This window comes from Segetibacter sp. 3557_3, assembly GCF_004354985.1.
In the GTDB taxonomy this organism is placed as follows: Bacteria; Bacteroidota; Bacteroidia; order Chitinophagales; family Chitinophagaceae; genus Segetibacter.
In genome coordinates this window covers 1-83559 of record NZ_SMSK01000023.1, presented here as the reverse complement: position 1 = coordinate 83559, position 83559 = coordinate 1, and the positions used below count along the sequence as shown (strand labels likewise).

The window sequence follows — 83559 nt, the reverse complement described above, 5'->3', positions numbered from 1 at the left end:
GGTTGGTTATCCACACAAAATTGTGGATTGTTAAAAGAAAAAAGTAGCAAAAAAGAAAATAGTAATAATAGTATTAATATGTCTGACGACATATCAATACAAATCTAAAGGACACAACGATGTCCAATAAAGATCATTCAGCTGGCGCCAAAAAATTCCTAAGTTAAACAACACAGATTTCTTAGTCCCTATATACGGCGATCTCTGTCAGCGCAAACTCTGGTCGTGCGGTTCTCATAAATCCACATTCGCAATCAACCAATCTCTGATGCGCAATTCGGCAAAATCTGTTTATCCCTCTGCGTAACCTCTGCCTCTCCCGTTCTCCGCGGTTTTCTCGAATACGCAATCCGCTAATCAGGAATTCGTAATCGGCTTTACCTGAATAATTCAGGATGCATTTCATCCCAACTGGTCGCATCCTGGTAGGCCTTTGCTGCCGAAAGGATTGCTGCATCGCCATACAATTTGCCCAGCAGGGTGATACTGGTTGGCAGCTTGATGCGGTTGAAACCCGTAGGAAAACAAACAGCAGGGTGGCCCGTTAAATTGGTAATTGCAGACTGGTTGCCGCCCCATGTCGGACAAATTATCACATCATAATCTTTGAACAACTGGTGAACCGCTTTCATCAACAGGTAACGGTGCCGGTTTGCGTTCAGGTATTCTACGGCAGGTATCAATCTTGATATGCGAAACGAATTTGGCCAGTCAGAACGGGTTTGGCGGGTCATCATATCGTCCACTTCTGTTCGGGTAAACTCATCGAAGAGTGCGGCGCTTTCGCCGCCAATAACTATTCCCATAATGTCCATATTATACACTGCACTATCGGGAAAAACAACGGGCTGAAGGTTAGCCCCGAGTTTACGATAAACTTCCAGCACCTTCAGGTCGGGTGAACTTGTATCCGTGATCTTGTCGAAATAGTTTTTGGCATACCCGATCTTCAACTTCTTCCAGTCTGCCTTACCACTGTAGTTAAAAGGCCGGTTAACGGCACTGGCGTCGAGGCTATCGGTGCCATGAATATAATTAAACACGATTGCGGCATCTTCGGCATTGCGACAAATGGGACCGATCTTATCGAGGCTCCAGCTAAGCGCCATTGCACCTGACCGGCTAATGCTACCAAATGTGGGACGTAACCCTGTAGCGCCGCAGGCGGTGGAAGGTGAAATGATTGAACCCCAGGTTTCTGTGCCAATAGCAAAGGGCACCAGCCCCGCTACCGTTGCAGCGGCAGAACCCGCCGAAGAACCACTGGAACCACGGGTTAGATCCCATGGAGTTTTGGTGCGGCCACCATACCAGTAGTCCCCCATAGCAAGCGCCCCAAGCGTAAACTTGGCCACGAGAACAGCCCCGGCCTTTTTAAGCTGGCTGTAAACAAATGCATCTTCATCAAGCACCTGATTTTTATAAGGCTCGGCACCCCAGGTTGTTTTGGTACCCTTTACCGAAAACAGGTCTTTTAATCCATAAGGAATGCCGTGGAGCGGGCCCCTGTATTTTCCGGCTGCAATCTCTTTGTCGGCCTGGCGTGCCTGTTCCATTGCAATATCCTGGGTGTACGATATTACACATTCCAGGGTGTCGGCGTACTTATGCAAACGGTCAAGAAAGAACCGGGTTAGCTCAACAGAACTTATTTTTTTGCTTTTGATGAGTGAAGCGAGTTGCAGTACAGAATAAAAAGCAAGCCCGTTTTTGTTTGCAGGAACAGAAACATTTGCCGGTATGGCCCAGGCTACCGGAAGTTGACGGCTCCCGAACTTCATACCAGGTAATAACGGGCTATGCGCAAGGGTGATGGGAGTGCTATTATTAAGCGGGTATTTGCGGAGATTGTTGTAATCGTTACGATTGGTTCGAACATCCCGGAGCATCGAGTCGGCTTCTGACTCTTTGAAGGTAAGCCCTACAACCCTGCCTGCCGTAATGATGTCTGCACGGGAGATGGTATCCTGCGAAACAGCAAAAAGACAGCAGGAGAAAAAAAATGTTGATAATAAAACTGCTTTCATCATAGAAAAAGAATTTTTGAGCGTAGCGCAGAAGATAGGATTGTTTTATGAATTCACGACCCGCAAGCCCGTGATCTTTTGAAGGGTTTCGTTGATGTTGCTTCGTTTGGCATCACTCATAAACAGTGTGGGGATACTCAGCATTTTGGTTGGTGTGCTATTGTTTTTGAGTGCGAGCTGGTAGAATAATCCGCCACCTTTTCCCACCCGTTTGCGACACCGGATTTCTTTTATATCGGTAATAAGATGTTCAAAGGTTCGCTTGCCAAAGCAGTACTTCCTGGTAATTCCAATGGAAGTTGGCGAAATGTCTACTTCGGCAACATAGCTCCTGCTGAGCAGTAGTGCTACCGGAATAATCGTAATTGATATTACCCCGATGATAACTGCAGGTGGAATTTCCGGCTCATCACGTGAGGCAACGGCCAGTAGGATCAATTGCAAAAGGAAAAACAATGGCACTACCCGGAAAATGATAAAGTATACGCGTTGTCTCCACGTCGGTTCAACGAGGTGCAGCCTGGATGCGCTATCTTCCGACACGATATAGGGTTGAAAAGATTGCATCTGCTAAGTTAAGCCGGTCATAAGATTTTTGTTCAGAACCGCAAATTAGCAGAGGCTGACCGTTTATTGATGAAACATCTAGTCTACCCTGATGAAGATGGATGGCCGCGGCAAGCGCTGTAATTGGAGCCTGAAGATCCGGATGTTCGATCGTAGACTGGCCGTGCTCTAGCCTTAAACAAGTTTAACCCAAACATAGTCATCCATCAGTACCTGGTTTTTTACCACCGATTTCTTGCGGATGCTTTCCAGCGTAAAGCCATTTTTTTCGAGTACCCGCATTGATGCTCGGTTATGCTCAAACACTTCGGCATAAATGCGAATAACCTGGAAGTGCACGGAAATGTATTCAAGCAGCAATTGCACGGCTTTGGTAGCAACACCTTTACCCCAATATGCTTCGCCGATAAAGTAGCCGATCTCGATGCTCTTCCGGTATACATCTTCCTTTACAAGCACGCCTACGCTTCCTGCCACGTGACCTTTGTAAGTGATGGCTAGATTTTGCGCAGGCGAATATTTTAAGGCAAAGGCAATCCATTCAACAGCATTGGTGATGCTGTATGGATACGGAAACCTGTCGCGGACATTTAGCCATATTTTTTTGTTGTTGGCCACGACCGCAAGTGCCGCTGCATCTTCTTTGCGCCATTTGCGAATGGTTACCTCGTCAGACATCGTTTGGATTAGCGGATTGCGGATTACGAATTTGCGGATTGCAGATTCAAAGGCGAAAATAGTGATGGATGCGGAGGATAGGTATTTTGAATTTAGTCAATATGCAATTGTTTTTCTAAGCAATTTTTTTCAGAACCGGCTGCGTATCGTTATTAAACATCGGTCTGCCCGGCTGAGGCGGTCGGACCGAGAATATTTGACGGATTTCGCTCCCGTCGGGATTATTCTATGCGCAGCTTTGTACTGCATAGGAACACCACGCAGATCAGTACATACCGCTGCTTACTTAAACGATAATCGGTAAGCCAATGTCGTTTAGTTAAGGAATTTTTTGGAACCATCGCCTGGATTGCTATCGAACATTGTTGCCCGCCAGCTGCGCAGTCGGACCGGCGCTGTGTCCCCATTTATTGGTGAGTCGCACGCTTGTACTGCATAGCTTTATTGAGCTGGTTAAGTGACAAGCAACTTAATTAAACGACATCGATTGGTAATCCAACAAACAGCCCAACTTTTTAGATCGTCATCTCATTTCGCAGCGTCTGTTACGAAAAACAAATTACCTGTACCTATTAGCTTTAGTCATATTGTTAGATGGGCTAAGGAGATGTAAACGACCAGGAACGGATGCATAAACATCCCCGGTTTGCTTGGTTGCTTGAAAAGGGTACCTGGCAAAAGCCAAGGCCTGCTGATCTGCTGCCATGGAAATATTGGCCGGGTAGCCGGGTTTTTGGTAAACGTATGGAGAAACGTGTGTTTTTAGAATGGCCTCATTTACATCAGTCACTTTAATCATCAGGGATTGGTGATCAACCCCATCAAGACCGTCACTTGCTTTGATGTTAACCTCGTATACATTGTCGCGGTTATTGTCGGCCGGGTTCTCAAAGTCCGGAGCAGCAATAAAGGTGAGTACGCCGGTAGCTGGGTCAATATTGAACTTCGATGCGTCGGCGCCTCCTGCTTTAGCATACGTAATGATTGCATCGTCATCAGGGTCCGTAGCCAAAACGGTGGTTACCAATACACCATTTTCAGGGACCAACAAAGTTGCAGTTGCGCTCCCACCTGACGATACAATAACAGGTGGATGATTTATTGCCTGGCCGGGTGCATCGGTGACGATAATGGTGAGTGCCTGTTCAGCATTTTTCGGCCCGTCACTTACCCGTACCAACACGCGGTATACATTATTGCCATTACCCTGGTGATTTCCGGCGTTCGGTGCCTTTATAAACTCCAACACGCCCGTAAACGGATCAAACTTAAACTTGTCAGCGTTATCCCCGCCAGCTTTCGTGAAGGTAAGCATCGTACCAGCGTCCTCATCTGTAGCGGTTACTGTTGTTACTGTAGTTAAGTTCCCCGACATCCTGATGACGGCTGAGCCGCCGCCGCCATTAGAGGTTATCACCGGTGCATTATCATTTACATTCATGATAGCCACTGTTATCAATTGCTCATCAGTAAAGGATCCGTCGGTTGCCCGGACCGTTACTTCGTAATTGTTATCCTTCTCGACGTCAGCAGGCTTTTCGTAATCCGGCGCGGTTTTAAACACGAGCAATCCCGTATTAACATTTAACGTAAACTTTGATGCGTCTCCCGCATTTTTCAGGCTGTAAACAATTTTACTTCCGGCATCCGGGTCAACTGCGATTGCTGTAGTGACAGCCGTAGTATTTTCGTTTACCTTAACAAGGGCGGTATTACCCCCAAGGTCAGAGGTGATAACGGGGGGCTCGTTGATGTTTGACACGCCTACCGATATTTTTTGATCATCCCATAAGCCCAATTGGTCGGTTGCGCGTACAACAACCTCGTAAACGTTGTTGCCGCCAACATCGGAAGGCTGATCGAAGTCGGGAGCTATGGTAAACTTGAGCAACCCTGTTGTACCGTCAATAGTAAATTTATCCTGGTCATCCCCTGCAGATTTGCTGTAGGTAATTTTTGAACCCGCGTCAACATCAGTTGCTGTAACCGTAGTGAGTGCAACCGTGTTTTCGGCGATTGACAGGCTAGCATTAGCGCCTCCACCATTGGAACCAATTACCGGATTTTCGTTGATATTGGTGATGGTAATGGTGATCGCCTGATCGTCGATTGCACCAGTTTCATCACTGGCCCGTACCACTACATTATAAATGTTGTCGGCCCCAATGTCTGCAGGCTTCTCAAAATCAGGCGGAAGAATAAATGTTAATACGCCACTGGATGGGTCAAGGTTAAACTTCGCTGCATCTGCGCCCCCTGCTTTGCGATAGGTAACTACCGCATTTGCATCCTCATCAACTGCCATAACTGTGGTAACCGCAGTTGTATTTTCAGCAACCAATATCGTTGCAGAAGCACTACCACCGTTCGACTTAATAACCGGGGGTTCCTTACTGTCTGTTATTGTTACGGTGATGGCTTGCTCATCCGTGCCTCCTTTTCCGTCGCTGGCGATCACAACAAGGTTATACACGTTGTCGAGGCCAGCATCTTCCGGTTTTTCAAAGTTGGGTACAGTGGCGAAAGCCAGCACACCTGTGGAGGCATTTAATGTAAATCTTCCCGCATCTGTGCCGGACCTGGTGTAAGAAATAACTGCACCTGCATCGGGATCGGTTGCCACGATGGTCGTTACAGCCAGAATGTTTTCGGCTAATGAGATGTTCAACGTTGCGCTACCTCCACCCGAGGTAATTACAGGTGGCCGGTTTGCAGGAGCCTCAAATACATCAAGAACGGTAATGGTGAAAAGCTGTTGATCCATATTCAATCCGTCGTTTGCAACAACCGTAACCTCGTAAACGTTATTTGCGCCTGCATCAAGCGGGCTTTCAAAGTCAGGTGCAGTTTTGAACGCCAGTTCCCCCGTTTGGGGATCAATCGTAAATCTAGAAGCATCAGGACCCGACAAGCTATAAACGACCTTTGCGCCCGCATCAGCGTCGCTGGCTTTTACCGTTGTAACCGTCGTACTGTTTTCGGGTAAAGAAACTGCTGCCGTCGATCCACCGCCATTGGAGATGATTACGGGAGGATTGTCGTTTAAATCATTCAGGTTGACGATTACGTTTGCCGAAATGCTTTTGGATGGTGCTCCGTTATCGGTTACCTGCACGGTTAGTGTAAATACAGGATTGGTTTCGAAATCGAGCAATGCGGAAGCAGCAACCCTTAATTCATTTCCGGAAACAACAAAGGCACTGCCGGTGTTGCCAGCTGTAATCGTGTAAATGAGGGTTTGGTCCGGGTCATCGTCTGAAGCTGCGATGGCACCTACCAACACATCATTCGCTGTGTTTTCATTGATAGCAAATGTTTGCTTGTTAAGAATAGGTTCTTTGTTGACGGCTTTTACTACGGTTATGGTATATGTTGAGGTTTTTAAGCCTGGCCCATTGATTACTACGGTAATCTTGTTTTCACCAGGAGACAGCATTATTGGCCGCGAAGCAGTTCCACTGGTTTCGATGGTGTCGTTGATCAGAATGGTTGTTGGAACAGGGTAAGCTGCAGTAGCTGTAACCCTAATTGAAGCGATGCTATTTGCTACTGCAACCGAATAGGTGGTTGTTGCGGAAGCAAAGTTTGGGGAAAGTGTACCAGTGCTCACGGTTAGGTTCGACAGCAAAGTATTCGCCTGTGGATCTACACCCGACGATCGTTGAAGGTCAATACCTTTTACACCAAAATGGGTCCATACCCGGTATAATCGCACATCGGTGACTCCTGCCGGCAATGGAGCAAGCACCTCTGAGTGAACGTTCCGTCCGGGTTCCAACATTGAACTAATAAATTTCACGTCTACCTGGCCGATATTGGCCATTTCTTTGCTCCCGGTTCCGGCGTCCGCATTTACAACAGATCTGGAATTGTAACTCCGGATATCTCCTGCAGGTGAGGTAGTATTTTCTATATAAGTCTGACCATATGATACGGTGCCCAGGCCAAGGAACTTTGTTTGCGCACCATTGCCGTTGATTGAAATTCTATCTTCAATATGGGCATTCAGGAAGGTTGCTTTACCGGCAAAATTCGAAATATCAATAACCGGTGCCCTTCCCCGGAGTGAAGCAATACGGGAGTTTTCTATGGCAAATGTGCCCGAACCCGTGAGGTGTAGATAGGGGGTGTGAATATTTGACTCATACCATACATCCCTTAGTAACAAATTGCCTCCGTTGGTTATCTTTTGGCTTGGATTGTTGTCGAACTCCAATCCACCCTGTAAGATTGTTCTGCCTTTCAGAGGGGTGCCAGCCGCAGCAAACGGTCCCCCAACAACGTCAATCGACTTGCCGGTACTTCTTGAAAAGCGGGAATTTATCGCTAAAACCAACGTATTATCCAATCCATCTACCAACAGGTTTGTCTGGTTAACATTTGCCTCCGTTTCGTGCATAAATACGCGCGAGCCTTCCTGGTCGATATCGCTCATGCGAATGTTGGTTGCCAAGTTGTTTCCATTCACCGTAAAATCACGGAGGGTTGCTTTCGAAACTCCGACTATGTCAATCACCGGCCCGGCAGTAGTTCCTACCCATTGCAATTCTGTACGGTAGGTGTCGCCGTGACCATCACCGACCAGCTGGATATCGGACCCCTTTGGAATATTAAGGGTTGTATTGATATAGTAAGTGCCATGTGGAAAGTGAACCACCGGACGGTTTCCGCTAAACGTGTTCGCCTGGTTGATAATTGCCTGGATGGCTGCTGCATCGGAGCCTGGTGGCACTTCAAACACCTGCCTGTTGAGGTTGGGTTGGGTGCCCGGTAGTACTTGCTCCTTCAGTCCGCCAAGTAGCTCACGGCTTGCAACAGACTTTTCTTCAATAATCATCCGTGATGCGGATTGAACAGGATTACTTACCGTAAAAGTATTGCCGGTGCAGAAGAGGTCATTTTCGGTTTCGTGTTGGTTTACCCATACGATGGGCGCGGCAGCATTAACCCTTGAGCGGACTACATTGTCAATCAGTGCAACCGGGCCATGATTGCCCAGATAGATGGTAGCATCCCTGCGGGAGTCGAGGATGGTGTTTGATTGAAGGGTTATCAGTGCGGGGTTCCTGGTAAAGTTTGCCGCAAAGAACCCTTCTGAACCAATGGAAGTATTATCCCTAACCGAAAACCTCCCCGTGTTGGTCATTACAATATCGTAATAGGCAGAGTTTTTAAACACGCAATTGTACACGTCAAAGTTACCCGCACCATAGAAGTTAGTTACCCCGATGTTGCAATCCTGGAATGAGCAGTGCCATATCCAGGCATCAAGCGCATTGAAGTTGCCCAGCGAAACGCCCGCAATTTTGTTGCGAATAAACTTACAGCGCATAATTGCCGTTTCGGCAAAACCATGACCTAAGAACCCACCCCTGATACCATGACTAACATCGGTAAACACATTATCGGCATATTCATTTCCCGTATCAAAATAACCGTTTGATCCATCGTAAGATTGGTCGATAGCATTAAGCGCGGTATCACGGCCCGCACCATCCCAGGTAATACGGTTAAATCGCGAGTACGACGTTCCGCTTACCGATAACATGGTTCCTCCGGCCGGACCGGCCCACTTTATTTTTGTTGTTGCTGGATCTGCTCCGATCAGGCTAACGCTTGTTTTAAAGTCCATCCGTAGCGTGGCGGTGATACGGTATGTTCCGGGCGGAAGATAAACAACGCTCGCTGTGCTGGTTGAATTACCAACTGCATCGAAAGCGGCTTGCAGTACCGCAGTTTCATCAGCAACCCCATCTCCAACAGCGCCAAATTGTGTCTTTACATTTATCCAACTTGGAAAGGGACCAACAAATTCGTCGTCGATGGCAGGATGACCCTGACTGTATACACCGGAACTAAAACAATGAAAAGAAGCTAATAGAAAAATTAATATCCATTTGCGCTTACGTGATAACAGGTGCTTGTGCTTTCCAGCATAGGCAGAAAGATTCATAATTGGGGTTTAAGGGTACGGGTAAATCGTAGGATGTAGGTAACATTTCCGTGTTACGCAGGGCAAGTAATTCCAGGCTATTCAATAATGGGGAGCATAAAACTACTGTATATAAGCTTCCTCTATAATTAAAATTCGTTTAACGATTTGAATTATGAATCCCTGCGCTTTTTCAAGGAGCTAATTTTTGCGTGGAAAAAAATTACGACATTATCAATAAATAATTCTTAAATCCTATTCAATTTGTTTTTTTCAGTAATTTCTTTTTGAGCCGGGCTACGGAATTGCAATTGTAAATCGTTGCCCGCCCGGCTGCGCCAGTCGCACAGGCGCCCTGCCTTCGTTCTGTTGGTGGGTCGCACTCCCGTCCAAACGGCTTCAGCCGGGCAAGCTTGTACGGTAAACCCTTATTGGACTAATCAAACCAGCCAGGCCTGACTATAACGACGTTGACTCCTAACTGTTGAAAATATTTGGTTGCTGCGAGGTACACCTTAAACTTGTATATGAACAAAGCGTTCGTTCAAAATCATTTGCCGGGTAATATCCAAATGTACAAGAGTGCGACGCAAGGATGTCTCATAGTTATCTTGTAGCCGGGTCCATAAAAATCTTTCTAACCAGGCGTAAATTCAATCCAGAATTAATTCCTTTTATTAAGACTAAATACGGTTACCGGCCGGAAGATTTATTGCAGATCGCTATACCTGCAGCCTTGTGCGCTTTTACTGTCTCAGATTACGGGTACACCTATTGCACAATGGCTTAAGCCCGCCTTGAACACTCACCTCAACCTTCAAATTTGTAGCTGCAAGAATTGTTTAACTTGATTTACTGCAGCAAAATAATTTGTAATTAATGTTCCTAATTGACTCAGGTAAATCACCAATTAATTGAGAACAGTAAATGTTTGCGGGGAAAATTAAGATGCTTTTAAAACTATTGCTGCTGCACGTGGGAATTTGATGCTACCTGCACTTTTTGGGATCAGATTTGATATAATATGATTTGAAGTTCCTTGATTTTGGATCCATACAGCCTTCAAGATTAAGCAGTTCCACCTTCCTAAAATCAACAGGCTGGCCTTCGCTCTGCAAAGCGATAAAGCCTTCGCTAAGCAGCTTTCCGTCCTGCTTGATTTTAGGGTCATATCCCGAAACCACCCCACCCCCGATCTGAGGTTTAGCATATTGCAGTACAGTATCCCCGTTGATAATGTGGGTAATCAACGAGTCCCCCAATACGATAAGTTCGGCTCTTACCCACTCATTGTGTGCATATGTTTTTGAGCTGGACTCAATACAATGGCGCGGATCAATTTTTCCTTTGTAAACCACGTTTGTGCCCGGTGAGCACATATTACCGGTAGGTCGTGCTTTACCATCGCCCAAACTTGCGAGAAACTGGCATTCGACAGATATTGGCCAGTCCTGGTCAACAGGCATTGTTTTCGGGTCCTGTGAGTGGAACATTACCCCGCTATTCCTGTATGTGTATTCGGGAGCGTCCTTCTTCCACTCGCCGGTAATGCGGTACTCAACGACCAGGTGGTAGTACGAAAAAGGTTGTTTAAAATAAAGGTGACCAAACTGGTCGTTGAATTTGCCATACTGGTCGTAACGAACCTTAATAACTCCATTTTCTACACGGAAGGTTTTCGCGGGATCTTTGCCGACAGCATGGTGATTAATTTTGACGATCCAATCTTTTGTATCCCTGCCGTTAAAAAGAGAGATCCATTCTCGTTTCGTTGCCTTCGTTTGAGCGGATGCAAGATTTGCGACCACAAAAACGAGAAGGATGATTAGGAATGCGGAAGTCCTTAGTGCCGGGTTGTTCATTTTTGTTGTTTTGATATTGAGAGCTACTGCAAATGAGTTCCAAATTATGGCAATATTGAACAAGGCAAGGATGTTTGTTCCTGTTGACTTCGACTCTTCGAATTCGTCACCAAGCCCTGCAGAACTGAATAAAAATGTTAGGATTGAGTACTCCTGAAGTTTATATCCTTATTTATCATTAAATCACATTAAATAAAACTTTACAAAGGGTTCATTTTTAAGGGAATATGATTTACGACCCTATCATTGAGTCTCAAAAAAGCGTCCGCTACGATCTTTCATAAACGTCAATGAATCAGTCTCCTGTGTCCACGTTAGCGATCATTCTGTAGCATACAGTTGTTAGTAATTGTTTTCGCATACTCGTTTGGAGCCGCTTCATTTCGAGTTGCACAATACAGGGATGACTCTATCCTAAGGTAGAAAGCGATAGTATTGCAATAGCTTAAACCGCTAAAGCACCTGGTGCTTGCCATACACATGAGAAGAAGATTGTTATCGCTGATCATTCTATCAGCCGTTTTGAGCAATTCAAATGCCCAGGAAACGAATATTTATGATACTGTAGAAATAGCCCGGACGAAGGCTTTTCAAAAAGACTTTAGGGAAGCCGATCGTTTGTTGACCCTTTATACAGCATCAAACACCGAAATACATAGTCTCCGGTTACATGCCCAGGTCCTTTATTGGATGAAGGACTTCACTCGTTCTGCCCAGGTATTTGAAACTGCCCTGGCAGCCTTCCCAAAAACCAATATTCTTAAGCTTGATTTTGGACGTCTCCTTTTTGAAACCAACAACCTCCACAAAGCTCAGTTATTCCTACAGGATTACCTGTCAGCCGACAGCATGAATGCGGAAGCCAATATTTTGGTTTCCTATATTGACCTTTGGAAAGGCAGGTTGTCACAGGCAAAAGACCGGTCGCTTCGTATGTTGTCCTGGTATCCCGGGAATAAAGAGAGCATTGGTATTCTTCAGGAAATCAGCAACCAAACTACGCCCTACCTGAATACCCATTTTCAGTTGCTCAGCGATGATCAACCTATCAATGCATTTGCTACACATGTAGAATTTGCCCGCTACTCATCCAGGTTTTTCTACCCTTCGCTTAAGTTTACAATCAATCGTTTTGATGTTTCCGGGAATATTTCCGGGTCGTCGATTGTACAGGCAGGCAACCAGTTTACCCTCGGAAAATTTTCATTGTCCCTTGTAGGAGGCGTTTTTCAAACCAATAAAAGTGATCTGAAGTTCGCCGGCAAAGTAGCTGCTTCCCAAAAAATCTCCAACAAGTTTACAGCAGATGTATTGCTTGAGAAAAGGCCTTACCAGTATACGATCGCAAGTGTAAAAACAGCGGTAGTTCCGCTTGTTCAAAGCATAGCATTCCGGTACAATAAATCAGAACGATGGCTTGGTAAGGCCGAATATGAACGTCAGTCATTCGTGGATGACAACCATATCCAAACTGCTTACTTCTGGTTGCTTGCACCAATAGTGTCAAAGGAAATCATCAATATCAAAACGGGTTATGGTTTCAATTATGCCGACGCCCAAACGAGTAAATATGAGTCAAACGAACCGCTGAATGTTATTCGGGTGAAGTATCCTCTTTACAGCCAGTTGCCTGGAACGTATAATCCCTACTTTACTCCCATGAACCAGGTTTCTAATTCCTGGTTGATTCTTGTTAAGTCTAAAGTATCCGGTACAGTAACCTTGTCGTGCCGGGGCAGTTTTGGGTTTTCGGCCCGGGCGGATAATCCATACCTGTATTTAGATAAAAGCCCTTCCAATGCGCTGTTTGTAAATAAAACCTCATACAGCCTGAAATATACGCCTGTGGAGGTACTTTCCGATGTTAGCGTAAAGCTTTCTAACCGGCTCTCTACAACAGCAGTTTATACTTACCGGAGCCTACTGTTTTTTAAAAGACAGGAGGGTTTGTTACAACTTAAGTACCTTTTTGTTCATGATAAGAAAGCCTGACCGTAATCTTTGGTGTTACAGACGTGCACCAGGAGCTCACCGGTTCCAAAAAGTAATACTTGCAACCCTGATGGTGGCGGGCGGTATATCTGTTGCACATTTGTTTGACTGGTGGTTTCGCCAGGAACACGTTGTTTCACTTCCACTGTTCATCTTGTTGTCCATTATTTTCTGGTGGGGAGTTCTCCGGATGGTGATCCTTTGGATATCCTACCTGCTTATCAAGGTGCCTGTGACCCCTCCTGCACCCGAGGGTTTACAGGTTGCCATATTCACCACCAGTTCTCCGGGAGAGCCTTTAAGCATGTTTGAAAAAACGTTAGCAGCGTGTGCGAACATTACCTATCCACATACAACTTATCTGCTTGACGATACCTGTGATCCACGCTTTAAAGAAGTGGCCGAGCAATATGGCGCCGTATGGCTGAACCTTACCGGCTTACCCGGCGCAAAAGCCGGCAAGATCAATGCAGCGCTCCGGTTAACGACAGAAGATTTTGTATTGGTGCTCGATCCGGATCATATTCCTTTTCCAAACTTCCTCGATGAGGTGCTCGGGTACTTCGGGGATGAGAAAGTTGGTTACGTACAAGTAGCCCAGGCGTATTATAACCAGTTCCGGTCGTTTACCGCAGCAGCTGCTGCTGAACAAACCTATGGTTTTTACGGACCCACCCAAATGGGTATGCACGGGATTAACAGCGCAGTGGCCATTGGCGCTAACTGTACGTTTCGCAGAAAGGCCCTCGACTCGATCGGTGGACATGGCATAGGGCTCGCTGAGGACCTCGTAACCGCTATCCGTATTCATTCGGAAGGCTGGAAATCGGTATATGCGCCGATTATTGTCAGCAGGGGTTTGGTACCAGAGGATCTGGGTTCCTTTTGTAAGCAACAGCTTAAATGGTCACGCGGTGTACATGAGGTTTTATTTGCCGAGCTGCCGCGACTGTGGGGGAAGCTAACCTTCTGGCAAAAAGTATCTTATTCCAGTATAGGTACGTATTACTTCTCCGGGGTAACTACCTTATTATTTCTCTTGTTTCCATACCTCTTTATTTGGTTTGGCTGGCTACCTGCGAACATGAGTTTTATGCAGTTTGTCGTTAACTGGCTCCCTGTTGCTCTTACGGCAATGACCATCTATCTGTTTGTACAGCAGTGGCTCTGCCACCCGGCCCACGAACGTGGACTTCACTGGCGCGGTATGTTTTTAAAGTTTGCCTGCTGGCCGGTGTTCTTTGTCGGATTTTTGATTTCCTTCTGGAATGGAAAAATCCCTTATATCCCTACCGCCAAGCAGGCCGTAAAAGGCTTTACGCCATTTGCCCGGCCGCTCCTTATTCACCTGGCCATCTTCGTATCGACCCTGATATTCGTGGGTTTAAAACGTGTTTTTTATACCCACGAGGCAAGGCTGGAATTAACAAGTGGTGAAATCTGGGGAATGGTTGTTTTCGCATTCATTGCGTTTATAATGTCATTAGGTGGTTTGTACGCTGCACACCAATCCAGAACCCTTAAGGCAGAGGAGCCCTGGGCCGGTATAGATCTAAAGAAAATAACGACCACCGCTGGTAATATTCCCTCAACAAACATCTATCCCGGTATTTCCGGCATCGAATAACTAATTGCACATGAAAAAGATACTGTTTAGGGTTATGCTGTTGATCATACCCGTAGGCCTGGGTACCCTCATATTTTTGCTTTTTGTTCTTGCAGGTGATAAAAGCAAAGGTCCGCTAGAGGATATGGGCAACTTCTTAAGTACGGGCATAGCACGCTTTGAAAAGAAGGTTATACATAATCCCCGTCAAAGCAGGGCAGCATCACTTAGTTGGTTCATGCGATACTGGGGGCATCCTGTACTAATGAATTGGCCAGACTCGATTTATTTAGGTGCTTATGACCCCAATACCGTTGAGTCATATGAAGACATTGTTTCCCTGGAAGATTCACTGCATACCCGGTTCCCCATCATTTCTATTTACACGGCATGGGGCAGCAAAAATGACCAGGTATTTCCGTTGCTTAGAACACAGGCAATTGTGGACCTGGGTTCAGTGCCAATGATCACCTGGGAGCCTTGGCTGGATGATTTTGTTGCTGTAAGCGCTTCCGGGTCGGTGAAAAGTGCAGACAAGAATAAAGGCGGACTTAAAGCCATTGCACAGGGGAAGTTTGACGCTTATATAGTTAAATGGGCACTCGATGCCAAAAAGTTGAGTGCACCGTTTTTTCTTCGTTTTGGTCACGAAATGAATGATCCGTACCGCTATCCATGGGGCCCACAAAACAATAAACCTGCCGACTATATTGCAGCATGGAAACATGTTGTTGATGTTTTCAAAAGCGTTGGCGCAACCAATGCCATTTGGGTGTGGTCGCCGCACCCGGCTTATGTAACGTATAAAGATTTCTATCCTGGCAACGACTACGTTGATTGGATTGGAATGACTGCTTTGAACTATGGCACCATTGCTCCCTGGAGCAGATGGTGGTCAATGGATGAAATTATACACGGTTGTTATGCCGATCTAGCGCCCTTTCAGAAGCCGATAATCCTATCGGAATTTGGATCGCTCCAGGTTGGGGGAAGTAGGGCATTGTGGTACAAAGAGGGACTAAATGCTTTACCAAAAAAGTTCCCTTCTGTTCGCGCCGTAGTATTTTACCACGCTGATAATGATAATACGACCTCGTATAAAACACTCGATTGGTCGTTTATAAACGATAGAGAAGTTGTGACAGCAATAAAGCAAACGTTCAACAAATGGAAGAAGTAGATCAGGGATACTCTAATGCGTAACCCGGCTATGGCTGCTTCCAACCAATGCTTCTTCCTTTAGTCCTGGCGCTGGCTTTTCTATCTCGCAGTATATATTATAATCGTAAGATGCCTGTTAGAAGTAGGCTGCCCGGTGTGTTAATAGCCGGTTGTCCTGGTATTACACTTAAGCCAATTGCAAATTACCATCTGGATCCCGGCACAAACACCTGCAGCCCGTTGCATGTTGTACCGTAACCCCACCCATTTTAAAACCGGGCTAATGTATTATGGTCTCCATCCCTCCAAGGCACAAACAAACCGGTAGTCTTATTGAAGTTCAGGTTCCTGTTGCAGTAACGACTCTACTGCCACAATCCCTTTTGGAAGTATCCTTGCCTTAATTTGGTCCAGGTCGTTCAGGAAAGCCGAAGAACTTGTGCTGGTATGAAACACTTCCCGATCCGTTGCAATCAAAGCCTTGTCGCGCAGCTTGTAGATGGTACTGTACTTTTCATCTGCTGTTCGGCTAAAAGAAGTTTGATCTTCCAACCGGTAGAACTTGTTGTCGTCTTTAAATTGGTAAAGGAATTTGATGATCTCCATTTCTGCCTCGTAGGTAAATTCTAAATTCACTGTTTTGGTCTTTATGAGTTACTAATCCGTTGTTTAGTTCTGTACAAGATGATTTATTGATGAACTTGGTTGCGTGTCAACCTCACCACGTTATACTAAAACAATGCCGCGCCGGTTCATGGCTAGCTTAAACAGGTTAATGGCCGGGCAGTTATGCTAAAAACCCCTCTTTCACTGGTTTTCGATCAGAATGTGCCTAAGTGCTTGATTTTAAGCGAAAGGTTTTCTACTTTACCGCAAACAAACTACAATCATGGCGATATACATTATCATTGGTATTATCCTTCTATTAATCATCTGGGTAGTCGCGATGTACAACGGGCTGGTTAAGGCACAGGTTAAGATTGATAACAGCTGGAGTGACATCAATGTTTTTCTAAAGAAGCGCTTTGATCTGATACCAAATCTTGTAAGCACCGTAAAAGGGTACGCGCTTCATGAAAGTACTACCCTTGAGAATGTTATCCGGGCGCGAAATACTGCCCTTGCGGTTAATCCCAACAATGTACAAGCTTCGGCACAAGCCAACCAGGAACTGGGTGGCGCCTTACGCGGGCTACTCGCCATTGCAGAAAGCTACCCCGACCTTAAGGCCAATGAAAACTTCCTTGAATTGCAGCAGGCGCTTCAAAATATCGAAGGGGACCTTGGCAATTCGCGCCGGTACTACAATGCAACAGTGAGGGATTACAATACCGCTATCCGGCAATTCCCGGGTAACCTTGTTGCAAATGTTGGCGGGTTCAAACAAAGAGAATTCTTTGAACTCGAAAATGTTCAGGAGGCACAAAACGTAGCCGTCAAGTTTTAAATTCCATCTGGTGATAAAATTTGTATTTGCTACCCTCCTGTTTTTTGCCGTAGCAAACAGCTATGCCCAGGAGGCTTTTACAATCAGCTACTATAAAGTTGATGTACATGTAAATAAGGATGGTTCGCTTGACATTGATGAAACGATTGACGTCAACTTTACTGAGCAACGTCATGGTATACTCAGGTTTATCCCCTATAAATACGAAATCAAACCACTACCGTCAGGAAGTGAGCAGGCTGCTATTCAACAAAAAGCCGGTGGTAATCGCTACACGATGATTGAAAACATCGATGTAGAACAGCATCCATTCACCGTTAGAAATGAGGGATACTATAAAGTCATCCAGATTGGCGCAGAAGATAAGCTGGTTTTCGGCAAACAGCGATACGCTGTTCATTACCGGATCCTGAATTCAATCAACCTATTTTCTGATCATGCTGAGCTGTATTTCAACATCGTGGGTAACAAATGGAACACCACGATAAAGCAGGTTGACTTCTCAGTGAAGCTGTACGAGCCACTACCCGCCAAACCGTTTTCATTTGTGGCAACAGGGCAGGAAGGCTCAACCGAAAACAATACCGTTTCGGGCTGGCAGAATAACCAGGTTTTTAGTGGAAAAACACTTAAGCCGCTGGCTCCGATGGAGGGGGTTACGATAGGTGTGAAGATGCCACTGAACTACATCGTGCAAAAGCAATACTGGATTGGTCAGTTGGCCTGGCTGATCCTGCCGGTGTTGGTATTCATCGGGATGTACCGGCTTTGGCTCAGGAAAGGAAAAGACGAACCCGTTACTGTACAGGTTGAATATTATCCGCCCGAAAACATGTGTCCGGGTATTGCCGGCTACCTTATAGACACCAATCTCCATTCACGCGACCTCACCGCATTGGTGCCCTACTGGGGTGCGGGTGGCTACCTGAAAGTTGTTGAGTCGAATGAGTCCAAATTGTTCGGCCTCTACTCGCTAAAGGAATACACGTTTATAAAGTTGAAGGATTTGCCTGCAGATCGTATGCAGTTTGAAAAAACCCTGTTCAATGGAATATTCGCGAAAGGCGATCAGGTGCCACTATCGAGCCTTAAAAATGTGTTGTATAAAACCATGGCTACTGCTTCCAGTGAGCTACGAAGCGAAGTGGATAAGGGTGAATACTACGAAAAGTACTCGAGGGGATTTGCAGTACTATTTGTCATCTTGGGTATCATAACGGGAGTTTTTGCCTTCCTGATGGCTACAGAAGCAATCTGGCCGATGATAGGTTTACCCGTTGCACTATTTGCCAGTGCCGTTATCATGATTGTTTTCGGCTTGTTTATGGCCAAGAAAACAAAAAAGGGAACCCTTGCCTATCAGCAACTGGCAGGGTTTAGGGAATTTATCAAGTCCGTTGAAAAGGACAGGCTTGCAGAATTCCTGAAACAGGATGAACATTACTTTGATAAGGTGCTGCCATATGCGATTGTATTCAACCTTGCCGATAAATGGAAAGACAAACTGGAAGGCATAAACATCCCTCCACCATCATGGTACTCCGGCAACTACAGCTCTTATCATGCAGGTTCATTTATGTCGAACCTGAATAGTTCTATGACAGCAATGTCAAGTACTTTCACCAGCTCACCATCAAGTAGCGGCAGTAGTGGAGGTAGTTTTGGTGGAGGTGGATCGTCCGGGGGCGGATCGGGAGGTGGAGGCGGCAGCAGTTGGTAACCGGGTAGCTGAATTCAGGTAAGGCTTCCCCTGCTTAAAACCTGATTGCGCCGGTGTAAATAGCTATGAATATTAAAAAAGCTATCCAAACGGCTATCACTAACCCGAATTGCTGGGTAAATAATACCCGTGGGTGCATGGGCGATCGTTTTGCTTTTAGCACTCCTTCTTTGTCGACAAGTATAATTTTCTTCCTGATTAAATTTTGATTTCTGTGCCGCACGCATCTAAAATTAAGGGTGATACAGGGGTACTACAACGCAGGCTGCATAACCCGTCCTTACTAAATTAGGCATAATCTTAAAATTAATTGGGACCAGTAAACACTTTTTACCTACAAAGAATTACCCCTGATTTTGATCTTGATCCGAGCTATTGCCTGACCCTTTAGCACATACCTGTCACATTTCAACTTTTTCCAGTATTGCTTTTTGATCCGCATACCAAAGTTTCCGGATGGCCTTTTGCAAAGGCAACCAGGCGACCCTCCTGTTTTCTCCGTTGTCATTGGCTACATCAATAAACCGCATCAGGAAGAAAGCAACAACCTGCCGTTCAAAGTTCCATCGCCTCCTGGTGGCATTTCCGAGCTTACGCTCAATAGCGGCAATAACACCAGACTCCTCCTGCACCTCCCGTAGCGCCGCACGTTCATCAGGTTCAGTCCGTTTAATATGACCCTTCGGTAACACCCAGATAAACCTGAACCTTCTGGCGGTGACCACCAGGTATTCTTTTCTGCCATCAATTTCCCGGTAAACCACACCACCGGCATGGGTAGGTAGGTTTTTAAAATGTATTCGATTTGGAGCCATAAGTAACGCTTAATTCCTTTCGGGGAAAGGTCGACCATTCGAAGACTATTCTGTAAACCGGATTATCCCTGTAAGTTCTTCCTGGGTTTGTCTTACCAATGGTTGAATCCTAATCTTACAAAGCGAAGCGCCGCCTGGGTTCTCCGGGCGGCGCTCAAATAGCCGATGTTCATCATTTAGCATAGGCAGCCCTTGGGCCGCCTGAAGTAAAGGTTGCGAGCATCCTGTCACGCTGCCCGTTAGAAAACATATTCATGCATCCGTCGTAGGTATAGTCCATATAATTCATCGTCATTTCCACAGGATTGCCGGCACAGGTGCTCAGGTGTGGGTACGAAGGACATCCGCCATTCGAGGTATTGTGTTGCGGAGTGTCGTCAACAAGGTCGTTGCCACAGGTCGCGTCTCCCCAAATGTGCCGGAGGTTTAGCCAATGCCCAACTTCATGCGTGGCCGTTCTGCCAAGGTTATAGTTAGCAATATAACTTCCGCTTGTCTTCGATTGGCTGCCAAAGGCCGAATACAATACAACCACACCATCTGTCTCAGGAGCTCCACCGGGAAATTGCGCATATCCAAGCAGGTTTTGTCCAAGGTTACACGCCCACATATTCAGGTACCTGGTGGGCTCAACCGGGTTGCTGCCACCAGTAGTGGCCTTTTTCACATCATCAGCATAATAGCTAAACCTCTTTTTGCTTGTTTGAACCCGGATGATGCGGTCTAACACAAATTGTACCCCAACACTGGTTTGTTCATCCTGGAACTCTACAGGAACCGTTACCCGGTCGGCATTACGGTTATTAAAATCTTCATTGAGCACGGCGATCTGGGAGTTTACCTGCTGGTCGCTGATGTTTTCTGCAGCAGTGTTGTAAACCACGTGCACAATTACCGGGATTTCAATTCTTCCACCAGCTGCCCGGAGATTACCCCGGTTCTTTACCACCTTCTGTGTATGAGCTTCAATGTCGGCCATGCGTTTTCTTAACGAAGGGTCGGTAGCGAGCTGCTGCTCAAGAACTTCTTGTGAAGCACACCTGCGTTCCGGCAAAGCAGCAATTGTTTCTTGCGGCTGTTGTTGTTCAAGGGTTGTTTTTGCGTCTTGCTTACTACAGGATACTGCAAGAAAAATCAGCCCGATCAGGGGAGTTGAAAATTTTCTCATGTAATGCTTTTTTATTCAATTTAACACATTTTAACATATGCGTCAAGGTGTAAACCCATGTTATTCTAATTACAACAGGCTATTCAAATTCACCTGTTATTCGATTCAACCATCCTATATTGCCGGATCAATTTGAAAACATGGACGGAACCTTAAGGGCCAACATCAAACCGGGCATGCTGGTAAACATCATCCTGAAAAAGGATCAGCGAAGTGGCACACTCACGGAAGGTGTTGTAAAAGATTTACTTACCAGCGCTCCAAAACATCACCGGGGCATCAAAGTACGTCTGGAAGACGGCCAGATCGGGCGTGTCCAGGAGATCCTCGAAGAGCCGGAGCCCTAATCGAGACCTGTTTTCATCCAAATCGATTTATTATCATTCGCTACGGTGAATATGCGTCTTACAGTTTTTGTTGGAAGGTTGTCGGCCCCTTGGATCGTAGTGTCGTGTTGGTTTTAGTGAAGCAGTGTAGCTGCCGTGATCACTCATTTAGAGTCGATACATCACCCTTAGGTCGATAAAGTCGGCAATATGCCGGTGTACCTTTAAGCCAATGCCGGCAGAAAGATTTTCGCGAAGTAGATACCGTAGCGTCCACCGGTGGTATAAGCGGTTATAGTAAGGGGTTTGGTTATAAAGGTATACACCCAATTGCTGGCCGAAGAAGAACCTGCCGAGCAGGAAATTATGCCCCGCCAATATTCCCCCACGCACCGCAGAGGCCGTTAAGCTATCTGACTTAAGCCGCTGGTTTAAAGCGTTGTCATAATAAACTTCGATACCCGCGTTAAGGGCATCTGTTGAACTGACCTGTTTCTCCACCTGCACAATGGCCCCTGCGAGTGGGGTACGGGGACTTGTTCCGTTGGGTTTGGTGCCTTGCTTTGCGGAAAAGAACAGGCCTGCCTCTACATATGGCTTCTCACCCCGGAAGTCTCGCTTTATACGCCGGTTATATGCCGGAAGACCATACGGAGTTTTGAATGACGCAACACCGATGCTTGCGGTCGGCCAGTTGATACCCTTATTTGGCTCCTTAAAGCCCCCGTTGGAAACGTGCTGGTAATGCAACCCGGCCTGCAACAACCATTTCGGTGCTACCTGTATGCCGCCGGCAAGTCCAAACTGCAAAAACCCACTTACCCGTGTACTGTAGCTTTGATTGCTGGGATTTGTTTGCGGGTGCCAGGGATTACTTAAATAACTTAATCCTACCCCACCTTTCAAACTGAACTGGCTCTTAAGGCCAAGCCGGTATGATGGCTGAATAAAGTAGCCAAGTGTTGCGGCACTCCCCAATATCTTACTGTCGAAGTCAACATAAGAAAGGTTCCAACCCTTTATGGGATAACAACGGCAAAGGTTCCAGGTGGCGGTGTCGGTTTTTTGTTTGGTGAGTTCCACTTCAAGTCCGATCGGCCGTGCACCAGATGTATTTTGAACAGCCTCGGTATGCGCCAGAATAAACCCATAGTGCAAGCGCGCCTGCACACTGTTCCGGCTTGCGCCCGCCTGCGCAAAGCCATGCAACACAAAAGCTAACAGGTTAACGATACAAAACAAAAAGCGCATACTTAATTGCTGGTTTATTATGAGAGCTACCCTATGTTCCTGCCGCTAACCAACATTCCAGTCGGCAGAAGGCTTTTGCGTGTTGTTCCTTTATCATAGTAAGCTTCTTTGGTTAACAGTTTCAGCCCAGCCTGTGTTGTGTAGCGGTACCATCTGGATGGTGTACCAAGTTATAAGAATATAAAGACTGCGCAATGGAATATAAACCGCATTATGATTGTTGGAGCAAGCATTAAAAGGGTCTCGTAGTCGCTTGTTTAACCTGCCCGGTATATGTTGATGAGGATTCAGCCTTAGTTTTTGCGGTACAATTTTACAGATGCAGTAGTTTGCGGGTAAAAGCGCTTCATGATAAAAGGACCGTTAGCAATTGCAGGTGTACTGGTAGCAATGATCGCCGGGGCCCAGGTGAAAAGTAATATTGATTTCGAAACATATAATCCTCCCTCATCACTGGTTGTTCCGCAACATGTTCTCACTAAGGCAAAGTTTCCATTCATCGATATTCACAATCACCAGAACAATATGTCGCCTCAGGTTTTGAATGGCTTAACCAAGGTTATGGACACCTTGAACATGATTGTTATGATCAACCTGAGTGGCTCGAATGGTGACCGGCTGAAACAATCTGTTGCTAATATTAAATCTACCGCTGCTAACCGCTTCCTGGTATTTGCAAACATCAACTTCGATGGCATTGGCCAGCCCGATTGGTCTCAAAAAGCGGCAGCACAATTAGACCAAGACGTAAAAAATGGTGCGGCCGGACTAAAAATATTTAAGACACTTGGCATTTCGGTTAAAGATAACCAGGGTAAAAGGGTTCCGGTCGACGATGTACGCCTCGATCCCATCTGGAAAAAAGCCGGCGAGTTAAAAATCCCCGTTCTTATACACACGGCCGATCCCAAACAATTTTGGGAACCATTGGACAGTACCAATGAACGCTGGCTTGAGCTGGTCACCCGGCCCGGTCGCAAGAGAAGCAACACCGATCCGGCACCATGGCAGCAACTGATTGATGAGCAACACCGCATGTTTAAAAAACACCCTGGCACCACCTTCATCAATGCACACTTTGGTTGGTATGCAAACGACCTGCGAAGACTAAGCAAACTGATGGACGAATTTAAAAATACCTACGTCGAATTTGGTGCAGTCATCGCCGAAATCGGCAGGCAGCCGATTGCCGCAAACCAGTTTTTCACCAAATACCAGGACCGGATCTTATTTGGTAAAGACAGCTGGGTTCCCGAGGAATACAATACCTACTTCAGGGTGCTCGAAACAAAAGACGAATACTTCCCATACCACAAGAAATACCATGCATTCTGGGCTATGTATGGCATGGGATTGCCGGATGATATCCTGAAAAAGATCTACTATAAAAACGCCTTACGGCTGTTGCCAATGGTGGATAGCGCATTGTTTCCGAAGTAGCAACACGCTTCCCTGAAAGCAACGCTACCCTGGTTTTTACCAACAATGTCAACAAGACAACGCGTAAGCTTGTCGGAATACCCGGGTTCCCACTGGGTTGGGGTACAGTGTCCTGCATACTTATTTTTTTTATGGGACGGGCAGTTGTTGGTTGCCTGGCTTTACTTGCCACGCTCGCTTGTACGGCATCGGGCATGGCAGCTTAAAACATGCAACCTAAACCTCTCGGGGCAAACAAGAAGCAGTGCTTAGCCACCAAAATACGATATTTGAGTATCAGTAATTACCTCCAGATATAGCCATATGACTGTCAATACCTACCCCGGAAAAAGGTTATTTATTTCTTTTGCTTTCCTGCTGAGTTCATGTGTTGCATCCGCTCAGGTTGATCTTGCTCGAAGCATGGCTGCTACGATAATGCAAACGTACAAAGACTCTATGGTGGTTAAGAAATATGCCAGTCACCTAGAGCAGGATAAACTCATTCAACCCGGTCAAACCGTAGCCGAGGCACAGGAGAACCGGCCGGCAAACTGGAACTATGAAATTGGCGTTGTACTCATCGGCTTCGAACGGCTGGGTAAGCTAACCAACGATAAAGTGTACCTCGAATATACCAAACACATTATCGATCACTTTATCAATGACGATGGCAGCATTAAAACCTACAACATCGAAGAATACAACAGCGATAATATTCCACCCGGCAGACAACTTTTTTATCTGTACGATAACTACAAGCACGAAAAGTATAGAAAGGCCGCCACCTTGCTGCGCAACCAGGTATCATGGCAACCCCGTAACCGGGCGGGTGGATTTTGGCACAAGCTAAAGTACCCTTCGCAAATGTGGCTCGACGGAATTTACATGGTCGAACCCTTTTATGCAGAGTATGCCGTACGAAACAACCAACCCGAAGACTTTAACGACATCATCAATCAATTCGTATGGATGGAAAAGTACAGCCGTGATTCTAAAACAGGCCTGCTGTATCATGGCTGGGACGAAAGCAAACTCCAGGGCTGGGCCAATCCCCAAACCGGCAGGTCGCCCGAATTCTGGAGTCGTGCAATGGGTTGGTATATGATGGCGCTTGTAGATGTATTGGACCTTGTTCCAAAAACACATTCGAGAAGAAATGAACTGGTTGCTATTCTTAATCGCTTGTCGAAAGCCATTGTACAGGTGCAGGATCAAAAAACAGGAGTCTGGTGGCAGGTAACCGATAAGGCAGGCCAGCAAGGCAATTACCTTGAGTCTTCTTCAACGGCGATGTTTGTATTTGGATTGGCAAAAGCTTTACGGATGAATTATATCAGCAACTCGTTTTTGCCGGCAATACAGAAAGCTTACAACGGCATGATCAAAGAATTTGTTGAGCAGGACAGTAAGGGTACCTACCATTATATGCGTGCGGTTGCAGGTGCCGGTCTTGGTGGTGTTCCATATCGGGATGGCACATACGATTACTACGTAAACGAACCAAAGAGAGACGATGACCTGAAAGCCATCGGCCCCTTTATCCAGGCTTGCATCGAAATGGATTGGATCAATAAAAACAAGGTCAACACAAAAAAGTAAATAGGCTCCTGTTCCTCGCGTTCTTGCGCCGGCAAAAAACTAAGCATTTCCGTAGTGAACCAATCAGCCGGTCAAATTCCATCACATACTCAATACCCCAATACCTGTACGCTGTCTCATATCTCGTTACACATACAAAGTTCAACATACAACCTCCAACATAATCCTTCATCACTCCGAATTACAAGTCTCGAACTAACCGGTAAAGTATTTAATGGCTTTTAGCCTGGAATAGGAAGGTCTGCGGCATCTTTGCGCCATGCAGAACAAACTACAATTACAAAGCCTTTTGTCAGATTACCTGGTGTCTTATCCCGACCAGGTGCAAAGGGCCTCCGCACTCCTCGAATTTGTTAACACATTCGATGGAGACGACTTGTACCTACGCACCAACTTCACCGGCCATATCACCGCCAGCGCTTACATCCTGAATTCAAGCCGGACTGCCATGCTATTGTTGAAACATAAATTCCTGGATCGCTGGCTTCAGCCCGGGGGTCATGTAGAACTATCCGATGAATCGATCCTTGCAGGTGCACAGCGCGAAGCTTCTGAAGAAACCGGAATACCCGGAACGGAACTAATGCTGGAAAGCGAAAACATCTTCGACATCGATAGTCATCCCATTCCTGAAAACAAGAAAAAAGGTGAACCCGCGCACATACACCACGATATTGCTTTCTTGTATACTTATCGTGGTCCTGCTGCAGTTAATATCGATATCGAAGAGTCTACGGCTGCTAAATGGATAAGCCTTCCTGATCTCGAGATCGATCCCATGTTCGGTAAAGTTGCCCGTAAGATCAAGTCAATGGGGTAAGGCATCATACCGATGCAGGAAGCTATCCTTCGTTTCGCCACTTTTCCGCATCGGCCTTTTCTTCTTCAGCTTTGTCGCCGGTAGTGCCGGAACCTGCTGTTGCCCTGGCTGCCTCGATGGCTTTTTTACCGGCTTCAACCGGATCATCTTCGGAAACACCTTCTTCAGGGTTTGGCTGGTTATTTTGTTCGTTGGGATTACTCATATTGATATGGTTTTGTTAATCTGTAAGTTCAAAAACCATGCTTGCCCATCATCCCACTTTAAATGCTTCATACCGGTAGCAATGGCGTAGTTATTGCTTTAGCTCCGGGGTAATAACTACCGACTCAAAGGTGTCGTTTCCAATAAGTTAATCAACATGCCATGAAATATAACAGCCGTTTTCTTTTGTTTACGCTAAGCCTGTTAGCCTGCCTTGTATCCTTTGGGCAGCGCACCAATCAATGTGGGATTATTATCCCGCCAAAAAGTACCCTGTCCCAGTTCCAATCGGTTTACGAAGCGCGGGAATACATCAATACTATGCTCGACTCCGTAAACTGGAAAGAGAACTTTACCATCCAGGAGCAAAACGGGATTAATAACGCTTACGCAACAATTATCCGCAACAAACGATACATTGTTTACGACAATGATTTTCTTGAAAACCTCGATGGTTATGCCGGCACAAAGTGGGCGTCAATAAGTGTCCTCGCGCATGAAATGGGTCATCATTATCGCAATCACGTTGTAGATGCGCAGGGAAGCACGCCGCCCAAAGAAATTGAAGCCGACTATTTTTCTGGTTATGTTATGGCAAAATTGGGCGCAAGCCTGAGTGAGGCAAGAGCGGCAATGGAAAAGATTGCATCCCCAACTGCAAGTGCCTCCCACCCGGCAAGGGCCGACCGGCTGACAGCAATTGCAAACGGTTGGAATTATGCCAAGGGCTATAACCCGCCAACCCGCAACACCGGCCCGGTACCCGCTCCACAACCACAGCAAAATCCCCCTCCTGCCACTAACGATGCAAGCTGGATATACTTATCACTATACGGCAATTCCGACATGACCGTTTACTTGTCTGATAATGGCCGCGACTTTAGCCAGGTTCCACTGAAAACAACCCAGCCTTTTGTTTTTAAATACGAAGTTTACAATTATGGGTGGCTTCGTTTCAGCAACAATAGCCGGGATCGCACTTTTAGATTGTTGCATGGTAAAGACTATGCAATTATCTGGAGCCGCCGCACCAACAACTGGACGGTTATTGAAGTTCCTTAGTGGGTTTTGGGTATTGAGGTATTGGGTATTAAGGTATTCAGGTATTGGGTATTAGGACACTGTCAGATCTTATACTTTAGCGCCTCTGGCTAAACCGGGATCGTTCAAATTCGTTGGTACATTCTTAACGCGGCTTTTGGCCTCTGTCCGTTAAATAAAGCAATAAATGGCTGTGGTAGTTAGTTAGTATATGACAAAAATATTCTAATGAAAACTCCACCAACCAACGCATTCAAACCCTTGTTTACTTACCTGTTTACCACAATGCTCTTAAGTTGTAGCAATAAGATGAAGGAAGTTGTTGCACCAGCCGGCATTACAAACAAGGTTGTTTCAGCTACAACTCAAAATTCGTTTGAAGTCAGTCCAGCCAGTAGAACAAAGATCCCGGTTACCCAGGCAACTAAGTACACCATATTTGCCGGCCAGCATTATTGCACACCAAACCTGCTAAAATTTGTTACGCTTAGCGAGATGAGGTTTTCTGCCGTTTTCGACGTATCCGCCGTCTACAATCTTGACAATTTCAACCAGTATGACATTAATAAACTCTACGGTTTTTCGGAGGGTTTTGATCACCATCGCAATAGTGCACGTATCGGCTGGAGATGGAGTGACGGGCAGTTACGACTGTTTGCTTATGCGTACAATAATGGTATTGTTGCTTCCCGTGAAATTACAACTGTAGCCATTGGTGCAGAAAACATCTGCAGCATCAAACTCGCAGGCAATACCTATGTATTCACTGTTAACGGGATCTCTGTAGTATTGGAGCGGGCGGCCTCATCGTCCACGGCATCCGGCTACCAGTTATACCCCTACTTCGGTGGTGATGAAGTAGCGCCACATAATATTTCGATATCAATCAAAAACCTATAAAGCCTCTACCGATTGAAGGGGCGTTCGCACACAGATGACACAGAAATGCACAGAAAAATGGAAACTCATCTGTGTGCATCCGTGTTTTCTGTGTGCTATTTTTTGTTCTCACAGATTGCCCAGAAATCCTCAGAGAATATAGTTAAATCATCTGGGCTCATCCATGTCTCCTGTGCGCTATAGGTTTCCTCTGGCTTTCATCTGTGTGCATCCGTGTCTTCCGTGTGCTATGAGTTTTCTCTCGATTTCATCTGTGAACATCCGTGGTTTCTGTGTGCAATGGGTTTTCTCTCGCTTTCATCCGTATCTTCTATGTGAAACCCGTGTTCGAATGCTTATACATCCATAAACTCCCACGCACTCTGGTAGGCGTTTACGCTTTCTGCATAGCTGATGAAATTGCTGTAAAAAGGAAGTTGGCTTAGTGTGGCACTGTCGCCGATAACCACCAGCTTTTTTCTCGCCCGGGTCATCGCAACATTCATTCGCCTGATATCGGACAAGAACCCAATTACACCCTCAGCATTCGAGCGTGTCATACTAATGTAGATGATATCACGCTCCTGCCCCTGGAAGCTGTCGATGGTGTTGATGGTAATCTTGTTTGCATACGGTAACAGTGCTGGTTCTGCAATTAACAGCTCTTTCAAAAACAGAATTTGTTGTTTGTATGGAGAGATAATGCCGATTGTCGGAAACTTTTCGGAACCATAGTGGTTGCCTAACATCGTTACAACGGCATTCAGGTGTTTAAATAGGAACGCGGCTTCTTCGGGGTTGCTGATACTGGTGCCTTCTAACTTTTCATCAAAACTGCAGCCCGCGGTATCAATAAACACGAGCGGCGCATCTCCATTGAATAACTGGTGATTTGCGACGGACTCATGTGCCTTAAGTTTATCCTGGTAAAACACACGCCCTGAATAGTGCATAATGACCTTATTCATCCGGTATTGTTCTTCCAGCAAAACCACGCTTTCCGGATGAAGCGCCACTGCCTTTTCCAACAAGGTGCATCCCAAGCCATTTTTTTCGGCTTCGTACGATTTGATGGTAGGTGGCAATTGAAAGTGATCCCCCGCAAGCACCAGCTTTTTACCTTTCAGAATCGGTATCCAACAGGCGGGTTCAAGTGCCTGCCCGGCTTCATCAATGACTACCGTTTGGTAGCTAAGGTTCCGAACCGTGTAGTGGTTTGCGCCAACAAGTGTTGCAGCAATGATGTCAGCCCTGGAAACCAGGTCGTCGATAATGTACTGCTCTGTGTTGGCAACTTCCTTCATAATCTTATGCGCTTCGTCGAACAGTGCCTTTCGTTGGTCGCGTTCAGCCTTTCCAAAATTACGTTTGTACTTGTGCGCCATGTTTTTATACTCTGCAGCCTGTTTCTTCAGCTTACGAATTTCCTTCATGGCGTTGTGTTCGGCCATACGGGCATCAAGTGTTAACGACATCAGCCTTTCAGAAACGCGTGTTGGATTGCCTACGCGCAATACATAAAGCCCTTCGTCTGAAAGCTTCTCACTTAAGAGGCCAACAGCAGTATTACTTGGTGCAACCACCAAAATTTTTTGCCGGTTCTGCGCAATCATTGCCTTAACCGCCTGTACAATGGTCGTGGTTTTACCTGTACCCGGAGGACCATGCACTATCGCAAGGTCATTGGCTTGTATGATCTTGTCTACGGCCTCCTGTTGTACCTGGTTAAGCGTGCCAACTGGCGGTACTGCGAGGTCAGCATCAAATTCGGGAGACCTTTCTCCCGTAAGTACCCGGATGAGCCGATCGTCTTTTTCTTTGTGCGCAATAACCTGTGCCAGCCTTAAGGCATTTTGCATTTCGTCGTAGCTATTGTCATCGAACAGGAGGTCGATGCCCAATTTTCCATCTCCTGCCCATTCGGGGAGCTCATCGGTACGTAAGGTGATTTTTAACCGATTGCCACCCTGGAAGCCAATCACACCTTCAATATTGGCATTTTTTGGATCGTGGTTCGAAAAGAGCACTGCGGAAACACCAAATCTTAACTGGTGACTGATGTCCTGGTGTGTTGTACGCTCGACTTCAACAGTGAGATAGTCACCCCGGCTTAGCTCTGTTCCCCGGATTGCGACAGGGTACCAGGTAAACCCGTTTTCTCTTCGCTCCTGCACAGATGCGTTCCTGGTGTATTGCAAATAGGCTTTCCTGTCTTCTTCACGTTCGGTGTTGAGCAATGCGGCAAGGCGCTTGAAATAATCCATACGCAAAGGTATGCCGACGCCAAAAAGGCAACACAGATTTAGCCGTTGCTCCTCTAAAAAAACAGGGTGTTTAATCTTTAAACAAGAGCGCGCTGAAAGCCTCGACAGCTTGTAAGTATTCAGCTAACTTGATGAAAAAATTATATGTATTTAGTCGGCAATGTTATAAATTAGTAATGCGATTGCTTAAGGTAGCACAACACTCATTTGCGCTACTTCCTGCAATCGATTCCACACTGCCGGTTGCAGGCAATTACCGACACAACTGCACGGTGATATTGCGGAGCTTATAAGCGATTACCAATAACCGACACTATGTTTATCATTCCTCGCACCAGGTTGCCGGTACCCCTTGTACATGGACCCTAACAGAAGCATTTACAGCAACGCTTTTATCCATTAATCTTAATTCTGCTATATGAAACTATGTTTACGATTTAACACACCTATCCTAATACTACTCACTTGTATATGCCTGGTTTTTACAACAACCCTAAGCGTGGCACAGGAACGAAGAATTACAGGGACCGTCACCTCGGGAACGGACAATAAGCCACTCGCGGGCGCCTCGGTGGAAGTAAAAGGAACTACTGTTGGTACAACTACTGATCCTTCAGGCAACTTTTCCATTACTGCCAGTACTGGCGCAACCCTCGTGATTGGCTATGTTGGTTTTGCAAACCAGGAAATAGTGGTGGGAAGCAATTCCACCATAAACATTACGCTTCAAGGTGCCAATGCCTCCATGAACGAAGTTGTAGTGATCGGGTACCAGAGTGTAAGGCGTCGCGACCTTACAGGTGCAACCGGAATTGTTAATACGCAAAACACCGAACGACTGGTATCGCGATCGCTGCCCGAGCAATTACAAGGTATGTCACCAGGGGTAGTTGTTCGAACAGGAGGGCAGCCCGGCCAGGAGGCTGTGGTGAATATCCGGGGTCTTGGTACATTCACGGGAAATGCTAACCCGCTGTACATCATCGATGGCATGTACTCCGACCCAAATACAACCGTTAACCCGGATGATGTAGCAACTATCCAGGTTTTGAAAGATGCATCTGCAGCGGCCATCTATGGCTCACGTGCAGCAAATGGTGTGATTATCATCACCACCAAACGGGGCAAAGAAGGCGATATGAAGGTTAATGTTTCATCCAGGTACAGCATTAGCCAGCTTCCAAAACGGTATGATATGATGAACGGCAATGAGTTCGTTGCTACCAACAAAGCGGCATACCAGGCTGCTGGGTACGCCTTGCAACCTGCGGTTGCAAATTACAATGGCATCAACACTAACTGGGCTGATGAAGCCATTCGCACCGGCGCCATACAAGACCACACGGTTTCACTTTCGGGAGGCACACGCAACTCGAACTACTTCATCTCCGGTTCGTATTTCAAAGACATCGGCACCCTTATCGCACGCGACTTTGAACGGTCATCACTTCGGATCAATACCGAAACCTCCCGTGGCAGGTTCAAATTTGGTGAGAATCTGATGATTTCAAACTCACTGCGAAACTCTCCTTACGAAAGCAACTATCCAACACTTAATAATTTTGAAGTCGGGAATCCCTGGTACGACCTATGGAACAACTTGCCCATAATACCGGTTAGCGACGCCGCGCTTGCAAGCAATTCAAACCCGGGGGGCTGGGGAATGGGTTCGCCGAATGCCCGCACTTTCTCCCGCAACTTCGTGGCGATATCCGATATCACTTCCGTTCGTACCAGCTATTTTAAAGTTCTCGGAAACGCGTTCCTCGACTTCCGGCTTTTCCCCTGGCTGACTTACCGTTTTAATGCCGGTGTGGAAACCAGCTTTGATCGCGCACGTTCCTTGCGAAAAGAAGGGGTTTGGTATTGGAACATGTCGCAAAAGCCCAGCGAGGTAATCGAAAACCGCTCGCAATTTCTTAACCTGCTGTTTGAGCACACCGTGAACTTCAACCGGAAATGGGGTAATCATAGCATTAATGGTGTGCTGGGTTATACCGAACAAACCATCCGTCGCGACAACTCCTCGGGTGGACGATCAAACCTGAGCCAGTCTAACGGGCAATACTTTACCACCATCACTTCAGCCAATGGTTCACCGCTTGCATTTGGTTCGAATGAACAAACACTGATCAATTCTTATTTAGGCAGGTTAATCTATAACTACAACGACCGTTACCTGGCCACGTTTACGTTCCGGTCAGATAAAGACTCCCGTTTTTCACCGGCATACCGTACCGGGTTCTTCCCTTCAGCTGCAGTTGGCTGGAACATTCACAACGAAAAGTTCTTTAATGTAAATTGGATATCCAGCCTTAAACTACGGGCGAGCTATGGTGAACTGGGTGCAGCAAACCTTGGTAACTACCAGTTCACGGGTTTCTTGAACCAGGGTCCCCGGGCTGTATTTGGCTCAGGGCAAACCGAACAAAACGGAGCTACCCAGGCCCGGCTTGTTGCAGCAGATCTTCGATGGGAAAGCAAGACAACCACTAACGTGGGTCTTGATGCCTCCTTGTTGAATAACAGGTTCAACGTGACGCTGGATGTTTTCAGATCCATTTCGAACGACGTTCTTGTTGAGCAACCACTTCCACGTTACCTCGGCAACCTTGGTGGAAACCCACTCGTTAATATTGGGTCTATACGAAACCAGGGTGTAGAACTCGAGTTAGGATACCGTCACTCCGGCAGCGGTGATTTTACCTGGAGCCTCTCCGGTAATGTGAGTGTTATTCGCAATAAGGTGCTTTCGCTTGGAAGCCTTGGCACCGACCCTGTGACCGGTCTTGAAAGAAATTACATCCAGTCGGGCAATACCCGTTCGCAGGTGGGTCGTTCCATTGGTGAGTACTTTGTGCTCCGTACTGATGGCATTTTTCAAAACCAGAAAGAAATCGAAGACCACAAGGCGCAGGCGAGGTATGCTAAGCCTGGCGACATCAGGTATGTGAATGTGGTGAATGGTGGAACCAATGATGATATTAACGACCAGGACCGGCAGTTTGCAGGATCTCCCTGGCCAAAGTTTACCACGGGCGTTCAGTTTAATTCCACGTGGAAGAACCTGTCGTTTAACCTGCAATTGTACGGGTCTTTCGGCCAGCAACTCTACAATGATGTACTCCGCGACCTCGATGCTATGGGGTATTCAAACTATCGCAGGGATATCAATCCGTGGTCCTCTACCAATACCAACACGAACTTCCCACGGCTCGGTGTTTCCTATTCAACCGGGCTGGCCGGTGATCCGGCAGTTGACCAGGGCATTGTTTCAAACGTACGCGGAAATACAAACAGGTGGATAGAAAGTGGAAGCTACCTTAGGGTACGTAACCTCGAAATCGGTTACCTGCTCCCCAAGTCGCTGCTCAGCCGGCTTAGCGTGGCGAATTCACGAATATTTGTAAGCGGTCAAAACCTGCTGACGTTTACCAATTACTCAGGGCTTGACCCGGATGTTGTAGGAGCCAATGCAAACCTCGAACCCGGGGTAGACAATGGTAATTATCCTTCTTCCCGGATATTTACTGTCGGTATCAACGTGGGATTCTAAAACGCCTGTTCATTTAAAAATTGCCATCATGTACAAACTTTTAATAACAATTATTATTGCTACCGGGCTGCTCAGCTCGTGTAAACGAAACTTCGACGAACCGAACCCCAATGCGCTAACCATCCAGAATTTCTGGGTCTCACAAAACGATGCAGTGAGAGGGGTAAATGCCATTTATAGTACCCTTCGCCGGCAGGCATCGGTTTATTCGCGCTGGATGTTTTATCATCGTATTCTCAGGGCCGACGAGGGCTTTGGCTCTGGTGGAGACGGCGGTTTAAACAACCTGATGAGTTTTGTTCAAACGGACTATAACCATCCGCTAACGGCAGAAACCTGGCAGAATTTATATGTGGGAGTATTCCGGGCTAACCAGGCCATTGCCAACATACCAAAAATCAATATGGATGAAGCCCTGAAAAGAAGGTTGATAGCGGAAGCGAAATTTATGCGTGGGCTCTTCTACTTCGACCTGACACTTTTCTGGGGTCGCCCGCCCTTGATGCTAACGCCATCAGCACCGACCGATCAGCCGGCAAATGCCACCAATGAGGAAGCATGGGCGCAGGTGATCAAAGATTTTACTGAAGCTGCAGCAGATCTTCCTGAAAGTTATGCGGCCACACCGACTGAAATAGGCAGGGCAACCAAAGGTGCTGCTTATGCTTTTATCGGAAAGGCAAACCTGCAACAAAACAAATATCAACAGGCAGTAGACGCGCTGAACTGGCTGGTTGAAGGACCAGGTAAAACGTTATACGGCCTCATGCCAAACTACCGTAGCAACTTCATCATCACAAGCGAAAACAATATGGAGTCGGTGTTTGAGATACAATACGCATTTAAAGCAACTGAGAACGGCGACGATGACATCAATGAGACCATTAATCTTAACTCAGGAGCTTCTATCGCAAAGTTTTTTGGGCCCTCCGGGATTGGTTTCAACGATGGTGCCGCCCGTAAGCGGTGGCTGGTTGATACTTTTCTGCTGGAGAGAACGGCAACGGGACAAAGGGATCCGAGGTTAGCGGCTTCATTCATTTTTGACTCTGCTGATGAACGTGGTGCTAACTTTTCTATGATATATGGCAAGTCGTTCGCCGATTGGGGACTGCCCTCAGGAAATATGTGGTTTCGTAAACTGCTAAACGATAGCACCCGGACTGAAGAAGGATTTAGCTCAGGAAATAATTACCGGATGATCAGGTATGCAGATGTACTACTTATGTATGCAGAAGCATTAAACGGAATAGGCCAAACGACCAATGCTTACCAGTATGTAAACCGGGTAAGAAACCGTGTCGGGATTGCTCCGTTACCTCCAGGATTCAGCCAGGCCCGTTTTCTATCTCAAATAAAACACGAACGTATCCTTGAACTTTCAGGCGAAGGATGGCGGTGGGCTGACCTTTTGCGCTGGGGAGAACTTAGCTCAGACCTCAGGTCGCGGGATCCTGAGTTTACCAACTTTGTAAAAGGCAAACACGAGTATTATCCGATTCCACAATCAGACATTGACCTTAATCCGAACCTGAAACAAAATCCCGGCTATTAACTTCCTGGCCTATTGCCGGAAGGGTGGAGTGGGTCGGTTTACATGATGTATGTTGCCGACCCGTTCAACTTCATCATTGCCGCTAGCAAGGAAAAGGATCAATGGTATACGCTAATCTGGTTATTGTATAACACGCTATATCGTTCGAGCAAGAGCTCCTGGCGAGACGCAGGTCGTTTTATGAAAATTCCTGCACCTTACTAAGCTGCTTTTGAAGGAACATTGAAAATTCAAACCTCACTGTATTCTTACTGTATAAGAGTGCTTAAATGGCCGTCGCCACTAAGGCAAAGACAAGAAACTAAACCTATGAAACAGGTATTCTCTATATTTTTTGCAACGATCCTACTTTCTGTACCTGCTTGTAAAAAAGGTAGCAATCCTTATGTGCCGCCGCCTTATGTTGCGCCACGGGATAGCACCTTTACAAACCCATTATTGTCTAGCGGAGCAGATCCCTGGGTGTATCAAAAGGATAGTTTCTATTACTACACTAATACGCTGGGTGACAAAATTCAACTGTGGCGTACAAAATCAATGTCGCAATTGGGTAAAGCCACGGTAACCACTATCTGGACAAAGCCCGGCACCGGGGCGAACTCGCAAAATGTTTGGGCTCCCGAGCTTTGGTTTCTTGATAGTAAATGGTATGCTTATTATACGGCAGGATCGTCAACCGACTTAAGCAGCCAGCGTATGTTTGTTTTAGAAAATAGCTCTGCTGATCCGCTTACCGGCACATGGGTAGACAAAGGCAAGATTGCTGACCCAGCTGCCGATTATTTTGCCATTGACGCAACTGTACTTGAACACAACAACAAACGTTATCTCTTATGGAGCGGTCACACGTCGGCGAGTGACGATAACCAACACCTATACATCGCTCAGCTATCAAACCCGTGGACCCTCAGCACCAGTCGCACAATGATATCTTCGCCGCAATATGCATGGGAGCGTCTTGGCGCACCACCCGCAGTTAATGAAGGACCGGAAATTTTAAAAAGCAGCACTGGTCGGGTCTTCCTTACTTATTCGGCATCGGGCTGCTGGACAGATGACTACTCTCTGGGTTTATTAACTCTACGCGACGGAGGTGATCCCCTGGTTGCAGCTGACTGGATAAAAACACCCCAACCTGTATTTACTAAAAGTACTACCAGCCAGGCTTATGGCCCAGGACACAACGGCTTTTTTAAATCACCCGATAGAACCGAAGACTGGATTATCTATCATGCAAACCCGCAATCGGGACAGGGTTGCAACCCCAGCAGGAATCCAAGAATACAAAAGTTTACCTGGCGAACAGATGGCACACCGGATTTTGGGCAACCTGTACCAATTGGAACGAAATTGCTTCGTCCTTCGGGTGAAAAAGATTAAACCAGGTAAACAGGCTGGCTTTGTCATTTGATGTAATTTCAGGCAGGCTTTACCCGGCAACCTGCCCATAGCTGAATTATACAAAATCAGCTATGGGTTAATTAGCTTTTAGCGCTGCCGCGCTGATGTCAAATAGGGTGTTTTAATCCGATGCTATAAAAGGCTGCAGATGAACTGAGCGTAGCAACGATGAATCATTATTAACGAATGCTTGTCCCAAAAAAAAATACCTCTAAGCGCACGAGTTTATACCTGGTCGGTCACCGCCGGCATTTGTACCTGATGTGGTTGCTCCTGCTCTGCTTTAACTGCAATGTTCAACGGCAGCCGGAAAGCCGAACAACCAAAACATTTACCAATCCGCTGCTTCCGCGCGGAGCCGATCCCTGGAGTATTTTTAAAGATGGTTTTTACTATTATACCCATACTTTGTCGGACAGCCTGGTGATTTATAAAACAAGTAACCTGGCTGACCTGGCAACCGCTGAGCGAAAAACGGTTTACGTGCCCCCTAAAAATACGGCTTATTCGAAGCAGTTGTGGGCACCCGAAATCCATTTTATTGGTGGTAAATGGTATATGTACTTTGCCGCAGATGATGGGAAAAACGAAAACCACCGGATGTATGTTTTGGAAAATGCTTCGGCTGATCCGCTAAGCGGTACCTGGACCTTTAAAGGACAGGTAACCGATAAATTGAACCGGTGGGCAATTGATGGTTCTGTATTTCAACTCGACAAACAACTGTATATGGTTTGGAGTGGTTGGGATGGAGAACGTAACGGGCAACAGGACATTTATATTGCAAAGATGTTGAACCCGTGGACGATTGTTGGCGACAGGGTGCGTATTTCGAGTCCCACGTATACCTGGGAAAAACATGGGGAACTCCGCGACAATAATAATCCACCAAACGTATATGTAAATGAGGGACCCCAGATACTGCTACACAATAAGGATTTTTTTTTATTGTATTCGGCAAGTGGATGCTGGACCGACCAGTACGTGCTTGGAATGTTATCAACTAAACGCGGGAACAACCTGCTTGACTCATCGAAGTGGACCAAACACCCGGAACCGGTATTTAAACGCGCTGAAGCAAACAGTGTTTATGCGCCGGGTCATAACTCTTTTTTCAAGTCGCCTGATGGAACCGAAGACTGGATATTGTATCATGCAAACTCAGCCCCCGGCCAGGGATGTGGCAGGTTTCGATCGCCACGGGCACAACGGTTTACCTGGAACTCAGATGGCACACCCAATTTTGGCGAGCCGGTTAAAACTTCCGTACCGCTTGCTATACCATCGGAAAACAAGCCGCGAAAAAATCAGCATCGTTTGCAGTAGCGCGGAGATGTTATACCCTGTTGCTTGTGTATGGCTTGAGGAGTTGTACGCTACGCAAGGCTGGTTCAGCTATGCATCGTAAATACGCCAAAGCATATTACAAGGAACATTGACCCAAATGAATTTATTTATTACACCGGAAAACCCAAAATATGACCAAACAAATTGTTGTAACGCTTATGGCCCTGCTGGCTTATTCTTCTTGCATCTCGCAACGACTGGTGCTGCCAGGTGATCACCCCGACCCATCGGCAGTTCAGATCGGTAATACCTATTGGGCAACCGCAACCACATCCAATTGGTTTCCTGCATTTCCGCTATTACGGTCGGACGATATGGTAAACTGGAATCCGCAGGGATTTGTTTTCACCAAAAAACCCGACTGGGCCGATTACTACTTCTGGGCGCCGGAAATAACCTACGAAAATGGCAAAGTATGGATATACTATTCGGCACATAAGAAAAACGGGAACCTGTGTGTTGGTGTAGCAAGTGCCGATAAACCCGAAGGGCCTTACACCGATCTCGGCCCCCTGATATGCCAGGAGGTTGGCTCTATTGACGGTTTTCCGATGCGCGATGAAAATGGCAAGCTATACCTGGTTTGGAAAGAAGATGCCAACAGTGTTGGAAAGCCAACACCGATTTGGGCGAGCGAAATGAACGAACAAAGGACTGCGCTGATAGGTGAGAAAAAAGAACTTTTCAGAAACGATCAACCCTGGGAGAAGAACCTTGTTGAAGGGGTTTCGATGGTGAAACACAACGGCTATTTCTATGCGATTTATGCCGCTGCGGGATGTTGTGGAAGCGGCTGTGATTATGTTGTTGGAGCCGCAAGATCGAAGTCGCTGTTGGGCCCCTGGGAAAAAGATCCGCGCAACCCGGCAATGGGCAATAAAGGTGATTGGATGTGTCCCGGTCACGGAACCGCCCTGGAAAAAGATGGCAGGTATTTTTTTCTATACCATGCTTACAACAAATATTCACATGCCTATACCGGCCGCGAAGGATTGCTGCGTGAGTTTAAATTTGACAACAACGGCTGGGTTGAATTCGTAGACGAATCAAACAACAAAGCGGCGCAAAAAGAGCGTCTTGTTTCGGATAACTTTAATGCAGGTTCACTTGCCGGTTCATGGCAATGGAGTGTATTCCAGGATGTAGATGCAAACGTGAAAAACGGCCAGCTGCTATTGAAAGCCCTACCCGATGAGTCTGGTGCGTACCTGGGTCAAAAAACATTTAGCGGAGATTACGAGTTGACCGCAAAGGTATTGCTGGGACAAAGCACGGCACTTGCTGGTGTGGCGGCACTTGGCGACGACAAAAACACGGTTGGTTTTTATGGCAACAGGAACAGCTTGCGGATTGTTCGTTTAAAGGACGGAAAGGACAGCACCATAAAAATCGTTTCCAATAAGAACCGCCCGGTTGTTTATATGAAAATGGAGTTTCGCCGGGGGAATATCCGCTTTTTTACGAGTAGCGATGGGAAAAGATACGAAGCTGTACATACGGCTCCGGTAGATGGCAGGTACCTTCCACCATGGGACAGGGCGGTAAGGGCGGGATTGATATCCAGGGGTAATCGCGATAAGGTTGCCGTATTTGATGACTTCCGGATCAGGAGCCTTGAACCACAAGCGGAAGCTTTGTCGGCACGATAACGCAGCACTTAAAGGTTGTAATGATACACAATAACGAAAGCGCCGGGGGCTCCCTGGCGCTTTCGTTATTTAGCAATGATTGCTGGTTAGTCCGCTTTACCCCGGTTGATCCCTTCCATTGCTTTCTTCCGGGCATCCTCAGCCTCTTTACCGGAAAGCCGTTCAGCACCGTCGGTTACATTTTGTGCTTCATTGTCCTGGATGGGATTATCCTGGTCATCAGCAGGTAAAGGATCACCATACCTGTTGGGGTTTGTTCCGGCAAATGATGACTGATCATTACCGGTCTGGCTATTCTTTTCATTATCTTTTTCCATAGAAAACGATTTAGTGTTTATTAGCTTATAAAAAATTAATGCCGGTCTTTCGATTCCGGTAAGCAACTGTAAACGGTTTCGAGTGCCTGCTTATAAAGCCTGGGTTCGCCGGACGTAATCCGCTTTAGCAGCGATAGATACTCGGGTAAAAAACGTTGTGCAAAATCAGGATCTTTTTCAGCTATCTCAGGTGCGTTGTCTATGATATCGGCATATTTGATTGTTTGTGCTTCGTCGCTGGCTTTTTCAAGCCGGGCCGCTTCTTTCATTTTTCTTTTTCGCCGGTTCCAATGTGGGTACCTTGGTTTGATGTAAACATCCGTGAGTTCCTCCACCAGGCTAACAGTGTGGGCTGCCTGCTCCTCTGTCATTACTTCTTCGAGAAAAGCATGCAACTGTTCCCTGGTTACGCTTGTATCTTCAAGCACATCGTGTAATAATGCCGCAGCAAGAACGGTGATATCATTTGTGAATTGCCTGCACGTTTGCATAACACGTATTGGATGAACAATGTAGGGATCCTGACTATACCTGCGCACTTGTTCACCGTGTGACTGATGAGCAAACCTTTTTATTTTTTCCAAAACTTCTTCCATGCTGTTACAATGAAATGTTTACCCTGCTTGTTAAAGCTTCCGGCGGCAAATCCGGTAATTGGTTATTCCGCTACCGTGGTGGCTGCTTTTCGCAATTGCTGATAGGCACAAACGATTGTATAATCTGTGTTTTTGCATACCGCGTTAAAGCATACCAGGCCGGGGTTGTTCAGATAATGGTTGTCTTTACAAGGGTAGCAAGGTGAATGAGATCTCTATAGCCCGCGAAAAATTAGTGCCAAACCCGTTCGATACCGAGGTTGAAATCTTTTGCTTTTTCAGGCTCCAATTCGATGTTGTATTGCAATACGTTAACACCCTACTTGTGGTACCAGGTAAAGTAACAGTAACCCCGTTCCTCTAATTGGGGGAGTAGATGTATACTAACACAAACGATTAAGTTGGGTATTCTGTAGAACGATGTATACGTTAGTAAGGTTGAAGCGGGAATGAAAGTGGTTGTTTTACATCAACGATAGTGCAGCCAATCCTGCATCGCTTCCTTATGCCGCCCCGGCTGATCAATACGTAAAAAGTGATCCGGCTTATCAATGTTAGCGCGTAAGTGTTGTTTAACCGGGTATGTTGGGACCGGATTTATTGGCGCATACCAACAACTAGTTTGTAGTTGGATAACCCTTGTCGATCCAATCTTTTTTGATGTTGTTGGGAATGTTCAACAGCTGGTATCCGGTGAATTGCATTTGCTTAAGCATATCTATCGCAGGTCGAACGTTTGGGCAATGTTCAAACGGGCAACATCCACAATAAATAACAATTCCCGCTTGCTTCGAAACACCTGCAAGTTCCTTTTTCAGTTTGCCAATACCTTCAGCATTGTTTACCATACCAACATTAACCGACCCGGGAATTGGCGCACCGGGACCAACACTGATAATGACCGGAACATCCCGTTTATCGGTAATCATTTTTGCCAGGGCCGCGGGCTCGATCAATTGTTTACTGGTCCAGTTTTCCGCAGCCTGGCTCCACCCGGGAAGCCCTGCCAGCATGAACAAAAACAACATGCAAAGTAGTTTCAGCAATCTTTGCTTTAGCACCGTTGAATGTACTTGCTGATGGCATACTAACATCTTCATGATTATTGCTTGTTTTATCGTGCTGGTTGGTGTGTTTAGGGAAGTCAATCAACTGTTTGCGTGGTAAGTAACCCGGTATATCGATTCAACCTGCTTACTTTGATCATCAAAATGTTGGACCAAAAAAAAGCCTTGTAAACATTTGCTTACAAGGCTTTAGGAAGTGGTGTGAGCCGGGATCGAACCGGCGACACAAGGATTTTCAGTCCTTTGCTCTACCAACTGAGCTACCGCACCGCCTTTTCCCTTTCGGGACTGCAAATATAGGAGCGAAAAGCAAAAATGAAAAACATTTTTTGCAGGTCTTCAAACTTTTTCAGGAACAATTCAGCGCTCATCTCCTGGTTGAAAATGATTCCAACGAACCGGGCATGGATGATCGTTATGCCTAAAACTCGCAATTGCGTGGTGTTCTTGCGAAAGGAATGACGTCGCGAATGTTTGTCATACCAGTTAAAAACAAAACCAGGCGTTCGAAGCCCAATCCAAATCCTGCATGCGGTACGGTGCCAAACCTGCGGGTGTCGAGATACCAGCTTAATTCTTCTGCAGGAATATGCATTTGTGCCATTTTCTCTTCAAGTTTTTCCAAGCGTTCCTCACGCTGGCTTCCACCTACGATTTCTCCAATACCGGGTGCAAGAATATCCATTGCAGCAACTGTTTTTCCGTCATCATTTTGCCGCATGTAAAACGCCTTTATCTCTTTTGGATAGGCCGTTACAATCACAGGCTTTTTAAAGTGCTTTTCAACAAGGTAACGTTCATGTTCGCTTTGCAGGTCAGTACCCCATTGTATATCGTAAGTAAACTTCTTCTTTTTGTAAGCAGGACTTTCCAGCAATATATCTATCGCTTCTGTATAGGTGATCCGTTCGAAAGCATTGTTCAGCACAAATTCAAGCTTTTCAATCAGGCCAAGTTCACTTCTTTCCGCCTGTGGCTTCTGCTTTTCCTCTTCCTGTAATCGCTGCGCCAGGAACTCCAGGTCTTCGCGATTATTTACCATCACGTATCCAATCAGGTATTTCAATAGGGCCTCTGCAAGGTTCATATTGTCTTCAAGGTCGCTGAAGGCCATCTCGGGTTCAATCATCCAAAACTCGGCAAGGTGGCGGGTAGTGTTTGAGTTTTCTGCACGGAACGTTGGGCCGAATGTATAGATCTCTGCAAAGGCCATTGCACCAAGTTCACCTTCCAACTGCCCGCTTACAGTAAGGTTTGTGCTCTTGCCAAAAAAGTCTTCTTTAAAGTTTACGGATCCGTCATCGTTGCGGGGCGGGTTATCAAAAGGCAGGGTGGTAACCCTGAACATTTCTCCTGCACCTTCCGCATCTGAGGCCGTAATTACCGGTGTGTGCAGGTATAAAAATCCGCGGTCATTGAAGAATTTATGTATGGCAAAAGCAAGAGAATGCCGTATCCTGAAAACAGATCCAAATGTATTTGTCCGGAAACGCAGGTGAGCCTTTTCACGAAGGAACTCAAGGCTATGTTTTTTTGGCTGAAGCGGGTATTTCTCGGCGTCGCTGTCACCAAGGATCTCAATGGTTTGGGCCTTAACTTCATATTTCTGCCCTTTGCCCAACGAGGCAACAACTTCGCCGGTTACCTTTAACGATGCACCTGTGGTGATTCTTTTTAGTGTTGCTTCATCAAGCAATCCAAGTTCTACAACTACCTGCAGGTTATTGTTGGTACTCCCATCGTTGAGTGCAATAAACTGGTTATTGCGAAAAGTACGCACCCAACCCATTACCACTACCTGCCTGCCAGTCGATTCAGACTGCAACAGTTCTTTAATTTTCACCCGGTTGTTAAACATGATCGTTGCTTTTGAGGTTGGCAAAGATAAGGTGAGGAGTGAAGTTTCGATGTGTAACACAACCGAAATAGGATTGCATCGGCCAAGGTATTTCAACGAGTATTGATCCGGAACCCGCGCAATTTATCAACAAATAAAGTTTCAAAAAGAAGGCGCTGAATTACCGTTGAACACCTCCTGTTTGGTGCCCGAAATGGTGCAACATGGCTGATCAGTTTACTACATTAGCCCTGAAAACAGCAGAAAACAAGGCCGAACATTTGCCCTGGCAATCTGTTAAACATTGGGTACTCCATAGCCCCGGGTGGATTTAAGCGGTCGTCCACAGTGTAGAAAGACTTACGTAACGTTTTGATTTGCAACGCATCACAGGATTAAAGCTTACTTAAAATCCGGTGGCATGAAATATGTATTTATTTTCAGCGTTATCTTACATGGGCCAGTAGAGCCGCGTTTTTGCCAGGCAGAAGTATATATAATTTTTAGTTGTAATTACGTAAAAATTCCGTAAATCTTTTTGTTTTACAATTTTGTACCGTAACGTTGCATAAGAATTCGACTCTGATAAATCGCACTACTCTTTAGCTCATCAGTTTTCAGGATTTATCCCATCAATTTTATTCAACATTTTCCTTTCTATTGAACGTTTTGAGTTTAACTATCAAAAATATTTATGTACGACATTTCGCAATTGAACGATATGCTTGTTCCAGAACTCTTGGATATAGCAGATCAACTCAGCATTCCCCATGCTAAAAAACTTGAAAAACAAGATCTTATCTATAAAATAGTAGACCGCCAGGCTGAAACTCCCACCGATAGAAAAGAAGCTGTTCCGGAAAAAGGCAGAAGGAAAAGAATTATCAAAACCAACACCAGCAACGTTACTGAAGAAGCAGAAGTGGTATCAGGCCAGAATGGTGTTGCACACAAAGAAAAAAACAACAATAACAGAACAAATGATATCGTGCGTGCTCCTGAGCCCGCAAGAGTTGCAGAAGAATCACGCAATACGGTTCAAAAACGTGGACGTAAGCCAAAGGCAAAAGAAGAAGCACCTGCTGAAGAAAATGTAAATACGCAACAGCCTGCACCTGCTCCACGCGAAGATGCGAATACGCAAACCCCTACACCTGAAGCAAATACTGCTGAAATACCGGAAGCCCTTGATGGTGCACCCGTCGTACCACCACAACAGCCCCGCTATCCGCAACAACAACGTCGCGATGCCTCCTTTAATATCGAGTTTGATGGCGTAATCCAGGGTGAAGGTGTGCTTGAAATGATGCCGGACGGTTATGGCTTTCTTCGCTCTTCCGATTACAATTATCTTTCTTCACCCGATGATGTATATGTGTCGCCTTCCCAGATCAAATTATTTGGTCTTAAAACCGGTGATACTGTTTACGGATCTGTTCGCCCGCCAAAAGAAGGCGAAAAATATTTTGCACTGCTTAAGGTAGAAACCATCAATGGTAAAGGTCCGGAAGAAGTACGCGACCGTGTTCCGTTTGATTACCTTACTCCGCTGTTTCCACATGAGAAACTAAACCTGTTTACCAGTCCTACCAATTTTAGCACCCGTATCATCGACCTGTTTACTCCTATCGGTAAAGGTCAGCGCGGACTTATTGTTGCGCAACCTAAGGTGGGTAAAACAATGCTGTTAAAAGAAGTTGCAAATGCAATTGCTGCTAACCATCCCGAGTGCTACCTGATGGTCGTACTGGTTGATGAGCGCCCTGAGGAAGTTACCGACATGGAACGTAGTGTAAAGGCAGAGGTCATTGCATCAACTTTCGATGAGCCTGCGGAAAAACACGTTAAAGTATCCACGATTGCACTTCAAAAAGCAAAGCGCCTGGTTGAGTGCGGACATGATGTGGTAATACTGCTCGATAGCATTACACGTTTGGCAAGGGCACATAATACCGTTGCTCCTGCAAGTGGTAAAGTACTTAGTGGTGGTGTTGAAGCCAATGCAATGCAGAAGCCGAAACAGTTTTTTGGCGCAGCAAGAAAAATTGAAAACGGCGGATCATTAACCATCCTGGCAACCGCGCTTATCGAAACCGGTAGCAAAATGGATGAGGTAATTTTCGAAGAGTTTAAAGGTACCGGTAACATGGAACTTCAACTCGATCGTCGCCTTGCCAACAGGCGTATATTTCCTGCGATCGACCTGGTATCATCTTCAACAAGGAGAGATGACTTGTTACTCGACAGGGAAACACTACAACGCATGAATATTCTTCGCTTATACATCAATGATATGAACACCGAAGAAGCAATGAACGAACTGCTTAAGCGTATGCGCGGAACCAGGGACAACATTGAATTTTTGGCAAGTATGAATGGCTAATAACAATCCCGCTTATTACAAAAGACCACCGCAAGGTGGTTTTTTTGTGCCCGTATAAAAGGATCTTTTAAATAGAACAGGTGTGTTGCAATTTATGTGTGCAGTGCTTTTCAATTGTTTTTTTCTTTGGTCACCAGCAGTTGTTTTTTATAGCATCATCGTTGCCACGCTCGCTTGTACGGCAACGGATTACCAAGCGGTTGCTTAACAACGGTACCAAAAGCCTCCGATCCAATCCACGTTTATGCCGGTGATCCGGTGCCAAATGTCGTTACCTGAAGGTCCCCTACCCCGGCTATCAAGATGCAGCCTGCTTATGTGTTGACACCTTTATTTTGATCTTTTATCGCTTGCTTTTATTTATGAAAGTTAACTTGCCATGTCAGCAGAATAAGGCATCACGCATGTAAGCAATGCCGATCTGAAAATTATTATTATGGCTGTTGTTCCATTAGACGTTGCGCGATTTATGCAGGATTTCACCAGCTATCCGGTTGTCGACGTAAGGTCGGAAGGTGAGTACCTCCAGGCACATATTCCTAATGCAGTATCGCTGCCCCTCTTCAACAATGAGGAGAGAAAAATTGTGGGTACTACTTACAAACAACAAAGCCGCGAGGAGGCGATCAAATTAGGCCTCGACATTCTCGGAGGTAAAATGCGGAAAATGGTAGAAGCCGCAGAGCAGATCACTGCTGACCCCGAAAATTACCAGAATACGAAAAAGCCTTTACCTGGTCAGCACGACAACAATAAAAAAACCATTGTTGTGCATTGCTGGCGTGGCGGTATGCGTAGCGGCGGGGTGGCATGGCTGCTCGACCTTTATGGTTTTAAAGTATACACCATTGCAGGAGGATACAAAGCATATCGAAACTGGGTATTGCAACAATTTAGCAAGCCATATCATTTTCGCATATTGGGAGGTTATACCGGTAGTGGTAAAACACCCACGCTATTAAAAATGAAAGGGGCAGGCGCGATAACCATAAATCTTGAAGGACTTGCCCATCACAAGGGTTCTGCATTTGGCAGTATGGGAATGGCCAAACAACCCTCGCAGGAAATGTTTGAAAATACATTGGCGACAAACCTGGCATGGGCAACAAAATCACTCCAGCGTAGCAAGCAAAATCCTGAAGATACAGATGACATGCCCATCTGGCTCGAAGACGAAAGTCAGCGAATTGGTAACGTAAATATTCCCGGCGAGCTTTGGCAAACGATGCGCTCTGCCCCGGTTTTCTTTTTAGACATCCCGTTTGAACAACGCCTGAAACACATTGTTGAAGGCTATGGCAAGTGCAGTAAAGAAGAACTGATCAACTCCATAATCCGGATTAAAAAACGGCTGGGTGGCCTGGAAACAAAAGAAGCGGTGAACTATTTGCTTGAAGATGACATCGAAGGTTCCGCGCGAATCCTACTCAGTTATTACGATAAACTTTATGCAAAGGCCCTTACCAACAGGTCCACACCCGGCACCAATATTCAAACCATTTTTTGCACTGAAGTAGATCCCGCCACCAATGCGCAAAAAATCTTAAACTTTAAACATGATTGAAAAGGTACGACTGACACAATACTCACACGGTGGTGGATGCGGTTGCAAGATTGCACCAAATGTTTTGGAAGAAATCTTGAAAACCAACATTGCTGCACCTGATAATGGCCGGCTGCTCGTAGGCAATCACAGCAAAGACGACGCTGCGGTTTATGATCTTGAAAATGGCACCGCATTAATCAGCACAACCGATTTTTTTATGCCCATTGTCGATGATGCATTTGATTTTGGCAGGATCGCCTCAGCCAATGCCATCAGTGATGTGTATGCGATGGGCGGACAGCCAATACTGGCTATTGCGATCCTTGGCTGGCCCATTGGAAAGATTGCACCTGAGGTTGCTCAAAAAATAATTGAAGGTAGTCGCAGTATATGCCGCGAAGCGGGCATCCCGCTTGCCGGCGGTCATAGTATCGACAATCCCGAACCCATCTTCGGACTCGCTGTAAGTGGTTTGGTTAACATCGAACACCTTAAGCAAAACAATACTGCACGTGAAGGCGATCAATTGTTTCTCACCAAAGCCTTAGGGGTCGGCATATTATCTACTGCACAAAAACGCGGTGCCCTATCAACGGAAGATGCAGATAAAATGATTGCGCAACTCACCACGCTAAATAAGATTGGGGCTGCCCTTGGAAAGATAAACGGGGTTTCAGCAATGACAGATGTTACCGGTTTTGGCTTACTGGGGCATGCTATTGAAATGGCGGAAGGCAGCAATCTGTCGGCAACTTTATACCTTGACAAGGTAGTTATTGCCAACGGTGTGCAAAGCTATCTTGCACAAGGCATCATGCCTGGCGCTACAAAACGCAACTGGGAGAGTTATGGTCACAAGGTCCGTTTTGAGAACGGCATTAATGAAGCGGAAGCACGCAATATATTGCCCGATCCACAAACCAATGGTGGTTTACTGGTTGCCGTTCAACCCGGAGCCGTTGAAGAAGTGGTGGCCTTGTTCAAATCAAACGGGCTTGATGGGTTCACTACACCAATTGGTACCATTACCCAGCAATCACCTGATGTAGTCACCGTAAAACAGCATCATTAAGTTATCCATCCATGTTCCTGAAAAACCAATTCATATGAAATGTTTTTTACTCCTCCTTCTCATTTACAGCGCTGCAATCTCCAATGCACAGCAACCTGCGGTTATAAAGGCCGGCACAACCCTACTGTACCGGATGGATGTAAGTGATCGTCATTTCGACGTTGAGGTAGTTGTAAAATCGGTAAGTCCGTTTGCCTATCAATGGCGTATCATCGACTCGGCAAATGCAACCGGCAGTATTCAACACACCGAACAGGGCAGCCGCTCCGCTAACTTTTTAAATGCAGCTTTCGTACCTGGAGATCTTTCGATGAATGATAATACCAGCAGTTTGATCCTGTCTACAAATACTTACCGTAGCGCCGGCAAACGGAATCGTAAACCATTTAAGTTGCAGTTAAAACAGGGGGTGGAAACTTTAGTGAGAACGGTTGAAAGCAGTAAGGTACAGGTAAAGCTGAACGGACAAGTTACTGATCTAAAAACACTCAGGATTAAGCCCGTTGTTAAATTGGCTGGAAAGTACATCAGCACCGGCGAAGAACTTATTTCAGTTTACGACTCACGGGAGCTACCCATAATCATTCAGCTTCGCAATGGTTATTACCTCGAATTACTCGAAATAAAACAACCATAATCTGCAACCGTCGCTTATGCCTTAGCTGAGAAGATTGAATCAATTTGCTTCGCGAGTTCGTGGTCTTTTTCTGTTACCGTATTACCGGCATCGTGTGTGCTTAACCAGATTTCTACCTTATTATAAACATTCGTCCATAATGGATGATGGTCCATTTTTTCGGCGGCTAATGCTACCCTGGTCATAAATGCGAAGGCTGCGCTGAAATCGTCGAACTGGAATTTGCGGTGCAATTGCTTATCTGTTTCCTGCCACATATTCGTTGTTTTGATTACCGGATAATACTACAACTAAAAGTCGACAAGCAACGGCCTTAATATCAGTTTAAAATATCAGTCGCTCCCTGCTCCTGATCTTTTCATTGGTAAGCTCTGCTACCAATTGAACCCTGTTTATCGACTTGATCGACGATGTTATACCAAGAACCTTCGTATCATCAACAAGGTCGTATTTCATCAACCATAAGAAATCCATGTGTTTAAAATCGGGCAGCAGGTATTCACCATCGTTTTGGTTTACATAAAGAAAGTGGGTGAGGTTGCTGTGCGGTTCGATATACTGGTATACGGAAAAGTAGTATGATCGGGTCTTCTTACGGATTTGTATTTCCACGTCGGTATTAAGTCGAAAATTGTAACCGAGCAGGCTGTTCAATTGCCAGCAAAAAGAGTAATCTTTTATTGGTGCCATTATCCCCAGCAAACGGGTGTCGCTGAAGAAGTCATCCGTCATGGAGTCAATGTCGAGTTGCAGTTTCATGTTTTCCCTGGTGCCGAATTAAAGTTCAGTTCGTATAGCTTCTGTAGGGATTTTCAGCTTTTTTAAACCGGGAACGTTTTCTGTTTCGTTAAATGCCTTTTTATATTTCTTGACCAGCTTCCGGTCAGCATTTTTCAAATCTTTCTTGTCTATTACATTGAGGTACTTAAACGAACCCAGCAGTTCAAGAATAAATTCGTTTTTCGCTTTATCCTTTATTTCTATAATCAGTGTTTTCATATAACATTAGTTTATTGGAATTGAACATCCACCGTTTTTTCTGAATTCGAACGTGAATAGCGAAGCCTCGTATTATCGCCTTTCTTGAAGGAAGATAGCGCCTTCATATAACTGTTGATTTCATTGATCTTATAATCTCCCAGTTGCAGAATGATGTCACCAGCCTGCAGGCCGGCTTTTTCTGCAACCTTGTTCGGACTAACCCCATCCACCCTTAACCCGTTACCTGTAAAGCTATAGTCGGGCATAATACCAAGGGTAACCGAAAAAGCGGTCATGTTCATTTGCTGTTCCGAAGTTTTGTTAAACGCAAGTTTGCCGCGGGCATCTGTGGCCTCAATAACGCGCTGAATGTATTTTACAATATTAACTTCCGCACTCAGGTTTATTTTATCCCAATCATCCGAGGCTTTATGGTAATCGCTGTGTATGCCGGTAAAGAAAAACAATACCGGAATATTTTTCCGGTAAAATGCCGCATGGTCACTGGGACCGCTTCCAGTACTATCAAAACGAACCGAGAGGTTTTTGTCGGTAATGCTGGTAAACACGTTGCCCCAAACAGGTGATGTGCCGTAACCACCAATGGTTAATTTTTGTTCGGGAGTGTAGCGGCCAACCATATCCATGTTGATCATATAGTTGATGTTGGTGCTATCGGTGCCAGCATTATCCAACCAGTATTTGCTTCCGAGTAAACCCAGTTCTTCGCCGGAAAATGTGATAAACAGGTAATTGTTGTTTTTACTTTTTGATCCTGCAAGCAAGCGGGCAATCTCTAATACTGCTGCTGTTCCGCTGGCGTTATCGTCGGCTCCGTTACGAATAACTTTACCCGTATCAAGCGCATTGCCGTTTTCACCCCAACCCAAATGATCGTAGTGGGCCCCGATAACAACGGTGTTTGCCGCGTTGTTATTAAGGTAACCAATAACATTGTGTGCTGTTGCCTGCTTCCGTTGTAGCTTGACGTTTAAGGCTATGTCGAGGGTTGCAGACCGGTCTGAGAAATGCCGGTTCATCCCTTCCCTTGTAATATACACCACCGGAATTTTTGCAAGCTGGGTAGTATCACGTTTGTTGAAACTGATATTGTCAACCAGGGTGCTGCTGTTAAAAACAACCAAAGCTGTTGCACCTCTGGCAGCTACTTTGGCAGCTTCTTTTACCAATGCGTCCCCGATATCGAAATGAGGGTTAGTCTTGTTATTTTCCAACATATCTTTTACATCGGTAAACCATGGTTCACCAGACTCGCGGAAAGTAATTGCTGCACTGCCTTTAACAGATTTGCCTGGGCTGAAAGCAAGAGGGATAAATTCGGTGTTTACCTGTAGCGGTTTTTCGTTCACCCGGAAGTAAGTACTGCTTTCGATTTGTTTTCCCTCATCTACCGGGAAAGCCTGGATATAGCCTTCTGTTCCCCGTGGCTGAAGACCAATGGTTTTAAACTGTTCGCTAATGTATTGCATTGCCAGTTCCTCCCCTTTCGAGCCCGCCTGACGACCTTCCAGTTTATCATCGGATAGGTAAACGATATGGGACTTGAGGTTGGTGAGGATTTTTTCGTCAGCTTTTCGCTGTTCCTCAATAACACGTTTTTGTTTTCTGCTTTGCGCACCAGCCATTACGGGAGCAAAAACGAGTAAGAGCAGCCACTTCTTCATGGGTTGTTTTATTGAATGGCATATGAAAGCAAATGTAATGCCGTTAAGCGGTAAGTCAAATCGGGCGAACAGGGATTGTTGTCAACTTAATATAGATTATGATTTTGTGTTGCTCTCCCGGCTGGCCAATGTACCAACAGTTGAGCGTCGCCCGTCCGAATGGTGCAGCCGGGCCGGCAACCGGGCTTTATCAAAGGTTCCATGTTGGTAACACAATCTTAAATCTCCGGATCTCGTAACGTTTGTTGGTTGTGTCGGTCTACTTTTGCCGCCGCTTACATGGGGGAAACTGTTTTAAATATTGCATTGGTGGGGAATCCGAATAGCGGAAAGTCTTCGATGTTCAATGCATTAACCGGGTTGAACCAGAAAGTAGGCAATTTTCCGGGCGTTACCGTTGACAAAAAAACGGGTAAGCTCTCGCTAGATTCAGGTCAGACCTGCAACCTGATCGACCTACCCGGCACCTACAGCCTTTACCCCCGCCGTGCCGATGAGTGGGTTTCTTACAAAGTTCTGATGAACGTTGATGACGAGGTTAAACCAGACATGGTCATCCTTGTTGCTGACGCCAGTAACCTAAAACGGAACCTGCTATTTTGCTCCCAAATCATCGACCTTCAGATACCCGTTGTGGTTGCACTGACCATGATGGACCTTGCAAAAAAACGTGGAATTGAAATCGATGTCGAGGAACTGGAAAGGGAACTTGGTGTTGCCGTTATCCCGGTTAATCCCCGCAAAAACAAAGGACTTCCCCAGCTTAAGAAAGCACTGGTTCAAACAGTTAAGCAATACCGGCCACCCGTAAAAGATTTTATTGGCATCAGGTCGCTTGCGGAAAAGCCGGTGCAGCGGGTACAATTACTTCTTCCGGGCCTGAGCGATTATGGTGCGATCCACTACCTCATCAATCATGAGCATTTTCCGTTGAAAGCTGGTGTGCAGGAGCAAATTGAGGGTATAGAGCTGGATAATCATTTTAACCCAACGAAGCTACAGGCAGAAGAGATTATGCAACGGTATGGTCGTATCCGCCAGATCATGCAGCAAAGTGTGGTGGAAGCTGACCCATTGCAAAAAAAGCTGGCAACAGAAAAACTCGACGACGTTTTGCTTGATCGGAAATGGGGTTACCTGATCTTACTTGGTGTACTTTTCCTGCTGTTTCAAAGTATCTTCTGGCTTGCTCAATACCCGATGGATGCGATTGAGTGGTTTTTCGCACAAACAGCAACACTGGCTAACCGGGTACTGCCTGCCGTGTGGTGGAGCGACTTACTGGTTAATGGATTTTTGGCCGGCCTGAGCGGGATCCTGTTGTTTGTTCCGCAAATCATGATCCTTTTCGGGTTGATCACCATCCTGGAGGATACCGGCTATATGGCCAGGATAAGCTTTCTGAGTGATAAGCTCATGCGGAAGGTTGGACTGAACGGTAAAAGCGTGATGCCAATGATCAGCGGGCTTGCCTGTGCTGTGCCTGCTATCATGAGCGCCCGCAATATTGAAAACCGAAAAGAGCGACTGCTCACCATTCTTGTAACACCATTAATGAGTTGCAGTGCCCGCCTTCCGGTATACACCATTCTTATCAGCCTCGTGATACCGAATAAGTTTTTCCTGGGCTTCCTTAGCCTGCAGGGGTTGGTGATGATGGGTCTTTACCTGCTGGGTACGGCAATGGCACTTATTGCCAGTTATGTATTCAAATGGATGATTAAACTTAAAGAAAAGAGCTTCTTTATTCTTGAACTCCCCCTGTATCGCGCTCCCCGTTGGAAGAATGTTGGCGTGACCATGGTGGAAAAGGCTAAAATCTTTGTGGTTGACGCCGGTAAAATTATTATGCTGATTAGCCTGCTGCTTTGGTTTTTAAGCAGTTTTGGTCCGGGTAACCGTATGGATTCGGTTGTGGCGAAATATGAAACTATGCGGCAACAGCCCGGTGTAAACCACGAGGTGCTCGAAAAAGAATACCGGTCGGAGAAATTAAAGAATTCATATGCGGGTATCCTCGGCCGGTCTATTGAGCCTGCGATCCGACCACTGGGTTTCGACTGGAAAATAGGTATCGCGTTGATTACCTCGTTTGCTGCACGCGAAGTGTTTGTAGGCACGATGGCCACATTGTACAGCGTGGAAGATGACGATGAAAGTGCCTCTCTTCGCCAAAAGATGCAATCGGCTGTAAGAGAAGATGGGCGGAAAGTTTACACCCTCGCTACCGGGATAAGCTTAATGGTTTTTTATGTGTTGGCGATGCAGTGTATGAGTACCCTGGCAGTAACCAAACGCGAGACCCGCACCTGGAAATGGCCAATTGTTCAACTGGTCTATATGACCGGGCTTGCTTACCTCATGAGCCTGCTGGTGTACAATCTCATGCGTTAGAAATTTTAGGTCAATAAAAAATCCCTCCGCTTTCACGAAAGGATTCTGAGATGGGCGGGCTCCCCCCAATACGTGCGGCGCAGCCCTCGTCCCAACTTCAACCAAGTTTAATCTATAAAGCTCAGAAATGATGTCATGGGATTGATGATGTCGTTATGAGAAGGCGGAGTGCTTGCGGGAATAATTCTCGCTTCTACCTTGTCAATAGCAACAGGTTTTGTTTCTTCGGGCTTATACCGGTACGTAGAGTCAGTACCGTTAAGTTCTTTTTTCATCCGGTCGAGCTCGCGCTGTTTTTCTTCGATGCTTTTCCTGATCTCTTCCTTGTTGCGATTCAGTTCCTCTATCTCGTTCATCTCATCTGCCGGTTGATCTTCTTTGTCTTTCTTGTCAACCCGCTCAAGGCCATTGGTGGTCATAATGTATTCAACATTGTCATCCCACCTTTCGAAGTCGGTCCATTCATCGTCCCAATCGTTATGACGATCGTTGAAGTGGAAATAATTCAGCTTGCGGCTAACGCTGCGATCAATTTTAATTCTTTTACCTACCGGAACCTGGATGGTCATGATTACGCTCTGGTTACGGAAGCGGGTGCCACGGGTCAGGGCAAAACCCCTCGCGAGAGAAAGAACGCTATCGCGCTGATCTACCCGGTAAGAGATGCTACGGGCATTGTTGAGTGCTGTTCTGTCGTCGCCAGCATTGCTGCTTTTAATTGCATAAGCGTGGTATCCGCTGTCGGGGCTTTTTACAATTCTTACCCGTACATTATTCAGGTAAATGCTGTCATCCGTCATACTAAGAAGACCATCCATTTTAAACCACCTGCCATATACTTTTGATGCACCATCGGGAACACTTACCAACAATTTACCGGATGTAGGCTGGATGAGGGTGTACTCCTGCCGTTCCCGGGCAACTGTACTAAAATCGTGGGCGATGGATGCGGCTAAAATGATCCCGCAAAACAGGCCGATTACCCAAAGACCGGCAAACATATAACCCAGGTATTTGTTCTTGGATTTTACCCCGATTATGCGACGGATGATCCAGGTGAAGAATGCTATTACAGGTGCTCCAAGAAACAAAAGCAGTGTTGCCCAGGCAAGGAAGTTTTGCCAAAATCCCTGCAGGAAAAAGTCTTTCAGCGGGAACACGCTAACGCCACCAATCATAAGGCCAAGCAGGGCCATCAACAAGGCAAATACCACGATCCCTGCAACGAACAAAAAGAATGCTTTGAACAGGATACCAATGGCGTTTCCAAGACGGTTACCTGTGCGACGGGCAACAGGTGCGACTTCTGATGCAAAAGCTTCGCTGCGTTCCTGTGCGGTTGTTTTAAACTCTTCGCCCCAGGCGGTTGCCTTTTGTTTGAATTCGGTACCAACACGCTCAGCACGCCCACGAAAACCTTCCATTTCCACCTTTACCGTGTTTGCAATGCTGTTCAGGTCCACCTTTTCGCCGCGCATTTCCAACTTTTCAGTGGCACTGTTTGCTTCGGGAATTACAATCCAAAGAATGATATAGATTACCAGCAGGCTACTACCAAATGATCCGAAGATTACTGCAGGAAACGGGTTATAGTCGAAAAAAGCATTCTGAAAAACAGAAGTAATTACGCCAAAAATCAGGGGCAATGCGAATATTATTCTTGGAACCCAGACTTGTATATTAAAGTAAGAGGCCAGGCCGCCGGCAACACCCCCGATAACCCGGTCGTCGGGATTACGATATAGCCGTTTTTTCAGATTTGCTTCGAGGCCTTTTGCCGGAAGCACGATCCACAAAACAATATACAGTACAAAGCCAAGTCCGAAACCACCCAGGGTGATAATAGCGAACAGTATCCTAACGATGGTAGGATCAACCCGCAGGTAGGTTGCTGCGCCTGAACAAACACCGCCCAGTAAACGATCATTAAGATTGCGGTATAACCTTCCACGTGGTTCAGCAGTCCGGTTATCTGAAGCATACGACCCCTGCTGCGCATTTCCGCCGAGTTGAGCCTGAACCTTTGTTTCATCGTCATCAAAATCCTCCGGACGACCCATGCTATTGATGATGGTTGTTACATCAGCTTCAGTAATGCAGGTACTTCCCTTTTTGAGGATCTCGCTGAAAAGTTCAGCTATCCGGCTTTCGATATCGTTTATGATCTCATCTTTTCCTTCTTCCGTTGCGAAAAATATACGCAGGCTTTCCACGTATTGTTTAAGCATGTCGTAGGCAGACTCCTCTATGGGGATGATCCTGCCCTGGAAGTTTATATTGATTACTTTTTTCATTTTCAGCGCTTTAGTTGGTTAAAGTTGGTGTGAGTTCGTCTTCGGCTCCCGATCGCGCCGTGAGAGCATTTACGGCATTGGCAAGCTCGTTCCATGTTGCTTCAAGCTCCTGATAAAAGGCAAGTCCTTTGTCAGTCATGCTAAAGTACTTGCGTGGCGGGCCGCTGTTGCTTTCTACCCAGCGGTAGGTTAACAGGTCGGCGTTTTTAAGACGGGTCAGCAGTGGGTAAAGAGTGCCTTCCAGTATATTAAGGTTGGCAGCTTTCATTTTTTCCACAATGTCACTGGGGTAAGCTTCCCCCTGGCGAATTACGGATAAGATGCAAAACTCTAGTACCCCTTTCCGCATTTGACTTTGTGTATTATCAATATTCATCTTAGGGGATTTTTAAATGGCTACTCATTGATCTGGCAAAGAGGTGAACCGTGAATAAATTTTTGAGTAATCGTTTGGTGTTGAACAACCAGCAAACCAAATGGCCCGTTGGTGAACTGTACACCTGCTGGATTTTTCATCTGAACTATTGTTTGGCTTAATGAGTGTTTCATAATGACATAACAAAGATGCACAACTTTTCAATACTATGCAATACAAAGTACCATATTTTTTTTAGTAGCTGGCGGTGTTCAATAATAGGCAAGCTATGAAACTCTTTGCTAGTGGGGGTTTCGACCAAAATGGAGATAAAAGTGGAACAGCCGGTTTTCGGATAAGCGGTAGAAGAGTGCGGATGAGCGGGAGCGTGTGCTGTGTAATAAAATAAACGCAGCATATAAAACCCGGCTTAAAAAAGCTTAAGCCGGGTTAAGGGGACTTTAATTTATTTGCGCCAGTCAGCAGGGTATATTTGAAGCTTCTACCCCCTTTTGTATTCTAAACCTTTATCGACCAGGTCGAACTTTAAGATCCATATCCCTTGGGACCATCCGGGGGACTCCTCTTCATCCATCAGATGCGAGTAACTTTTGTAAAGCATAGGAAAGTGCGCCGGGATCCTAAAAGCGTATGCGGGAAAGCCGTTCAACGGCATCCGAGAGGGTTTGTTCTTTCTTTGCAAAGCAAAACCTGAGCACATTATTGTCGTTTCCGTTTTGGTAAAACACGGATACGGGAATGCTCGCTACCTTATACTCCTTTGTAATCCTGATCGCCAGTTCCCGGTCGTTTTCATTCGTAAGACCAGCATAGCTGTAACACTGAAAATAGCTACCATAACTGGGAAGCGGCTTGAACGGAGTTGCCTTCATCAATTCTCCAAAATAATCACGCTTTTTTTGCATAATCGCGCCAAGTGCCAGGTAGGCAGTTTCGTTCGAAAGGTAATTAGCAATCCCAACCTGCGACGGGGTATGACAGCTAAAACAATTAAACTGGTGCACTTTCCTGAAGTCTTTCATTAAGTCGGGGGCTGATATACAGTATCCTAATTTCCAGCCTGTGCAGTGGTATGTTTTACCAAATGAAAAGCATACAAAACTTCTTTCAAGTAAATCGGGGAACCGAAGAATACTTTGGTGATCAAGCCCATCGAAGATCAGGTGTTCATAAACCTCATCACTCAGGATGAGAATATTCGTACCTGTTACAATAGATCTCAGCTCCTCGATGTCAGTTGCACTCAATACACTACCCGTTGGGTTGTGCGGGGTATTTAACATGATCATCCTTGTGCGGCTATTTATTCGTTTGCGCACCTCCTGCCAGGGAATGGAGTAGTCTGGAAAACTCAGCGGTACCAGCACCGGGGTGGCCCCGTTAATCACTACATTAGGGATATAACTATCATAGGCAGGCTCAAAAATGATGACTTCGTCGCCCGGCTGCAGAATCGTGGTAAGCGCAGTGTAAATGGCATACGTTCCTCCAGGTGTAATGGTTATGTCCGTATCCGGGTTTATGGTTGTTGCATAAAGCCGGGCTACCTTTTCTGCAATCCGTTCGCGCAGCAACGGCAGGCCATTCATGTGCACATATTGGTTATCGCCACGCTTCATCGCCTCGTCAACAAGTTCCACCAGTTCCTCGCTCATCATGAAGTCAGGAAAGCCTTGCCCAAGATTAACTGCATCATTTTGCAAAGCAAGTTGACTCATAACAGTAAATATCGTTGTGCCTACATCGGGGAGTTTGCTGGTGAGGTTGTAATTCACGACTAAAGTTTAGCCAAATGTAGGGGTAACACATCAGGTATACATTAGTGCATTACGTATAATACTAAATCGTTGCGGAAGAAACGTGAAGGCCGGGGGTAAAGCGTGTATACGGTTCTGCCCGTTAAGGTTATTCACGCTAATCCATGCTGAAGTTTGATGGGGTAAATAAGCAATAACAGTTAGTATGGAAACAAAAATCTAAAACAGCAAGGGTGCATCTTTTGACCGGAACCCTAAAATTGACAATGATGTGATCAGCAGGTAACTCGTTGAGAAAACCAAACGGTTCAAAGTTTAATGCTTTGAAATTCAGTAGAATTGTTTTTCTACACACGCTGTACAAACGTACAGCGTATGCAAAAAAAAGGTTTTTCGGATAGTTGGATAGGAGTGGCTAAACCAGGATAGTAGATTCTAAACTTCAGTATAAAATCTGTACAGAGTAGAAACGAGCCCCTATTTCATTAATTGCCGGGTTATTCTATCGGGGTATTCGTTAACCCGATTGGAGCTATGATCATTTGTAACCGGTTCGGGGTTTTAAGCAGTACGGAAGAAAGTTGATTAGCCAAAAGCTGAGAACAAGTTTGGCAGTAGCAAGAAGGTTAGTGAAGTAAATTGATTAGAGATGGCCGTGACGGCAGAGACAGGTACTGGCACTCAGTTATGGCGGCGAAAGGTTGACCAGCGAAAACCAGGGGCAATCATTTACGACTACAGTCGGATGAATAAGTAGTTTTTTGTACCAGGCATTAGGTACTTTGTGCTGCATCGTTGCCCGTCCGAATGACTTCAGCCGGGCGGACGTCGCACTCTTGTACCGTAATAGTTCTACTCGGCAACTTAGGGTTACAAGGCAATAGAAAAACGACGATGCAATAGTACCCTTAAGTTTGACCTGGTAAGTTTGCTCAACGCACACACACGTAGAAAGCTTGGTAGCAGTAAAGCGCTAAGCCCGTCGTGGTTGTTAGTTAAAACACCAGCTCACCTGCATAGCGCTTCAATTCAATTTCAGCGAGCTTGGCATTATACGAAAGCTCTACAAGTCTAAACCCAGCCTCCACAAAAGTCCGCTGTGCTTCGCGTACATCCACAACAGTACCAACACCCAACTCAAATCTTTTTTGCACGAGGCTTAAAAGATCCGCAGCGGTTTTATTATTGGCTTTCTCCTGTTGAAGCCGGCTAAGGTTATTTTGATATGCCTGCCATGCCCGTACAACCATTCCCTGGAGATTGTTGTACAACGACTCGCGCGTTATCCGGGCATTTTTAGTGTCGATCTCTGCTACACGAAGCTGTCGCTTATTAAAGCCCCCGTTGAATATGGGTACCTGGAGATTTAGCCCGAGAAATGGTCCCGTATTTTGGTTCAGCAGGGTGAAGCCCGCAGTACTCCTGCTCTGTGAAACATTGTATCCCCCGTTCAGTGCAACCGATGGGTACCGTAGTGCATTTACTTCGCGAGCCAAAAATTCAAATACCCGCACCTGCTCATCCGCCGACAACAATTCCGGGTTCAGGGGAAGTTTGGCCGTGACGTTTGCAAGGTTCATTGCCGTGTCGATGATAATTGTATCCCTGATCTCAATAGCACTGTCCGGCCTTAAGGTAAGCAGGGTTAACAGGTCGCTTTTTGATTGGTTTAATACCAGTTCCTGCGAGCTAAAGTCCTGCCGGGTCGCGTTAAGATCAAGTTGTGCCTGGTAAGTATCTGCATTATTTGCAAGGCCAACACTTTGCCTTGCCTGCACGAGGTTTAACCGCTGAAGGGTAACATCTATAGACTGCCGGAGCGTTTGTAAATAGCCTTGCTGGCGAACGATTTCGTAGTACTTGGCCATCACATTGGCCATTACCGTTTGTACCTCTACATTAACCAGGTGCTCGCTTTGCTTTTCGAGCGCTTCGAGTCTGCCCCGGGCGGCTATTACCCGGAAGCCGTTGAAGAGGACATAGGTTCCCGAGATGCTTCCATTTAGTGAATTGTTTTGGTTTCCACGCCGTTTGGTAACGGTACCATTGCTCAGTTCCTGCCGGAGATTGGTAAGCGATTGGTTATTGTTTAGTGAGCCGGTGACTTCGGGCAGTCCACCGGCAACACTGATGTGGTTGCTGATGATTGTTCCTTCCAATGTGTTCCTTGCAATCCTGATATCGAGGCTACGCTCCAGTGCAATATTGATGGCTTGTTCAAGTGTCAGTACCTGCGCTTCGGCCCTTGAGAATCCAGACAACAAGAGGGCCGCTAATACAAATCGCTTCATCTAATTTATTTTATTCCGGGAGTCTTCGTCCAGTTAAACAGTTTCTAATAATTTTTCTTCCTCTAATTTCTCCTGACGATGCACTTCATCATATTCCTTGTTGGTGTCTTTCTTATGCTTACCCGACATAAATGTATAGATCGCAGGAATTACGAGCAAAGTAAGCAAGAGCGAAAACAAAATGCCACCTACAACTACAATTCCCAGTGGGATACGGCTGGTAGAAGCGGCACCAAGACTTAGTGCGATCGGTAACGCACCAAGCGCTGTAGCCAGACTGGTCATTAATATAGGACGCAAACGCTGAGCTGATGCTTCCAGCACAGCCTGAACTTTTGGTATGCCGGCCTCCCTCTTTTGGTTGGCAAATTCTACGATCAATATCCCGTTTTTAGTTACCAGCCCAATTAACATGATCATACCGATCTGGGAGAAAATGTTCAGGGTTTGACCAAACAGCCAGAGGCTAAGCAAGGCACCCGCCAATGCCAGCGGTACGGTAACCATGATGATAAACGGATCGGTGAAACTTTCAAATTGTGCCGCAAGTACCAGGTAGATCAACACAAGTGCAAGTCCAAAAGCAAACGCCGTATTTGAAGAACTTTCCGCATAGTCCCTCGATGGACCGCTAAGCGAGGTTTGGAAGCTCTCATCAAGCAGCCTGGCGGCTATCGCCTGCATGGCTTTAACCCCGTCGCCGATGGTTTTGCCTTCGGCAAGCGAAGCCTGCATCGTTGCAGATTTAAAACGATTGAAGTGGAACAAGGTCGGTGGGTTACTGGTCTCGATCATACTCACAACTGAACTCAGCGAAATGTTTTCACCATTGGCATTACGCACATAGATATTGCTGATGTCGAGTGGTTCATTACGATCTCTTCTTTCTACCTGCGAGATCACTTCGTATTGCCGGCCGTTCATGGTGAAGTAACCAGCCCTGCGTCCACTAAAAGCGCTCTGCACCGCACCACCGATATCACTAATCGATAGGCCAAGGTCTTTGGCTTTAATGCGGTCAATTTCCAATTGTAGTTCGGGCTTATTAAACTTCAGGTTGACGTCGACGTTAGAGAAGGTTTTATCTTTTCTGGCTTCTTCCAGGAAAGTAGGAATAACCTCCTTTATTTTTTCGAAATTCAGGTTCTGAATGATGAACTGAACCGGTAGCGAGCCCCGTCCACCGCCAACAGAAATGGTTTGTTCCTCGATAGGGAACATCCGGGCGTTATTGAAGCGAACAAGTTTCTTCTGAAGATCTTTCGCAATTTCGGATTGACTTCGCTTTCGATCAGCCGGATCAATCAGGGCAAGCCTCAAGCTTCCTGAATTAGAACCGCCCCCACCAAACCCCGGAATAGCACCAAAAACGTAGTCCCGCTCGGGAATAGAGTCGTAAAGGAAGTTAACCAGCTCCCCTCCTACTTTGGTCATGTAATCATAGCTGGCACCTTCCGGTCCGGTAATGTTCAGGCGGATGTTGCTTTTGTCTTCAAGTGGCGCAATCTCGTTTTGAATATTGGAACCGATCAGGTAAATGAGGCCTCCGCAAACAATAACCAACACCCATGCTATCCAACGAACACGTAAAAAACGCGTCAACATATTTTTATAACCGTTTTCCATTCTCTGGAAAAAAGGCTCGGTTCGCTCGTAAAACTTTCCATGACCCGAGTTCTTTTTTGTCATGACCACGTTTAGCACGGGGGTTAATGTTAGCGAAACGAGGGCAGAAACCAGCACCGCACCGGCAACCACCACACCAAATTCCCGGAACAGCCGGCCAACAAACCCTTGCAGGAAAATCACCGGCAGGAAAACAACGGCCAGCGTGATAGACGTGGAGATTACCGCAAAGAATATTTCGCGACTACCTACCAGGGCGGCTTTTCTTACCGACATTCCTTCTTCCAGCTTTCTAAATATATTTTCGGTCACAACTATACCATCATCCACAACGAGCCCTGTCGCCAGCACAATCGCGAGCAGGGTAAGTACATTAATGGAGAAGCCGGCGATGTACATGATAAAAAAGCAGGATACCAATGAGATGGGAATGTCGATCAGGGGCCTGATAGCGATGAGCCAGTTCCGGAAAAAGAAAAAGATTACCAGGATCACCAGCCCCAGTGAAATCAGGAGTGTTTCCTGTACCTCGTGCAACGACTTCCTTACGTTCCGGGTTGTGTCCACCAAAACGTTCATCTCAATGTCCGACTTTTCAGCTGCCTTTATGGATTCAAGCCGCTTGTTAAATTCGTTTGAGATGTTGATGTAGTTGGCACCGGGCTGAGGGATGATGGCCATACCAACGGCATTAACCCCATTGTATCTCCAGCTTGACTCCTCGTTTTCAGGTCCAAGTTCAACTTTAGCTACATCCATAAGGCGAACGATTCCTGCGGAATCCTGTCGCACAATCAGGTTGTTGAAATCCTTTTCGGTAGTAAGCCTTCCCAGCGTTCTGATAATTAATTCGGTGTTACTACCGGAGATTTTACCGGCAGGTAGCTCTACGTTTTCGCGATTTAATGCGTTTTGCACCTCGGTGAACGAAATGTTGTAGCTTGATAATTTATCCGGCTGTAGCCATATACGCATTGCATAGCGCTTCTGCCCGAACATGTTTACCGCACTTACTTCATTAATTGTTTGAAACCTTTCCAGCAACACGTTCTCAGCGTAATCGCTAAGTTCTAAAAGACCCTTTGTGCGACTTTGCACAGCCAGTAGAATAATAAATTCGCTGTTTGCATCCGCCTTGGTTACAATCGGGGGAGCATCAATATCCTGTGGGAGACTGCGCGAAGCCTGGCTCACTTTGTCGCGTACGTCGTTTGCAGCCTCTTCTAACGGTACGTTCAATTCGAACTCTACCGTAATATTACTTCCCCCTGCCGTACTCGACGAGGTAATGCTTTTGATACCTGGAATACCGTTTACGGCTTTTTCGAGTGGTTCCGTAATCTGGGTCTCGATAATATCGGCATTTGCACCCGTGTACGAAGCCCTTACGTTTACAATTGGCGGATCAATTGCAGGGTACTCCCGTACGCTGAGAAACGTAAATCCAACCACGCCAAAAAGCACGATCATTATATTTATAACAGTCGCAAGTACTGGTCGCCTCAAGGATAGTTCTGATATATTCATACAAGTTTTGCTCTTCTGGTTATTAGTTTAGTTCACGCTATACCAAAGGGGGATTGTTGCCTACTTGAAATGGAGGATTGCAAACCGGCCCAATCTGCAGATGGGGTGATGGTTAGTACAATAGCAAAGACCGGATGAAAAGAACCGAATCCGGCACGAGACGGCAGCTATCTCCGCACATACAAATTTTAGAATGCTTACTTTAACAGGTCATCCAGGTTTTTAACACTTCTCACCTTTACAGGCTGGTCAGGCCGGGCGAATAACACCCCGCTTACAACTACAGAATCACCGGGGTTTAACCCCTTTTGCACCTGAACTGCACCCTCCTGGCGTATACCTGTTTGGATATCAATGAATTTTGCTTTCCCACCCTTTACAACAACCACCTGCTTTGCCCGCGCATCAGGAATAATGGCGTTTGCAGGGATCATTATTCCATCTTCGGCGCCTGCATCTACGTACACTTTAACAAAGCTGCCGGGGTTGATCCCCTTGCTATCCTTTAAGCGGGCACGAACAATGACATTACGGGTGGCTGTACTAATCTGTGGTTCTACAGCAATAACAGTGGCGGTTTTCTTCACGGTATCTGTGGCATCAGTTTCTATACGGATTGTATTACCGCGCTTTAATATATTTGAATAGGTCTCAGGCATAGTAAAATCAACCCTGCCATTTTGCATTTGCTGAAGTGTCGCCAATATGGTTTGTGGTGATACATAAGCTCCGGTGCTCACCTGCCGTAAACCGACCACCCCGGTAAATGGCGCCCGGATTACCGTCTTTGCGAGATCCGCCTGGATAATGGATAAATCAGCCCGAAAACTGTTGACCTGGTTAAGCGCGATGTCGTAATCCGACCTGTTTATTCCCTGGATGTCCAGTAGCTTCTTGTAGCGTTCAACCGTTGTTTCAGCTAGTGAAAGCTGAACTTTGATTTTGTTTAACTGTGCCCTTAGGTCGGCATCATTGATTTTTGCGATTACACTTCCTTTTGTAACCGCGGCACCTTCTCTAACATTCAAAAAAGTGAGTCGGCCACTGATTTCCGGCCGAACTTCAACAAACTCCCCTGCAACCACAGTTCCGTTTGCCTCGATGATGTTTGGGATTGTATTAGCAGCAACGATAATCACGTCAACTGTTGTCGGGCCTTGTCCCTGGTTTCTTTTGGGCTCTTCTTTTTGACTTTTACAGGACATCATTAAGGAGGCGGCAAAAACCACAGCCGGGAACAGTTGCTTTATCAATGGATTCATATTAATTAGGGCTTAAAGATAGACAGAATAAGGGCTTGATTGTTCAAATAGGGGCCGTGTTACCTTCCCAATGCACCCAATGTTGAGCGAATGTTTACCGACTGTCGGTGAGGACAATCGTTTTTTCGGCAAACAGAATTTTCGGCTTGTAAGGGGCGGACAAACTAAATTCGGTTTTAAAAATACCTTAACACCGATGTATCTACTATTCCGGAGTATCATCATAGCGGTTTTCGCCTTTTCGGTAATAAAGCCTGCAATGGGCCAGCGAACCGATCGAAAACTGGAGCGGAAACTAAATCAGTTAATTACCGGGTTTAACGGGCAGCTTGGGATTTATGTGCATGACCTTAAGCGAAACAGGATCGTAGGCATCAGCCAGGATACCGTATTCTCAACTGCTAGCATGGTTAAGGTTCCCATTTTAATCGGGATAATGGATAAGTTGAATAGGGGTGAACTTAAATACAACCAGGAAATCATTTATCATGATAGCCTGTTGTATGCAGGTTCTGATATTCTCGGATCCTTTAAGAGCGGCGAAAAAATCGAACTGGGCAAAGTAATCATGCTTATGCTTACCACCAGTGATAATACGGCCAGTTTATGGCTGCAAAACCTGGCCGGAACCGGCAGCCGGATCAACAACCTAATCGATAGTTTGGGCTTTAAGGAAACACGGGTAAATAGTCGCACCCCCGGCAGAGAGTCCATCCGGAGTGTCTACGGCTGGGGGCAAACCACGCCCAAAGAAATGGCTACAATCATGGAACGGATCGTGAAAGGAGAAATTATCAGCGACAGCCTTAGCCAGCGCATGCTGCGACTGCTTGGTCGGAATTTTTGGGACGACAATGCTATTGCACAGGTACCGGCAGATGTATTTGTGGCAAGTAAAAATGGTGCGGTTAACAAATCCCGAAGCGAAGTATTGTTTGTAAACGGTCGCGGACGACGTTATGTGTTCTGCGTGTGCACCCAAAATAATAACGACGAAAGCTGGAATGAGAACAATGAAGCCTGGGTACTTACCCGTAAGATCAGCAAGTTGTTATGGGAACACAATTAAAACCATAGGCCTTAAATGGAGTTGGATTGGTTTAGTTCTTTATCGCCCGAAAACCCTCTTTTGCCTGCCTGGATTCTTGCACCTATACCAATTGCATGCCCTGTGCAAGCCCAGATTAAAAAACCAAGCTCCGGGCATCCGTAGTTTCATGCATTAAAAAATGCTTTAATAATCCTGCCGGCATTATGCTTATAAATGTAATCCGAATCTCTCCCGCCTGTTTAAAATAATTTGTTCTGATGGGGGACCTCGCAAAGCCCGGAGGCAGTCTTGTCGATGATCAATTGCATAAAAGCTAACTTCTATTTACCCCTCTTTTGCTGATTGATGGCGAGCTAAGCACTTGACCGATGGTGCCTTATGCATTTTGCAAGGTTTCGAAGAGCATGGTGAGCATATCGATACAGCCCTCCCCGCATTCAACCCTGTTTCGCATCTATTGCCAGAATGTAATTCCAGCTTTTCGTTATGTAAGCTTAAGTAAGCAGCGCTAATTAATTGAGTGTGTTTACCGCTGGTAACGGCCGGAGATCATGCAACATAAAATGTTGTGGCATTATTATAGTAATGACAAGTTAAAACACTACATTATGAAAAGAATACTATTAGTGCTGCCGTTGGCTATCATCTTGACCAATTGCAGTACCTCACGGAACAGTACGCGTACATCGGGGTCAGGAACTGATACCCAATCTACTACAGGTACAACCAGCACCAATTCTTCAGGCACCTCAACAGGAACTTCAGGTTCAGCTTCCGGTTCTATGGGATCTACCGGTTCAGGAACGACGGGTTCCGGATCGACGGCTTCAGGATCAATGGGAACTACAGGTTCTACCGGTACAACAACTGGAACCGGTTCTTCAGCAAGTGGCTCTGGTGCAATGGGCTCAACTTCAACTGGCTCAGGCTCCACAGGCGCTTCCGGAAGTATGACTGGTTCAGGTTCAATGGGAACCACTGGTTCCGGAACTACAGGATCTTATAACAACCCGGGAACACGTTCTTCCGGATCAAGTTTCAGCAATGTATACGATCCAAATAATTACATGCAAAATCCTGAGAGGTATAAAACCCCAACCGAACTCATCAAAACCGGTGGATGGACTTATAACACAGACTGGCGCGTAAACAAAAACTTTAATGCTGAAGCAGCTGGTCAATGGGAACTCGTACCAACTCCCGAAGTTGCTTCAAACTGGATCGCCGATACCAGCAATCCCGCTAGCTATGCGGCTTATTGGACAGCAGAAGCAGTACAAAAGCGCTACGATGAGAGTATGGCCAGGATAACAGACTCCTTAAACCAGGTTGCAGCAGCAATGGCAGCTGCAGAGGCTGAAACAGCAGCAAGTACACCGAGCAAAACTAAAGGCAGAAGAGGTTCAGGAACAACAGGTACCCGCGGAGCAGCTGGTTCATCATCAATGTCAAACAACTCAGGCGTTACTGATGCAACCGGTTCTACAGGATCAGGTAGCACAATGGGCTCAACAGGTTCAACAACCGGTTCTACAGGATCAGGTAGCACTATGGGCTCAACAGGTTCAACTACGGGTTCTACAGGATCAGGTAGCACAATGGGCTCAACCGGTTCAACTACAGGTTCTATAGGATCAGGTAGCACTATGGGTTCAACAGGTTCTACAGTATCAGGTAGCACTATGGGCTCAACAGGTTCAACTACAGGTTCTACAGGATCAGGTAGCACTATGGGTTCAACAGGAAGCACCAATATGGCGAATAATTCTACAGGTATGGGCGCCGATGCAAACACCACCAGCGGAACAGCGGTAGATAATTCAAATATCTTTATGGCAGTTAACGGCAATCCGTTTGCGATGCCAAAACTGAATATGTTTATTGAAAATGGAAGCTTCACTGGCTATACAGGTCATAACAATATTATGGGCACTATTAAAGTTGAAGGCAATACACTACATTTCAATGAACTGATGCCATCAACCAATATCCAGTCTCATGGTGGTTTTGACCAGGCAGCTTACCTTGATCGTTTACGTCGTGCAGATAGCTACGATGTCACCAACAACCAATTGCGTTTAAAGCAAGGCGACCAGGTGTTACTTGTGTTTGGTAAAAGCACTAAATAAGCACTTATTAATCTTTTGAATATAGAAATAGCCGGCAAATTGCCGGCTATTTCTTTTACGATACGTTACGATTTTGCTTATCAGAAATCGATCGATCAATAATAAAGCTTTTTGTTTTTGGTGGCCGGCTATTTACCGTTGAGGCGACATCCTTGCGACGCTTCCGTTCAACAATTGTTTTTCATAGCAGCTAAACTTTCGAGTTGAACGGGATAATACTGTGGAACCAGCGCATAATATTTAGCTGAAAATTCTCCGTTCCTAAACTGCAATTTATTAAGCATTTATTCCCGCTATTCTGCAATCTTGATGTATAGCTTTTCGGGTGCCTCGGGATAATACTTAAATAGCGCGGGACATAACCACCCTTTCATACCAGTGCCCTCTTGTTGGTACCAGGTCCCGCCCGACTCAATATCAAGTTTATTCAAAATCACATCAGCCGATGGCAAACCGGTATTGTTAAAAAGTACAGTAAACCCCGACTCAGGATTAGAGAGGTGGGCCACTGCTTTATTGATGATTTCGGGGATACCCATTACAAAGGGTTCTTTAACCAAACCAACCCGGTCATCATCGAAGACCCACATGTTTTGGTAACGGTAGGGACGAATGGAGAATATGGCGTTTTGCATACGTTTTTAAAAGAGCAAGGGCAGTAATAATGCCAGCCCTCCACAATTGTTAGCTCATCAGGATTGCCACAATTCTGATGTCAGCAACCATGAACATGGGGAGTTGTGGTCACGATTTAGCAACAATAGCAAGGGCGGCTTAAGCCTTGGCTGTGGCTTATAGCTGGTATTACATTTGCCGCCAGTATAAAAAACTTTATGACCAACGATAACAAAGATCAACAGCAAAGTAACACGTCAAATGAACAGGCACAAAACCAGGAGCCTCAACGGGTACAAAATCCTTTTGAGCCTAATAACAACAAACCAATCTCACAAGAAGATATTGACAACGAGCAAAAGCTGAAAGAAGCAATGAGTGAACGTGATTAAATACTTCTGTTGCGATGCAGGCGATCAATCAACTAACAGATAGAAGCCCAAGTTTACAATTATAAGTACCGCCAGCCCCTACTTGCCCGATACGCCTGTGGTGCGTATAACTTGTATCAGCGTACTTAAACTTTCGAGGGCTTACTTATCGCCTGTTTCGCAACTTGCCATACTTGTTCTTTCACCTTTGCGGCATTAAATAATGCTCTAAATTCGGCAGAACTAGCAAATTGCAGTTGGTTGATCTCGCGTGACTCGCAGGTTAGCTGGAAAGCGTTGGGTTCAAAAGGCCATGGATCTACCGTCAGCGAACCATTTTCAAGCTCGAACAACTGGTAGACTTTACCATCGGGACCAGTACTGATTTCAATACCCCTTTGCTCAGGCTGAACCTGTTGCTGGCATAGCAAAAGCGAAAACGCATCACACCACTCCAGCAGGTAATAGATCCTTTCCACCTCTTCTTTTTGGAGCCCCAGTTCTTTCCGCCAGCCGGCCTGCAGCTTTCGTTGTTCTTCGAGAAATTTTTGTAGCTGGCTGTTTTCTGCTGCTTCTTTCCGGTACAGGAAATCCATATGTATCGACACCAGCAAGGCAACATAACGGCTTTTGGTTATGCTAAGCATAGCCATCTGTTCACAATGTTTGGGATCATACTGCTTCATAGAAAAGTTCAAAGGTCCGCCTGTTTCCGTAAGCAAATTCTCGCCGTCAAGTTCAACTTCTGCCTCATCGTGATCGGCAATAGCGATCAGCGTTTCCATCCATCGCTCCGGCCGCTCCTTTTGCTTCCAATGCATTGCAATTTGCGCAGCCAATAAGCCATGTGCTCTTTGCGTTACAACCTCCCAGCCAGTACTCTTATAGTTTACAACCATATATCAGAATATTACTAAGCCGGAATTAGAAAAACTTTCCCGACTTAATTTCTGAGATCAATATTGTGCCAGCTGCGCTACGGTAGCGGGCACCAGTTTTGTATCCGGTTAGTTATTGCATCATTAAGATATATACTGCCCATGCTTTCCATAGCGAAGAACTTTAAAAACCTTAAATGGATCGGGGCTGCAATATTAATTGTTGTAGCCATCATCCTCATCTATACCAGCGGGAGTAAACAAAACACCACACCAGATACTATGGGCATATTAATCATCGGACTTTTGCTTGGGGCGGTTATTATGTTTTTGGTTTGGAAATTAGCCAGTAAAAACAACCAGGCTGTTGTAAAAGAAAATTCCCACACGGTTGTAGAGAGCATGAGAAAAGTTTTTAAAATTGTATTTGCTGAAGGCCATTTTAATGAGCTGTATAATTTTGAAGAAACCAAAAAAGTGTTTGGATTTATTCCTTCAACCAAGCGCGCATTGGTGATTATAAAAGCGAAGGTTTTAGTTGGTTACGACTTTCAGAAATGTGTATGGGAAGTTGATGAGCAAAATTGTAAAATCAAAATGGTTTCCTTCCCCGAGCCGGAAATCCTAAGCATAGAACCAGATTATCTTTACTACAATTTTGATGAAGGCATTTTTAACCTTTTAAGTCGTGATGACCTCACCCGGATACAGGCCAACGGAAAAAAACAGGTTGAACTGGCCGCGATAAAAAGCCACTTGCCAAAGATTGCTGCAGATCAAATGCGCACCATCCTTACTGAAGTTGTACAGTCAAGAAATTGGCAACTGGAAGACGGTTATAAGATTACCGAACCAGATATCAGGGCACTACCGAATACGACCCAGGCCTAACTGATCTAACTCTCTGAATGCAATAAAACTCTTGACCCTGCCATTGAGACTCTATTGATTATTACCAGCTCCCGCTTGTAGTTCATTTCATCCTGTAGCTTATTACCGAACATCGTGAACACAACGATTTTAGTGCGTTTGTGAAAAGTTGCATTTGTAATTGCATTCACATGTTGGGGGTGTTTATACAAGTTAGCAGACCCTTTCCCGTAGATGATGTAGGTGCGAGGTTTCTGCCCGACGATGTATACTGCAGATGATACCAAACATTCCAATCCAACGATATCGAAGTCCCTTAAGGATTAGCCAACCTATGTGGTTTACATAAACAGTAACCGAACAGTTTGCTCAACATAAACTGCTTTGCAGAGATAGCTGAATCGGATACAAAAGCTGTTTATCAAAACCCCAACAACAGAACGGTTTGGTTTAGTTTAATCAAATTTATTAAGCATGCACATCACATAAATGTGTGATCTTTTTCTTTCCGGAATACTTTAAATCGCATGAAAACTTAAGAAATCAAACAATCCATAACAAGCTCTCCTATAATTACGCCATTAATCCCTGCTTTCGTGCAATTCATACAGCGATTTGGTAAGTATAAACTCAAATACATAAATGTGTATAAAACGTCGATATAGATTTGTTCAGGTTAAAACAAACAACATGAACAACATTATCGACGATCAAATAGCGGATATAAAACGCACCACAAACGGCAAACGAATTCTTTTTGCCTGTGTTCCGGCCGATGGCCACTTCAACCCACTAACGGCTATTGCAGTTCATCTTAAAAGCATCGGTTACGACGTCCGGTGGTATACTTCAAGAGAATATGCAGGAAAATTAAAGAAGCTGGATATCCAACATTATCCATTGGTGAAAGCACTTGAAGTTACCGCGGAAAACGTAAATGAACTTTTTCCCGGACGCATGAAAGCCAAGAGCATGGTTGCAAAACTCAATTTCGACCTTGCTCACTTTTTCATTGAACGTGCCCCTGAATACTTCGAAGACATCCAGGCCATCCACCGGGTTTTTCCTTTCGACCTGATGATTGCAGATTGTGCATTTACTGCAATTGCTTTTGTTGAACAGAAAATGAAAATTCCTACGATTGCTGTAGGTATTGTTCCTCTGATGGGAACCTCCAGGGATTTGCCACCGTATGGATTGGGTATGGTGCCCTCCTATACTGCACTTGGCAAGTTAAAACAAGCAGCCCTTCGTTGGGTTGCAGCAAACATTCTGTTTAAGCCATCGAATAAAGTGCTGGAGAAACTTTGTTCAACTTATGGTTTGAGCTACGAGGGCCAGAATGTTTTCGATTACAACCTCGATAAAACTTCGCTGTTGCTGCAAAGCGCGACCCCCGGTTTTGATTACCAACGTAGCGACATGGACCCAAAGGTTCACTTTGCGGGTCCCCTGCTTCCTTATTCCGCTCCAGCCACTTCGAAGCCGTGGTTTGATGAGCGTTTAAATAAATATCAAAGGGTAATCCTGGTTACACAAGGAACCGCGGAGAAAGATGTTTCAAAGCTAATTAAGCCAACCCTGGAGGCATTCAAGTACACCGATGCACTGGTAATTGTTGCAACAGGGGGCTCCTGCACAACTGAACTTCGTGCTCAATACGCGAAAGAAAATGTGATCATCGAAGACTTTATTCCTTTTAGTGAAGTAATGCCGTACGTTGACGTTTATATTACAAATGGCGGATATGGTGGCACATTACTGGGAATTGAAAACGAGCTGCCGATGGTTGTAGCAGGAGTGCATGAAGGCAAAAGCGAAATATGTGCAAGGGTTGGTTACTTTAAGTTGGGGATCAATTTAAAAACGGAGAGACCCATACCACTTCAACTTAGAAAAGCGGTAGATGAAATCTTCCGGAACCCGGAATACAAAAACAACGTTAGCCGTTTGGCGGAAGAATTCAGACGCTATAATGCAAACGAACTGGCGGCCACAAAGGTTAAAGAATTAATTGCCGCAAGCAAGCCGCACCTGCAGCAAAAATCCACTCAATCGGTTTACTAGAGCCTACTTTAACAAAGGGCAGCCTCACATCAGTTGAGGCTGCCCTTTTCGTTTTTATAAACAAATTGTTTACTGATTGCCAACGTATGGAATTCGGTTGATCAATCCCTTGCTCTCCGTAGAGCTATTGCAAGTGGAGGCTTTTATTAGGAAAACGCAAACTTAAGGCGTTCAAAGCCTAGGTTGACAGCAGTTCCAGGAGAATTGCTTTTACCTCCAACATAGCCTGTTTGCCCTGCAGCTGTTTAACGCTTGCTCTCATGCCGCCTAATTTACTTTCGAGTGCACGTTTAGTGGCTTTTAAATTTATTCCGAAGCCGTTGGTATGCTCATACCGCATTACCGGGTGGTACCTTGGATGCTGTTTAACCTGGTACAGTTCGTTCTCAAGTTCCTTTACCTGTTCTCTTAATGCACGGTTATACAGCTTAATCTTTTGGTGGCTTGCTGATGGGTTTTGCTTCTTTGCCGTTTCCATCCATGTGATCTCAAGCGAAAGCATGGTGTGCAAATCGTTGTTGTTATAAGCGGTTGTTAATTGCTTCATTAGTGTTTCCTTTTCCACTTTGCGATCTTCATCCTGTTCCAGATCCGGGTGTAGCATTTTTGCAAGTTGTTTGTACATGGCGCTAAGGTTTGTTGTCCTTAATTGATTTAAAAGGCTTGCTTTTCTTTTTTGCTGTGTATGCGCCTCATTTGCTTTTGTTCTGCGATGTTCACCCGCCGATTGTTCAACGTTTTCCTGTATTTCACGTACCGTTGCAATGAGCTCCTCTTCGCTCATGTCTTTGTGTAACTTCTGCAAGTCTACGTCGTAACCCATCCTGTGAAACATAGACCTGATTTCCGACTTTACGCGTTCAAACTTTAGCTGCAATGCGTCGTCGTCTGTAAATCCATTTAGTTCATAAAATATCTGGCCGAGTTCCGGATCCAATTTCTCCTCAAATAATTGGATTTGATCAAGTTGATCAATGAGGAAGTCTTTAAGCATTCCCTTTTCATGCCGGGAGAGCGATTTTGTGTAACGTGTAAAAGGAACCAGCAGGCGCACAGCTTCCTTTTGCATCTCCAACAGTTGTTGTTCAAGTGGATGGATATAGGTAGCATAGAAAGTGAGGCCGTCACTTAAGTCCTTTTTTACTTTAGCCAGTTCGGTGCGCAGCACATCTATTTTCCTGATCAGCCGGTTGAAATTCTGTTGCTCCTTTGAAAGTGACTCACCATTTTGTTTAACAATAACCAATGCGTTATCTGCCGGCGGCTCAGGTTTACGGGTCTTATCAGCATCCATGTGCTATTCCTCTTTTTATCGAAATTACCATTTCTGCTTTTGTGCCCGGATTGATATATGCGCAAGAATTTGTTGAACACTTATACTACACTGCTAACGATAGCGTGATCACGGGATTTCCAAGACATTCCAGAAATGAATTAAAGGGCTAAAAACGGACTTGGTATCGTGGGCTGACGACATTGCGAAGTTTGATAAGATCGGGATCTGGTATTATTCACACCTTGTTTGAATTGCTTACTTGGCTGTTCTTAAAACAGATGTTTTCCAGATTCAAGGTGGCGGCGGAACACCTTGTACAACCAAGTCGTGTTTCTTCCCTGCTGCCATAAGAAACGGCCGTTGAACCGAGCGTGGCAACGGCCGTCAAATCGCAGAATCGCTGCTGGTCACCAAAAAAAAACCTTGATAGCATGTTGTGCTAAACATACATTTTACACCCAAGCATATAAGCCTGGTGTCGAGTGCAGGACTCCACATCTTCATCGGAACGACCAAAACCATTAACTGTGTTAGAATAGTCTTTCATCAGGCGGCTTAACGCCTGCATCCCGCAGGTAGATGGTTGTTTGTCCGCGGTGATGTGTCTGGTGTTCAAATGCCTTCATAAACCAGCTCAGGCGGGTGGCAGTATAGGGCTTGTCCATAGTAAAGGTGTTCGTTTTCATGAGATCGCCGGTTGTAGTCTTCTTCAGTGCCTCAATGGCATCGTCATAGGAGTGGTTGACAAAGTACATTACCGAGTCGGCCGATTGGGCAGACTGAATTCTTTCAAGTTGGCGGCCACTGAAATTTGGACTTTCGCCCTTTGCAAGCGATACCAGGAAGGCGTTGGCCTGCACAATGTGGAGCAGTTGCTGGGCAAAAGTGCGCACACTATCGTTAGCCTTTAGGCTGTATTTGTCTGCCGGCATCGCTTTCATATAATCAGCAGTATAGGCTTTTGCCCGTTCCCAATCTTTCACAAGGATTGCTTTAATGGAGTCGCCCGGAAAAGTTGTTTGGGAAAAGCTTTTTTCTAACGGACAAACAGCTATCAAAACCGACAGGGTGAATGGATAAAGAATGCTACGCATGATTGATTTTTTTGATCAAAATACAAATTTTGAACTTGGGATGCAATGTTCAACAACAATAGTATGCATGCAGGACTGCCGAAAGGCTAATCAGGCGTAAGCACTGAAATCTGATAATGAATTTAGCGTTGAATTGCTCCGTTGCTTTTTGAAGGATAGCGCATGTTGCTGAGCGGGAGCCCCGTTAAGTTGAAGCAAACCAAGTTGCTAACGCAGCATTACCAGCACTAAACGGGTTACGTGGAGTATATCTGCGTTTCGGTTAACGGTATCCGGCCGCCTGCAAATGAAACAGTTCCGCATAGCGTCCGTCAAGTTCCAGCAAGTCTTCATGACTTCCCAGTTCGATCAGCTGGCCTTTCTCCAGCACCAGGATACGATCGGCCATACGCACTGTTGAGAACCGGTGCGAGATGAGCACGGCGGTTTTTCCCCTGGTAAGTTCGGCAAACCGTTGAAACACTTCAAACTCTGCACGTGCATCAAGCGCGGCAGTAGGTTCGTCGAGGATAAGCAGCTGGGCGTCGCGAAGGTAAGCGCGTGCAAGGGCAATTTTTTGCCACTCACCGCCCGAAAGGTCTACCCCTTGTTTAAAGCGCCGACCAAGCATTTGATCATATTTTTCATGAAGGGTTTCAATCAATGGATGTGCAAGGCTTTGTTTAGCAGCACTCACGATTTCGGGCCGGTTGTTCTGTTCGGCAATATTACCGACGGCAATATTCTGCGAGGCTGTCATCTGGAACCGGAGATAATCCTGGAAAATGATGCCGATGTTTAACCGTAGCTGTTCAAGGTTGTATTCGCGAAGGTCCTTGCCATCGAGCAGTATCCTGCCCTCGCTGGGGTCGTACAACCGGGCGAGCAACTTTACCAGGGTAGTCTTGCCCGCACCATTTTCGCCAACGAGTGCGATCTTTTCACCAGGGTGCAGGGTGAAGTTTAAATGCCGGTTTGCCCACTTCTCGGAATTTGTATATTTAAATCCAACATTTTCGAAAGTGAAACCTTGTTTGATCGGTCGCGGAAAGGGCAATGGATTTTCAGCAGCAACGATCTTTGGTTTGATTTCGAAGAATTCAAAAAAGTCGCTAAGGTAAACGGCTCCCTGGGAAACACTGGTAAACCGGATGAGGACTCCTTCAAGCAGCCCACGTAATTGCCGGAAAGAACCCGCCAAAAAAGTAAGATCTCCGATGGTGATGGTTCCGCTTACGGCGCGAACGATGATGAATACATAAGCACCGTAATAACCGGCACTACCCAGCATTGCCAGCAATGCGCCCCATACCGATCGCCGGATGGCAAGGCTTTTATTGTCCTGGTAAAATTTTCCCGACAACGTCTTGAAGCGGCGGATCAGGAAATCGGACAGGTCAAAAACCTTTATCTCCTTAGCGGTTTCGTCGCTGGCACCGAGAAAGCGCACATAATCCAGCTCGCGTTTTTCGGGGGTTTGCCGGCGACTGAGTGCATAGGTTTTGTCGTTGAAATAAGCTTCGCCCAAAAAGGCGGGAATGATTGCGACCAGCAACAGTACCATCAGCCAGACATTAAACACCAGCAACCCTGCAGCCAGGAAGCCCATTGTAATGAGGTCCTGCACCTGCTCGAGCACCTGCGACAACAGGATGGTGCGCCCAACGGTCTGTTGGCGTGCCCGCTCCAGCTTGTCGTAAAATGCTGCATTCTCGAATTGGTCGAGGTCAAGGGTGGCTGCATGTCGCATGATCTTTATCGAGGAGTGATTGGAAAACAGGTCGCCAAGCAGGCTATCCATCAGCGTGATCGCGCGGGCAAGACTGTCGGATGCGATTGCAAGTCCAAACTCGAGTGCAAGAAGTTCCCACAAATAGCGGTGCGACTCGCTCCCGGGGTTTTGGCTCAGCGAAATCACCTCATCAATAATGAGTTTTCCAACATATAAAATGGCAAGCGGGGTGGCAGCGCGCACAATCCGCAGGAGCGCATTTACAATCGTCATCCACTTGCTGGTTTGCCAGACAAGCTTAAAAAAAGCCGGAAGGTTTCTGAGTGCTGCAAGGCGATCTTTAAAAGACAGCTGCTCATTATTGGTGATTGGTGTAGTGGTGCGTTTAAATAACCGCGTAAACAATGACATCTGTGAAATTAGCAACTTTGATCCTGATTTCCGGTTGGCGGGCGTAGTGGCTGTGTTTTGGCTTCTTCACTATTGCGAAGATCGCCTTTCGTTTGGGGTTTTTATAGCCGGCATTTGCGGATCCCTTACCTGAACACCGCATTTTCGTACACCTTAACCAACTCCCGTCCCATCCGGTTATTTCAAAAACCTCAGCAGTTGTGCGAGTGGAGCAAGCAACCATAATTTTGTGTCATCCAATTATTCTTTAGCCGTTTTAGAAAAGCCATATCCAATTATTCAAAACCACTGTTTTGATGTTGCTGCTGAAAACCGGTAGCAACCGAAACGAAAAAAGCTTGGTCCCGCGTAACTGCGGGATTTTTGTTTATAGAAGCTGGTACCGTTCGCCGTGCATTGGAACCCGGATTAGATCCTGGTCTCTTGTTTGCAGATAGAAACTGCTGCAGTGTAATTTGGTGGGGCCGTCAGGTACTTATGCATACTGCTCAGCGGTTTTTAATAAATCTGTTATCAGCTGTGTTGGCTGATACTTCCAGTAAGCTTTATCGCAAACAATGATGAGCTCCTTTTTTGCTCGGCTAACAGCCGTATTAATCAGGTTTAGTCCCTTTGATCGTGGCGAGGTTGAGTCTACAAACCATTTATCATAGGTATCTACCACACTTAGTATGACGGTTCGCCATTCCCTTCCCTGGGATCCGTGCACGGTTAATATCCTGAGATTGCTACGGTCATCAGGTAGGTATTCGCCCAGCAATTGCAACTGTTTGGAATACGGGGTAAGAATTACATAGTCGTCGTGATCTAATCCTGATGTGATTTTTTTAATCGCGTAAACTTCATTGATACTTATCCTGCTTTTAGCACCTTCTTGTTTTTTTGCATCTATAACGCTTATGGAGGTTTGGTCTTTTCCGGCTTGCGAAATAAAGTCATTTTCATAAACGTGCCTGCTGAGTACCGCAGCCAGATTAGGTCCAAAACGAAAAGTTGAGTTTAGTGCCGTCCTTACCATGATGGTTTGAGTACAAGGCTGATTTTGCAGGTACTCATTTCTAACTGCATCTAAATTTTTAAGAAATACAGACTCGAGGTGAATAGCGGACTGAGACCACAAAAAAGTGTTGTGAAGTTTTTCGTTTTGTTGTATGTCTGTGTCATTTATCTCACAAACGGGTGGCAATTGTTTATGATCTCCCAGGAACGTTACAGGAGTGTCGTTGGTAAAAAGTGTTAGCGCCTTTATCATGTTAGCATACCCCGCTTCATCTAAAAAGAAGTGATCCACCTTTAGTTTCTTATCCAGGAACCTTCCAATATAACCGTCTAATGTACATGCAATTACATCGGTTGATTTGATACGCTCCTCGGTAGAAAGTTCCTTTATGCTATCGTATGTTTGCTTTAAATCTGCCAATTGTTGCGTTAGCTGTTCAACAGTGTAATGGCGGTATTCAGCATATATGTGTTGGTCTGCCGCGATGGATGCTGCTTCTTGATTAACAAACCGCTGTAGTTGTTGCTTTATTGGCGCTATGTTTTCCAGGGTCATCTCCGGTATCACATCGGCACCTGCCATGAGCAGACTTATATACTCTTGAATAGCCTGCAATTTCTGATCTATTGCTTGCCGGATGTCCTGTTTCTCTATGTCTAACTGTAGCTTGTTGTTATACCCGTTATTTAAATATTCATCTAACTGCTCTTTTTTAGTTGTAACATTAAGATATTCGATTTTTAGCGTTGCTAGTGGGATCCGGGTGTAACGCGACGGCGCAAACAACTGCTTAATTGTTTTCATCAGCGACCATCCCGAATGATCGACGTATTGAATTTGTCTTTGAATTGCTGTGAGCTCTTTGTCGACTTTATTGATTTCAAGCTCTGTTTCCCTGATATAAGCATCCGAGATTTCCAGCCTCTCGCTTATAATATCTAACGTACTTTTAAGCACAGTGAGCTTGCCGATCTCAGACAGGTAAAAAGTACTTTGTTTTAGCAGGTTTACCCGGGTCAGCAGGTTGATTGCTTGCTCAACGATACCGATTTGTTTATCTAATGTGGTCAGCTTACGCTGTGTACTTTTTTCTTCGCAGACTTCTGGATATTCCTCAGCAAACGTTTTTGACGGCGTTCCGAGGCGCAGAAACCTGGTGCGTTGTATACCTGCTAAATCTGACATCTCGAGCACTCCTCTCAAAACCTGTTCTATTGCATTATTGGTTGGTGCGAGAATAGCTACTCTTTTGCTGTGGCTTAAATAGTGCAGTAATGCGTATGATAAAACAAATTGCGTTTTACCTGTTCCCGGCGCGCCCCATACATATGAGAATGGGTTGGTGAAAATATTTTTAATTGAAACCTGTTGAACAGCAGATGGTTTTTTTGCTACGTATTTGATATTGCCGAGGCTTTCTTTTAGCCTCGATGCTTTTTGAGGTAGCGCCAGATCTGCACCATTGACCTCATACCACTTCTTTACCCGTTCTATAAGAAACTTTAGGTCAGAAACGATCTTAACATCTCTGGCTTTGAGATTAACGAATTCAGCTTTAAGCTCTTCCGCTGGTTTTATAACGAGGATGTTTTTGTCGCCGTCGTACTCAATTACCTTAATGGGTCCAATACCATAAGTTTTATTAGCGTGGCTTAGCTTGAAACTAATGGTTTCGGTATCAAACAGCTTAGCTGACAATCGAAGCTTGATTATGACGTCAGGATCGGGTAAGTATTGTAAGTCATAAACATCGACCTGTTGCATCCCTTTTTCGTTCTCTTGAAGATACTCGTAGTAAGCCTTTGCGCTTTCTATGCAAACATGTCGTATTTCGTCGGCTGTCATTTGTCGTTGATTGATACACGATACCAGCACACATTACCAACTGGTGATCATAGTTGAAGATTACCGTGAAACGGTATACAAGTTATAAAATGAGAATGAGTTTATACCCTTCAGCAACCACCAATTTTGATGTCTTATGATTGCAGATTTGCGGATGGCGGATTTGCGGATGGCGGATTGCGGATTGCGGATTGAGTTAGGTATTTAGGTATTGGGTATTGAGGTATTAAGGGAGAGCGGACTGGTGGATTTGCAGATTGAACCGCAGAGAAGAGGAGAGGATGCGCAGAGGTGGTTGATTGAAGTTAATTGGGTAATCCAATTTGCAGATGTCGAATTACGCATGTGCGTATGCGTATGTCCTGAGATACTTACGAGGAGACTCAGGTTGGCGGCTTACCGTTGTAAATAAAAAAATCCCGCGGTTAGGCGGGATCAATCTTTTGTGTTTTGGTTGCCATTGGTTTTCAGCGGCAAAGGCAACACGTGGTTTTAGATAGTTGGATATGGTTTTTCAGAAAGGCTATAGGGTAATTGGATAGGACAAAACTACGGTGCATTGTAGTGTGTATATGAGCGTTGAAGTTTTTGGAATGACCGGATGGGACGGGAGTTGGGTGGTATTGCCGTATTAGGTATTTCGGAGTGGAGAGAGGTATTGAGGTATTGGGTACTGAGGTATTAAGGGGGAAAACGATTCGCGGATTGCGGATTGAGTTAGGTATTTAGGTATTGGGTATTGAGGTATTAAGGGAGAGCGGACTGGTGGGTTTGCAGATTGAACCGCAGAGAAGTGAGAGGATGCGCAGAGGTGGTTGAATGAAGTTAATTGGGTAATCCAATTTGCAGATGTCGAATTACGCATTTGCGTATGCGTATGTCCTGAGATACTTACGAGGAGACTAAGGTTGGCGCCTTACCGTTGTAAATAAAAAAATCCCGCGGTTAGGCGGGATCAATCTTTTGTGTTTTGGTTGCCATTGGTTTTCAGCGGCAAAGGCAACATGTGGTTTTAGATAGTTGGATATGGTTTTTCAGAAAGGCTATAGGGTAATTGGATAGGACAAAACTACGGTGCGTTATAGTATGTATATAAGCGTTGAAGTTTTTGGAATGACCGGATGGGACGGGAGTTGGGTGATGGTATTGCCATATGACGTATTTGCGGATTGAATTAGGTATTGAGGTATTGGGTATTGGAACGGTTGAAACATTTTGATCTAGAGATCATTGCGAGGAATACACTCGAACAATGAAGACTGGAAGATCATAGTCTAGTCAAGTTCTGCAATCCATTCTTCAATATCCTTTACCACAAGTTGAAGCCATCCCCATAAACTATCAAATCGCTCAATTATATCAAACCCGCTTGACGTCCAACCATGGATCAAATAAACGGACTCTACAACTCCGTTTTCCAAGACTTTGAAACATGCGAGATCATCATTATCCTGGCGCTTCGCAAAAACAAACAATTTTTCTTGGGAGGAGTTACTCCATTTTTCATTCGCCCAAAAGCAATCGCCAGGTAAAAGAAAAAACCAAGGCTCAAGTTGCGAAAACGCTTTGAACCCAACTAGTTGTTTGTTAATGATCCAGTGGTAGCTTTTAGGTAAGATTATCTGTTTGTTTACCATTTTAGATAACGGGTTTTGGAAGCTTTGGAGGAGTTGTGGTTCCTGTTGGAGGTAGTGGAGGCGTTTGTGTGCTTGCCCGATAGGCTATCGCATCGCCCCATGTTTTTGAATTTCCAAACCTTCCGGCCATTTCTGATGGAAGGGTCTCTGATAATTTATGAATTCGTGCAGGTATTTGGGTGATGCCAAGTTCGAGAGCGACTGCAGCTCGAGTATGATCAACTGTCACAAGTCCGACGGGTGTTTCAACTACATCAATTGGGTCACCTTTGTATCCATTAACTTTCATGCTTGCTCTCATTACATCTGCTCGCCCCCGCCCGCCGGCAGTTCGTTGAGTCCAACGAAGATTTTTTAAGTTGATATATTCGACTCTTGCACACTCACTCAACCCCCACACGTCCACCCCACTGTTCACATCCTTCACATATCCATACAACTGCATCCCACCTGCAAGCCCGATAGGGTCCTGGCTGAGGTAGATGCCTTCATCGGGGGAGTAGTAGCGAAAGCGGTTGTAATATAACCCGGTTTCTTCATCCTCGTATTGTCCCTGGTAGCGGAAGGGACAATCTGCTGCTTTGCCCTCGAGCTGAGTCCGGATCCGGCCATAGATGTCGTATTCCGCTGCCCACGTTCGCTCACCCTCCCCATTATACACCTCAAT

At 45.7% G+C, this 83559-nt stretch carries 59 protein-coding genes and 1 tRNA gene; 26 read left to right on the top strand and 34 right to left on the bottom strand.

What is annotated here, in order from left to right:
- Window positions 1-377 precede the first annotated feature (377 nt).
- The 5 genes from EXU57_RS22875 to EXU57_RS22855 form a co-directional block, all read right to left on the bottom strand.
- Window positions 378-2030: an amidase gene (locus tag EXU57_RS22875; RefSeq protein ID WP_207955584.1), complete on the bottom strand. Its 1653-nt coding sequence runs from the start codon at window positions 2028-2030 to the stop codon at window positions 378-380.
- Window positions 2031-2072: 42 nt separating this feature from the next.
- Window positions 2073-2594, bottom strand: a complete 522-nt coding sequence (locus EXU57_RS22870; protein WP_133270587.1) for a hypothetical protein — start codon at window positions 2592-2594, stop codon at window positions 2073-2075.
- 174 nt (window positions 2595-2768) lie between these two features.
- On the bottom strand, window positions 2769-3272 hold the full coding sequence (locus tag EXU57_RS22865) for a GNAT family N-acetyltransferase (protein WP_133270586.1): 504 nt from the start codon (window positions 3270-3272) through the stop codon (window positions 2769-2771).
- Between the two features lie 559 nt (window positions 3273-3831).
- The gene (locus tag EXU57_RS22860; protein WP_133270585.1) at window positions 3832-9225 is read right to left on the bottom strand and encodes a cadherin domain-containing protein; all 5394 of its coding nucleotides are present in this window, start codon (window positions 9223-9225) and stop codon (window positions 3832-3834) included.
- Window positions 9226-10193: 968 nt separating this feature from the next.
- Window positions 10194-11066: a DUF1080 domain-containing protein gene (locus tag EXU57_RS22855; RefSeq protein ID WP_133270584.1), complete on the bottom strand. Its 873-nt coding sequence runs from the start codon at window positions 11064-11066 to the stop codon at window positions 10194-10196.
- Between the two features lie 480 nt (window positions 11067-11546).
- On the opposite strand from EXU57_RS22855, the gene EXU57_RS22850 reads away from it, so the two are divergent.
- Genes EXU57_RS22850 through EXU57_RS22840 form a run of 3 tightly spaced genes read left to right on the top strand, consistent with a single transcriptional unit; the run spans window position 11547 to window position 15844 of the window.
- Complete coding sequence (locus EXU57_RS22850) at window positions 11547-13058, top strand: tetratricopeptide repeat protein (protein ID WP_133270583.1); 1512 nt, start codon at window positions 11547-11549, stop codon at window positions 13056-13058.
- The gene (locus EXU57_RS22845; RefSeq protein WP_133270582.1) at window positions 13042-14685 is read left to right on the top strand and encodes a glycosyltransferase; all 1644 of its coding nucleotides are present in this window, start codon (window positions 13042-13044) and stop codon (window positions 14683-14685) included. Before EXU57_RS22850 ends, EXU57_RS22845 begins: the two co-directional genes overlap by 17 nt.
- A 10-nt stretch (window positions 14686-14695) precedes the next feature.
- A complete protein-coding gene (locus EXU57_RS22840) occupies window positions 14696-15844 on the top strand; it encodes a glycoside hydrolase family 26 protein (protein WP_133270581.1) in 1149 nt (382 codons plus the stop codon).
- 311 nt (window positions 15845-16155) lie between these two features.
- Here EXU57_RS22840 and EXU57_RS22835 read toward each other — a convergent pair whose 3' ends face one another.
- Entirely contained in the window at window positions 16156-16461 is a 306-nt protein-coding gene (locus tag EXU57_RS22835) for a hypothetical protein (protein WP_133270580.1), read from the bottom strand.
- Window positions 16462-16714: 253 nt separating this feature from the next.
- Between EXU57_RS22835 and EXU57_RS22830 the strand changes: the two genes are divergently transcribed.
- The gene (locus tag EXU57_RS22830; RefSeq protein ID WP_207955583.1) at window positions 16715-17272 is read left to right on the top strand and encodes a LemA family protein; all 558 of its coding nucleotides are present in this window, start codon (window positions 16715-16717) and stop codon (window positions 17270-17272) included.
- Window positions 17273-17282: 10 nt separating this feature from the next.
- Complete coding sequence (locus EXU57_RS22825; protein WP_165958251.1) at window positions 17283-18992, top strand: DUF2207 domain-containing protein; 1710 nt, start codon at window positions 17283-17285, stop codon at window positions 18990-18992.
- 401 nt (window positions 18993-19393) lie between these two features.
- Here the strand turns inward: EXU57_RS22825 and EXU57_RS22820 are convergent, their stop codons facing one another.
- Window positions 19394-19807, bottom strand: a complete 414-nt coding sequence (locus EXU57_RS22820) for an NUDIX domain-containing protein (protein WP_133270578.1) — start codon at window positions 19805-19807, stop codon at window positions 19394-19396.
- A 172-nt stretch (window positions 19808-19979) separates the two neighbouring features.
- A complete protein-coding gene (locus EXU57_RS22815) occupies window positions 19980-20975 on the bottom strand; it encodes a zinc metalloprotease (RefSeq protein ID WP_133270577.1) in 996 nt (331 codons plus the stop codon).
- A 140-nt stretch (window positions 20976-21115) separates the two neighbouring features.
- On the opposite strand from EXU57_RS22815, the gene EXU57_RS22810 reads away from it, so the two are divergent.
- The gene (locus EXU57_RS22810; RefSeq protein ID WP_133270593.1) at window positions 21116-21322 is read left to right on the top strand and encodes a YwbE family protein; all 207 of its coding nucleotides are present in this window, start codon (window positions 21116-21118) and stop codon (window positions 21320-21322) included.
- Between the two features lie 147 nt (window positions 21323-21469).
- Here EXU57_RS22810 and EXU57_RS22805 read toward each other — a convergent pair whose 3' ends face one another.
- Complete coding sequence (locus tag EXU57_RS22805; RefSeq protein WP_133270576.1) at window positions 21470-22552, bottom strand: acyloxyacyl hydrolase; 1083 nt, start codon at window positions 22550-22552, stop codon at window positions 21470-21472.
- A gap of 348 nt (window positions 22553-22900) precedes the next feature.
- On the opposite strand from EXU57_RS22805, the gene EXU57_RS22800 reads away from it, so the two are divergent.
- From EXU57_RS22800 to EXU57_RS22790, 3 genes are all read left to right on the top strand, one after another.
- Complete coding sequence (locus EXU57_RS22800; RefSeq protein ID WP_133270575.1) at window positions 22901-23992, top strand: amidohydrolase family protein; 1092 nt, start codon at window positions 22901-22903, stop codon at window positions 23990-23992.
- A gap of 303 nt (window positions 23993-24295) precedes the next feature.
- Complete coding sequence (locus EXU57_RS22795; protein ID WP_133270574.1) at window positions 24296-25573, top strand: glycoside hydrolase family 105 protein; 1278 nt, start codon at window positions 24296-24298, stop codon at window positions 25571-25573.
- Window positions 25574-25832: 259 nt separating this feature from the next.
- Window positions 25833-26393: an NUDIX hydrolase gene (locus EXU57_RS22790; RefSeq protein ID WP_133270573.1), complete on the top strand. Its 561-nt coding sequence runs from the start codon at window positions 25833-25835 to the stop codon at window positions 26391-26393.
- A 22-nt stretch (window positions 26394-26415) separates the two neighbouring features.
- Here the strand turns inward: EXU57_RS22790 and EXU57_RS22785 are convergent, their stop codons facing one another.
- Window positions 26416-26598, bottom strand: a complete 183-nt coding sequence (locus tag EXU57_RS22785) for a hypothetical protein (RefSeq protein WP_133270572.1) — start codon at window positions 26596-26598, stop codon at window positions 26416-26418.
- Window positions 26599-26759: 161 nt separating this feature from the next.
- Here EXU57_RS22785 and EXU57_RS22780 point away from each other — a divergent pair, with 161 nt between their 5' ends.
- A complete protein-coding gene (locus tag EXU57_RS22780; protein ID WP_133270571.1) occupies window positions 26760-27659 on the top strand; it encodes a M48 family metalloprotease in 900 nt (299 codons plus the stop codon).
- A gap of 207 nt (window positions 27660-27866) precedes the next feature.
- Window positions 27867-28538: a hypothetical protein gene (locus EXU57_RS22775; RefSeq protein WP_133270570.1), complete on the top strand. Its 672-nt coding sequence runs from the start codon at window positions 27867-27869 to the stop codon at window positions 28536-28538.
- Between the two features lie 335 nt (window positions 28539-28873).
- Here EXU57_RS22775 and EXU57_RS22770 read toward each other — a convergent pair whose 3' ends face one another.
- The gene (locus EXU57_RS22770) at window positions 28874-30781 is read right to left on the bottom strand and encodes an AAA domain-containing protein (protein WP_133270569.1); all 1908 of its coding nucleotides are present in this window, start codon (window positions 30779-30781) and stop codon (window positions 28874-28876) included.
- A gap of 418 nt (window positions 30782-31199) precedes the next feature.
- On the opposite strand from EXU57_RS22770, the gene EXU57_RS22765 reads away from it, so the two are divergent.
- From EXU57_RS22765 to EXU57_RS22745, 5 genes are all read left to right on the top strand, one after another.
- Window positions 31200-34337: a SusC/RagA family TonB-linked outer membrane protein gene (locus tag EXU57_RS22765; RefSeq protein ID WP_133270568.1), complete on the top strand. Its 3138-nt coding sequence runs from the start codon at window positions 31200-31202 to the stop codon at window positions 34335-34337.
- A 28-nt stretch (window positions 34338-34365) separates the two neighbouring features.
- Entirely contained in the window at window positions 34366-35892 is a 1527-nt protein-coding gene (locus EXU57_RS22760; RefSeq protein ID WP_133270567.1) for a RagB/SusD family nutrient uptake outer membrane protein, read from the top strand.
- A gap of 309 nt (window positions 35893-36201) precedes the next feature.
- Window positions 36202-37272 carry a family 43 glycosylhydrolase gene (locus EXU57_RS22755; RefSeq protein WP_207955582.1) on the top strand — a complete coding sequence of 357 codons (1071 nt, stop codon included), beginning with the start codon at window positions 36202-36204 and terminating at the stop codon, window positions 37270-37272.
- A 207-nt stretch (window positions 37273-37479) separates the two neighbouring features.
- Entirely contained in the window at window positions 37480-38619 is a 1140-nt protein-coding gene (locus EXU57_RS22750) for a family 43 glycosylhydrolase (RefSeq protein ID WP_243745698.1), read from the top strand.
- Between the two features lie 152 nt (window positions 38620-38771).
- Window positions 38772-40289: a family 43 glycosylhydrolase gene (locus EXU57_RS22745; protein WP_133270566.1), complete on the top strand. Its 1518-nt coding sequence runs from the start codon at window positions 38772-38774 to the stop codon at window positions 40287-40289.
- 86 nt (window positions 40290-40375) lie between these two features.
- Here EXU57_RS22745 and EXU57_RS22740 read toward each other — a convergent pair whose 3' ends face one another.
- From EXU57_RS22740 to asnS, 5 genes are all read right to left on the bottom strand, one after another.
- Window positions 40376-40606, bottom strand: a complete 231-nt coding sequence (locus EXU57_RS22740; RefSeq protein WP_133270565.1) for a hypothetical protein — start codon at window positions 40604-40606, stop codon at window positions 40376-40378.
- A 35-nt stretch (window positions 40607-40641) separates the two neighbouring features.
- Window positions 40642-41202, bottom strand: a complete 561-nt coding sequence (locus EXU57_RS22735) for an HD domain-containing protein (RefSeq protein WP_133270564.1) — start codon at window positions 41200-41202, stop codon at window positions 40642-40644.
- A 617-nt stretch (window positions 41203-41819) separates the two neighbouring features.
- Complete coding sequence (locus EXU57_RS22730; protein WP_243745697.1) at window positions 41820-42230, bottom strand: rhodanese-like domain-containing protein; 411 nt, start codon at window positions 42228-42230, stop codon at window positions 41820-41822.
- 236 nt (window positions 42231-42466) lie between these two features.
- Window positions 42467-42539, bottom strand: a tRNA-Phe gene (locus EXU57_RS22725).
- A 151-nt stretch (window positions 42540-42690) separates the two neighbouring features.
- Window positions 42691-44127 carry an asparagine--tRNA ligase gene (gene asnS / locus EXU57_RS22720; protein ID WP_133270563.1) on the bottom strand — a complete coding sequence of 479 codons (1437 nt, stop codon included), beginning with the start codon at window positions 44125-44127 and terminating at the stop codon, window positions 42691-42693.
- Between the two features lie 673 nt (window positions 44128-44800).
- Between asnS and rho the strand changes: the two genes are divergently transcribed.
- From rho to EXU57_RS22700, 4 genes are all read left to right on the top strand, one after another.
- Window positions 44801-46489 carry a transcription termination factor Rho gene (gene rho, locus EXU57_RS22715; protein WP_133270562.1) on the top strand — a complete coding sequence of 563 codons (1689 nt, stop codon included), beginning with the start codon at window positions 44801-44803 and terminating at the stop codon, window positions 46487-46489.
- Window positions 46490-46925: 436 nt separating this feature from the next.
- Window positions 46926-48053, top strand: a complete 1128-nt coding sequence (gene mnmH, locus EXU57_RS22710) for a tRNA 2-selenouridine(34) synthase MnmH (RefSeq protein ID WP_133270561.1) — start codon at window positions 46926-46928, stop codon at window positions 48051-48053.
- On the top strand, window positions 48046-49107 hold the full coding sequence (gene selD, locus EXU57_RS22705) for a selenide, water dikinase SelD (protein ID WP_133270560.1): 1062 nt from the start codon (window positions 48046-48048) through the stop codon (window positions 49105-49107). The genes mnmH and selD overlap by 8 nt, the downstream gene beginning before the upstream one ends.
- 34 nt (window positions 49108-49141) lie before the next feature.
- On the top strand, window positions 49142-49744 hold the full coding sequence (locus EXU57_RS22700) for a hypothetical protein (RefSeq protein WP_133270559.1): 603 nt from the start codon (window positions 49142-49144) through the stop codon (window positions 49742-49744).
- A gap of 14 nt (window positions 49745-49758) precedes the next feature.
- Here EXU57_RS22700 and EXU57_RS22695 read toward each other — a convergent pair whose 3' ends face one another.
- The 4 genes from EXU57_RS22695 to EXU57_RS22680 are packed head-to-tail and all read right to left on the bottom strand — an operon-like array spanning window position 49759 to window position 52410.
- Entirely contained in the window at window positions 49759-50016 is a 258-nt protein-coding gene (locus EXU57_RS22695; RefSeq protein ID WP_317130044.1) for a 4a-hydroxytetrahydrobiopterin dehydratase, read from the bottom strand.
- 52 nt (window positions 50017-50068) lie between these two features.
- Window positions 50069-50503, bottom strand: a complete 435-nt coding sequence (locus EXU57_RS22690; RefSeq protein WP_133270557.1) for an IPExxxVDY family protein — start codon at window positions 50501-50503, stop codon at window positions 50069-50071.
- 18 nt (window positions 50504-50521) lie between these two features.
- Window positions 50522-50743 (bottom strand): hypothetical protein, encoded by a 222-nt coding sequence (locus EXU57_RS22685; RefSeq protein WP_133270556.1) that lies wholly within the window; start codon window positions 50741-50743, stop codon window positions 50522-50524.
- A gap of 11 nt (window positions 50744-50754) precedes the next feature.
- A complete protein-coding gene (locus tag EXU57_RS22680) occupies window positions 50755-52410 on the bottom strand; it encodes a M20/M25/M40 family metallo-hydrolase (protein WP_133270555.1) in 1656 nt (551 codons plus the stop codon).
- Window positions 52411-52689: 279 nt separating this feature from the next.
- On the opposite strand from EXU57_RS22680, the gene feoB reads away from it, so the two are divergent.
- Window positions 52690-54804 (top strand): ferrous iron transport protein B, encoded by a 2115-nt coding sequence (gene feoB / locus EXU57_RS22675; protein ID WP_133270554.1) that lies wholly within the window; start codon window positions 52690-52692, stop codon window positions 54802-54804.
- Between the two features lie 107 nt (window positions 54805-54911).
- Here feoB and EXU57_RS22670 read toward each other — a convergent pair whose 3' ends face one another.
- From EXU57_RS22670 to EXU57_RS22645, 6 genes are all read right to left on the bottom strand, one after another.
- Complete coding sequence (locus tag EXU57_RS22670) at window positions 54912-57098, bottom strand: PspC domain-containing protein (RefSeq protein ID WP_133270553.1); 2187 nt, start codon at window positions 57096-57098, stop codon at window positions 54912-54914.
- Window positions 57099-57108: 10 nt separating this feature from the next.
- A complete protein-coding gene (locus tag EXU57_RS22665; RefSeq protein ID WP_133270552.1) occupies window positions 57109-57474 on the bottom strand; it encodes a PadR family transcriptional regulator in 366 nt (121 codons plus the stop codon).
- Window positions 57475-58094: 620 nt separating this feature from the next.
- Window positions 58095-59249 carry a methionine aminotransferase gene (locus EXU57_RS22660; RefSeq protein ID WP_133270551.1) on the bottom strand — a complete coding sequence of 385 codons (1155 nt, stop codon included), beginning with the start codon at window positions 59247-59249 and terminating at the stop codon, window positions 58095-58097.
- A 977-nt stretch (window positions 59250-60226) separates the two neighbouring features.
- Window positions 60227-61522, bottom strand: a complete 1296-nt coding sequence (locus tag EXU57_RS22655; RefSeq protein ID WP_133270550.1) for a TolC family protein — start codon at window positions 61520-61522, stop codon at window positions 60227-60229.
- A gap of 33 nt (window positions 61523-61555) precedes the next feature.
- On the bottom strand, window positions 61556-64675 hold the full coding sequence (locus EXU57_RS22650) for an efflux RND transporter permease subunit (protein WP_133270549.1): 3120 nt from the start codon (window positions 64673-64675) through the stop codon (window positions 61556-61558).
- A 197-nt stretch (window positions 64676-64872) separates the two neighbouring features.
- A complete protein-coding gene (locus EXU57_RS22645; RefSeq protein WP_243745695.1) occupies window positions 64873-65937 on the bottom strand; it encodes an efflux RND transporter periplasmic adaptor subunit in 1065 nt (354 codons plus the stop codon).
- A 196-nt stretch (window positions 65938-66133) separates the two neighbouring features.
- Between EXU57_RS22645 and EXU57_RS22640 the strand changes: the two genes are divergently transcribed.
- Together EXU57_RS22640 and EXU57_RS25245 are read left to right on the top strand one after the other, a co-directional pair.
- Window positions 66134-67006 carry a serine hydrolase gene (locus EXU57_RS22640; protein ID WP_133270548.1) on the top strand — a complete coding sequence of 291 codons (873 nt, stop codon included), beginning with the start codon at window positions 66134-66136 and terminating at the stop codon, window positions 67004-67006.
- Between the two features lie 590 nt (window positions 67007-67596).
- Window positions 67597-69117: an META domain-containing protein gene (locus tag EXU57_RS25245; RefSeq protein ID WP_165958250.1), complete on the top strand. Its 1521-nt coding sequence runs from the start codon at window positions 67597-67599 to the stop codon at window positions 69115-69117.
- Between the two features lie 293 nt (window positions 69118-69410).
- Here the strand turns inward: EXU57_RS25245 and EXU57_RS22620 are convergent, their stop codons facing one another.
- The gene (locus EXU57_RS22620) at window positions 69411-69752 is read right to left on the bottom strand and encodes a DUF6717 family protein (protein WP_133270545.1); all 342 of its coding nucleotides are present in this window, start codon (window positions 69750-69752) and stop codon (window positions 69411-69413) included.
- Between the two features lie 198 nt (window positions 69753-69950).
- On the opposite strand from EXU57_RS22620, the gene EXU57_RS25240 reads away from it, so the two are divergent.
- Entirely contained in the window at window positions 69951-70124 is a 174-nt protein-coding gene (locus EXU57_RS25240) for a hypothetical protein (RefSeq protein WP_165958249.1), read from the top strand.
- A 125-nt stretch (window positions 70125-70249) separates the two neighbouring features.
- On the opposite strand, the gene EXU57_RS22615 is transcribed toward EXU57_RS25240, so the two are convergent.
- On the bottom strand, window positions 70250-71002 hold the full coding sequence (locus tag EXU57_RS22615; RefSeq protein ID WP_133270544.1) for a DUF3891 family protein: 753 nt from the start codon (window positions 71000-71002) through the stop codon (window positions 70250-70252).
- Window positions 71003-71143: 141 nt separating this feature from the next.
- Here EXU57_RS22615 and EXU57_RS22610 point away from each other — a divergent pair, with 141 nt between their 5' ends.
- Together EXU57_RS22610 and EXU57_RS22605 are read left to right on the top strand one after the other, a co-directional pair.
- The gene (locus EXU57_RS22610; RefSeq protein WP_133270543.1) at window positions 71144-71872 is read left to right on the top strand and encodes a DUF4230 domain-containing protein; all 729 of its coding nucleotides are present in this window, start codon (window positions 71144-71146) and stop codon (window positions 71870-71872) included.
- Between the two features lie 669 nt (window positions 71873-72541).
- Window positions 72542-73918, top strand: coding sequence for a glycosyltransferase (locus EXU57_RS22605; protein WP_133270542.1), 1377 nt, complete (start codon window positions 72542-72544; stop codon window positions 73916-73918).
- Window positions 73919-74096: 178 nt separating this feature from the next.
- Here the strand turns inward: EXU57_RS22605 and EXU57_RS22600 are convergent, their stop codons facing one another.
- From EXU57_RS22600 to EXU57_RS25845, 6 genes are all read right to left on the bottom strand, one after another.
- On the bottom strand, window positions 74097-75212 hold the full coding sequence (locus tag EXU57_RS22600) for a hypothetical protein (RefSeq protein WP_133270541.1): 1116 nt from the start codon (window positions 75210-75212) through the stop codon (window positions 74097-74099).
- Window positions 75213-75724: 512 nt separating this feature from the next.
- Window positions 75725-76288, bottom strand: coding sequence for a DinB family protein (locus tag EXU57_RS22595; RefSeq protein WP_133270540.1), 564 nt, complete (start codon window positions 76286-76288; stop codon window positions 75725-75727).
- Window positions 76289-76550: 262 nt separating this feature from the next.
- On the bottom strand, window positions 76551-78410 hold the full coding sequence (locus EXU57_RS22590; protein ID WP_165958247.1) for an ABC transporter ATP-binding protein: 1860 nt from the start codon (window positions 78408-78410) through the stop codon (window positions 76551-76553).
- A 475-nt stretch (window positions 78411-78885) separates the two neighbouring features.
- On the bottom strand, window positions 78886-81255 hold the full coding sequence (locus tag EXU57_RS22585) for a DEAD/DEAH box helicase (protein WP_133270539.1): 2370 nt from the start codon (window positions 81253-81255) through the stop codon (window positions 78886-78888).
- Window positions 81256-82529: 1274 nt separating this feature from the next.
- Window positions 82530-82892 carry a hypothetical protein gene (locus EXU57_RS22580; RefSeq protein ID WP_133270538.1) on the bottom strand — a complete coding sequence of 121 codons (363 nt, stop codon included), beginning with the start codon at window positions 82890-82892 and terminating at the stop codon, window positions 82530-82532.
- 1 nt (window position 82893) lies between these two features.
- The coding region (locus EXU57_RS25845) for an RHS repeat-associated core domain-containing protein (RefSeq protein ID WP_207955581.1) at window positions 82894-83559 on the bottom strand (666 nt) is incomplete at its 5' end.

Coding starts and splice junctions, on each gene's coding strand:
- EXU57_RS22875 (WP_207955584.1), bottom strand. CDS start 2,030: ATGATGAAAGCAGTTTTATTATCAACATTTTTTTTCTCCTGCTGTCTT.
- EXU57_RS22870 (WP_133270587.1), bottom strand. CDS start 2,594: ATGCAATCTTTTCAACCCTATATCGTGTCGGAAGATAGCGCATCCAGG.
- EXU57_RS22865 (WP_133270586.1), bottom strand. CDS start 3,272: ATGTCTGACGAGGTAACCATTCGCAAATGGCGCAAAGAAGATGCAGCG.
- EXU57_RS22860 (WP_133270585.1), bottom strand. CDS start 9,225: ATGAATCTTTCTGCCTATGCTGGAAAGCACAAGCACCTGTTATCACGT.
- EXU57_RS22855 (WP_133270584.1), bottom strand. CDS start 11,066: ATGAACAACCCGGCACTAAGGACTTCCGCATTCCTAATCATCCTTCTC.
- EXU57_RS22850 (WP_133270583.1), top strand. CDS start 11,547: ATGAGAAGAAGATTGTTATCGCTGATCATTCTATCAGCCGTTTTGAGC.
- EXU57_RS22845 (WP_133270582.1), top strand. CDS start 13,042: ATGATAAGAAAGCCTGACCGTAATCTTTGGTGTTACAGACGTGCACCA.
- EXU57_RS22840 (WP_133270581.1), top strand. CDS start 14,696: ATGAAAAAGATACTGTTTAGGGTTATGCTGTTGATCATACCCGTAGGC.
- EXU57_RS22830 (WP_207955583.1), top strand. CDS start 16,715: ATGGCGATATACATTATCATTGGTATTATCCTTCTATTAATCATCTGG.
- EXU57_RS22820 (WP_133270578.1), bottom strand. CDS start 19,807: ATGGCTCCAAATCGAATACATTTTAAAAACCTACCTACCCATGCCGGT.
- EXU57_RS22815 (WP_133270577.1), bottom strand. CDS start 20,975: ATGAGAAAATTTTCAACTCCCCTGATCGGGCTGATTTTTCTTGCAGTA.
- EXU57_RS22810 (WP_133270593.1), top strand. CDS start 21,116: ATGGACGGAACCTTAAGGGCCAACATCAAACCGGGCATGCTGGTAAAC.
- EXU57_RS22805 (WP_133270576.1), bottom strand. CDS start 22,552: ATGCGCTTTTTGTTTTGTATCGTTAACCTGTTAGCTTTTGTGTTGCAT.
- EXU57_RS22800 (WP_133270575.1), top strand. CDS start 22,901: ATGATAAAAGGACCGTTAGCAATTGCAGGTGTACTGGTAGCAATGATC.
- EXU57_RS22795 (WP_133270574.1), top strand. CDS start 24,296: ATGACTGTCAATACCTACCCCGGAAAAAGGTTATTTATTTCTTTTGCT.
- EXU57_RS22790 (WP_133270573.1), top strand. CDS start 25,833: ATGCAGAACAAACTACAATTACAAAGCCTTTTGTCAGATTACCTGGTG.
- EXU57_RS22785 (WP_133270572.1), bottom strand. CDS start 26,598: ATGAGTAATCCCAACGAACAAAATAACCAGCCAAACCCTGAAGAAGGT.
- EXU57_RS22780 (WP_133270571.1), top strand. CDS start 26,760: ATGAAATATAACAGCCGTTTTCTTTTGTTTACGCTAAGCCTGTTAGCC.
- EXU57_RS22775 (WP_133270570.1), top strand. CDS start 27,867: ATGAAAACTCCACCAACCAACGCATTCAAACCCTTGTTTACTTACCTG.
- EXU57_RS22770 (WP_133270569.1), bottom strand. CDS start 30,781: ATGGATTATTTCAAGCGCCTTGCCGCATTGCTCAACACCGAACGTGAA.
- EXU57_RS22765 (WP_133270568.1), top strand. CDS start 31,200: ATGAAACTATGTTTACGATTTAACACACCTATCCTAATACTACTCACT.
- EXU57_RS22760 (WP_133270567.1), top strand. CDS start 34,366: ATGTACAAACTTTTAATAACAATTATTATTGCTACCGGGCTGCTCAGC.
- EXU57_RS22755 (WP_207955582.1), top strand. CDS start 36,202: ATGAAACAGGTATTCTCTATATTTTTTGCAACGATCCTACTTTCTGTA.
- EXU57_RS22750 (WP_243745698.1), top strand. CDS start 37,480: ATGCTTGTCCCAAAAAAAAATACCTCTAAGCGCACGAGTTTATACCTG.
- EXU57_RS22745 (WP_133270566.1), top strand. CDS start 38,772: ATGACCAAACAAATTGTTGTAACGCTTATGGCCCTGCTGGCTTATTCT.
- EXU57_RS22740 (WP_133270565.1), bottom strand. CDS start 40,606: ATGGAAAAAGATAATGAAAAGAATAGCCAGACCGGTAATGATCAGTCA.
- EXU57_RS22735 (WP_133270564.1), bottom strand. CDS start 41,202: ATGGAAGAAGTTTTGGAAAAAATAAAAAGGTTTGCTCATCAGTCACAC.
- EXU57_RS22730 (WP_243745697.1), bottom strand. CDS start 42,230: ATGTTGTTTTTGTTCATGCTGGCAGGGCTTCCCGGGTGGAGCCAGGCT.
- asnS (WP_133270563.1), bottom strand. CDS start 44,127: ATGTTTAACAACCGGGTGAAAATTAAAGAACTGTTGCAGTCTGAATCG.
- rho (WP_133270562.1), top strand. CDS start 44,801: ATGTACGACATTTCGCAATTGAACGATATGCTTGTTCCAGAACTCTTG.
- mnmH (WP_133270561.1), top strand. CDS start 46,926: ATGGCTGTTGTTCCATTAGACGTTGCGCGATTTATGCAGGATTTCACC.
- selD (WP_133270560.1), top strand. CDS start 48,046: ATGATTGAAAAGGTACGACTGACACAATACTCACACGGTGGTGGATGC.
- EXU57_RS22700 (WP_133270559.1), top strand. CDS start 49,142: ATGAAATGTTTTTTACTCCTCCTTCTCATTTACAGCGCTGCAATCTCC.
- EXU57_RS22690 (WP_133270557.1), bottom strand. CDS start 50,503: ATGAAACTGCAACTCGACATTGACTCCATGACGGATGACTTCTTCAGC.
- EXU57_RS22685 (WP_133270556.1), bottom strand. CDS start 50,743: ATGAAAACACTGATTATAGAAATAAAGGATAAAGCGAAAAACGAATTT.
- EXU57_RS22680 (WP_133270555.1), bottom strand. CDS start 52,410: ATGAAGAAGTGGCTGCTCTTACTCGTTTTTGCTCCCGTAATGGCTGGT.
- feoB (WP_133270554.1), top strand. CDS start 52,690: ATGGGGGAAACTGTTTTAAATATTGCATTGGTGGGGAATCCGAATAGC.
- EXU57_RS22670 (WP_133270553.1), bottom strand. CDS start 57,098: ATGAAAAAAGTAATCAATATAAACTTCCAGGGCAGGATCATCCCCATA.
- EXU57_RS22665 (WP_133270552.1), bottom strand. CDS start 57,474: ATGAATATTGATAATACACAAAGTCAAATGCGGAAAGGGGTACTAGAG.
- EXU57_RS22655 (WP_133270550.1), bottom strand. CDS start 61,522: ATGAAGCGATTTGTATTAGCGGCCCTCTTGTTGTCTGGATTCTCAAGG.
- EXU57_RS22650 (WP_133270549.1), bottom strand. CDS start 64,675: ATGAATATATCAGAACTATCCTTGAGGCGACCAGTACTTGCGACTGTT.
- EXU57_RS22645 (WP_243745695.1), bottom strand. CDS start 65,937: ATGAATCCATTGATAAAGCAACTGTTCCCGGCTGTGGTTTTTGCCGCC.
- EXU57_RS22640 (WP_133270548.1), top strand. CDS start 66,134: ATGTATCTACTATTCCGGAGTATCATCATAGCGGTTTTCGCCTTTTCG.
- EXU57_RS25245 (WP_165958250.1), top strand. CDS start 67,597: ATGAAAAGAATACTATTAGTGCTGCCGTTGGCTATCATCTTGACCAAT.
- EXU57_RS22620 (WP_133270545.1), bottom strand. CDS start 69,752: ATGCAAAACGCCATATTCTCCATTCGTCCCTACCGTTACCAAAACATG.
- EXU57_RS25240 (WP_165958249.1), top strand. CDS start 69,951: ATGACCAACGATAACAAAGATCAACAGCAAAGTAACACGTCAAATGAA.
- EXU57_RS22615 (WP_133270544.1), bottom strand. CDS start 71,002: ATGGTTGTAAACTATAAGAGTACTGGCTGGGAGGTTGTAACGCAAAGA.
- EXU57_RS22610 (WP_133270543.1), top strand. CDS start 71,144: ATGCTTTCCATAGCGAAGAACTTTAAAAACCTTAAATGGATCGGGGCT.
- EXU57_RS22605 (WP_133270542.1), top strand. CDS start 72,542: ATGAACAACATTATCGACGATCAAATAGCGGATATAAAACGCACCACA.
- EXU57_RS22600 (WP_133270541.1), bottom strand. CDS start 75,212: ATGGATGCTGATAAGACCCGTAAACCTGAGCCGCCGGCAGATAACGCA.
- EXU57_RS22595 (WP_133270540.1), bottom strand. CDS start 76,288: ATGCGTAGCATTCTTTATCCATTCACCCTGTCGGTTTTGATAGCTGTT.
- EXU57_RS22590 (WP_165958247.1), bottom strand. CDS start 78,410: ATGTCATTGTTTACGCGGTTATTTAAACGCACCACTACACCAATCACC.
- EXU57_RS22585 (WP_133270539.1), bottom strand. CDS start 81,255: ATGACAGCCGACGAAATACGACATGTTTGCATAGAAAGCGCAAAGGCT.
- EXU57_RS22580 (WP_133270538.1), bottom strand. CDS start 82,892: ATGGTAAACAAACAGATAATCTTACCTAAAAGCTACCACTGGATCATT.